105 protein-coding genes (2 of these 105 running past the window's edge) are annotated in these 110,890 nt (G+C 68.7%); 42 read left to right on the top strand and 63 right to left on the bottom strand.

Annotated features, from left to right (window positions below):
• On the top strand, positions 1-746 hold the end of the coding sequence (locus TSB10GB4_RS17510; RefSeq protein WP_186396786.1) for a UxaA family hydrolase. The gene continues 817 nt to the left of window position 1, outside the view; 746 of the gene's 1,563 nt are visible here — the last part of the coding sequence; the start codon falls outside the window, past its left edge; its stop codon occupies positions 744-746.
• Positions 747-937: 191 nt separating this feature from the next.
• Here TSB10GB4_RS17510 and TSB10GB4_RS17505 read toward each other — a convergent pair whose 3' ends face one another.
• The 7 genes from TSB10GB4_RS17505 to TSB10GB4_RS17475 form a co-directional block, all read right to left on the bottom strand.
• Complete coding sequence (locus TSB10GB4_RS17505; RefSeq protein WP_186388103.1) at positions 938-1,147, bottom strand: cold-shock protein; 210 nt, start codon at positions 1,145-1,147, stop codon at positions 938-940.
• Between the two features lie 304 nt (positions 1,148-1,451).
• On the bottom strand, positions 1,452-3,365 hold the full coding sequence (locus TSB10GB4_RS17500) for an SH3 domain-containing protein (RefSeq protein ID WP_186396785.1): 1,914 nt from the start codon (positions 3,363-3,365) through the stop codon (positions 1,452-1,454).
• Positions 3,366-3,604: 239 nt separating this feature from the next.
• Positions 3,605-4,492, bottom strand: a complete 888-nt coding sequence (locus tag TSB10GB4_RS17495) for a LysR family transcriptional regulator (protein WP_186396784.1) — start codon at positions 4,490-4,492, stop codon at positions 3,605-3,607.
• 167 nt (positions 4,493-4,659) lie between these two features.
• A complete protein-coding gene (gene arsH / locus TSB10GB4_RS17490; RefSeq protein WP_186396846.1) occupies positions 4,660-5,385 on the bottom strand; it encodes an arsenical resistance protein ArsH in 726 nt (241 codons plus the stop codon).
• Positions 5,386-5,390: 5 nt separating this feature from the next.
• Positions 5,391-5,834: an arsenate reductase (glutaredoxin) gene (arsC, locus tag TSB10GB4_RS17485; RefSeq protein WP_186396783.1), complete on the bottom strand. Its 444-nt coding sequence runs from the start codon at positions 5,832-5,834 to the stop codon at positions 5,391-5,393.
• A gap of 8 nt (positions 5,835-5,842) precedes the next feature.
• Positions 5,843-6,196, bottom strand: a complete 354-nt coding sequence (locus tag TSB10GB4_RS17480) for a helix-turn-helix transcriptional regulator (RefSeq protein ID WP_186396782.1) — start codon at positions 6,194-6,196, stop codon at positions 5,843-5,845.
• Positions 6,197-6,339: 143 nt separating this feature from the next.
• Complete coding sequence (locus TSB10GB4_RS17475; RefSeq protein ID WP_186396781.1) at positions 6,340-8,055, bottom strand: Na/Pi cotransporter family protein; 1,716 nt, start codon at positions 8,053-8,055, stop codon at positions 6,340-6,342.
• Between the two features lie 290 nt (positions 8,056-8,345).
• On the opposite strand from TSB10GB4_RS17475, the gene TSB10GB4_RS17470 reads away from it, so the two are divergent.
• The 7 genes from TSB10GB4_RS17470 to TSB10GB4_RS17440 all read left to right on the top strand — a co-directional run bounded on the left by TSB10GB4_RS17470 (position 8,346) and on the right by TSB10GB4_RS17440 (position 17,104).
• Positions 8,346-9,188, top strand: coding sequence for an inositol monophosphatase family protein (locus tag TSB10GB4_RS17470; RefSeq protein WP_186396780.1), 843 nt, complete (start codon positions 8,346-8,348; stop codon positions 9,186-9,188).
• Positions 9,189-9,264: 76 nt separating this feature from the next.
• Positions 9,265-10,323 carry an ABC transporter substrate-binding protein gene (locus TSB10GB4_RS17465; RefSeq protein WP_186396779.1) on the top strand — a complete coding sequence of 353 codons (1,059 nt, stop codon included), beginning with the start codon at positions 9,265-9,267 and terminating at the stop codon, positions 10,321-10,323.
• A complete protein-coding gene (locus tag TSB10GB4_RS17460; RefSeq protein ID WP_208984853.1) occupies positions 10,307-12,478 on the top strand; it encodes an iron ABC transporter permease in 2,172 nt (723 codons plus the stop codon). Before TSB10GB4_RS17465 ends, TSB10GB4_RS17460 begins: the two co-directional genes overlap by 17 nt.
• A complete protein-coding gene (locus TSB10GB4_RS17455; protein WP_186396778.1) occupies positions 12,478-13,539 on the top strand; it encodes an ABC transporter ATP-binding protein in 1,062 nt (353 codons plus the stop codon). Before TSB10GB4_RS17460 ends, TSB10GB4_RS17455 begins: the two co-directional genes overlap by 1 nt.
• Before the next feature lie 246 nt (positions 13,540-13,785).
• The gene (locus tag TSB10GB4_RS17450; RefSeq protein ID WP_186396777.1) at positions 13,786-14,967 is read left to right on the top strand and encodes an acyl-CoA dehydrogenase family protein; all 1,182 of its coding nucleotides are present in this window, start codon (positions 13,786-13,788) and stop codon (positions 14,965-14,967) included.
• The gene (locus TSB10GB4_RS17445) at positions 14,964-16,283 is read left to right on the top strand and encodes an MmgE/PrpD family protein (RefSeq protein ID WP_186396776.1); all 1,320 of its coding nucleotides are present in this window, start codon (positions 14,964-14,966) and stop codon (positions 16,281-16,283) included. The genes TSB10GB4_RS17450 and TSB10GB4_RS17445 overlap by 4 nt, the downstream gene beginning before the upstream one ends.
• Complete coding sequence (locus TSB10GB4_RS17440; RefSeq protein WP_186396775.1) at positions 16,280-17,104, top strand: MaoC family dehydratase N-terminal domain-containing protein; 825 nt, start codon at positions 16,280-16,282, stop codon at positions 17,102-17,104. Before TSB10GB4_RS17445 ends, TSB10GB4_RS17440 begins: the two co-directional genes overlap by 4 nt.
• 53 nt (positions 17,105-17,157) lie before the next feature.
• Here the strand turns inward: TSB10GB4_RS17440 and TSB10GB4_RS17435 are convergent, their stop codons facing one another.
• Positions 17,158-18,096 carry a LysR family transcriptional regulator gene (locus TSB10GB4_RS17435; RefSeq protein ID WP_186396774.1) on the bottom strand — a complete coding sequence of 313 codons (939 nt, stop codon included), beginning with the start codon at positions 18,094-18,096 and terminating at the stop codon, positions 17,158-17,160.
• Positions 18,097-18,117: 21 nt separating this feature from the next.
• Positions 18,118-19,242 (bottom strand): zinc-binding dehydrogenase, encoded by a 1,125-nt coding sequence (locus TSB10GB4_RS17430; RefSeq protein WP_186396844.1) that lies wholly within the window; start codon positions 19,240-19,242, stop codon positions 18,118-18,120.
• 414 nt (positions 19,243-19,656) lie between these two features.
• Between TSB10GB4_RS17430 and TSB10GB4_RS17425 the strand changes: the two genes are divergently transcribed.
• The 7 genes from TSB10GB4_RS17425 to TSB10GB4_RS17395 all read left to right on the top strand — a co-directional run bounded on the left by TSB10GB4_RS17425 (position 19,657) and on the right by TSB10GB4_RS17395 (position 26,625).
• On the top strand, positions 19,657-20,943 hold the full coding sequence (locus TSB10GB4_RS17425; RefSeq protein ID WP_186396773.1) for an ABC transporter substrate-binding protein: 1,287 nt from the start codon (positions 19,657-19,659) through the stop codon (positions 20,941-20,943).
• 172 nt (positions 20,944-21,115) lie between these two features.
• On the top strand, positions 21,116-22,021 hold the full coding sequence (locus TSB10GB4_RS17420; RefSeq protein ID WP_186388117.1) for a branched-chain amino acid ABC transporter permease: 906 nt from the start codon (positions 21,116-21,118) through the stop codon (positions 22,019-22,021).
• Between the two features lie 10 nt (positions 22,022-22,031).
• A complete protein-coding gene (locus tag TSB10GB4_RS17415) occupies positions 22,032-22,985 on the top strand; it encodes a branched-chain amino acid ABC transporter permease (protein WP_208984852.1) in 954 nt (317 codons plus the stop codon).
• Positions 22,982-23,731 carry an ABC transporter ATP-binding protein gene (locus tag TSB10GB4_RS17410; RefSeq protein ID WP_186396772.1) on the top strand — a complete coding sequence of 250 codons (750 nt, stop codon included), beginning with the start codon at positions 22,982-22,984 and terminating at the stop codon, positions 23,729-23,731. The genes TSB10GB4_RS17415 and TSB10GB4_RS17410 overlap by 4 nt, the downstream gene beginning before the upstream one ends.
• Positions 23,731-24,408, top strand: coding sequence for an ABC transporter ATP-binding protein (locus TSB10GB4_RS17405; RefSeq protein WP_186396771.1), 678 nt, complete (start codon positions 23,731-23,733; stop codon positions 24,406-24,408). The genes TSB10GB4_RS17410 and TSB10GB4_RS17405 overlap by 1 nt, the downstream gene beginning before the upstream one ends.
• Entirely contained in the window at positions 24,408-25,862 is a 1,455-nt protein-coding gene (locus tag TSB10GB4_RS17400; protein WP_186396770.1) for an aldehyde dehydrogenase family protein, read from the top strand. Before TSB10GB4_RS17405 ends, TSB10GB4_RS17400 begins: the two co-directional genes overlap by 1 nt.
• A gap of 13 nt (positions 25,863-25,875) precedes the next feature.
• Positions 25,876-26,625, top strand: a complete 750-nt coding sequence (locus tag TSB10GB4_RS17395; RefSeq protein WP_186396769.1) for an SDR family oxidoreductase — start codon at positions 25,876-25,878, stop codon at positions 26,623-26,625.
• 102 nt (positions 26,626-26,727) lie between these two features.
• On the opposite strand, the gene TSB10GB4_RS17390 is transcribed toward TSB10GB4_RS17395, so the two are convergent.
• Complete coding sequence (locus TSB10GB4_RS17390; protein ID WP_186396768.1) at positions 26,728-27,567, bottom strand: CoA ester lyase; 840 nt, start codon at positions 27,565-27,567, stop codon at positions 26,728-26,730.
• A 234-nt stretch (positions 27,568-27,801) separates the two neighbouring features.
• Here TSB10GB4_RS17390 and TSB10GB4_RS17385 point away from each other — a divergent pair, with 234 nt between their 5' ends.
• Together TSB10GB4_RS17385 and TSB10GB4_RS17380 are read left to right on the top strand one after the other, a co-directional pair.
• Positions 27,802-28,935 (top strand): CaiB/BaiF CoA-transferase family protein, encoded by a 1,134-nt coding sequence (locus tag TSB10GB4_RS17385; protein ID WP_186396767.1) that lies wholly within the window; start codon positions 27,802-27,804, stop codon positions 28,933-28,935.
• The gene (locus TSB10GB4_RS17380) at positions 28,922-29,635 is read left to right on the top strand and encodes a class I SAM-dependent methyltransferase (RefSeq protein ID WP_186396766.1); all 714 of its coding nucleotides are present in this window, start codon (positions 28,922-28,924) and stop codon (positions 29,633-29,635) included. The genes TSB10GB4_RS17385 and TSB10GB4_RS17380 overlap by 14 nt, the downstream gene beginning before the upstream one ends.
• A gap of 26 nt (positions 29,636-29,661) precedes the next feature.
• Here TSB10GB4_RS17380 and TSB10GB4_RS17375 read toward each other — a convergent pair whose 3' ends face one another.
• From TSB10GB4_RS17375 to TSB10GB4_RS17360, 4 genes are all read right to left on the bottom strand, one after another.
• Positions 29,662-31,188, bottom strand: a complete 1,527-nt coding sequence (locus TSB10GB4_RS17375; RefSeq protein WP_186396765.1) for a tripartite tricarboxylate transporter permease — start codon at positions 31,186-31,188, stop codon at positions 29,662-29,664.
• A 1-nt stretch (position 31,189) separates the two neighbouring features.
• Positions 31,190-31,672 carry a tripartite tricarboxylate transporter TctB family protein gene (locus TSB10GB4_RS17370; protein ID WP_186396764.1) on the bottom strand — a complete coding sequence of 161 codons (483 nt, stop codon included), beginning with the start codon at positions 31,670-31,672 and terminating at the stop codon, positions 31,190-31,192.
• 106 nt (positions 31,673-31,778) lie between these two features.
• On the bottom strand, positions 31,779-32,771 hold the full coding sequence (locus TSB10GB4_RS17365) for a tripartite tricarboxylate transporter substrate binding protein (RefSeq protein ID WP_186396763.1): 993 nt from the start codon (positions 32,769-32,771) through the stop codon (positions 31,779-31,781).
• A gap of 180 nt (positions 32,772-32,951) precedes the next feature.
• Positions 32,952-33,731, bottom strand: coding sequence for an amidohydrolase (locus tag TSB10GB4_RS17360; protein ID WP_186396762.1), 780 nt, complete (start codon positions 33,729-33,731; stop codon positions 32,952-32,954).
• A gap of 85 nt (positions 33,732-33,816) precedes the next feature.
• Between TSB10GB4_RS17360 and TSB10GB4_RS17355 the strand changes: the two genes are divergently transcribed.
• From TSB10GB4_RS17355 to TSB10GB4_RS17340, 4 genes are read left to right on the top strand one after another with little or no spacing between them, the layout of a single operon-like run.
• Positions 33,817-34,548 (top strand): GntR family transcriptional regulator, encoded by a 732-nt coding sequence (locus TSB10GB4_RS17355; protein WP_186396761.1) that lies wholly within the window; start codon positions 33,817-33,819, stop codon positions 34,546-34,548.
• Between the two features lie 29 nt (positions 34,549-34,577).
• Positions 34,578-35,534: a tripartite tricarboxylate transporter substrate binding protein gene (locus tag TSB10GB4_RS17350; RefSeq protein WP_186396760.1), complete on the top strand. Its 957-nt coding sequence runs from the start codon at positions 34,578-34,580 to the stop codon at positions 35,532-35,534.
• A 1-nt stretch (position 35,535) separates the two neighbouring features.
• Positions 35,536-35,982 carry a tripartite tricarboxylate transporter TctB family protein gene (locus TSB10GB4_RS17345; RefSeq protein ID WP_186396759.1) on the top strand — a complete coding sequence of 149 codons (447 nt, stop codon included), beginning with the start codon at positions 35,536-35,538 and terminating at the stop codon, positions 35,980-35,982.
• 1 nt (position 35,983) lies between these two features.
• Positions 35,984-37,492: a tripartite tricarboxylate transporter permease gene (locus TSB10GB4_RS17340; protein ID WP_186396758.1), complete on the top strand. Its 1,509-nt coding sequence runs from the start codon at positions 35,984-35,986 to the stop codon at positions 37,490-37,492.
• A gap of 285 nt (positions 37,493-37,777) precedes the next feature.
• On the opposite strand, the gene TSB10GB4_RS17335 is transcribed toward TSB10GB4_RS17340, so the two are convergent.
• The 7 genes from TSB10GB4_RS17335 to TSB10GB4_RS17305 form a co-directional block, all read right to left on the bottom strand.
• Positions 37,778-39,193, bottom strand: coding sequence for a M20 family metallopeptidase (locus tag TSB10GB4_RS17335; RefSeq protein WP_186396757.1), 1,416 nt, complete (start codon positions 39,191-39,193; stop codon positions 37,778-37,780).
• A gap of 1 nt (position 39,194) precedes the next feature.
• Entirely contained in the window at positions 39,195-40,778 is a 1,584-nt protein-coding gene (locus TSB10GB4_RS17330) for a gamma-glutamyltransferase (RefSeq protein ID WP_186396756.1), read from the bottom strand.
• A 47-nt stretch (positions 40,779-40,825) separates the two neighbouring features.
• Positions 40,826-41,731 (bottom strand): ABC transporter ATP-binding protein, encoded by a 906-nt coding sequence (locus TSB10GB4_RS17325; protein WP_371328915.1) that lies wholly within the window; start codon positions 41,729-41,731, stop codon positions 40,826-40,828.
• A gap of 113 nt (positions 41,732-41,844) precedes the next feature.
• Positions 41,845-42,831, bottom strand: coding sequence for an ABC transporter ATP-binding protein (locus tag TSB10GB4_RS17320; protein ID WP_186396754.1), 987 nt, complete (start codon positions 42,829-42,831; stop codon positions 41,845-41,847).
• Between the two features lie 8 nt (positions 42,832-42,839).
• Complete coding sequence (locus TSB10GB4_RS17315; RefSeq protein WP_186396753.1) at positions 42,840-43,739, bottom strand: ABC transporter permease; 900 nt, start codon at positions 43,737-43,739, stop codon at positions 42,840-42,842.
• Positions 43,740-43,745: 6 nt separating this feature from the next.
• Entirely contained in the window at positions 43,746-44,663 is a 918-nt protein-coding gene (locus tag TSB10GB4_RS17310) for an ABC transporter permease (RefSeq protein WP_186396752.1), read from the bottom strand.
• Between the two features lie 182 nt (positions 44,664-44,845).
• Complete coding sequence (locus tag TSB10GB4_RS17305) at positions 44,846-46,360, bottom strand: ABC transporter substrate-binding protein (RefSeq protein WP_186396751.1); 1,515 nt, start codon at positions 46,358-46,360, stop codon at positions 44,846-44,848.
• 169 nt (positions 46,361-46,529) lie between these two features.
• On the opposite strand from TSB10GB4_RS17305, the gene TSB10GB4_RS17300 reads away from it, so the two are divergent.
• Positions 46,530-47,306, top strand: coding sequence for an IclR family transcriptional regulator (locus TSB10GB4_RS17300; protein WP_186396750.1), 777 nt, complete (start codon positions 46,530-46,532; stop codon positions 47,304-47,306).
• Between the two features lie 12 nt (positions 47,307-47,318).
• On the opposite strand, the gene TSB10GB4_RS17295 is transcribed toward TSB10GB4_RS17300, so the two are convergent.
• The 6 genes from TSB10GB4_RS17295 to TSB10GB4_RS17270 are packed head-to-tail and all read right to left on the bottom strand — an operon-like array spanning position 47,319 to position 53,318.
• A complete protein-coding gene (locus TSB10GB4_RS17295; RefSeq protein WP_186396749.1) occupies positions 47,319-48,590 on the bottom strand; it encodes a four-carbon acid sugar kinase family protein in 1,272 nt (423 codons plus the stop codon).
• Positions 48,587-49,882: a ribulose-bisphosphate carboxylase large subunit family protein gene (locus TSB10GB4_RS17290; RefSeq protein ID WP_186396748.1), complete on the bottom strand. Its 1,296-nt coding sequence runs from the start codon at positions 49,880-49,882 to the stop codon at positions 48,587-48,589. Before TSB10GB4_RS17290 ends, TSB10GB4_RS17295 begins: the two co-directional genes overlap by 4 nt.
• A gap of 8 nt (positions 49,883-49,890) precedes the next feature.
• Positions 49,891-50,430, bottom strand: coding sequence for a VOC family protein (locus TSB10GB4_RS17285; RefSeq protein WP_186396747.1), 540 nt, complete (start codon positions 50,428-50,430; stop codon positions 49,891-49,893).
• Positions 50,431-50,438: 8 nt separating this feature from the next.
• On the bottom strand, positions 50,439-51,716 hold the full coding sequence (locus TSB10GB4_RS17280) for a TRAP transporter large permease (protein ID WP_186396746.1): 1,278 nt from the start codon (positions 51,714-51,716) through the stop codon (positions 50,439-50,441).
• The gene (locus tag TSB10GB4_RS17275; protein ID WP_186396745.1) at positions 51,713-52,267 is read right to left on the bottom strand and encodes a TRAP transporter small permease; all 555 of its coding nucleotides are present in this window, start codon (positions 52,265-52,267) and stop codon (positions 51,713-51,715) included. The genes TSB10GB4_RS17280 and TSB10GB4_RS17275 overlap by 4 nt, the downstream gene beginning before the upstream one ends.
• Positions 52,268-52,298: 31 nt before the next feature.
• Positions 52,299-53,318, bottom strand: a complete 1,020-nt coding sequence (locus tag TSB10GB4_RS17270; RefSeq protein WP_186396744.1) for a TRAP transporter substrate-binding protein — start codon at positions 53,316-53,318, stop codon at positions 52,299-52,301.
• Positions 53,319-53,520: 202 nt separating this feature from the next.
• Here TSB10GB4_RS17270 and TSB10GB4_RS17265 point away from each other — a divergent pair, with 202 nt between their 5' ends.
• The 5 genes from TSB10GB4_RS17265 to TSB10GB4_RS17245 all read left to right on the top strand — a co-directional run bounded on the left by TSB10GB4_RS17265 (position 53,521) and on the right by TSB10GB4_RS17245 (position 57,409).
• Entirely contained in the window at positions 53,521-54,534 is a 1,014-nt protein-coding gene (locus TSB10GB4_RS17265; protein ID WP_186396743.1) for a LacI family DNA-binding transcriptional regulator, read from the top strand.
• 137 nt (positions 54,535-54,671) lie between these two features.
• Positions 54,672-54,863: a PLDc N-terminal domain-containing protein gene (locus TSB10GB4_RS17260; RefSeq protein WP_186388149.1), complete on the top strand. Its 192-nt coding sequence runs from the start codon at positions 54,672-54,674 to the stop codon at positions 54,861-54,863.
• Positions 54,864-54,979: 116 nt separating this feature from the next.
• Positions 54,980-55,180: a NepR family anti-sigma factor gene (locus TSB10GB4_RS17255; RefSeq protein WP_186396742.1), complete on the top strand. Its 201-nt coding sequence runs from the start codon at positions 54,980-54,982 to the stop codon at positions 55,178-55,180.
• Positions 55,177-55,755, top strand: coding sequence for a sigma-70 family RNA polymerase sigma factor (locus tag TSB10GB4_RS17250; RefSeq protein ID WP_186396741.1), 579 nt, complete (start codon positions 55,177-55,179; stop codon positions 55,753-55,755). The genes TSB10GB4_RS17255 and TSB10GB4_RS17250 overlap by 4 nt, the downstream gene beginning before the upstream one ends.
• The gene (locus tag TSB10GB4_RS17245) at positions 55,742-57,409 is read left to right on the top strand and encodes a sensor histidine kinase (protein ID WP_186396740.1); all 1,668 of its coding nucleotides are present in this window, start codon (positions 55,742-55,744) and stop codon (positions 57,407-57,409) included. Before TSB10GB4_RS17250 ends, TSB10GB4_RS17245 begins: the two co-directional genes overlap by 14 nt.
• 241 nt (positions 57,410-57,650) lie before the next feature.
• Here the strand turns inward: TSB10GB4_RS17245 and TSB10GB4_RS17240 are convergent, their stop codons facing one another.
• Positions 57,651-57,830 carry a DUF1328 domain-containing protein gene (locus TSB10GB4_RS17240; protein ID WP_186388153.1) on the bottom strand — a complete coding sequence of 60 codons (180 nt, stop codon included), beginning with the start codon at positions 57,828-57,830 and terminating at the stop codon, positions 57,651-57,653.
• 535 nt (positions 57,831-58,365) lie between these two features.
• Here TSB10GB4_RS17240 and TSB10GB4_RS17235 point away from each other — a divergent pair.
• The 3 genes from TSB10GB4_RS17235 to TSB10GB4_RS17225 all read left to right on the top strand — a co-directional run bounded on the left by TSB10GB4_RS17235 (position 58,366) and on the right by TSB10GB4_RS17225 (position 59,853).
• Entirely contained in the window at positions 58,366-58,890 is a 525-nt protein-coding gene (locus TSB10GB4_RS17235) for a PRC-barrel domain-containing protein (protein WP_186396739.1), read from the top strand.
• Positions 58,891-59,056: 166 nt separating this feature from the next.
• A complete protein-coding gene (locus tag TSB10GB4_RS17230) occupies positions 59,057-59,416 on the top strand; it encodes a YqjD family protein (protein WP_186396738.1) in 360 nt (119 codons plus the stop codon).
• Positions 59,417-59,421: 5 nt separating this feature from the next.
• Positions 59,422-59,853 carry a hypothetical protein gene (locus TSB10GB4_RS17225; protein WP_186396737.1) on the top strand — a complete coding sequence of 144 codons (432 nt, stop codon included), beginning with the start codon at positions 59,422-59,424 and terminating at the stop codon, positions 59,851-59,853.
• Positions 59,854-59,888: 35 nt separating this feature from the next.
• Here TSB10GB4_RS17225 and TSB10GB4_RS17220 read toward each other — a convergent pair whose 3' ends face one another.
• Both TSB10GB4_RS17220 and TSB10GB4_RS17215 read right to left on the bottom strand, forming a co-directional pair.
• Positions 59,889-60,479, bottom strand: a complete 591-nt coding sequence (locus tag TSB10GB4_RS17220) for a sigma-70 family RNA polymerase sigma factor (protein ID WP_186396736.1) — start codon at positions 60,477-60,479, stop codon at positions 59,889-59,891.
• A complete protein-coding gene (locus tag TSB10GB4_RS17215; RefSeq protein WP_186396735.1) occupies positions 60,476-60,679 on the bottom strand; it encodes a NepR family anti-sigma factor in 204 nt (67 codons plus the stop codon). The genes TSB10GB4_RS17220 and TSB10GB4_RS17215 overlap by 4 nt, the downstream gene beginning before the upstream one ends.
• A 141-nt stretch (positions 60,680-60,820) precedes the next feature.
• Between TSB10GB4_RS17215 and TSB10GB4_RS17210 the strand changes: the two genes are divergently transcribed.
• A complete protein-coding gene (locus TSB10GB4_RS17210) occupies positions 60,821-61,615 on the top strand; it encodes a response regulator (RefSeq protein WP_186388158.1) in 795 nt (264 codons plus the stop codon).
• A 119-nt stretch (positions 61,616-61,734) separates the two neighbouring features.
• On the opposite strand, the gene TSB10GB4_RS17205 is transcribed toward TSB10GB4_RS17210, so the two are convergent.
• A complete protein-coding gene (locus TSB10GB4_RS17205; protein WP_186396734.1) occupies positions 61,735-61,932 on the bottom strand; it encodes a CsbD family protein in 198 nt (65 codons plus the stop codon).
• Positions 61,933-62,159: 227 nt separating this feature from the next.
• Here TSB10GB4_RS17205 and TSB10GB4_RS17200 point away from each other — a divergent pair, with 227 nt between their 5' ends.
• The gene (locus TSB10GB4_RS17200; protein WP_208984851.1) at positions 62,160-63,233 is read left to right on the top strand and encodes an AI-2E family transporter; all 1,074 of its coding nucleotides are present in this window, start codon (positions 62,160-62,162) and stop codon (positions 63,231-63,233) included.
• 10 nt (positions 63,234-63,243) lie between these two features.
• Here the strand turns inward: TSB10GB4_RS17200 and TSB10GB4_RS17195 are convergent, their stop codons facing one another.
• The 7 genes from TSB10GB4_RS17195 to TSB10GB4_RS17165 all read right to left on the bottom strand — a co-directional run bounded on the left by TSB10GB4_RS17195 (position 63,244) and on the right by TSB10GB4_RS17165 (position 72,002).
• Positions 63,244-64,548, bottom strand: coding sequence for an FAD-binding oxidoreductase (locus TSB10GB4_RS17195; RefSeq protein ID WP_186396733.1), 1,305 nt, complete (start codon positions 64,546-64,548; stop codon positions 63,244-63,246).
• Complete coding sequence (locus TSB10GB4_RS17190; RefSeq protein ID WP_186396732.1) at positions 64,545-66,173, bottom strand: GMC family oxidoreductase; 1,629 nt, start codon at positions 66,171-66,173, stop codon at positions 64,545-64,547. Before TSB10GB4_RS17190 ends, TSB10GB4_RS17195 begins: the two co-directional genes overlap by 4 nt.
• A 17-nt stretch (positions 66,174-66,190) precedes the next feature.
• Positions 66,191-67,051, bottom strand: a complete 861-nt coding sequence (locus TSB10GB4_RS17185; RefSeq protein ID WP_186396731.1) for an ABC transporter permease — start codon at positions 67,049-67,051, stop codon at positions 66,191-66,193.
• A 4-nt stretch (positions 67,052-67,055) separates the two neighbouring features.
• Positions 67,056-67,928 carry an ABC transporter permease gene (locus tag TSB10GB4_RS17180; RefSeq protein WP_186396730.1) on the bottom strand — a complete coding sequence of 291 codons (873 nt, stop codon included), beginning with the start codon at positions 67,926-67,928 and terminating at the stop codon, positions 67,056-67,058.
• Positions 67,925-69,103 carry an ABC transporter ATP-binding protein gene (locus TSB10GB4_RS17175; protein WP_186396729.1) on the bottom strand — a complete coding sequence of 393 codons (1,179 nt, stop codon included), beginning with the start codon at positions 69,101-69,103 and terminating at the stop codon, positions 67,925-67,927. The genes TSB10GB4_RS17180 and TSB10GB4_RS17175 overlap by 4 nt, the downstream gene beginning before the upstream one ends.
• 204 nt (positions 69,104-69,307) lie before the next feature.
• Positions 69,308-70,378, bottom strand: coding sequence for an extracellular solute-binding protein (locus tag TSB10GB4_RS17170; protein WP_186396728.1), 1,071 nt, complete (start codon positions 70,376-70,378; stop codon positions 69,308-69,310).
• 145 nt (positions 70,379-70,523) lie between these two features.
• Positions 70,524-72,002: a PLP-dependent aminotransferase family protein gene (locus TSB10GB4_RS17165; RefSeq protein WP_186396727.1), complete on the bottom strand. Its 1,479-nt coding sequence runs from the start codon at positions 72,000-72,002 to the stop codon at positions 70,524-70,526.
• Positions 72,003-72,156: 154 nt separating this feature from the next.
• On the opposite strand from TSB10GB4_RS17165, the gene TSB10GB4_RS17160 reads away from it, so the two are divergent.
• Together TSB10GB4_RS17160 and TSB10GB4_RS17155 are read left to right on the top strand one after the other, a co-directional pair.
• Positions 72,157-73,263: a mandelate racemase/muconate lactonizing enzyme family protein gene (locus TSB10GB4_RS17160; RefSeq protein ID WP_186396726.1), complete on the top strand. Its 1,107-nt coding sequence runs from the start codon at positions 72,157-72,159 to the stop codon at positions 73,261-73,263.
• 2 nt (positions 73,264-73,265) lie between these two features.
• Complete coding sequence (locus TSB10GB4_RS17155) at positions 73,266-74,753, top strand: aldehyde dehydrogenase family protein (RefSeq protein WP_186396725.1); 1,488 nt, start codon at positions 73,266-73,268, stop codon at positions 74,751-74,753.
• A gap of 2 nt (positions 74,754-74,755) precedes the next feature.
• Here the strand turns inward: TSB10GB4_RS17155 and TSB10GB4_RS17150 are convergent, their stop codons facing one another.
• The 12 genes from TSB10GB4_RS17150 to TSB10GB4_RS17095 form a co-directional block, all read right to left on the bottom strand.
• Positions 74,756-75,565 (bottom strand): phosphodiesterase, encoded by an 810-nt coding sequence (locus TSB10GB4_RS17150; protein ID WP_186396724.1) that lies wholly within the window; start codon positions 75,563-75,565, stop codon positions 74,756-74,758.
• 27 nt (positions 75,566-75,592) lie between these two features.
• Entirely contained in the window at positions 75,593-76,621 is a 1,029-nt protein-coding gene (locus tag TSB10GB4_RS17145) for an ABC transporter ATP-binding protein (RefSeq protein ID WP_186396723.1), read from the bottom strand.
• On the bottom strand, positions 76,618-77,409 hold the full coding sequence (locus TSB10GB4_RS17140) for an ABC transporter permease (protein ID WP_186396722.1): 792 nt from the start codon (positions 77,407-77,409) through the stop codon (positions 76,618-76,620). The genes TSB10GB4_RS17145 and TSB10GB4_RS17140 overlap by 4 nt, the downstream gene beginning before the upstream one ends.
• Before the next feature lie 4 nt (positions 77,410-77,413).
• A complete protein-coding gene (locus TSB10GB4_RS17135; protein WP_186396721.1) occupies positions 77,414-78,217 on the bottom strand; it encodes an ABC transporter permease in 804 nt (267 codons plus the stop codon).
• Positions 78,218-78,321: 104 nt separating this feature from the next.
• On the bottom strand, positions 78,322-79,308 hold the full coding sequence (locus tag TSB10GB4_RS17130) for an ABC transporter substrate-binding protein (protein WP_208984860.1): 987 nt from the start codon (positions 79,306-79,308) through the stop codon (positions 78,322-78,324).
• Positions 79,309-79,348: 40 nt separating this feature from the next.
• Positions 79,349-80,413 (bottom strand): LacI family DNA-binding transcriptional regulator, encoded by a 1,065-nt coding sequence (locus TSB10GB4_RS17125; RefSeq protein ID WP_186396720.1) that lies wholly within the window; start codon positions 80,411-80,413, stop codon positions 79,349-79,351.
• A 327-nt stretch (positions 80,414-80,740) separates the two neighbouring features.
• Complete coding sequence (locus TSB10GB4_RS17120; RefSeq protein WP_186396719.1) at positions 80,741-81,838, bottom strand: ABC transporter ATP-binding protein; 1,098 nt, start codon at positions 81,836-81,838, stop codon at positions 80,741-80,743.
• Positions 81,839-81,854: 16 nt separating this feature from the next.
• Positions 81,855-83,585, bottom strand: a complete 1,731-nt coding sequence (locus tag TSB10GB4_RS17115; protein ID WP_186396718.1) for an iron ABC transporter permease — start codon at positions 83,583-83,585, stop codon at positions 81,855-81,857.
• A gap of 94 nt (positions 83,586-83,679) precedes the next feature.
• On the bottom strand, positions 83,680-85,023 hold the full coding sequence (locus TSB10GB4_RS17110) for an ABC transporter substrate-binding protein (RefSeq protein ID WP_186396717.1): 1,344 nt from the start codon (positions 85,021-85,023) through the stop codon (positions 83,680-83,682).
• A gap of 200 nt (positions 85,024-85,223) precedes the next feature.
• A complete protein-coding gene (locus TSB10GB4_RS17105) occupies positions 85,224-86,603 on the bottom strand; it encodes a sigma-54 dependent transcriptional regulator (RefSeq protein ID WP_186396716.1) in 1,380 nt (459 codons plus the stop codon).
• Positions 86,590-88,713 (bottom strand): ATP-binding protein, encoded by a 2,124-nt coding sequence (locus tag TSB10GB4_RS17100; protein WP_186396715.1) that lies wholly within the window; start codon positions 88,711-88,713, stop codon positions 86,590-86,592. The genes TSB10GB4_RS17105 and TSB10GB4_RS17100 overlap by 14 nt, the downstream gene beginning before the upstream one ends.
• Before the next feature lie 8 nt (positions 88,714-88,721).
• Positions 88,722-90,107, bottom strand: a complete 1,386-nt coding sequence (locus TSB10GB4_RS17095; RefSeq protein ID WP_186396714.1) for an ABC transporter substrate-binding protein — start codon at positions 90,105-90,107, stop codon at positions 88,722-88,724.
• Between the two features lie 388 nt (positions 90,108-90,495).
• On the opposite strand from TSB10GB4_RS17095, the gene TSB10GB4_RS17090 reads away from it, so the two are divergent.
• The 5 genes from TSB10GB4_RS17090 to TSB10GB4_RS17070 all read left to right on the top strand — a co-directional run bounded on the left by TSB10GB4_RS17090 (position 90,496) and on the right by TSB10GB4_RS17070 (position 95,778).
• Complete coding sequence (locus tag TSB10GB4_RS17090; protein ID WP_186396713.1) at positions 90,496-91,269, top strand: DeoR/GlpR family DNA-binding transcription regulator; 774 nt, start codon at positions 90,496-90,498, stop codon at positions 91,267-91,269.
• A gap of 136 nt (positions 91,270-91,405) precedes the next feature.
• On the top strand, positions 91,406-92,413 hold the full coding sequence (locus TSB10GB4_RS17085) for an ABC transporter substrate-binding protein (protein WP_186388181.1): 1,008 nt from the start codon (positions 91,406-91,408) through the stop codon (positions 92,411-92,413).
• 183 nt (positions 92,414-92,596) lie between these two features.
• The gene (locus TSB10GB4_RS17080; RefSeq protein ID WP_186396712.1) at positions 92,597-93,649 is read left to right on the top strand and encodes a putative 2-aminoethylphosphonate ABC transporter ATP-binding protein; all 1,053 of its coding nucleotides are present in this window, start codon (positions 92,597-92,599) and stop codon (positions 93,647-93,649) included.
• A complete protein-coding gene (locus TSB10GB4_RS17075; RefSeq protein WP_186388183.1) occupies positions 93,646-95,334 on the top strand; it encodes an ABC transporter permease subunit in 1,689 nt (562 codons plus the stop codon). Before TSB10GB4_RS17080 ends, TSB10GB4_RS17075 begins: the two co-directional genes overlap by 4 nt.
• Positions 95,335-95,565: 231 nt before the next feature.
• Positions 95,566-95,778 (top strand): hypothetical protein, encoded by a 213-nt coding sequence (locus TSB10GB4_RS17070; RefSeq protein WP_244570941.1) that lies wholly within the window; start codon positions 95,566-95,568, stop codon positions 95,776-95,778.
• A gap of 50 nt (positions 95,779-95,828) precedes the next feature.
• Here TSB10GB4_RS17070 and TSB10GB4_RS17065 read toward each other — a convergent pair whose 3' ends face one another.
• Positions 95,829-97,472 (bottom strand): sensor histidine kinase, encoded by a 1,644-nt coding sequence (locus tag TSB10GB4_RS17065; protein ID WP_186396711.1) that lies wholly within the window; start codon positions 97,470-97,472, stop codon positions 95,829-95,831.
• 298 nt (positions 97,473-97,770) lie between these two features.
• Between TSB10GB4_RS17065 and TSB10GB4_RS17060 the strand changes: the two genes are divergently transcribed.
• On the top strand, positions 97,771-98,736 hold the full coding sequence (locus TSB10GB4_RS17060) for an SDR family oxidoreductase (protein WP_186396710.1): 966 nt from the start codon (positions 97,771-97,773) through the stop codon (positions 98,734-98,736).
• Between the two features lie 123 nt (positions 98,737-98,859).
• Here TSB10GB4_RS17060 and TSB10GB4_RS17055 read toward each other — a convergent pair whose 3' ends face one another.
• Positions 98,860-99,294, bottom strand: coding sequence for a CBS domain-containing protein (locus TSB10GB4_RS17055; protein WP_186388187.1), 435 nt, complete (start codon positions 99,292-99,294; stop codon positions 98,860-98,862).
• Positions 99,295-99,581: 287 nt separating this feature from the next.
• On the opposite strand from TSB10GB4_RS17055, the gene TSB10GB4_RS17050 reads away from it, so the two are divergent.
• On the top strand, positions 99,582-100,271 hold the full coding sequence (locus TSB10GB4_RS17050; RefSeq protein ID WP_244301405.1) for a BON domain-containing protein: 690 nt from the start codon (positions 99,582-99,584) through the stop codon (positions 100,269-100,271).
• Between the two features lie 65 nt (positions 100,272-100,336).
• Here TSB10GB4_RS17050 and TSB10GB4_RS17045 read toward each other — a convergent pair whose 3' ends face one another.
• From TSB10GB4_RS17045 to TSB10GB4_RS17025, 5 genes are all read right to left on the bottom strand, one after another.
• On the bottom strand, positions 100,337-101,098 hold the full coding sequence (locus TSB10GB4_RS17045; protein WP_186396709.1) for an endonuclease/exonuclease/phosphatase family protein: 762 nt from the start codon (positions 101,096-101,098) through the stop codon (positions 100,337-100,339).
• Between the two features lie 5 nt (positions 101,099-101,103).
• Positions 101,104-102,645 (bottom strand): phospholipase D-like domain-containing protein, encoded by a 1,542-nt coding sequence (locus TSB10GB4_RS17040; protein WP_186396708.1) that lies wholly within the window; start codon positions 102,643-102,645, stop codon positions 101,104-101,106.
• Complete coding sequence (locus TSB10GB4_RS17035) at positions 102,642-102,863, bottom strand: hypothetical protein (RefSeq protein WP_186396707.1); 222 nt, start codon at positions 102,861-102,863, stop codon at positions 102,642-102,644. The genes TSB10GB4_RS17040 and TSB10GB4_RS17035 overlap by 4 nt, the downstream gene beginning before the upstream one ends.
• 173 nt (positions 102,864-103,036) lie before the next feature.
• Complete coding sequence (locus TSB10GB4_RS17030) at positions 103,037-103,615, bottom strand: sigma-70 family RNA polymerase sigma factor (protein WP_244301404.1); 579 nt, start codon at positions 103,613-103,615, stop codon at positions 103,037-103,039.
• Positions 103,616-104,024: 409 nt separating this feature from the next.
• Entirely contained in the window at positions 104,025-104,546 is a 522-nt protein-coding gene (locus tag TSB10GB4_RS17025) for a superoxide dismutase family protein (RefSeq protein WP_186396706.1), read from the bottom strand.
• 150 nt (positions 104,547-104,696) lie between these two features.
• On the opposite strand from TSB10GB4_RS17025, the gene TSB10GB4_RS17020 reads away from it, so the two are divergent.
• Positions 104,697-105,044 carry a hypothetical protein gene (locus TSB10GB4_RS17020; protein WP_186396705.1) on the top strand — a complete coding sequence of 116 codons (348 nt, stop codon included), beginning with the start codon at positions 104,697-104,699 and terminating at the stop codon, positions 105,042-105,044.
• A gap of 30 nt (positions 105,045-105,074) precedes the next feature.
• Here the strand turns inward: TSB10GB4_RS17020 and TSB10GB4_RS17015 are convergent, their stop codons facing one another.
• The 6 genes in view from TSB10GB4_RS17015 to ctaD are tightly spaced (at most 52 nt apart) and all read right to left on the bottom strand, a layout consistent with a single transcriptional unit that may run on beyond the window.
• Positions 105,075-105,803, bottom strand: a complete 729-nt coding sequence (locus tag TSB10GB4_RS17015) for a S9 family peptidase (protein WP_186396704.1) — start codon at positions 105,801-105,803, stop codon at positions 105,075-105,077.
• Entirely contained in the window at positions 105,800-106,921 is a 1,122-nt protein-coding gene (locus TSB10GB4_RS17010) for a DUF3182 family protein (protein WP_186396703.1), read from the bottom strand. Before TSB10GB4_RS17010 ends, TSB10GB4_RS17015 begins: the two co-directional genes overlap by 4 nt.
• A gap of 52 nt (positions 106,922-106,973) precedes the next feature.
• Positions 106,974-107,399 carry a hypothetical protein gene (locus tag TSB10GB4_RS17005; RefSeq protein ID WP_186396702.1) on the bottom strand — a complete coding sequence of 142 codons (426 nt, stop codon included), beginning with the start codon at positions 107,397-107,399 and terminating at the stop codon, positions 106,974-106,976.
• Positions 107,400-107,446: 47 nt separating this feature from the next.
• Entirely contained in the window at positions 107,447-108,814 is a 1,368-nt protein-coding gene (locus TSB10GB4_RS17000; RefSeq protein ID WP_186396701.1) for an NAD(P)/FAD-dependent oxidoreductase, read from the bottom strand.
• Positions 108,815-108,832: 18 nt separating this feature from the next.
• Entirely contained in the window at positions 108,833-109,162 is a 330-nt protein-coding gene (locus tag TSB10GB4_RS16995; RefSeq protein ID WP_186396700.1) for a hypothetical protein, read from the bottom strand.
• Positions 109,159-110,890, bottom strand: partial view of a cytochrome c oxidase subunit I gene (ctaD, locus tag TSB10GB4_RS16990; RefSeq protein WP_186396699.1) — the 3' portion only. It continues 791 nt past the right edge of the window; the window shows 1,732 of its 2,523 coding nt (coding positions 792-2,523); the start codon falls outside the window, past its right edge; it ends in the stop codon at positions 109,159-109,161. Before ctaD ends, TSB10GB4_RS16995 begins: the two co-directional genes overlap by 4 nt.

Below are 110,890 nucleotides of genomic sequence, written 5' to 3'. Positions count from 1 at the left end.
CAGTGCCGGTCGCGGCGCTGAAGCTCGGCCTGCAATGCGGCGGCTCCGACGGCTGGTCGGGGATAACCGCCAACCCGGCGCTCGGCATCGCCTGCGACCTCTTGGTGGCGCAGGGCGCGACCGTCGTCCTGTCGGAAACCCCGGAAATCTTTGGCGCCGAACAGCTTTTGCTGTCGCGCGCGGCCTCGCAGGAGGTCGCCGACCGCCTGATCGAACGCATCCGCTGGTGGGAGGACTACGCGGCGCAGAACGGCGCCTCGCTCGACCAGAACCCCAGCCCCGGCAACAAGGCCGGCGGCCTCACCACCATCCTGGAAAAGTCGCTCGGCGCCGTCGCCAAGGCCGGCGCCACGCCGCTGAACGAGGTCGTCGGCTACGCCGAACAGGTGACGGGTCCCGGCCTCGTCTTCATGGACACACCGGGCTACGACCCGGTCTCGGCGACCGGCCAGATCGCCGGCGGCTGCCAGCTCGTCGCCTTCACCACCGGGCGCGGCTCGGCCTTCGGCTCCAAGCCCGCCCCGACCCTGAAGATCGCGACCAGCGACCGGCTCTACCGGGCGATGCGCGAGGACATGGACGTCAATGCCGGCGAGGTGCTGGAAACCGGCGTCTCATTGGCTGAAAAAGGCCGCGAGATCCATGCCCGGCTGATCGCCGCCGCCTCGGGCGAACGCACGAAATCCGAGGCTTTGGGCCTCGGCGACCACGAATTCGTGCCCTGGCAGATCGGCGCGGTGCTGTAGGGATCGGGATCGCCCCAAAACGCAAAAAGGCCGGGCGAACCCGGCCTTCCCTTTTGCCTCGATGAGTGCCGCCAGTACATCCGTGGTCAGCGCTCAGAAGCACGATTGCGTTCGTCGGGGCGTCGCCGTTGAGGGCGCCTGACAGGCGGGGATATGTCCGCCAAGCCTGTCAGTCCCGACGCTGCAGGTCCTTACGCGGCCTGCAGGTTGTCGGCGGCAGCCTTGCCGCTGCGGCGGTCGGTGACGATCTCGAAGCTGACCTTCTGGCCCTCGACGAGGCTGGTCATGCCAGCGCGCTCGACCGCGGAGATGTGAACGAAGACGTCGGGCTTGCCGCCGCCCTGCTCGATGAAACCGAAGCCCTTGGTGGTGTTGAAGAACTTCACGGTACCGGTGTTCATGGCGATTTCCTTTTCATATCGCGAACGGGTAGGTGCCTGCCCCGCAAAAGCAAACGGCAGACGGTTCAGATCGATTTTGAGAGAGGAAGATCGCCGTTCACGCGCCACGCGCGCTCAGGAACAAAGTTCGACAACCCAGATCGATATGCCCCTATATGGACGCCAACGGTGACCAAAACAAGGCCTCATATCGCGGGGACAAAATAAATCGCACGGCGACCCCGCCAGCTCCCTCTCGTTGCCGCAGGCCTCCCGCCCTGTCATCCGTCCCCCCGCCCGCTGGCCCAGCAATAGAACAGCCCGGTCAGCGGCAGATCCGCAGCAGGATGTCGTGGCCGCCGCCGCTGCGATGCGTCAGGTTGGTGGCCAGCGCCAGCGACCCGTCCGGCAGGACGGCGGCGGGCCCGGCCGAGGTCGCCCGCTCAAACCGTGCATCGTCCTGCGGCGGACGGTTGTCGCTGCGCGTCTCCGGCGACCAGGCGCCCGAGGCGCCGTCGAAGCGCAGCATCCGGTCAATCCCCCAGCCGCGCTGCACCAGCCAGAAGCCGCCGTCGCGCGTCGGCTCGATCTGCGGCTCGCCGGAAGCGCGCTTCATCTGCAACCCCTCGATGGGCTGCGGCACGCTCACCGCGCCATCGACGATGCGCACCCAGCTATTGCTACCTCTTTGATGTTCCAAGACAAACAGCGCCTCGCCCCAAGGCCCCGCACCGCCCGCCAGCAGCGTGTGTGCGCCGTCCGGCTCAAGCACCGGCCCGATAGCCGCCCCGTCAAGGCCGACCCGCGCCGCCCGCAGCGGCGCCCCCACATCCGACCACCAGAGCAGCAGTTCGCCGCCGAGACCGACCGCGCCGGTATAGCCGTTGGTCATCGCCACCCGGTCGCTGCCCGTCGCAGTGATCCGCGCGGGAGCGCCCCAACGGCCGGACGCCGCCTCGCGCGTCACCATATAGAGGTGCGGCCGGCTCATGCTTGCCCCGTCCGCGAAGGGCTCGCTCCAGATCGCCGTCAGGTCGCCATTGGGATGCGAGGCGCCAATGACATGGCCGATCCGGGCGCCAGAACCGCCGGATTGCACCTCTTCCACCTGCCAGCCTCCTGCCCGCCCGGCGCGCACAGCCACCAACGAGCGATCCGAAAAGCCTTTAAGCATCAATAGGATCAGACTACCATCGCCGTTGCGATGGGCATGCAGGGGGCCTGCCGCGGGCGACGGGGCGCGGGTCTCGATCTCGCCGCCCGACGGGCCGCCGGGATCGATCAGACCCAGTGCCTGATCGCGGTAACCGGAGGCGGAGCGGACGGTGCCGGTCCATACGCCGACGTGGCGGAGGGTCTGGTCGCGGAGCAGCACCGGGTCGCCGGACCCGACGTCGCCGCCGCCGGACGGCAGCGGCCCGGCCAGCGCCGGGCTGAGGCGCGCGAGCCGGACATCGGGCCGCAGCGCCGTCCACAGCACCTGCGGCGTGCCAGCGGCGTCGGCGAGGACAAAGTGGCCGAGGCCGCGCTCCGAGGGAACGAGCTGGCGGCTCTCGCAGACCGGCGGCGCCGAGACATCGACCGGGGCGGAGGCCACAGGTTGCGGCCGGGCAGCGGGCGCAAGCGGCGCCGGCGCGGCGGCCGCCGCCTGGCGCTGCCGCTCCTCTTCCTCCGCATCCTCGCGGGCATAGAGCGAGCCGCCCTCCAGCACCTCGCCATAGCCTTCCCGCACCAGCATCGCCTCATAGGCGGGCGTCGCCACATCGAGCACCCGCCGGCTCTGCGGGTGATCGGGATTGTTGAGATGCAGGTCGTGGTAAGGGTCCCAGGGACCGAGCGTGACGTCGCGGCCGCCGATCCGCGATCCGGCAAGGCCAGCGACCGCCGGATCGTGCAACACCTGGCACATGCCGGTCACGGTCAGCCGCGCCAGAACATAGCCGTCGAGCTCGAACCCGTGCACCTCGCCCTGCAGGTCGTCGAGCAGTTCCACCCGCAGCCAGGATCGCGGGTCGCGGGGATTGCCCGAGCGGACCCGGAGGCCGGTGCCGTTTTCCAGGGTCGCCAGAACCGGGTGCTGGGTGCCCGGCCCGGCGCGGACATTGAGCGTGTCGCCGCTCGCCGTGCAGCTCTCGATCAGCCAGCCGGCGCCGTCGTCGGAGGCAGACCCGGACGCGACCTCGGCAAGCATGACGACGGGGACAAGAAGCAGTGTCAGAAGGAAACCAATCGCCCGCATCCCGTCCCCTTTGCCGGTCTTTCGCAACAGCCGTGCCGTCATGCTGGGCGACAAACGGCCGGGGATCAACCCCTTGCGGCCACCTTTGCCGGCCGGATCGGTCTTGCGCGACCCAACTCGCGGAATCACAAGGAAGTTCTGTTTTTTCAAAGGCTTGAACGCAATTTCAGGTTGCGACGATTTTTGCGAAATTCGCTCTCAAAATGCCCGAAAATTAAGACTCGCGTCGCAATCGCCGCTCAGACGGCAAGTTGCCGGGCGACCTCCGACAGGGTCGCCAGCAGCGGCGTCAGCGGCTCGCGCTGGACCATGACGAGGCCGATCGGCTCTCCCGCATCCGCGCTGTCGCCGACGATCGGCACGGCGGCGATGGCGCCGGCGGAGACGAACATGCCGGCGAGCTTTTCCGGCACCACGGAGGCCCATTTGCCGGTGATAACATGGGCGACGAGGGCGATGATCGAGTTGGATTCGACCTGGGCCTTCGGCGTCACCCCGGCGGCCGCAAGATGCCGGTCGACAATAGCGCGGTTCTGCATGTCGGGGGTCAGCAGGCAGAGCTGCTCGCCGCCGAGCTCGTGCCAGCCGATCCGGTCGCGCGCTGCCAGCGGATCGGACACGGAGACAAGCAGACGATAGCGCTCGCGGTAGAGCGGCAGCACGGTGCGGCGGCGCCGGGCGTCGGCGTCGAGATAGGTGATGCCGGCATCGAGGTCGAGCCGGTCCATCTGCTCGAGGATCTCGGCCGAGGTGCGCGACAGGATCTGGAAGCGCACGCGCGGGTGGCGCAGCGCATAGGGAGAGACGAGATCGGCGACCATCGGCAGCGCCGTCGGGACGACGCCGATGCGCAAGGTGCCCTCCAGATCGGAGCGGACGGCGCGCATCTCCTCGCGCAGGGCACGCATGTCGCCGACGATCCGCAGGGCCAGCGCATGCACCCGCTCGCCCTCCGGCGTCAGCCCCTGGAAACGCGAGCCGCGATGGACGAGCTGGACGTTGAGCTGGTCCTCGAGCTGGCGGATCGCCGAGGACAGCGTCGGCTGGGTGACGCCGATGCTCTCCGCCGCGCGGCCGAAATGGCGCTCGCGCACCAGCGCAATGAACATTTCCAGCTTGTCGATCATACCCGCCGTACCCGTTTCCGCCCTTTATCGACGATCCGCCTTGCAGCAGTCGTCGCGATTGCGCCGGACGATAGCACGGGCGCGACCGCGCCAGACAGAGCATGGGCGCGACCGCGGCAGGCAGAGCACCCGCGCGGCAGCGGCAGGCAAGGACAGTGGAAACCGCGTCAGATCGAGCGCTGGTTGACGCGCGCGGAGACCTCGGCCGCCGTCTCCACCCGCTCCGAATAGCGGTCGACCAGCGCAGCCGAGCGCCCGCGCACCATCAGCGTGAACTTCACCAGTTCCTCGGTGACGTCGACGATCCGGTTGTAATAGGAGGACGGCTTCATCCGGTCGTCCTCGCCGAATTCGGCGAAGGCGCGGGCGACGGAGGGCTGGTTGGGGATGGTGACCATCCGCATCCAGCGGCCGAGAATGCGCATCTGGTTGACCGCGTTGAAGCTCTGCGAGCCGCCGCAGACCTGCATCACCGCCAGCGTCTTGCCCTGGGTCGGGCGGAGGCCGCCGAGCGACAGCGGCAGCCAGTCGATCTGCGTCTTCATCAGGCCGGTCATCGCCCCGTGCCGCTCCGGCGAGACCCAGACCATGCCCTCCGACCACATGGCGAGGTCGCGCAGTTCGCGCACCTTGGGGTGCTCCGGATCGGCCCCGTCGACGAGCGGCAAGTCGCGCGGGTCGAACATCCGCGTCTCGCAGCCGTGCCAGTCGAGCAGGCGGCGGGCTTCTTCCGCAACGAGGCGCGAGAAGGAGCGCGGACGCAGCGAGCCGTAGAGCAGCAGGATGCGCGGGGGATGGAAGGCCTCGCCCGGCAGGGCGTAGTCGGCCGGGTCGATCCGGCGCATCTGCGAAAAATCGATGTTCGGCAGGTCGGCGGCGGCAAGATCGGTCACGGACCTCACGAGGCGGCCTCCCCCGCCCCGGAAGCGGTACCGGAAGCGGAGCCGGCGACGATCTCGCCGTCCTCCTTGCGGAACGTGCCGATCGCCGCATTGGGCAGGATCTCCAGCACGGCTTCCGAGGGGCGGCACAGGCGGATGCCCTTTTGCGTGACGACGATCGGCCGGTTGACCAGAATGGGATGCTCCAGCATGGCGGCAAGGATCGTCTCGTCGTCGACGGAGGGATCGGTGAGGCCAAGTTCCTCGGCCGGCGACTTCGACACGCGCAGGGCGGTGCGCGGGGTCAGCCCGGCGCCGGCGAACAGGGCCAGAAGCTGCGGCCGGGTCCAGCCGGTCTTGAGATAGTCGATGACCACGGGCTCCTCGCCGGAGGCGCGGATCATCTCCAGCACGTTGCGCGAGGTGCCGCAGTCGGGATTGTGGTGAATGACGATGGTCATGAGGGTCCTTAACGTATCACGGGGTCCGGCGCGCAGCAGGCCGGTAGCGACGCCAGCAGCGGACGGCAGACATCGGGCGCGCCGCCGCAGCAGTCTTCCATCAGGAAGGCAAGCAGCGCCGTCAGGCCGCCCATGTCGGCGACATAGCGGATCGTCCGCCCCTGCCGGTGGCTGCGCAGCAGGCCGGCACGGGTGAGGATCGCCAGATTGGTCGACAGCGTGTTCTGCCGCACGCCGAGGGCGGCGGCGATGTCGCCGGCCGCCATCCCCGCGCCCCCCGCCCGGATCAGCAGGCGCAACACGTCGAGACGGGTCTCCTGCGACAGGGCGGCGAAAGCCGAAAGAGCGTCTGTCTTTTCCATATTTCGAGAATATTCGATATATTAGGCCCGTCAAGCCCCATCAAACCCCCGGCGAAACCCCATCAAGCCCCCGCGAAACGAAGACGGGCCGCACGATCCCGTGCGGCCCGTCCAATCATCGGCCCGCCGGGCGGGCGGCACGGTCAGGCCGGCTGTTCGCCGCCGGTGCTGCGATAGGCTGCGTCCTCGCGGCGCGCGCCGCCGGCCGGCGCGGCGACCAGCCGCGTGTCGGCAAGCTCGCCGCAGGCCTCGAGAATCGGCTGGGCGACGACGACGAAATGACCGTGGATGCGCTTCAGGTCGCGCAGCACGTCCATGTGGATCGAGGTCGTCTCCATCGACAGCTTCACCCCCTCGCGTAGCCGCGCAAAGTGGCGCTCGGCATAGTGCCGCTCCAGATCGCGGATCGCCGTCTTTTCGGCGAACAGCCGGCGCGCCAGGTCGACATCGCCGCTGGCGAAGACATTGAGCGCGGTGGCGAAGTTGGATGCGACGCGGGCGTGGAACGCCTTGAGGTCGGCAAGCCCTTCGGAGGAGAAGGCAAGGTTGCCGCGCCCCTTCTTTTCCGCCAGTTCCAGGAGCTGCTTGTCGATGACGTCGCCGATATGCTCCAGATTGGTGGTGAAGGAGAGGATCTCCATGAAGCGGCGGGAATCCTCCTCCGACATGCCCTTGCGCGACATGCGCACCAGATGCAGCTTGATCGCCTCGTTGACCGCGTCGACCGCATCGTCGCTGGCGCGGATGTCGCGGATCAGCTTCGGATCGCCGGTCTCCAGCGCCTCCATCGAGCGGATCAGCATCGCCTCGACCCGGTCGCCGAGCGCCAGCGCCTCGCGATGGGCGGCGGCCAGCGCCTCCGACGACATGTCGGTGGCGGCGCTGCCGAGATAGCGGGGCCGCTTCGGGTCCGCCGGCTGCGCCGCCGCCGGCACGAGCCGCTCCAGAAGCCGCGACACCGGCCCGACCAGCGGAATGAAGATCAGCGCGACGAGAATGTTGTAGGCCAGATGCACATCGACGGTCAGCCGCGCGCCGACCAGGCCGTGGCTGGTGGCGAGAGTGGCCAGCGCGCCGGAAAACGGCACCAGCACCGCCGCGACCGCGCCCCGCATCAGCATGTTGCCGAGCGGCACCCGCTTGGTCTCCGGCGGCCCGCCCCAGTTGGCCGAAAGCGGGGCGGCGGCGGCGCCGACATTGGCGCCGAGCACGGCGGCAATGGCCAGCGTCGGAGTTACCGCCCCCGTCAGCGCCAGGGTGGCGATGACGAGGACCACGGCGAGCGAGGAATGCGCCGCCCAGGTGATGCCGGCGGCAAGGATGGCGGCGAGGATCGGCTCGCTGCCGAGCGCGGCGAGCACCAGGGCGAAGGTCTCGGACTCCGCCAGCGGCACCACGGTCGCCCGCAGCGCCTGCAGCGACAGGGTCAGCAGGCCGAGGCCGATCAGCGCCCGGCCGATGCACTGCGCCCGGTCGGCCTCCATCGACAGGAAGGTGACGACGCCGGCGGTGACGAAGACCGGCCACAGATAGGAGACGTCGAGCGACAGGATCTGCGCGGCGATGGCCGAGCCGACATCGGCGCCGAGCACCACCGCCAGCGCCATGGCGAGCGGCACCAGCCCGCGCCGCGAGAACGAGGTGAGCAACATCGCCGTCGCCGTGGCGCTCTGCATCAACACGGTGACCCCGGCGCCGGCCAGCGCCGCCGTCGTCCGGTTGCGCGTCGCCGAGGCGAGCACCGCCCTGAGCGAGGAGCCGAACGCCCGCACCACGCCGGTGCGCACCATCCGCACCGCCCAGATCAGCAGCGCCACGCCGCCGATAAGCTGCACGAAGACCGCACTCGCACTCATCATCTCTTCGTCGTCCTCTTGCCCGTCATGTCGGTGCCTGTCGTCTTTTGCCGGCAGCCTCGCGGCCCCTCTCCGGGCCGCCGACGGACGCCGCCAAACACCAAACCGTCGTCAAACCGTAATGTTCATCCGCCATTGCTGCGCGTGCCCGGGCCGGGAGCCGCCCGGCACGGAGCGTTCTGAAGTCTCGCCGTCAATCATGGCGGCAGGATGCCGACAAACCGCTTTTCCATCGGCCGAATACGTGGAAAAACAAAGATGGCAGATATTTGTCGGCTAAGTAAGAGGAAAGCATGAGCGCACCCCTGAATCCGGACGTGACGTTGCGGTTTCTTGCCCTTCAAGGACTTGCGGCCGAAGCCGCGGCCCTTGCCATGCGGTATTTCGACAATCGCGACGCCATGGCCGTCTCGCTGAAAGGCGCCCAGGACTGGCTCACCGAGGCCGACGGGGCGGTGGAAGCCCTGATTCGCGCCCGCATCGCCGAAGTGTTCCCCCAGGACAGCGTGCTGGGCGAGGAGGGCGGCGGCGAGGTGAGCGAGCGGGTGTGGATCGTCGATCCGATCGACGGCACCTCCAATTTCGCCCATGGCGACCGCACCTGGTGCATTTCCATCGGCTTCCTCCTCAACGGCACCCCGGAACTCGGCTGCATCGCCGCCCCGGCGCTCGGCGAGACCTATCTGGCCCGGCGCGGCCATGGCGCGACGCTGAACGGCAAGCCGATCAAGGCGGCCGCCACCGACACGATCACCCGTGCCACCCTGGAGCATGGCTGGTCGCCGCGCCTGCCGGTCGGCCGCTTCATCGACACGGTCCGCGCCCTGTTCGAGGCCGGCGCCAATGTCAAGCGCTCCGCCTCCGGCGCGATGGGCCTTGCCTCCGTCGCCTGCGGCCGCAGCGACGGCTATCTGGAAGGCCATATCAACTCCTGGGACGTCGCCGCCGGGATCGTCATCGCCAGCGAGGCGGGCGCCCGCGTCAGCGACTTCTTCAGCGGCGACTGGACGAACGGAAATCCGATCCTCGTCGCAGCCCCCGCTGTCGCCGAGGAGACCGCGCGCGTCGCCGGTCTGTCGCTCTCCTCCTCTGCCTCAGCCCTGGCACTTTCCCCAGGGTCGAAGGCGGGAGATTGACGACCGGCCTCGCGCAATTCAAGTTGAACGCACGAATGCACAGGTTTGCAAGCCTGTTTCGTAAAGGGAGGAAATCATGAAGACGACTGCCAGCAAGTTCACCGTCGGCCTGCGGACGCTCGCCTCGGGCGCCGCCTTCGGCCTCGCCGGACTGGTGTGGGCCGTGCCCGCCTCGGCTTCGGGCGAACTCACCCTCTACTGCTCGGTCCAGGAAGAATGGTGCCGGCCGATGGCGCTGGCCTTCGAGCGCGAGACCGGCATCAAGGTCAACATGACCCGCAAGTCTTCTGGCGAGACGCTGGCCCAGATCAAGGCGGAAGCCGCCAATCCGCGCGGCGACGTGTGGTGGGGCGGCACCGGCGACCCGCACCTGCAGGCGGCCGAGGAGGACCTCACGGCCGAATACCAGTCGCCGATGCTCGATCAGCTCCAGCCCTGGGCCGTGTCCCAGGCCGAGCAGTCCGGCTACAAGACCGTCGGCATCTATGCCGGCGCGCTCGGTTACTCGTTCAACACCGAGATGCTCGCCTCCACCGGCGAGCCGGAGCCGTCCTGCTGGATGGATCTGCTCAGCGAGGCGTTCCGCGACGAGATTCAGGTCGCCAACCCGAACTCGTCGGGCACCTCCTACACGATGGTCGCAACGCTGGTGCAGTTGATGGGCGAGGACAAGGCGTTCGACTACATGAAGGCCCTGCACAAGAACATCAACCAGTACACCAAGTCGGGCGCGGCCCCGGCGCGTGCCGCCGCCACCGGCGAATCGCTGATCGGCATCACCTTCCAGCATGACGGCGTCACCCAGGTCGTCCAGGGCGCGCCGATCAAGGTGGTCTCCCCCTGCGAGGGCACCGGCTACGAGATCGGCTCCATGTCGATCGTCAAGGGCGGCCCGAACCCGGACAACGCCAAGAAGTGGTACGACTGGGCGCTGACCCCGGCGGCGCAGGAAATCGGCGCGGCGGCGAACTCGTTCCAGGTGCCGTCCAACAAGGCGGCCAAGGCCCCCGAGGAGGCGCCGGACCTGTCGTCGGTCAAGCTGATCGACTACGACTTCGCCAAATACGGCTCGTCGGCCGAGCGCACCCGTCTGCTGTCGAAGTGGGATGCGGAGGTCGGTGCCGCGCCGAAGTGAGGCGCGCCACCGTCCCTCGACCGACAACATCGCGATGATCGACCGTTTTCCGGTGATCCTGGCCGCCGCCGGGCTGATTGGCCCGGCGGTGCTGGCCTACCATGCCGACGACGGCACCCGCCTCGGCGGCGTGCTCGCCGCCGGCCATCTGGCACCGGCACTCGGGTGCCTCGCGCTCGCCCTGTCGGGCGCCGCAAGCCTTGCCGGCGCCCAGCGCGCCGGCGCCCTTTTCGGGTCGATCGGCGGCGCGCTGGCGCTCGCCGCGCTCGTCGTCGCCGGTTTCTTCCCCGTCCTCGCGCTCTCTCTCGGCTTTGCCGCGAGCGAGGTCGCCCGGCCGCTCGGCCCCGGCGCCGGCATTCTCGCCCTAGCGCTGATTGCCCTTGCCGCCGGCGCCATCGCCCGCTTCGGCGCCTTCCGCAACGACCGCTTCGTCTCGGTCAGCGTCGTCACCATCGGCGCGCTGGTGGTGCTGTTCGTGTTCTGGCCGGTGCTGCGCATGCTCTCGGAAGCCTTCCAGGGCGAGCGGCAGGCCGACGCCGGCGTGTTCCTCGACCGGCTGCTGCAGGCCGACATCTGGGCGCTCGACTGCCTGTGGTCGAACGCGCGCTGCGGCGTTGCCCCCAACACCGTCATTCTCGGCATTCTCGCCGCCTTCTTCTCCACGACGCTGGCGCTCGGCCTTGCCCTGATCGCGGTGCGCACCAAGGTGCGCTTCCCGCGCGCCTTCGACGCGCTCGCCATCCTGCCGATCATCACCCCGCCCTTCGTCATCGGCCTGGCGCTGATCGTGCTGTTCGGTCGCACCGGCATCATCACCACATTCCTGTGGGAGTGGTTCGGCATTCCGCGCACCCGCTGGCTCTACGGCATGCCCGGCGTGCTGCTGGCGCAGGTGCTGTCGCAGGTGCCGCTGTCCTTCCTGATCCTGGTCGGCGCGCTGAAGGCGCTGTCGCCGACGCTGGAGGAGGCGGCGCAGACCCTGCGCGCCAACCGCACCCGCATCCTGTTGACCGTGACGCTGCCGCTGCTGCTGCCGGCCATCGCCAACACCTATCTGCTGGCCTTCGTCGAGAGCCTTGCCGATTTCGGCAACCCGCTCGTGCTCGGCGGCAATTTCGAGGTCCTGTCGACCAAGATCTTCTTCGCCATCGTCGGCGCCCAGCACGAGCCCGGCCGCGCCGCGGTGCTCGCCATGGTGCTGCTCGCCTTCACGCTCGCCGCCTTCCTGGTGCAGATGCGCCTGCTCGCCAACACCTCCTTCGTCACCGTGTCCGGCAAGGGCGACAGCGGCGTGCCCGCCGCCCTGCCGAAGGGCCTGCCGGCCGGCCTGTGGGGCGTCATCGTGCCGTGGATCGGGCTGACCGTCGCCGTCTACACGATCGTGCTGATCGGCGGCTTCGTGAAGGACATCGGCCGTCTCGACATGACGCCGACGCTCGACCATCTGCGCACCGGCTTCCTGGTGGAATGGTCCGGCGGCGGCCTGTTATGGGCCGGCTCGGCCTGGAACTCATTCTGGACCACGGTGATGGTCTCGGCGGCGGCAGCGCCCCTGACCACGATCATCGGCCTGCTGACCGCCTATGTGCTGGCGCGCCAGCGCTTCCGCGGCCGCAGGACGCTGGAGTTCCTGACCATGCTGTCCTTCGCCATTCCCGGCACGGTGATCGGCGTTGCCTATATCCTCGCCTTCAACGTGCCGCCGGTGGAGATCACCGGCACCGGCTTCATCCTCATCGCCTGCTTCGTCTTCCGCAACATGCCGGTCGGCGTGCGCGCCGGCATCGCCGCCCTGTCGCAGATCGACACCTCGCTGGACGAGGCCTCGGCGACCTTGCGGGCGCGCACGGGCCGCACGCTGGTCGCGGTCGTGCTGCCCCTGATGAAGCCGGCCATCGTCGCCACCCTCGTCTTCTCCTTCGTCCAGGCGATGACGGCGGTCTCGGCGATCATCTTCCTCGTCACGGCGCGCTACAACATGGCGACCGCCTATATCGTCGGCCGGGTGGAGGCGGGCGAATACTCGCTCGCCATCGCCTATTGCGCCTTCATGATCGTCTTCATGATCGCCGCCATCGCCACCATCCGCTTCCTCGTCGGCGAGGCGAGGCTGGGCCGGCGCGGCAGCGACTCCATCGTCGCAGGGGGACACTGATGGGACCGGCAAGCCTCGACTTCATCGGCGTCACCAAACGCTACGGCACGGTGACCGCCGTCGACAACGTCGCCTTCCGCTGCGAGGCCGGAACGCTGACGACGCTGCTCGGTCCCTCCGGCTGCGGCAAGACCACCACCTTGCGCATGATCGCCGGGCTGGAACTCGCCAGCGAAGGCAAGATCCTGATCGACGGCAAGGACGTGACGCATCTGTCGGCGGCCGAGCGCGACGTCACCATGGTGTTCCAGTCCTATGCGCTGTTCCCGCATATGAGCGTGCTGGAAAACGTCATGTACGGCCCGCGCTCCTCCGGCATCGGCAAGGCGCAGGCCGCCGAGATGGCGCGCGAAAAGCTCGCCCTGCTCGGCCTTGCCGGCTACGACGCGCGGCTGCCCTCGGAACTCTCCGGCGGCCAGCAGCAGCGCGTCGCCGTCGCCCGCGCCCTGGTGCTCGAGCCCTCGATCCTGCTGTTCGACGAGCCGCTGTCCAACCTCGACGCCCGCCTGCGCCGCAAGGTGCGCGAGGACATCCGCGCGCTGCAGAAGGATCTCGGCCTGACGGTGGTCTATGTCACCCACGACCAGGAGGAGGCGCTGGCCGTCTCCGACGAGGTCATCGTCATGTCGAACGCCCGCATCGCCCAGATAGCAAACCCGCGCGATCTGTGGAACGCCCCGGCGAACCTCTTCGTCGCCGATTTCATCGGCGATGCCAACGTGGTCGACGGCACGATCACGACGGTCACCGGCGAGACCGCGACGCTCGACCTTGGCGGCGCCAGCGTCGAGGCGCCGGCGCGCGGCCTCGACCCCGGCCCGGTCAAGGTCGCCGTGCGGCCCGACGCGCTGCGCCTCGAACCGCTCGGCGAGGGCGATGCCGGCGGGCTGACCGGCACGGTCCGAACCGCGAGCTATCTCGGCAAATACATGGAATACGAGATCGAGACGCCGCTCGGCGAACTCTTCGTCACCGCCCCCGCCCATGGCGGCGAGGTCGGCGCCGGAGCCAGGGTGCGGCTGCTGCCCAAGGGGCACGGCATCGCCGTCATTCCGCAATAGCCGGCACGCGCGCCGCCCACGACACGGCGGGGCGGAAAACCCCGCCGCATCCGCGACATGGACGAGGACCGCGCCCGCGTGGGCGCGCGTCCCGGCCGCGACAGAGCGGCGCAGGCCATAGGGCTGCGCAATAGCTCCGTGCATGCAAAGATATTTCCGGCAAGGCCCCGGACCTGCGATTTTGCGCCCAGCCAATTTCCGGGCCGGGCTAAACGCCGTGGCCTGCCGGACGTCTCGGGAAACACCATGAACGCCTTCGATCCGACAGCCGAATACAGTGCCATCCGCGACGGTGTCGCCAAGGTCTGCGCCGGGTTCCCCGGCGAGTACTGGCGCGACCTCGACGCCCGCCGCGCCTATCCCAAGGACTTCGTCGACGCGCTGATCCGCGAGGGCTATCTGGCCGCGATGATCCCGGAGGAATATGGCGGCTCGGGCCTCAACCTGTCGGCCTCCGCCGTGATCCTGGAGGAGATCCACCGCAACGGCTGCAATGCCGCCGCCTGCCACGCGCAGATGTACACGATGGGCACGGTGCTGCGGCACGGCAGCGACGCCCAGAAGCGGCAATACCTGCCCGGCATCGCCGACGGCACGCTGCGGCTGCAGGCCTTCGGCGTCACCGAGCCGACCAGCGGCACCGACACGCTGGCGCTGAAGACGACGGCGAAGCGCGACGGCGACGACTATATCGTCAACGGCCAGAAGATCTGGATCTCCCGCGCCGAGCATTCCGACCTGATGCTGCTGCTGGCCCGCACGACGCCGCGCGACCAGGCGAAATCCAAGACCGACGGCCTGTCGGTGTTCCTGATCGACCTACGCGAATTGAAGGGCAACGGCGTCGAGATCCGCCCGATCCGCACAATGATCAACCACGCGACGACGGAGATCTTCTTCGACAATGCGCGCATCCCCGCCTCCAGCCTGATCGGCGAGGAGGGCAAGGGCTTCCGCTACATCCTCTCGGGCATGAATTCCGAGCGCATCCTGATCGCCGCCGAGTGCATCGGCGATGCCAAATGGTTCATCGAGAAGGGCTCCAACTACGCCAAGGAGCGGGTGATCTTCGGCGCGCCGATCGGCCGGAACCAGGGCGTGCAGTTCCCGCTCGCCCGCGCCTATGCCCATATGATGGCGGCCGAGGCGATCGTCTACCGCGCCGCCGCCATGTATGATGCCGGCCACAATCCGGGGGTGGAGGCCAACAGCGCCAAGATGCTGGCCGCCGATGCGAGCTGGGAGGCGGCCGAGGCCTGCCTGCAGACCCATGGCGGCTTCGGCTTCGCCGAGGAATACGACGTGGAGCGCAAGTTCCGCGAGGCGCGGCTCTACCAGGTGGCGCCGATCTCCACCAACCTGATCCTGTGCTTCATTGCCGAGCAGGTGCTCGGCCTGCCGAAATCCTACGGGGCCCCGAAGGCATGACGCTGATCGACCGCATCCTCGACCTTGCCCTGCTGCCGGCAGGTGAGCTGCCGACCCCGGCTCTCGCCATGGCCCGCTTCTCGCTGTTCGACTGGCTGGTCTGCGGGCGGGCCGGCATCACCGAGCCGCTGGCCGGCAAGCTGCGCCAGCTTGCGGAGGAAGAAGGCGGCCGCGGCACCGCCTCGGTGTTCGGCGGCGCGCCCGCCCCGGCGCGCATGGCGGCGCTGGTCAACGGCGCGACCAGCCACGCGCTCGACTATGACGACACCCATTTCGGCCATATCGGCCACACCTCCGTTGGCATCTATCCGGCGGCCCTTGCCGCCGGCGAGACGGTGGGCGCCAGCGCCCAAGCCGTTGTCGAAGCCTTCCTCGTCGGCGCGGAAGGCTCCATCCGCATCGGCATGGCACTGGGGTCCGTCCACTACAATCGCGGCTTCCACCAGACGGCGACGGCCGGCGCCTTCGGCGCGGCGATTGCCGCCGGACGGCTCTTCGGCCTGACCCGCGAGCAGATACGCGTCGCCATCGGGCTCTGCGCCACCCGTGCCTCCGGCCTCAAGTCGCAATTCGGCACCATGGGCAAGCCGTACAATGCCGGCATCGCCGCCGCCAATGGCGTCGAATGCGCAAGGCTCGCGGCGCTCGGCTTCACCTCCGCCGACGACGGGTTGATGAACGCGCAAGGCTTCATCCCCACCCATTCCGACGCACCCGATCCGGAGGCCGGATGGGAGGCGCCGCCGCCGCAGACGTTCCTGTTCCAGGACATCAAGTACAAGTTGCATGCCTGCTGCCACGGCACCCATGCGATGATCGAGGCGCTGCGCACGGTGCGTGGCGACGAGAACGTCGGCATCGGCGATATCGCCGCGATGGTGCTGCGCACCAATCCGCGCTGGCTGTCGGTCTGCGACATCAAGGCGCCGCGCACCGGGCTGGAGGTCAAGTTCAGCTACAATTGGCTGGCCGGCATGGTGCTGGCCGGGCGCGACACGGCGCGCGACGACACCTATACCGACGCGCTCGCCGCCGACCCGCAGCTTGCCGTCTTCGCCGACCGCATTACCGTGGAGGGCGATCCGGCCTTGACCGACATGCAGGCCGAGGGCCTGTTGCAGCTCACCGACGGCCGCAGCCTCGCCTTCTCGCACGATCTCGCTCGCCGGCTGGGCGAAGAGGAACTTGCCGCCGGCCTTGCCGCCAAGGCGGCGGCGCTGCTGGGCGAGGAGGGCGACCGGCTGCGGCAGGCGGTCGAAACGCTGGACCGGCTCACGGCCGCCGATCTCGGCGCCCTGGTGGGGGCACCGGCATGAGCGACTATGGGGAGTGGATCGGCAGGCAGCGGCGGGTGAGCGAGGCGCTCGACCGCGAGCTGCTGCAGCGCTATCGCGCGACCCTGTCCGGCATGCTGTGGCAGACCGAGGTGCCGGCCGGCGTGCACTGGTGCCTGGCGCCCGACGTGGTCGAGCCCGGCGATCTCGGCCGCGACGGCCATCCGCGCACCGGCATCTTCCTGCCGGCGCTGCCCCTGCCCCGGCGCATGTGGGCGGGCGGCCATCTGGAATACCGCAAGGCCTTTTCGCCCGGCGACGAGGTGACCCGCGTCACCACCATCCGCGACGTGACCTTCAAGCAGGGCCGCAGCGGGCCGCTCGGCTTCGTCACGCTGGACCATGTCTATGAAGTCGCCGGCGAGGCGCATGTCGTCGAGCGCCACGACATCGTCTATCGCGAGGATCCGAAGCCCGGCGCCGCCACCGCACCGCAGCCCGGCGAGGACTGGCAGGCGCTGGCGCGCTGGCAGGTTGAGCCGACGCCGACGCTTCTCTTCCGCTATTCGGCGCTCACCTTCAACGGCCACCGCATCCACTACGACCAGCCCTACGCCACCGGCGTCGAAGGCTATGACGGGCTGGTGGTGCACGGGCCGCTGCAATCGATCTGGATGCAGAACCTTGCCGCCGCCCTGCTCGGCAAGCTGCCCGGCGACTTCAGCTATCGCGGGATGTCGCCGCTGACCTGTGCCCGGCCGGTCACCGTCGAAGCGCGCGAGGCCGAGGACGGCGCCCTTGAGCTGCGCGTGCGGCGCGACGAGGATGGGGTTGTCACCATGCAGGCAACTGCGAAAGCCTGAGCAACTCACCTCCGGCGGCCGTCTAGCGCGAGTTGCAGAAGCATGACCGGAGGCTAGCTCTCGATCAGGTTGCCCTCCCAGATGCCGCGCCGCACCAGATCGCGGGCGACCTCCAGCGTGATCTGCTCGACCGCGCGGCAGGCGCGGCTGGTCGAGCGGGAGGGCTTGCTGACCAGATAGACCGGGCGCGAGATCGTCGGCTCGACGATCGGCGCCTTGAGCAATTCGCCGCGGGCGACGAAATCGTGAACGGCGGCGGGCGCGAAGATCGTGTGGCCGGAGCCGCGCGCCACCAGTTCCTTGATCTGGGTCATCGCATCCATCTCGATGACGACGTTGAGATTGACATCGCAGGCCGCCGCGTGCCGCTCGATGGTCTTGCGCAGCCCGTGCGAGACGCCGGGCAGGATCATCTCCAGCTTTTCCAGCGCCTGCATCGGCACCGGCGCGCCGGGCGGCGTGTCGAGCGGCCAGGTGTCGGGCGCGGAGAAGAAGAAGAGCTGCTCGTCCAGCACATGGATGATGCGGAAATGCTCGACCTTCTCCAGGTCGTAGATGAAGCCGATATCGACCGTCTCGTCCTCGATCCAGTTCTTGATATAGCCGCTCATCGCCTCGATGGCGCGCAGCCGCACGTCCGGCAGCTCGACACGGACGGTCTCGGCCAGCGGCACCGACATCACCATGGAGACCGACGGCGGCATGCCGAAGCCGACCTTGCCCCGGATCGCCCCGCCGAGGTCGCGCATTTCCGAGATGCAATGCTCCATGCTGGCGCAGATCTCGCGGGCATGGCGCACCAGGAGGTGCCCCTCCTCGGTCAGCACCGTGCCGCGCGGCGAGCGCGCGACGAGCTGCACGCCGAGCTCCTGCTCCATCCGCTGGACATATTGCGACAGCGACGGCTGGGCGACGCCGAGCACCTGCGCCGCCGCGGACAGCGACGGCGCCTCGGAAATGGCGATGAAATAGCGAAGGTGGCGAATGTCCATGGAGGGCAGATTAGCGGTTTGTCAGCCGAACTCCACCACCTGGCGGATCGCCGAACCGTCTTCCAGCCGGTCCATCGCCAGGTTGATGTCGGCAAGCGGCAGGCGGTGGCTCAGCATCTTCTCCACCGGCAGCAGGCCGCGGCGATGCAGCGCGAACATGCGCGGCAGGTCGCGCTGCGGCACGCAGGAGCCGATATAGCTGCCCTTCAGCGAGCGCTCCTCGGCGACCAGCTTCAAGGCGTTGAGCGCCATGCGCGCCTCCGGATGCGGCAGGCCGGCGGTGACAGTGGTGCCGCCGCGCCGGGTGATGTCATAGGCGGTCTCCAGCGCCCGCACCGAGCCGGCAAGCTCGAACGCATAGTCGACGCCGCCGCCGGTGAGGTCCCGCACCGCCTCGACGGTCGCCTCGTCCGCCTTGACCGCGTCGGTCGCGCCCATCTGCCGGGCGACGGCGAGCTTGTTCTCGAACGGGTCGATGGCGACGATCTGCCCGGCCCCGGCCGCCGCCGCGCCGAGGATCGCGGCCATGCCGACGCCGCCGATGCCGACCACCGCGACCTTGGCGCCCGGCTTGATATGGGCGGTGTTGAACACCGCACCCGCCCCCGTCAGCATGGCGCAGGAAAACAGCGTCGAGATATGCGGGGCGATGTCCTGGTCGGCCTTGACCAGCGAGGGACGCGCGACCACCGCATGGCTGGCGAAGGCGGAGATGCCGACGTGATGGTGGACGGGCCGCCCGTCCATCGACAGCCGGCGATGGCCGGTCATCAGCTCGCCGACGCCGTGATGCTTGGCCGCCTTTTCGCACAAGGCCGGCCGGCCTTCCGCACACGGGGTGCAGCGGCCGCAGCCGGGGGCGAAGATGCACACGACATGATCGCCGGGCGCAAGGTCGTCGACGCCGGCGCCGACCTCCTCGACATAGCCGGAGGCCTCATGGCCGAGCACCATCGGCAGCGGCCGCGGCCGCGTGCCGTTGATCACCGACAGGTCCGAGTGGCACACGCCCGCGGCCGCGATGCGGATCAAGACCTCGCCGGGACCGGGCGGCGCCAGCTCGACCTCGCGCACGGTCAGCGGCTTTTCCGCCGCGTAGTTGCCCTTGACCTCGCCCCGCTCCAGCACCGCCGCCGTGATCTTCATGTCTCCACCCTTCATTGTCTTCTTCGCCCGGGCGCCCGCGATGCGGCCCCATTGTTCGGGGGATGCTAGCGGCAAACGCCCCCGAGGACAGACCCTAAATGGCGTTTCGTCCTGGGTCATAGGTTTTTGCAATAGCCGAGCACCAAGCAAATTATTGGTGCACCCTGTCGGCAATACCTAGGCTCGCTCGTCTCACATGCTCTGGGAGGGAAGCGATGAGAGCCGACTGCCGACCCGCGCAAGCCATGCGCCGCCGACAGCCCCGCGCAAGCCGTGGCACACGCCCCGCGCCAGCGGTCCCAGGCCGAGTTCACCAGACGAGACCCCTCGCAGCCTCCGCCAGCAACTGACGGAGCGAACCGACACGCGGGCGGCACGCAATCGCCCGCGGCAACCTTGAAAGGGAGTGAAACCATGCGGAAATTCCTGCTTACCACGGCGGCGATCCTCGCGGCCCCGTTTGCCGCCCTGGCGGCGGAAAAGCCGGCCGAACTGAGGGTCGGCATCACCACCTTCCTGACCGGCCCGGCCTCGGTCTTCGGCGTGCCGGCGCGCGACGCGGCCGAGATCATCGTCGAGAAGCTCAATGCCGAAGGTGGCATCGGCGGCGTGCCGGTGCGCCTGTCCTTCATCGACGAGGGCGCCGGCGCCGAGGCGCTGACCACCGAGTTCCGCCGCCAGGTCGAGGGCGGCGCCCATGCGATGATGGGCGCGATCTCCTCCGGCAACTGCCAGACGCTGGCCCCGCTCGCCGAGGACCTCAAGGTACTCAACCTGATGTGGGACTGCGGCACCCAGCAGATCTTCGAGCAGAACGACTACAAATACGTCTTCCGCACCCAGGCCAACGCCACGCCGGAAATGCTCGCCACCGTGCTCTACCTGCTGAAGGTCAAGCCGGACTTCAAGACCATCGCCGTCGTCAACCAGGACTATGCCTGGGGCCGCGATAGCTGGCAGATCTTCTCCGCCGCGCTGAAGGCCTTGAAGCCGGACGTTGAGGTGGTCGGCGAGTTCTTCCCCAAGTTCGGCGCCGCCGACTTCTCCACCGAGATCTCCCGCCTGCAGGCGATGCAGCCGGACGTCATCCTGTCGACCTCCTGGGGCGGCGACCTCGACACGTTCATCCAGCAGGCGGCCCAGCGCGGCCTGATGAACTCCTCGACCTTCGTCATCCCGCTCGCCGAAAGCTCGCTGGAACGGCTCGGCTCGACCCTGCCGGCCGGCCATATCATCGGCGCGCGCGGCGACCACTACTTCCTGCATCCCGAGCGCCGGGACGATGCCGACTTCCAGGCGTTCATGACCGCCTTCCGCGAGAAGACCGGCGCCCATGCGATCTATCCCGTCTTCCACATGTCGCAGGCGCTCGCCGCGCTGAAGGCGGCCTATGACAAGGCGATCGCGGCCAAGGGCGGCGAATGGCCGGAGAAGGACGACGTCGTCGCCGCCTTCGAGGGCCTGACCTTCCAGGGTCTCGGCCGCGAGGTGACGATCCGCGAGGACAACCAGGGCATCGAGGCGCAGCTCCTCGGCATGAGCGTCCAGACCGGCGACTATCCCTTCGCCACGCTGGAGAACATCATGATCTTCGACGGCGCCGCGCTGACCACCCCGGTCGGCCAGGAGTCGGTCGCCTGGGTCAGCCAGCTCACCCCGGAATATGTCGAGAGCGTCAAGATCGACGCTTACGACAAGTAAGCCGGCGACACGTAAGCCGGCGAACCATGAGCGGGCGGGGCCGGCGCGCCCCGCCCTCCTCCCGAACCGCCCCGGACGGCCTCCCGCCCGGGGCGGTTTCGAAACAGCCGCCGCGCCCCGCCTCGCGCGCCGTGCCGCCCCCTGATCCGCCCATTGACCTGAATGGACGACCATGAACCTCACCATCTTCCTTCTGGCCCTGTTCGACGGCATCGCCTATGCGGCCCTCGTCTTCAGTGTCGCCGTGGGGCTCACGCTGATCTTCGGCGTGATGCGCATCCTCAATGTCGCGCACGGCTCGCTCTATGCGGTCGGGGCGTATCTGACGGCCACGCTCACCGGCTATGCGCTGGCGCTCGGCTTCGCGCCGCTGCTCGCCTTCCCGCTGATGATCGCCTCGGCGGTGCTGGTCGGCGTGCTGGTCGGCGGCCCGATCGAATGGCTGCTGCTGCGCCGGATCTACAACAAGCCGGAAGTGCTGCAACTGCTGGTGACCTTCGCCGTGTTCATGATCCTGGAGGACGTGCAGCGGCTGGTCTGGGGCACCCAGCCCTATTTCCAGGCCGCGGCGCTGCAGGCGCTCGGCATGGTGCGGGTGTTCGGCGTCAACTACACGGTCTATCAGTTGATCCTGCTGCCGCTGCTGGCCCTGACGCTGCTGGTGGGCCTGCGCTTCTTCCTGCGCCACACCATCCTCGGCAAGCTGATCCTGGCGACCACCGAGGACCGCGAGGCGGCGCAGTCGATCGGCATCAACGCCGACAAAGTGTTCCTGGTGACCTTCATCGTCGGCGCCGCCCTTGCCGGGCTCGGCGGCGCGCTGGCCTCGCCGACCACCTCGATCCTGCCGGGCATGGGCGCGGACATGATCGTGCTGTCCTTCGCCGTGGTGGCGACCGCCGGCCTCGGCCAGATCGAGGGCGCGGCCTTCACCGCGCTGCTGATCGGCCTCGGCCGCTCCTTCGCCGTCTATGTCTGGCCGGAGACGGCGGTGCTCGTCCCCTATCTCATCATGCTGATCGTCCTGCTGGTGCGCCCGGAAGGGCTGTTCGGCAGCCCGACCGCCCGCAAGATCTGAGGAGGAGCGGATGACCCTTCGTCTGGCCATTCCGGCCCTTCTCATGCTCGCCGTCGCCGCGATCCCCTTCGCCGCGCCGCAGCTCCAGCTCCTGATGAACCTGGCGCTCGCCAAGGGCATCGCCGTCGTCGGCGTGACGGTGCTGCTGCGCGCCGGCCAGGTCTCCTTCGGCCACGCGCTCTATTTCGCCATCGCCGCCTATGCCGCCGCCTTCCTGTCGGCCTCCATGCCCGGCGCCGACCTTGCCCTGGTGCTCCTCGTCGCGATTTCCGGCGCGGTGCTGTCCGGCATCCTTGTCGGCCTGTTCGTGGTGCGCTATCGCGGCATCTTCTTCGGCATGCTGAACCTTGCCTTCTCGATGATCTTCTGGTCGATCCTGGAGAAGTTCTACCACTACACCGGCGGCGCCGACGGCATCCGCCTGCCGCGCCCGACCGTGTTCGGCATGGCGCTGGAGCGCGGGCCGTTCGAGCTGATCATGTTCTACCTGTCGGTGGCGCTGGTGCTGGTGCTCGGCTGGTTCACCATCCGCTGGTTCGCCTCGCCGACCGGGCAGATCTTCCAGACCATCAAGACCAACGAGACCCGGCTGCAATATCTCGGCGTCTCGCCGCAGCGCGCGCTGCTGTCCGGCTACATCCTGTCGGCGGCCCTGTGCGGCACCGGCGGCGTCATCATGGGCATCGTCCAGGGCGTCGTGACGCCGGAATTCGCCTGGTGGATCCGCTCCGGCGAGATGGTCTTCATCGCCGTGCTGGGCGGGGCCGGCTCCGTCGCCGGCGCCTTTGTCGGCGCGGTCATCTACGAGGCCGTGCGCGTCTATGCCTCCGCCTTTGCCGGCGACATCTGGCAGTTGGTGCTCGGCGGCTTCCTGCTGGTCATCATCCTGTTCGCCCCCAAGGGCGTGATCGGCATCTACGACGCGGCGCTGGCCCGCCTGACCGGCAAAGGGAGGTCGGAATGAGCGAGATCCTTCTCGAAGCCCGCAACCTGCAGATCAGCTTCGGCGGCGTCGTCGCCGCCGACGACGTGTCGCTCGCCATCGAGCGGGGCAAGAACCTCGCCATCATCGGCCCGAACGGCGCCGGCAAGACGACGTTCCTCAACATCTGCACCGGCTGGATCAAGCCGACCAGGGGCAGGGTCTACTTCGAGGGCCAGGACGTGACGCCGCTGCCGCCGCGCCGCATCGTGCGGCTCGGCGTTGCCCGCGCCTTCCAGATCCCGCAGCTCTTCACCGAGCACACGGCGCTGGAAAACCTCTTGATCTCCGCCGCCGCCCGCGAACAGCTCCGCAATCCCTTGCAGAACCTGCACCGGATCCGCGAGCGGGCCGAGATGCTGCACCTGCTCGACATGGTCGGCTGCGCCGATGTCGCCGACCGGCTGGTGGTGGAACTCTCCGAAGGCCAGCGCAAGCTGGTCGACATCGCCGTGGCGCTGGCCCTGCGGCCGAAGCTGCTGCTGATGGACGAGCCGACCTCGGGCGTCGCCTCCTCGGAGAAGTTCAAGGTCATGGAAATCCTGGTCAAGGCGCTGACCGAGGCGAAGGTGACGAGCGTCTTCGTCGAACACGACATGGGCATCGTCTCGCGCTACGCCGACGAGGTGGCCGTGTGGGCCGCCGGCCGGCTGCAGATGCAGGGATCGCCGGAGGAAATCCTGCGCCATCCCGACGTGATCCGCGACGTCATCGGGGAGGCCGTGTGATGCTGGAACTGAGCAATGTCGGCGCCTCGATCGGCATCATCCCGATCCTGCGCAATCTCGACGTTTCCATAGCAGCCGCCGAGACGGTCGCCCTGATCGGCCGCAACGGCGCCGGCAAGACCACCTTGCTGCGCTCGATCATGGGGTTCACCACGGTCACCGGTTCGATCCGCTTCGCTGGTGAGGACATCACCGGCCTGATACCGGCGAAGCGTCCGGGCCTTGGCATCGGCTACGCGCCGGAGGACCGGAGGCTGTTCTCCGCCTTCACCGTGGAGGAGAACATCCTGCTGCCGGCGCAGGTCGCCAAGCTGGACGCGGCCGAGACCAGGCGCCGGCTCGACCGGGTCTACACGATCCTGCCCGAGCTGCGGGAAATGGCCGGCCGCCCGGCCGGCAATGTCTCCGGCGGCCAGGGCAAGATGGTGGCGCTCGGCCGCGCCCTGATGCTCGGCACCCGCCTGATCATGCTCGACGAGCCGTTCCAGGGCCTCGCCCCGGCTCTGGCCCAGCGTTATGCCGAGGCGCTGAAGGCGCTGCGCGACGCCGACCGCACCGTCACCCTGATCATCACCGAATCCAACCCCGCACTGCTGCGCGGCTTTGCCAGCCGCACGCTGCTGATCGAGCGCGGAGAGATCTCCGAAAGCTCGCTCGAGCACGAAAGGACCCACTGATGAAAGCCACCAACGTCCCTCTGCCCCGCGCCCTCAACCTGATCGACGGGAGATGGGTGCCGGCGGCCTCCGGCAAGGAGATGGACGTGCGCTCGCCGATCGACGGCGAGGTGTTCACGAGGATCGCCGACAGCGGCCCGGAGGATGTCGATGCGGCGGTCGCCGCCGCCCGCGCCGCCTTCGACGGCGGGCCCTGGTCGAAGCTGACGGCGGCCGAGCGCGGCCGGCTGATGATGGCCCTCGGCGCCCGCATCCTGGAGGAGACCGAGGCGCTGGCCCGGCTCGAGACCCTGGACAACGGCAAGCCGATCAAGCAGTCGCGCGCCGACATGATCGCCACCGCCCGCTATTTCGAATATTACGGCGGCGCCGCCGACAAGGTGCATGGCGAGGTCATTCCCTTCCTCAATGGCTACAATGTGCAGGTGCTGCGCGAGCCGCACGGCGTCACCGGCCATATCATCCCGTGGAACTACCCGGCGCAGATGTTCGGCCGCTCGATCGCCCCGGCGCTGGCGATGGGCAACGCCACCGTGCTGAAGCCGGCCGAGGACGCCTGCCTGACCGCGCTGCGCCTCGGCGAGCTGGCGATGGAGGTCGGCTTCCCGGCCGGCGCCATCAACATCGTCACCGGCCGCGGCGAGGTCGCCGGCAAGGCCCTGTCGGAGCATCGCAAGGTCGACTTCCTGTCCTTCACCGGCTCGCCGGAAGTCGGCGTGCTGATCCAGACGGCGGCGGCGCGCAACTTCATCGGCTGCACGCTGGAGCTCGGCGGCAAGTCGCCGCAGATCATCTTCGACGATGCCGATCTCGACGCGGTCTATCCGGTGCTGGTCAACGCCATCATCCAGAACGGCGGCCAGACCTGCTCGGCCGGCTCGCGCGTGCTGCTGCAGCGCGGCATCTACGACAAGGTGATGGCCGAGCTGAAGACCCGCTTTGCGGCGGTTGCGGCCTCCGATTCCGGCGAGGATGCCGTGCTCGGGCCGCTGATCTCGGCCCGCCAGAAGAAGCGGGTGGAGACCTATATCGCCGAGGCCGACGCGCCGCTGGTCGCCCGCGGAACCATCGCCGAGGGCTCGCCGGAGGGCGGCTACTATGTCGCCGCCGCCCTGTTCGGCCCCTGCGACCCGAACTCGAAAATCGCCCAGGAGGAAGTGTTCGGACCCGTGCTGTGCGCCATCCCCTTCGAGGACGAGGCGGAGGCGATCCGCATCGCCAACGGCACCGACTACGGCCTCGTCGCCGGCATCTGGACCCGCGACGGCGGCCGCCAGCAGCGCGTCGCCAAGGCGATGCATTGCGGCCAGGTCTTCATCAACGGCTACGGCGCGGGCGGCGGCATCGAGCTGCCCTTCGGCGGCATCCGCAAATCCGGCCACGGCCGCGAGAAGGGCTTCGCGGCGCTGCACGAATTCTCCCACATCAAGACCGTCGTCCACAATCACGGCTGAGGACAGCAAGGACATGCGACTTCAAGGAAAGACCACTCTCGTCACCGGCGCCGCCTCCGGCTTCGGCAAGGGCATCGCCGAGACCTATGTGCGCGAAGGCGCCAAGGTGGCGATCGTCGACCTGAACGAGGACGGCGCCAGGGCCGTTGCCGCCGAGCTCGGCGATGCGGCCATCGCCATCAAGTGCGACGTCTCCAGGGCCGAGGACGTGGCGGCGGCCGTTGCGAAGACCTGCGAGGCCTTCGGCTCGCTCGACATCGTGGTCAACAATGCCGGCTGGACCAACCCGAACCGTCCGCTGATGGAGACGGACGAGGCGACCTTCCGCAAGATCTATGAGATCAACGTGCTGTCGATCTTCCACATGACCAAGACCTGCGTGCCGGTGTGGCGCGAGCAGGGCGCCGGCGTGATGATCAATATCGGCTCGACCGCCGGCATCCGGCCGCGTCCGGGCCTGACCTGGTACAACTCGTCGAAGGGCGCGGTGAACCTGATGACCCGCAGCCTTGCCGTGGAGCTTGCCCCCGACAGGATCCGCGTCAACGGCATCGCCCCGGTGATGGGCGTCACCGGCCTGCTGGAGCAGTTCATGGGCATGCCGGACACGCCGGAGAACCGCGAGAAGTTCCTCGCCACCATCCCGCTCGGCCGCCTGTCGCAGCCGCGCGACATCGCCAATGCGGCGCTTTACCTTGCCTCGGACGAAGCCGACTTCATCACCGGCGTCATCCTGGAGGTCGATGGCGGGCGCACCATCTGAGCAGCCAGACCGAGCAGCCATACTGAGCAGCCTGGGGTCCCCTGCCCCGCGACTGACGCCCGTGCCGATGGCGCGGGCGTCTTTTTTGCGAAGAGGGACCTGTCAGCCGGCGGCGGAGCCGGCGCGGGTCAGGATCTGCCGGGCCCTGGCGATCACCGGCGCATCGACCATCGCCCCGTCGACGGCAACCGCCGCCGCGCCCCCCTCCACCGCCGCCAGCACCCGCTGTGCCCATTCGCACTCGGCCTCAGACGGCGCAAAGCCACGGCGGGCCGGCGCGATCTGCGCCGGATGGATGATCAGCTTGCCGGCAAAGCCCATGTCCACCGCATGGCGGCAGTCGCCGATGATCGCCTCCTCGTCCTTCAGCGCCGTCGTCACCCCGTCGATGGGGCCAGCCTGGCCGGCAAGGCGCGCGGCCATCGCCAGCGCGAACCGCGCCGGGCGCAGCACCTCCCGCTCATGCGCCATGCCGAGATCGGCGGCGAAATCGATGGAGCCGAAGGCGAGCCGGGCGCTGGCACCGGCCACCTCGCCGGCATTGGCAAGGCCGCGGGCGCTCTCGATGAGCGCGATCACCGGCAGGCCGGTGGCATCCGTAACGCGCGCGCAATCACCCGCTGTCTCCGCCTTGGGCAGGACGATGCCGGCAAGGCCGGCAATGCCGGCGCAGGCGGCAAGATCCGTCGCGTGCCAGGGCGTGCCGCCGGCATTGACGCGCACAAGCATGCTCGTCGGCCTCAGAAGCGGCGCCAGCGCCTCGGCAAGCCCCGCACGCGCGGCCTCCTTGGCGACGGGGGCGACCGCGTCCTCCAGATCGACGATGACCGCGTCGGCGCCGGCGGCGACCGCCTTGGCGAAGCGCTCCGGCCGGTCGCCGGGCACGAACAGCGGCAGGGTGATGCGGCCGATTCCGGCGGCCGTCTCGTTCGGGTGCGTCATGATGTCATCCGCCAGGTGCGTTGTTCAGGAGAAGTCCGAGGCGCAGAAGATCCCGGCGGCGGCGGCCGCGCCAATAGCGATTTCGGCCCGCTCTCATTGATCGCGGCTATGACCGGCGGCCCGACAACGCCCATCAGGCATAGATTGTGGCAATAGCTGCGGGCACTCCCCTCTATTACTCCGGGCAGTGCGCTTCGGGCATACTGGGGCCAACAATAGGGAGAAGCGTTGAAAATGCAGGGTGATCTGTCCGGTCTCTTCGTGGTGTCCGTCGAGCAGGCGGTGGCCGCGCCCTATCTGTCCGGGCGGCTGGCGGAAGCCGGCGCGCGGGTCGTCAAGGTGGAGCGGCCGGAGGGCGATTTCGCCCGCGCCTACGATCACCTGGTGCATGGCGAGAGCGCCTATTTCGTCTGGCTCAACCGCGGCAAGGAGTCCGTCTGCCTCGATCTGCGCAGTGAAGCCGACCGCGACCTGCTGGCGGCGATGATCGCCAGGGCCGACGTCTTCATCCAGAACCTTGCGCCCGGCGCCATCGACCGGCTGGGCTTCGCCCCCGAGCGGCTGCGGCAGGAGAACCCGCGGCTGATCACCGTGTCGATCTCCGGCTATGGCGACGAGGGCCCGTTCCGCGACCTGAAGGCCTATGACCTCCTGGTGCAGGCGGAAAGCGGGCTGTCGGCGATCACCGGCAATGCGCAAGGACCGGCGCGCGTCGGCGTCTCGGTCTGCGACATCGCCGCCGGCATGACCGCGCATCAGGCGGTGCTGCAGGCGCTCTTCGCCCGCGAGCGCAGCGGCGAGGGCCGCCACATCGCCGTGTCGCTGTTCCACGCGCTCGCCGACTGGATGAACGTGCCTTACCTGCAATTTGCCTATGGCGGCAAGGAGCCGGAGCGCAACGGCCTCAACCACCCGACCATCGCGCCTTACGGCGCCTATTCGGGAAGCGACGGCAAGGACGTGCTGTTCTCGATCCAGAACGAGCGCGAATGGGTCAATTTCTGCCGCGACGTGCTGGAGCGGCCTGAAGTGGCGACCGACACCCGCTTCACCAGCAATTCGCGCCGCGTCGCCCACCGCGCCGAGCTCGACGCCATCATCAACGAGGTGTTCTCGGCCCATACCCGCGACGCGCTGGCCGACCGGCTGCGCGAGGCCCGCATCGCCTTCGGCCGGGTGAGCACCATGGACGACCTGGTCCGCCACCCGCAGAACCGCCATGTCGAGGCGGACACGCCGACCGGCCCGGTGCGCCTGCTCGCCCCCGGCGCGCTGGTCGACGGCAAGTCGCCGGACTTCGGCCCGGTGCCGGCGCTCGGCGCCGACACCGACAGGGTCCGCGCGGAGTTCTCCCATGTCGACGCCTGAGGCTCCGATTTCCCATGAGGTCCCGCAGACCGGCGAGCGGCTGCTGGCGATCCTCAACGACCGCAAGGCACGCAAGGTGCTGGATATCGGCTGCGGCCATGGCGCGCTGTCGCGCTCGCTCGCCGCCAAGGGGTTCGAGACGACCGGCATCGACCCGGACGCGGCGGCCGTCGCAGCCACCCGCAAGGCGGTACGGCACGCCCGCTTCGAGCGGGCGACCGCCGAGGCGCTGCCCTTTGCGGACGGCAGTTTCGACGCGGCGATCTTCCTCAACGCCCTGCACCATGTGCCTGAAGCGGTGATGCGCCAGGCGCTGGCCGAGGCGCGGCGGGTGATCCGGCCCGCCGGCGCGCTGATCGTTGTCGAACCGCTCGCCCGCGGCAGCTTCTTCGAGGTGATGCGCCCGGTCGAGGACGAGACGGAGATCCGCGCCGCCGCCTTGCGCGCGCTCGAGGCCGACATCGCCGGTGGACACTGGCACGTCGCCCGGCACGACACCTATGACCGGCTGTCGGACTTCGCCGCGCTGGACGAGTTCATCGCCTATCTCGTCGCCGTCGACCCGGCGCGCAAGGCGGTGGCGGAGGCCCACCGCGACGAGCTGGACGCCCTGTTCAAGGCCAATGCGACAGCGAGCGAAAAGGGCTACCGGCTGATCCAGCCGCTCACCCTCTACGAGCTGCACCCGGCCGCCGGCTGACGGCGCGTCACCGCCCGCGAACGGGCTCAGCCCGCCTCGCGATCCGGCGGCCGGCGGCGGCGCAGCGCCGCGCGCGCGAGCCGGGGCAGCGGCGTCTGCGAGATCAGCAGCGCCAGGAAGGCGATGAGCAGCACGCAGGAAATCGGGTGCGACAGGAAATCCCAGAGGAAGGTCGCCGGATCGTTGCGCGCCCCGATCATCGCTCGCCGGTAGTTGGCATCCATCATCGGACCCAGGATGACGCCGAGGATCACCGGCCCGACCTGGAAGCCGTAGACTTTCAGGAAATAGCCGAACACGCCGAACAGCAGCATCCAATAGATGTCGATCGGGTTGTTCTGGATGGCGTAGGAGCCGACCGCCGACAGGATGACGATCAGCGGGATCAGCACCGCCTTCGGGCACTCGACGATCTTGGTGAAGATGCGAATGCCGGTCAGGCCGAAGATCAGCAGGAAGACATTGGCGAGCGCCAGATTGCCGACGGTGAACCAGAACAGGTGCGGGGTCTCGACCAGGAGCAGGGGTCCCGGCTTCAGCCCGTGGATGAACAGCGCGCCGATGATCACGGCGGTCACCGCATCGCCCGGAATGCCGAGCGTCAGCATCGGCACGAAGGCGCCGCCGACCGCCGCGTTGTTGGCCGCCTCCGGCGCCACCAGCCCCTCGCGGGCGCCCTCGCCGAACGGCACCTGCGGGTTTTTCGTCGCCCGCTTGGCATCGTCATAGGCGAGCAGCGCGGCGATGTCGCCGCCGGTGCCCGGCAGCGCGCCGATCACCGTGCCGATGCCCGAGGCGCGCAGGGCGACGCGGAAATAGCGGCGCAGATCGGCAAGGCGCGGGATCACCCGGTCGATCTTCTGCTTCACCGCCGGCAGGTCGAGCCGGTGCAACTGCACGAAGGCCTCGGCGACGCCGAAGAAGCCGATCATCGCGACCACGTAAGGGATGCCGCCCATTAGCGTGATCGTGTCGAAGGTGAAGCGCCCCTCCGCCGTCATCGGATCGAGGCCGACCATGCCGATCAGCACGCCGAGCGCGCCGGCGAAGACGCCCTTGGCGAAGCTCTCGCCCGACAGGGTGCCGACCAGAAGGATGCCGATCAGCGCCAGCAGCAGATAGTCGCGCGAGGTGAACATCAGCGCGAAATCGGCAAGCAGCGGGGCGAACAGGGCGAGCGCGGCAATGCCGACGAAGCCGCCGAACACCGACATCACCGTGGTCAGGCCGACCGCCTCGCCGGCCTCGCCGCGCTTGGCCATCGGGTAGCCGTCGAGGGCGGTGGCGATGGCACTCGGCGCGCCGGGAATGTTGAGCAGGATGGCGGTGCGCGAGCCGCCATAGACGCCGCCGACGAAGACCCCGGCGATCAGCGCCAGCGCGTCGTTGACGCTCCACTTGAAGGTGAAGGAGATCAGGATCGACACGGCCATCGTCACCGACAGGCCGGGGATCGCGCCGACATAGATGCCGGCGAGCGTGCCGGCCGCCGTCAGCATCAACAGCCAGGGGTCGAGCCAGGAAAGGGTGAGATAGCCGAGCGTTTCGAGCATCTCAGATGAGACCCCGCAGCAGGGTTCCCTTCGGCAGCACCACCTGGAAGACGAGCGTGAACACCACATGGATCGCCGCGAGCCCGGCCAGGCTGACCAAGGCCGTCAGCACCACGTTGCGCCGCCACAGGAACTGGATCGACACGAACAGGAAGAGGCCGGAGGCGGCAAGGAAGCCGAGGTGAGGCATCGCCGCGATATAGGCAAAGACCAGCGCCACCATCACGGTCTGGCGCAGCGGCGTGATGTCGGCGAGGAAGCGGCGCAGGCCCCCGCCGGCCGGGCCCATCGCCAGCACCTTCACCAGGATCGCCAGCGACGAGGCGGCCATCAGGCCGCTCGCCAGCATCGGGAAGACGCCGGGCGTCGACAGGCCGGAAAAGCCGGAAATCTTGTAGGCTTCGCTGAACAGCCACAGGCTGAACGCGAGCAAGGCGACGGCGAAGGCAAGCTCGCCCGGTCGCCGCTGGGCGCGCGGAGACATGATGACCCTCCAGGCGGAGCGCGGGACCGCGGCCGGCCGCGAGGAGCCGGCCGCGGCGCGGCGTTACGGGTGCAACGTTACGGGTGCAGCGTTACGGGCCGCAGCATTACGGGCGCGGGATGCCGAGGCTCTCCGGGCTGACCTTGGCGCCGCCCGTGTCCTGCAGCGCCCAGGCGGTGACCTGCTGCCACTTGACGAGGAAGGCCTCGGCCTCCTCGCCGGAGATGTTCATCAAGACGTTGCCGCGATTGGCCATCAGCGTCTTGAACTCGTCGCTTGCGGCGGCGCTCGCGAAGGCCTCGACCAGCTTGGCGGTGACGTCGTCCGGCGTGTCCTTGCGCACGAAGACGCCGTAGAACGGCCCCCACGGCAGATAGGCGGACATGCCCGGAAGCGTGTCGGTCACCGCCGGAACGCCCGGCAGCGTGTCGACCGGCTCGTTGTTGACGACGGCGAGCGCGCGCATCGTGCCGGCCTTGATCTGCTCGGCCGCCGCCGACAGGCCGGACGGCATGAAGTCGACCTCGCCGCCCAGCATCGCGGTCAGGCCGGGTCCTTCGCCGTCGAAGGGAATGGCGGTGACGTCGAAGGGCGCGGAGTTGGAGAGCAGCGCGCTGACCGTCGAAGGCAGGCCGCCGGGACCGGTGGAGCCCATCTTGACCTTGCCCGGATGGGCCTTGATGTCGTCCAGCAGCTCGGCCAGCGTCTGATACTTGGAGGCCTGCGGCACGACGATCACGGCAACGCCGCGGCCGAGAATGTTGACCGGAGAGAAGTTGGAATAGTCGAGCTTGCTGACGCCCATGATCGGGTGAAGCTGCGGGTTCTCGGCGCCATAGAGGAAGGTGTAGCCGTCGGCGGGTGCGGCGTTGACATAGGCGGTGGAAATGGCGCCGGCGCCGCCCGCCTTGTTGAGCACGACGATGGGCTTGCCGAGGGCGGCTTCCGCGGCCGGGTTGACCGCACGGGCGACCACGTCGGTGGCGCCGCCCGCACCCCACATCACCACGCCGAGGAGCTCGCGCTCGGGGAAGTCGGCGCTGGCAACACCGGCGGACAGGGCAAGAGCAGCAACTGCTCCGGCAAGACTGCGGATCATCGTTTCCTCCCAGGGATCGTTGTGGCGGTCCGCCGGGCCCTCCCAGGCCCGCAAGATGGCGGCCGCTTTTGCCTGTCAAAACTTGCATGACAGAAAACGCAAGGCAAATGCCAATAAGGGCGAAATCAACAAGCTGGCTTCCTGTCGCCCGCCGCCCCGCAGATCCGGGGCCGCGCCGCCTCAGGCCGGCGACAGGCCGTAAAGCGCCTGCACCGCCGCAGTGTCATCGCCGATGCCGAAGGTCTCGCGGGCGGACGCCGCCCGGTCGTAATCGGCGATCGCCTCGTGCTGGGTGTGCGGCCAGTCCGTGCCCCAGACCACATGGCCGGGCGGCAGCAGCTCCAGCAGCGCGCGCGCATGCGGGGCGACATCGACCGGCGAGCGGTAGGGGGCGGAGAATTTCACGAAAAGCCGCGACAGGTCGGCCCCGCGCGACAACGACGCCAGCCAGGGCTCGCGGGCGGGATCGGCCACCTCCGGCAGGCCGAAATGATCGACCACCACGGTGACGCCGCGCGACAGCAGCGGCCCGACAAGGGCGGCCAAGCGCGGCCCCTCGAGCTGGATCTCCAGATGCAGGCCGCGCTCGCAAAGGCGCTGAAGCAGCCCGGCGATAGCCGGGCTTTCGAGGTCGGGCAGCGGCGCGCCGCGCACCAGGTTCCAGCGGATGCCGCGAATGCCGCCGGCAACCAGCGCATCGAGGCCGGCCGCGTCGATCTCTTCCGGCACCACGGCGACGCCGGCAAAGCGCTGCGGGTCGAGCTGCGACAGGGCGCCGAGCAACTGGGAATTGTCGACGCCGAGAAAGCTGACCTGGACGATGACGCCGCCGGCAAGCCCATGCCGCGCCAGTCCGGCCTGCCAGTGCCCCAGCGGCGCCGGGCCCGCCGGCACGTAGCGCGCCCCGCGCGTCGCGCTCACTTCCTCATAGACATGAACGTGGCAATCGAACCGGATCATCCGCACCCTCCGACAGAAGTCATATATATGACTAGTTGACTGAATGGGTCAACATCCGCTAAAACTGCCGCGAGGAGGAAACGGAATGACCCACAGGATCCCCAGCGCGGACGAGCGGCTGCCGGCCTATGCGAAGCTGCGCGACGCGCTGGCCGCCCGCATCGCCAGCGGCGAGTGGGGTCCGAACCATCCGATTCCGTCCGAGGCGCGGCTGGCGCGCGACTACGGCATCTCCATCGGCACGGTCCGCAAGGCGGTCGACGGGCTGGTGGCGGAGGGCCTTTTGGAGCGGCGCCAGGGCTCGGGCACCTATCTGCGCCGCCCGTCCTTCGACGCGACGCTGTTCCGTTTCTTCCAGGTGCGCGGGCCGGACGGCGCCCCCTCCTCGATCCCGACCAGCGAGCTGATCCTGCGCGCCCGCACCACGGCGCCGAAGGAGGCGGCGGCGGCGCTCGGCACGACCGACGTGATCGGCATCATCCGGCTGCGCTCGCTGTCTGACGAGCCGGTGCTGTTCGAGGAGCTCTACATTCGCGCCGATCGCTTTGCCGGCTTCGAAAGCCTGCCCGACAGCGCCTTCGGGCCGCTGCTCTATCCGCTCTACTTCGAGCGCTTCGGCGTGCTGGTGAAACGGGCGACCGACGATCTGTCGTTCGGCCATGCCGACGCGCAGGTCGCCGCCCGGCTGAAGCTCAAAGCCGGCGATCCGCTGGCGATCATCAAGCGCACCGCCTTCGACATCGACGGCACGCCGGTCGAATGGCGCATCGCCCGCGGCAGTGCCGCGCAGTTCCACTACCGCAGCGAAATCGGCTAACAAAAGCCGCCTTACGGGAGAGAAACAACATGAAAATCAATAAGATCATTGTCGCCGCAGCCCTGCTTGGCTGCACCTCCATGCCCGCACTCGCCGACTATCCCGAGCGCCCCATCGAACTCACCATCCCGGCCGGGGCCGGCGGCGGCACCGACACCAGCGCCCGCAAGCTGGCCCTGCTGCTGGAAGAAAAGCTCGGCACCTCGATCGCCGTGCTCAATGTCGGCGGCGGCGGCGGCTCGGTCGGCGCCTCGCAGTTCATGCAAGCGAGGCCCGACGGCTACGCGCTCTTCGCCACCTGGAACAGCCCGCTGACCACCGTGCCGCAGGTCCAGAACGTCGCCTACACGCTCGACAGCTTCACGCCGATCGCGTCGACCTCCGAGACGGCCTACACGCTCTGCGTCCATCCGGAGTTTCCGGCCGAGACCGGCGAAGAGTTTCTGGCCGAGCTTGCCGCCAACCCGGACAAGTACACCTATGGCAATGACGGCATCGGCGGCACGATGCAACTGGCGGCGGAACGCATCTTCCAGGCCCGCGGCATCAAGGCGGTCGCCATCCCGTTCGGCGGCGCCGGCGAGACCTTGCAGAACTTCCTCGGCAAGCATGTCGACATCTATGGCGGCTCGATCTCGCCGGTCCTGCCTTACGTGGGCTCCAAGGAGGCCAAGTGCCTGGTCGTGACCTCGGCCGCCGACGTGCCGGCGCTGCCGCAGGCGGCCGGCCTTGAGAGCCTCGGCCTCGGCGACAAGGAGACCCTGCTGTGGCGGGCGATCCTGGGCCCGAAGGGCCTCGACCAGGCGATCGTCGACACCCTCGCGAGCGCCATCGACGAGGCGGTCAACGATCCCTCCTATGTCGAGTTCCTGGCCGCCAACGGCGAGATCCCGAACGTCGTCAAGGGCGAGGCGCTCGCCGAGCGGCTGAAGAGCGAGTTCGACGCGCTCGCCGCCGTCTCCAAGGCCCTGGGCCTGGCGAAGTAACATGGAACGCAGCCAGGACCTCGCCCTTGGCCTGCTCGTCGCGGGCCTGGGCCTGGCGGCGGCATGGCAGGGCGGCTCCTACCAGGGAGCCGGCGGCACCTACCCGATGGTGCTGGGCCTGGTCCTGGCGCTGTGCGGCGGTCTCGTCATGCTGCGCGCCGCCCGCGCGAAAACCGATGCGCCGCGACGGCTCGTCGACGTGCCGGCCAACCTCGTCAAGGCGCTGGCCGCCGGCGTGATCTACGTGGCGCTGATCCTGCCGCTCGGCTTCTACACCGCCTCGGCGCTCTTGATGCTGGCGCTGCCGCCAGTGCTGGGCTTCCGCCGGCCGCTCTACACGGCGGTCGTCGCGGCGAGCTTCGTCGCGCTGGTCTGGGCGGTCTTCTCGCTGGTGCTCAACAAGCCGCTGCCGGCCGAGCTTTGGGCCGCCTCGCGCCTGGGAGGCTGAGATGGACTTCTTCCTGAACGCCGCCTCGGCCGTGCTGACGACCGGGCCGCTCGCCGCCATGCTGGGGGCGACGCTGCTCGGCGTGCTGATCGGCGCCCTGCCCGGCCTCAACCCGGTGATGGCCATCGCCCTCTTGCTGCCGCTGACCTACTCGATGGACCCGCTGGTGGCGCTGGCGATGGTCGCCGGCATCTATAACGGCTCGATGTATGGCGGCGCGATTCCGGCGATTCTCCTGCGGATTCCGGGCACTCCGGCCTCCATCGCCACCACTTTCGACGGCTTCCCGATGGCCGAGAAGGGCGAAGCGGCCAAGGCGCTGAAGATCGCCTGCTGGTCGTCGGCGATCGGCGGCATCGCCAGCGCGCTGGCCTTGATGAGCGTCGGGCCGCTGCTGGCCCGGGCGACGCTGCAGTTCGGGCCGGCCGAATATTTCTGGATCGCCATGTTCGGCATGGCCTCGGTCGGCGTCATGGTCGGCAGCGACCCGGTCAAGGGCATCCTGGCGGCGGTGCTCGGCCTGCTGGTCGGGACGGTCGGCATCGACTCCCTGTCGGGCCAGGCGCGCTTCACCTTCGGCCAGCCCTGGCTGCTCGGCGGGCTCGACCTGGTGGTGGTGCTGGTCGGCCTCTACGCCTTGCCGCCGGTGCTGCAACTGGCCGAAAAGTGCGATCTTAGAGGCCTTTCGGCCGCCCAGTTGCGGCTCGCCAGCGTGCCGTTCCGCAAGGGCGAGGTGCGAAGCCTGCTGCCGACCTGGGGCCGCTCGTCGCTGATCGGCATCTTCGTCGGCGTGCTGCCGGGGGCGGGCGGCAACATCGCCGCGTTCCTGAGCTACAACGCCGCCAGGAGCGCCAGTTCCGAGCCGGAAAGCTTCGGCAAGGGCAACCCGCAAGGCGTCGCGGCGGCCGAATGCGGCAACAATGCCGACAATGCCGCCTCGATGATTCCGGCGCTGACCCTTGGCATTCCTGGCAATGTGGTGGCGGCGCTGGTGCTGAGCGCGCTGATGATCCACGGGCTGCAGCCGGGGCCGCAACTGTTCCACCAGAACCCGGTGCTGGTCGGCGGCTTCATGATCGAGATGCTGCTGACCTCGGTGCTGATCCTGCTCGTCGGCGGGGCTGCCGCAACACGAATTTTCGCGCAGATTCAAAGGCTTCCGGGCGTTCTGCTGGTGCCCTCGATCCTGGTGCTGATGTGCGTCGGCGTCTATGTGATCAACGGCCGGCCGGTCGACCTGTGGGTGATGCTGGCGGCGGGCGCGGCCGGCTACCTGCTGGAAAAGCTGAACGTGCCGCTGGCGCCGATCATCCTGGGCATGATCCTGGGGCCGATGGCCGAGCAGAGCGTGCGCCGCGCGCTCTTGATCAGCCGGGGCGATCCGACAGAGCTGCTGACCCGGCCGATCTCGGCGGTGCTGGCGGCGGCGACGCTCGCCATGATCCTGTGGCCCGTGATGAAGGCGTTTCAGCGCCGCCGCGCCAAAAAGGTGAGCGAAAACAACAGCTAATAGAATTTCGAGAATTTTCGAGACGGATTTTGCAAAATTTCGAGAAATTTTGACGCGCACGCTCTCAATCGTCTCAAAAATCGACGCCCGGACGGGACCCCGTCCGGGCGTTGGCGTTTGGGGGATAAGCGGGATCTATCCCCGAGAGGCTGGCGGGCGCCGGCAGGGCGCTTGTCCCCGCCCCCTCTCCAAGTAATCCCCGCCGGTCCGACCTGTGGCATGATGGCGACGGATCGGACAGGCGGGTTTGCCGATTGAGGCGATCGCGGTTCAGGCAGTCGCGGTTCAGGCGGTGGCTTCGGCGACCTTTCCGGCGCGGGCGGCGTTCGCCTCGCCGATGTCCCAGAACAGGCCGGCCATCATCGCCAGCGCCTCGCGGGTCGTGGAATGGAGCGCGTGCTCGTTCGGCGCGTGCTGGGAGCAGCCGGGATAGGAATGCGGCACCCAGACGGTCGGCAGGCCGAGAATGTCGGCGAAGGTCTCGTTCGGCAGCGAGCCGGCGAGGTTGGGCAGGATCGCCAGATTCTTGCCCGTGGTCGCCTCGATGGAGGTCCTGACGCGCGTCACCCAGGGATGGCCGGGGTCGAGACGCGTTGCATGGAAGAAGCCGCGGTCCGCCGGGACGATCTCGACCATCTCGAAGCCGTTGGCATCGAGATGGCGACGCAGCGCCGGCAGGATGTCGTCGGGATCGGTGCCGACCACATAGCGGAGCTGGCAATGGGCATGGGCACGGCCCGAGATGGCATTGACCGGGGCGGAAGGAACGCCGCTGGTCTGGGCGAGCACGGCGAAGCTGTTCCAGCCGAAGGCGCGCTCGGACGGGGTGAGGCTCTCCTCGCCCCAGTCGGTGTCGACGGTCGGGCCGTCGAAACCGCCGACCGGGCAGTCCTTCAGCGCCTCGCGCACCGCCGGGGTCAGACTGGTCGGGCGCCATTCCGGCACCTTGATCTGGCCGCGGCGGTCGGTGATGGAGGCGAGCGCATGGGCGAGGACGATGGCCGGGTCGCGCAGCAGCCCGCCCCAGTTGCCCGAATGGTGGGCGCCCTCGCGCAGATCGACGCGCAGGTCGAAATTCACCGCCCCGCGCGAGCCCATGAACAGGGTCGGCCGGTCGGGATGCAGGCGCGGGCCGTCGGAGGCGATCAGCACGTCGGCGGCGAAGGTCTCGCGGTTCTGCGAAAACAGCTCGGCAAGGCCGGGCGAGCCGCATTCCTCGCCCATCTCGATGATGATCTTGCAGTTGAAGCCGAGCGCGCCGCGCTCCTCGAGAATGGTCCGCAGCGCCGCGATGTTGATGCAGTGCTGGCCCTTGTTGTCGGCGGTGCCGCGCCCGTAGAGCTTGTCGCCCTCGCGCACCAGGCGGAAGGGATGCAGCCCCTCGCGCCACTGGTCGGTCTGGGCGCGGATGACGTCGCCATGGCCATAGGTGAGGACGGTCTCGAAGGCCGGATCCTCGATGCGCTCGGCGAAGAGGAAGGGCACGGACGGGTCGACCGGATTGGTCATGATGCGGCAGGAGAAGCCGAGCCCGGTGAGCTTGGGCTCCATCTCCTCGACCAGGTAGCGCATCAGCTCCGCCCGGCGGGACGGGTCCTGGCTCTCGGTCTCGAAGGCGAGCATGCGGGCCAGCTCGCTCTCGTAGCCGCCGCTCGAAAGGTAATTGTCGATGCGCGCGATGGCGCTCTCACGGTTCGCCATGTCAGGCTCCCTCGGTTTCGGGCACGGCGTCGCCCCATGGCGACATGATCTCCGTGCAGCCCATGTTCATGCCGTCCTGCCGCAAGACGCCGGCCGGGCAGGCGAAGGCGTAGGGGAAGACGGTGCGGCGGGTCGCCGTCACCGGATGGACGGCGGCAAGCGCGGCAAGGACCGGCTGCGGCAGCGTCTCGTCGGCGAGGATCGCCGCGCCGCCGCTGTTGTCGATGCGCGGCTGGTGGAACGCCGCCTCCAGCGACATGTCGAAGTCCAGCAGGAAGGAGGTGAGATTGAGCACGGCGGGAAGGATCTTGCGGCCCCCCGAGGCGCCGATGGCGAAGCGCCGGCCGTCCTTGCTGCCGACCGCCGGGCAGACATTCATCAAGCAGGCCTTGTTCGGCGCCAGCGAGTTCGGCTTGCCGGGCTCGGGGTCGAACCACATGATGCCGTTGTTCATGAGCAGGCCCGTCGAGGGCGAGACGACGCGCGAGCCGAACACCGACAGCAGCGTCTGGGTGACGGCGCACATGTTGCCGTGCCGGTCGACGACGCTGAAATGGGTGGTGCAGGACGGCGTGCCGGAGGCCTCCGCCTCGCCGGTGTCGCCCATTTCGCGCAGGCGCCGCGCGTAAGCGACCGACAGGGCGCGGGCCATCTCGGCATAGCTGGTGCCGTCCGGCGCGGAGGCCGGCAGGAAGGCCGCCTCCATCATCGCCAGACACTCGACCAGATTGGCGCCGGCCGTCAGCCCGCGCGCGGTGTGGACGGTGCCGCCGCGATAGGAGGTCTTGAGCGCGGGAGCGAGCACCGGCCGGTAGGCGTCAAGGTCGGCCTGCGACAGCGAGCCGCCCTTGGCCTGGACATCGGCGGCCATCGCCGCGGCGATGTCGCCCTCGTAGAAATCGCGCGCGCCGCCTTCCGCGATGCGGCGCAGCGTGTCGGCCAGCCGGGTCTGGTCGAGGCGGATGTCGGAAATCGCCGTCCAGCCGGCGGATTTCGGCCAGACCCCGTCGTCGAGGAACATCGCCGCCGCGTCCACATCCCTGGCAAGGTCGCGGGCGACCGAGGCGATGATCAGCGACGCATACCAGTCGACCAGCATGCCCTTTGCGGCAAGTTCGGCCGCCGGCAGGACGAGGTCCTTCCACCCCATCCGGCCCCAGGTGGCATGCGCCAGTTCCATGCCGGCGACGGTGCCGGGGACCGCGATCGCCGTGGCGCCCTGGACGTTGCGATCCCCCTCGACCGCCGGCCAGGGGAACAGGTCGCCGGCCTTGCCGTCGCTGGACAGCGGATAGTCGGCCGGATCGAGGCCGGCGGGCGAGCGCATGCCGAAATTGACGCTGTGCGCCTGCTGCTCGCCCTCGCGCCAGACCACCATGGCGCCGCCCCCGGCCGGGCCGCTCATCCACGGCTCGACGACGCCGACGGCGAAGGAGACGGCGACCGCCGCGTCCACCGCATCGCCGCCGGCGGCAAGGACGGCGGCGCCGATCTCGGCGGCCACCCGGTGCTGCGAGGCGACGACGCCGCCTCTTGTCTCGAGGACATGCTTTCGCACGGACTGGGTGCGCGACAGGTTGCTCATGGGCGGGTCTTCACCGGGCGGGAGGGGAACGGGACGTCAGCAGGGCATCAATGGGCGGGAACGGCGTGCAGGTGGCAGTCGACATGGCCCTGCGCGCTCCTGACATGGGGCGGCGGGGTGGTCTTGCAGATCTCCAGCGCGCTGGCGCAGCGCGGATGGAAATGGCAGCCGGAGGGCGGGTCGATCGGGTTGGGATAGGTCGCGCCGAGATGGGTGTCGGGCACGGAGAGGTTCGGGTCCGGCGTCAGCACCGAGTCCAGCAGCGCCTGCGTGTAGGGATGGCGCGGGCCGGCGAAGAGGTCGGCCGCCGGCGCCTCCTCGACGATCTTGCCGAGATACATGACGGCAACGCGGGTCGCCAGATGCTCGACCACCGCCAGATTGTGGCTGATGAACAGATAGGTGAGGCCGAGTTCCTCGCGCAGGTCGCCGAGCAGGTTGAGGATCTGCGACTGCACCGACACGTCGAGCGCCGAGGTCGGCTCGTCGCAGATGACGATCTCCGGGTTCATCACCAGGGCGCGGGCGATGGCGACGCGCTGGCGCTGGCCGCCGGAGAGCTGGTTGGGATAGCCGCGCAGCACCCGCTGCGGCAGGCCGACGAGATCGAGCATGCGGGCGACGGACTTCGCCCGCGAGGCGCTGTCGCCGATCTTGTGGACCACCAGCGGCAGGGCGATGATGTCCTCGATGCTCTTGCGCGGATTGAGCGAGGAATAGGGGTCCTGGAAGATCGGCTGGATGCGGCGGGCGAGCACGGTGCGCTCGCGCGCCGTGACCTCGCGCCCGTCGATCAGCACCTGGCCCGAGGTCGGCGCCTCCAGGCCGAGCAGGATCTTGGCGAGCGTGGACTTGCCGCAGCCGCTCTCGCCGACAAGGCCGAGCACGTCCTTGCGATAGATCCGGAGGCTGACGCCGCCGAGCGCATGCAGGGGCTTGGCGGCGGAGAACATGCCCTGCTTGACCCGGTAGGTCTTGGTGACGGCGGCAAGCTCGAGAACGGGAGTGGCGCCGGCTTCGGGCGCGACGGCCTGGGCCGCGGCAGCTTGGGTCGTCGTGGTGGTGCTCATGACGGGGCTCCTGGCTGGACCTCGTGGATGCAGCGATACATGTGATCCTCGCCGGTGCGGCGGACCGGCACGTCCGAGGCACAAGCGACTTCCGCCACGTCGCAGCGCGAGCGGAAGGCGCAGCCGTCCATATGGCCGATCAGCGAGGGCACGATGCCGGGGATCGAGCCGAGATGCTCGCCGGGCCTGGTCTTGCCCGGAACCGGGATGCAGCGCAGCAGGCCGCGCGTATAGGGGTGGCGCGGGGTCTCGAAGATCTCGCGGGCGCTGCCCTTTTCCACCACCTCGCCGGCATACATCACCACCACCTTGTCGGCGATGCGGGCGACGACGCCGAGATCGTGGGTGACCAGGATCATCGCCATGTTCATCTCGCGCTGCAGATCGGCGAGCAGGCGCAGGATCTGCGCCTGGATGGTGACGTCGAGCGCGGTGGTCGGCTCGTCGGCGATGATCAGCTCCGGCTCGCACATCAAGGCCATGGCGATCATCACCCGCTGGCGCAACCCGCCCGAGAGCTGGTGCGGATATTGCGAGAGCCGGCTTTCCGCCGCGGTGATGCCGACCTTGCCGAGCAGCTCGATGGCGCGGGCCCGCGCCTCGGCCCGGCCGACCGGCCGGTGAAGCTGCAGCGCCTCCATCAACTGGTCGCCGATGGTATAGGCCGGGTTCAGCGAGGTCATCGGCTCCTGGAAGATCATCGCCATGCGGTCGCCGCGCAGCGCCCGCATGGCGCGGGGCGACTGCTGGCGCAGGTCGATGCCGGAAAAGTCGAGCCTCGCCGCATTGCAGCGCATCTTCTTCGACAAGAGGCCCATGATGGCGAGCGAGGTCAGCGACTTGCCGCTGCCGCTCTCGCCGACGATACACAGCGTCTCGCCGCGCTTCAGCTCGAAGTCGATGCCGCGCACCGCATGCAGCGTGCCCTGGGCCATCGGGATGTCGATGGTGAGGTTTTCTACCCTGAGGACGGGTTCGCTCATGATCGCTCTCAGCCCCTGTTTTCCGGCGCGGTGACGTCGCGCAGCCCGTCGCCGAGCAGGTTGATGGCCAGCACCAGGACGAACAGCGCGACGCCCGGGATGGCGATCAGCCAGGGCTCGAACAGCATCATCTGCTTGCCTTCGGAGATCATCAGGCCCCAGGACGGGGTCGGCGGCTGCACGCCGAGGCCGAGGAACGACAGCGCCGCCTCCAGCAGGATGGCATGGGCCATTTCCAGCGTCGCCACGACGATCAGGTTGTTGACCACGTTCGGCATGATCTCGCGCAGGATGATGCGCCGGGTCGAGCAGCCGATGGCCCTGGCGGCATTGACATATTCAAGGTCGCGCACCTGCAGCACCGAGGAGCGCATGACCACCGCGAACCGGTCCCACAAGAGCAGGCCGAGGACGCAGACCACCACCTGCAGCGAGCCGCCGAGAATGGCGACGACGGCGAGCGCCACCAGCACCACCGGCATGGCGAGGCGCACGTTGATCAGGAAGGTGACGACGAGATCGACCCGGCCGCCGAAATAGCCGGCGGCAACGCCCATCGCCGTGCCGATGAGGCCGGAGATCAGCGCCGCGAACAGGCCGATGGCAAGCGAGATGCGCGCCCCGTACAGCAGCCGGGCGAGATAGTCGCGCCCGAGATAGTCGGTGCCGAGCAGGTGGTCGGGGTCGGCCCCGGCCATCCAGAACGGCGGCTTCATCCGCCCCATCAGGTCCTGGGCGTAGGGGTCGTGCGGCGTCAAGAGCGGCGCGAACACCGCCAGCGCCACGACGATGGCGAGGGCGCAAAGGCCGAAGACCAGCCCGTAATGGCCGAAGACGCGCTTGCGCAATTGGGCGGCCGGGCTCGGGATGCGGAGCTCTTCCGCGACGGTTTCGATGGTGCGTGCCATGTCGGATCAGCCCACCCGGATGCGCGGATCGAGCCAGGCATTGACCAGATCCGACAGGAACGTGAAGACGATATAGAAGCAGGAGAAGATCAGGATCAGCGCCTGCACGGTCGGCAGGTCGTTGCGGCCGATCGATTCCCAGGCGAGATAGCCGGCGCCATGCAGGGCGAAGATCGACTCCACGACGATGGAGCCGCCGAGCATGAAGCCCATCTGCACCGCGGCGAGGCTGACCACCGGCACCACCGCGTTGCGCAGCGCATGCTTGAACATCACCCGCGTCTCGCTGGCGCCCTTGGCCCGCGCGGTGCGGATATAGTCGGCGTTGAGCACCTCCAGCATGCCGGCGCGCGTCAGGCGCATGATCGCCGGCATGGCGTAATAGCCGAGCACGATGGTCGGCATGATGAAGTGCCGCCAGGTCGAGGAGCCGGACGGCGGCAGCCAGCCGAGCTGGATCGAGAAGACGACGATCAGCACCAGGCCGAACCAGAAGCTCGGCATCGCCTGGCCCATCACCGACAGGAACAGCGCGGTGCGGTCGATCAGCGAATTGGGCCGCATCGCCGCCGCGACGCCGAGCGGAATGGCGGTGAGCAGGGCGAAGGAAATGCCGCAGACGCCGAGCAGCATCGTCGTCGACAGCCGTTCGGCGATCAGCACCGAGACCGGCATCTTGAAATAGTAGCTCTGGCCGAAATCGCCGGACAGGGCGCCGAACAGCCAGTCGGCATATTGCACCAGGAAGGGCCGGTCGAACCCGTAGAGCGCGCGGATCGCTTCGATGTCGGTGGCGGTGGCGTTCTCGCCGGCGATCGCCGAGGCCGGATCGCCGGCCATGAACAGCAGGCTGAAGCTCAGCAGCGACACGGTGAAGGTCACCAGGATGGCGAGCCCCAGCCGTTTCAGGGTGAACATAAGCATCTCGGGTTCCGATCGTCAGGCGCCGCAACAAGCGGGGGGCGGAGCGAAACGCGCCGGCCAATGCCCGCTCCCGCCGCGCTCCGAAACGGGAGGCGGAGGGTCGCCCAGGCATGGCGAGGCTGCGAAGGACGCGGGGTCCGCACCCGGCGAAAGCAAAGCCGGGTGCGGGCCGCAGTCTGACGTTAGTTCCAGCGAACGTGGAAGAAACGCACGACCTCGTCCGGGGTCGGGGTGAAGTCCGCTTCCTTCGTGAACACGTAGTTCGCGTTGTAGGAGAACAGCGGCACCCAATACGCCTCGTCGGCGATCTTCTTGATTGCCTTGGAGTAGTACTCCTTGCGCACCTCGGGGTCGACCGAGGTGTCGGCGACGTCGAGCCAGGCCAGCACCTCGTCGTCGCGGGCGAAGTCCTCCGCCCCGTGCTTGAAGAACTGGCTGGTGATCGCCGAGGCGTCGTTGATCGAGTAGGAGCCCCAGGTCTGGAAGCTCATGCTGGTCTCGCCCTTGTGACGCAGATCGCGCAGGGCCGAGTACTGCAGGTACTTCAGGTTGGCCTGGATGCCGACATTGGCGAGATAGGACAGCATCGCCTCCGCATAGGAGCGGTCGCGATAGGCGTAGAAGTCGACCGAGAAGCCGTTCGGATAGCCGGCCTCGGCAAGCAGCGCCTTGGCCTTCTCCGGATCGAACTCATAGGCGGTGACATCCAGCTCGCAGCCGAACTGGGTCGGGAAGCAGGCCGCGTCGACCACCTTCGAGGCGCCCTTGAGCAGGCTGTCGATGATGGTCTGGCGGTCGATCGCATGGTTGATCGCCTGACGCACCAGCTTGTTGGTCATCGGATTGTCGGCGCCGCTGCGGCCAGCCGCGTCCAGCTCCAGATAGCCGATGCGCATGGTGCTCTCGTTGACCACCGTCAGCCGGTCCATCAGCGCCAGCTTCTCGGCCTGGTCGGCCGGCACGCCCCAGATGAAGTCGAGGCCGCCGCTGAACAGTTCGGCGAGCTGGGTGTTGATGTCGGGAATGGTGCGGATGTCGACCGTGCCGATCGAGGCCATGCCCTTCGGGCCGCCGTGATAGCCCTCGTACTTCTTCAGCACGAAGCGCTTGCCCGGCTCGACGCTCTCGACCCGGTAGGGACCGGTGCCGACCGGCTTCAGCGCCATGCCGGCCGGGCCGGCCTCGGCGTAATACTCGTTCGGATAGATCGACACCGGGCCGGCGAGATATTCGAGCGCGGCCGGGAACGGACCATTGGTGAAGATGCGGACGGTGTACTTGTCGACCTTCTCCGCGCCCTTCATCCAGTTGACGTTGCGCTGGGTGACGACGCCGTTCTCCGGCTTGGAAACGAACTCGACCGTGTAGACCACGTCGTCGGCGTCGAACTCCTCGCCATTGTGGAAGGTGACGCCCTCGCGCAGCTTCAGCTCCAGCGTGGTGTCGTCGACCCAGGTCCAGGAGGTCGCAAGGTTGCCCTCGTACTCGCCGGTCTCCTGGTTGAGATAGAGCAGGCCGTCCCAGATCGAGCGCTGCAGGATGACGCCCTCGCGGGCCGAATTGAAATAGCTGTCGACCGATTCCAGTTCCTTGGTGAAGGCGGCGTTCAGCGTGTCGTTGGCCTTGTCGGCCAGGGCGCTGCCGGCAGTCATGACGACGGCCAAGGCAACGGAGCTCATCAGGAGGCGTGTCTTCATCTGCTCATTCAACCGGTGGTGAGCCGGTTCCTCTGGTTTCGATTATTATATACTAATACGATTGACCGTATTATGGTTCAGCGTATTGAGCAGTTTGGAATGTGTCAAGAATGCAGCAACGGGCCGGCGCAAGATCCTCGACGCACGGCTCCCAAAAAAGGAGAGGACGATGGCGAGGGAAAAGCAGGACACGTTGTTCGTGGGCTCGCTGGAGAAGGGCTTGCGGGTGCTGAGCCTGTTCGACGAGCATCACACGGTGCTCGGGCTGACCGAGATCGCCGACCTCACCGGGCTGGACAAGAGCGCCGCCCAACGCCTGACCAACACGCTGTACAAGACCGGCTTTCTCAACAAGGACCCGGAATCGCGGCGTTACAGCCCCTCGATCAAGTTCCTGGAACTGGGCAATGCCTATCTGTGGGCCGACCCGCTGGTGCAACTCGCCATGCCGAAGGCGATCGAGCTCGGCCGCTCGCTCGGCGAGCGCGTCAATGTGGCAAGGCTCGCCGGCCGGGAGATCGTCTATGTCATCCGCATCCCGACCCAACTCACCGCCTTCGGAGCGATGGTGGCCGGGCGGCGGCTGTCGGCGCTGACCACCTCCAGCGGGCGGGCGATGATCGCACGGCTGAGTGAGGCGGAACGCAAGGAAGCGGTCGAGACCTGGCCGATCAAGGTGCTGACGCCGAAAACCACCACCGACCGGAGCAAGATCGCCGAAGCCGTCGAGGAGGCGGCGGCCTGCGGCTACGGACTGACCCATAGCGAGAACATCATGAGCGAGATCGGCATCGCCGCGCCGATCATGTCCGGCGACGGCCGGCCCGTCGCCACCGTGCAATGCTCGGTGTCGAGCCTGAAATGGAGCGTGGAGCGGGTGCGCAGCGAGCTGGCGCCGCGCCTGATCGAGATCGCCAACTCGATCCACCTGCCGCGCGGCGCCTGAACGGCGGGCGCCTCAGGCGGCGAACCGGTCGAACAGATCGAGCGGGCCGACCTGCCCGCCCTTGAGCAGCAGCCGCAGGCCGTCGAGGGCCCTGCCCGGCGCATGGCCGCGGCAGACGGCGACGCCCGAGCCGGCGCGGCCCTCGAAGGAGAGGCTGTCGAAGCCGAGCCGGCGCACCACCGCCCCCGACGTGTCGCCGCCGGCCACCGCAAGACCGGCAAGGGGCTGCAGGGCGGCGATGCGCGCAGCAAGCTCCGCCAGCCGTTCCGACAGCGCGTCCGGGGCAATCCCGTAATCGGCGTCCGGCCGCAGATGGGCGAGCACATTCGCCCCCCGCGCCAGCATCCCTGCGCAGCGGGCGGCGCAGTCCTCGCGCCCCGTCCCCTCCAGATCGCCAGGGCCGAGCGGCAGGCAGGCATAGCGCGTGGCGGCGGCCACCTGGGCGGCTGTGGCCGCCGAGCGGCTGCCGGCCAGCGCCAGGCGCGGCCCGGCGCGGACAGCGGGAGCCGCGAGCGCCTCGCCCCCTGCCTCGCCCCCTGCACGTCCTGCCACCGCCTCGGCAACGCCGCTCGCTCCGACCAGCAGCAGCGGCCGGCCGTGGGTTTCCAGCAGCGACAGGGCAAGGCCCAGCATCTCGATATCCGTGTCGTCGACCGCATCGACCAGCACCCGGCGGCCCGTACCGTCCGCCATCGCGGCGAGATGGGCGGCCGCATCGGCAAGGTCGGGCCGCGCCAGCAGAGCGATGTCACTGAGCCCCTGGGCGGACAGATGCCGGCGCAGGTCCGCCTCGCCCATCGGCGTCACCGGATGCCGGCTCATCACCGGATGGCGGTCGATGCGATGCACCTCACCGTCCGGGCCGGCCGCGAACAGCGTGCCGAACAGGCAGAAGCGCCGCAGGCTTGGCTGGCCGCCGACGATGACGGTGAGCGCCGGCGACAGCTCCTCCTCCAGCACGGCGACGGCCGCGCCGATGCTGCCGACATGCGGCGCCGAATCGAAGGTGGAACAGATCTTGTAGTGCATGAAACGGGGGTGCCGCGCCCGCACCAAAGGCATCAGCGCCCGCAGGCGCGGCTCGACCTCGGAGGGCGCGCAGGCACGAAAGTCGGTGGCGATGCCGACGGCGGGAAATGCGCCCCGCCCGCGCGGCGTCTCCGGCAGGTGGGACAAGCCGCAACCTTCCAGGCACAGGCGCGCAGCGATGCCGGCCTCGGCGAGCGTCGCCAGCGTGTCGGACGCACCGGTGAAGTCGTCGCCGATGAAGACATAGCCGCTCATCCCCGCCCCCCGAAAAACGCCAGGGCGCCGGCAAGCTCCGGCCGCGAGCTTGCGGCCTGCTCCAGATCCTCGTTCGCCGCCACCGCCTCCCAGGCCTGGCGCAGGCTGGCGACGCCCGCCGCCGGGCCCAGAGGATGGGCGAGAATGCCGCCGCCGGCCATGAACAGGAAATCGCTGGACCCGGCCGCGCGCGCGGTGACCGGCAGGGTGCCGGCCCACTGACCGGAGGAAAAGGCCGGCATCACCGCGTCGGAGGCATCCGGCGCGTCAATGGCAAGCGGCTCAAGGCAGCGGCGCGCCGCTGCCTCGACCTCACCCGGAGCGTCGGAGAACTTGCCGCCGATGCCGTGCACATGCATGTGGTCGATACCGGCAAGGCGATAGAGCGCCTGATAGGCGTTAAAGCCGATGCCGAGCAGCGGATGGCGGGAGACGGCGCCGAAGCCGTTGCGATGGCCGTGCACGACAAGCGGCGTCGAGCGGCGCAGCGACTGCATCGCCGACAGGCCGCACCAGTTGAGGCTGGCCATGACGCAGGACCCGCCCTCGCGCTCCACCAGATCGGCATGGCGGCGCATGGCGTCGAGCTCGTCGGTGATGTTGAAGGCGACCATGACATCGCGGCCGGTGCGCTCGCGATAGGCCCGCACCTGCGCCATCACCGCGCGGACGCGTGCCTCCAGCGGCGCATGCACCGGGTCGGCGCAGATCTCGTCGTCCTTGATGAAATCGACGCCGGCCTCGCACAGGTCCGCGACGAGGGCGGCGATCTCGTCGGCGCTGAGGCCGACATTCGGCTTGATGATCGTGCCGAACAGCGGCCGATCAGCGACGCCGAGCGCCGCGCGGGTGCCGGCAACGCCGTGCCGCGGCAGGTCGAAGCGGGCGCGATAGGCCTGCGGCAGGGCGACGTCGACGAGGCGCAGCCCCGTGACCTCGCCGAGATCGTAGAGATTGCCGGCAACCGTCGCGGCAAGGGTCGGCAGGTTGGCGCCGATATTGGCGAGCGGATAGGCGATGCGCACCCGCGCGCGCCGCCAGGGGCCGGGCGTGCCCTGCCGCTCCAGCCACGCGCTGGCAAGGCTCGGGGCGGTCGCCGGCGCCAGTTCTTCCACGGCGAGAACCTCGGCGCCGGCACGGGCCCGCAACTCGTCGCTCTCGCCGGCCACCCGCACGAAGGTGCCGCAGCTCTGCTCGCCGGCCATGATCGCCGCAATCCTTTGCGGATCGAGCGGCGTCTCGACCAGATAGGTCGCCTCGACGCTGCCGGGTTTGAGGGGGATCGCCCGCATGACGCGCCTCAGATCGACGAAAGGTCAGGGAAGGGGCGGACCGGATCGCTGCCGTCCCAGCCTTCGGAGGCCTTGCGGATCATGTCGAACATCCGGCCCTTCGGCCCCATCACCTCGGACAGTTCGATCACCGTGCCGGGATGGGCCTCGCGGTCGAAATAGGCAAAGCGCCCGTTCGCCCCGACCTTGCCGCTCATCTTGACGCGGAAGCCTTGCGCTTCCATGCGGGCGAGATCGGCATCGTAAGCTTGCGTCCAGTAGGCGACATGCTGCAGCCCGCGATGGCCGGCAAGGCGGAAGTCGCGATACATCGACGGGGCGTCGTTGCGGGTCTGGATCAGCTCGACCTGCACCTCGCCGCTGTTGGCGAGCGCCACGGAATTGTGGACCTCGAAGGACTGGCCGTCATAGCGGTAGTCCTCGATCGGCACCTTGGGATTGTAGAACCACGGGCCGACGCCCATGACCTTGTGCCAATGCTCCATCGCCGCCTCGATGTCGTCGACGACATAGCCGAGCTGGCGGATTGCGCCGAGAAACCTGCTCATGACAAATCCTATTGCGAGAGAAGACGGGGCAGCCAGGTCGACACCGCCGGCACGGCCGAGACGACCAGCAGCGACAGAACGAGCGGCAGGAAGAAGGGCAGCACGCCGCGGATGACCGAGTGCACCGGCATCTTCGAGACGATGGAGACCATGTAGAGGCTCATGCCGATGGGCGGCGTCAGCAGGCCGATCATCAGGTTGAGCACGAAGACGATGCCGAGCTGCAGCGGATCGACGCCGGCCTGATGCAGCGCCGGGGCAACGATCGGCGCGATGATCAGGATCGCCGCGATGGACTCCAGGAACATGCCGACGACGAGCAGCAGCACGTTGACCAGCAGCAGCAGCACCAGCGGATTGTCGGAGAGGCCGAGCAGCATTTGCCCGGCCATCGCCGGCACCTGGTCGAGGGTGAGCACCCAGGCGAAGACGGCGGCCGTCGAGACGATGAAGAGGATGCCGGCGGTCGCCTCCACCGTTTCGCGCAGGCTTTCCCACACGGACCTAAAGGTCAGCGTGCGATAGACCAGAAAGCCGATGGCGAGCGCATAGGCGACGGTGACGCCGGCGACCTCGGTCGGGCCGAAATAGCCGCTGAGCAGCCCGCCGATCAGGATCACCGGCGCGGCCAGCGCCGGCAGCGAGATCACCGCCTTGCGGGCGACGGCACGGAGCGACGGGCTGACCGTGTCGCGCGGCAGATTGTAGAGCCGCGCCATGACGGCGACCTGCAGCATCAGGAAGAGGGTGATCAGCAGCGCCGGGACGATGCCGGCGACCAGCAATTGCACCGCCGAGACATTGGTGACGCTGGCATAGATGATCAGCGGGATCGAGGGCGGGAAGATCGGGCCGATGGTCGCCGCCGCGATGGTGATGCCGGCGGCGAAATCGCGCCGGTAGCCCTGGCCCGACATCTGGTCGATCTGGATCTTGCCGAGCGCGCCGATATCGGCGAGCGCGGCGCCCGAGACGCCGGAAAAGATCAGGCTGACCAGGATCGACACCTGCGCGACCGCGCCGCGGATGCGCCCGACGACGAGCCGCACCAGGTCGAAGATATGGGTGGTGACGCCCATCGCGTTGAGCAGGCTCGCCGCCAGGATGAACAGCGGCACGGCGAGCAGCGGCGTCGAATCGAGCGCATTGATGCCGCGCTGCGCCAGCACATGCAGCGGCAGGTCGAAGCCGACGATGGCGACCGCCGAGGCAAGGCCGAGGGCGACGGCGATCGGCGCGCCGAGCAGCAGCGCGGCGGAAAAGACAAGGAGCAGCACGAGGCTCATGGCAGGGCCTGATCGGAACCGGGGGGCGTCTCGCCGCGAAGCAGCGCGACGAGGCGGGCAAGGGTGACCAGCGCCAGCAGTGCCATGGCGACCACGGCGGGCGCGTAGAACACCCAATTGGGGATGCCGAGGGTCGGGGTGGCGAATTTCCACGCCCGCCCGAGGAAGCGGTAGAGCCCGAAGAGGAAGAACAGCGCGAAGGCGAGGATGCAGAGCTCGACCACCAGGCCGGTCCAGCGCCGGGCCGGCGCCGGCAGCGCCATCGGCACCAGCTCCACCGCCACATGCCGGCCCTGAAGGGCGAGCAGCGGCACGCAGAGGAAGACCAGCGCGACGCCGCAGAAGCGGGCGAGCTCGTCCGCCCAGGGCATGCCGAGATCGAGCAGGTTGCGGCCGAGCACCTGGCCGACGACCAGCACGCTCATCGCCACCAGCAGCAGCACGGCAAGGGTGCGGCAGGCGCCCGCCGCACCCGCCAGCAGCCTGCCGCCCGGCGGTACCGGACCAGGGAGAACGGGATCAGGGAGGACGGGATCAGTCGCGCCGGTCATCGCCGCACCCTTTTCATCCGTGTCCGGGAGATCAGGAGATCGCCCGGATCTTCTCGTAGAGCGCACCGTATTTGGCGCCGAAGCGCTCGTCGACGAGCTTGCTGACCGAGGCGCGGAAGGCCTCGACATCGAGCCCGTCTTCGGGGCCGATCACCGTCATGCCGGCCTCGCGCAGCGCCTCGGTGTCCTTCTCCTCATTGTCCTCGATCGCCTTGGTGGCGCGCTCGCGGATCTCCAGCGCGGCGGCGGCGACCGCCTCCTTCTGCGCCGGCGACAGGGCCTGCCAGGCGTCCTCGTTCATGACGACGACCTCGGCATTCGACATGTGGCCGGTCAGCATCAGATGCGACTGCACGTCGAAGAGCTTGACGTTGAGGATGACGTTGACCGGGTTTTCCTGCCCCGCGACGATGCCGGTGGCAAGCGCCGTCGGCACCTCCGACCAGTCGACCGGAACGGGGGCCGCGCCCATGCCCTCGACGGCAGCCTGGTAGATCGGGAAAGGCACGGCGCGGATCTTCTCGCCGGCAAGGTCCTCCGGCCGGTACACCGCCTTGTTGGCGGTGAGATTGCGGCGGCCGAAATAATGGGCGTAAATCACCCGCACATTGGCCGCCTGGATCAGGCCTTCATTCAGCTCGCGCATCACCGGCGAATTGATGTCCATCACCTTCATCAGGTGATCGACATCGCGGTAGAGATAGGGCGTGTCGAGCGCGGCGAAGGGCTCATAGAGCGAACCGATGCCGCCGGCGGTGTTGTGCGAGAAGGCGATGGTGCCGAGCGAGACCGCCTCGGCCAGCTCCTGCAGCTTGCCGAGCTGCGAGGACGGATAGACCTGGACGGCGATGTCGCCGCCGGAATGCTTTCCGACGGCTTCCGCGAACCAGTCAGCCTGGGCGCCGGCGACACTGGCCGGCTCGTTGTTGTGGCCGTAGCGCAGGGTCAGCGACTGGGCGCGGGCAAAGCCGGGCGCCAGGGCGAAGGCGCCCGCGCCGAGGCCGAGCGCCAGCGCGCCGCGCCGGCTGACGGAAAACAACTGTCTGGTCATTGCATCCTCCCATGATGGATCGAGGCGGCCGTCTCCTTCGGCCTCCATGAGGTATTTTGACGGGCAAGGCAGGAAATCTTGCCGGAAACCCGTTCCTCTTGACAAAAGGCTACGAAGCCATGAGCATCACGTCAAACATCAATTATTGAGGTTTTTTGAGGTGCCCTCAGGAGAGATCCAGCTCCCCTCCCAGATCCCTTCCATGGCCGACCTGGCCGCAGCGGCCGGGGTGTCGCTGGCGACCGTCGACCGGGTGCTGAACCGGCGCAAGGGCGTCAAGGAGCGCACGGCCGACCGGGTGCTTTCGGCGGCGGTGGAGATCGGCTACATGAGCGCGGAGGAGCGCGAGAGGCTGGGCGGCCAGCGCCCGCCGAACGTCGCCTTCCTGCTGCCGATGGGCAGCAACCCCTATCTGCGCCTGCTCGGCGACAAGGTGCGCGGCGTCGCCGACACCCAGACGCGCGATGCCCCGCCGCTGCGTTGCTTCTTCATCGAGAGCTTCGATGCCGGCGCGCTGGCCGCGGCGCTCCGCCACCACGCCCGCTGGGCCGACGGCATCGCCTTCATGGCGATCGACCACCCCTTGGTGCGCGAGGCGGCGGAAGAGGTGAGCGCCGCCGGCACCCGGCTCGTCACCATCGTCTCCGACCTGCCGCACCCGGCGCGCGAGGCCTATGTCGGGCTCGACAACCAGTCGGCCGGCCGCACGGCGGCGCTGCTGCTCGGCCGCTTCTGCGGCGCCCGCGAGGGCAGCGTCGCGCTGGTCGCCGGCAGCCGCACCTACCGCGCCCATGCGGAGCGCGAAATGGGCTTTCTCGGCCTCTTGGAGGAAGCCTATCCGGGCCTTCGGATCATCGGCATGCGCGAGGGCCATGACGACCGCAACCAGAACTACCACCATGCCCGCTCCTTGATCGACCAGAACCCGGACCTCGTCGGCATCTACAATGTCGGCGGCGCCTCGGACGGCATCGGCCGGGCGCTGGCGGAAAAGGGCATGGGCGAGCGGGTCGTCTTCATCGGCCACGGCCTGACCGCCGACACCCGCCGCCTCCTGATCGAGGGCACGATGGACGCGGTGATCAACTCCGACCCGGACCAGGTGATCGGCGAGACGCTGGCCCGCTTCGCACAGCCAACCGCGGGCGCCGGCCTGCGCCCGCCGCTGAAGATGGAGTTGATCTTCCGCGAGAACATCCCGCCGCAATACCAATAGGCCGGCACGCTCCCCGCCCCATGCCGGAACCGAACGCCCGAGCCCGACGTTCCTCTCCTGTACGCCGCCAGTCCGGCCGAGGTGGATCCCCCACCCGGCCGGCGCGTCGCGGTTTTGGCGCGGAAAGGAGCCCGCAGATGGGTATCGAGGTGGGAGGCCTGCTCGGCCTCGTCATTCTGGTTCTGGATGTCTACGCGATCGTCAAGATCGTCGGTTCGGGCGCTTCGACGGGCGCCAAGGTGATCTGGGTCGTCCTCATCCTGCTGCTTCCGGTGCTCGGCTTCCTGCTGTGGCTGCTGGCGGGCCCCTCGCGGCCAAGGGCGGCGTGAGGCCTGCGTCCGGTTCCTGTCTGGATTCTACCCTTGCGGAATTTTCCGAGGGTGAATGGAACCAAGATCTCGCTCGTGCGTTTACCTGCCCGAAGCCGAAGAAGGAATATCCCCGCATGCTCAACTTCAGCGAGAAGGCCCTGCCAAAAGAGCCACCGCGCCCCAGCGATGGCGACGTGCACACGCGCATCACCAACCAGTTGCAGACCTATTACAACCAGATCCTCACCCAGCCCCTGCCCGACCGGTTCCAGGACCTGCTGCAGCGACTTGCGGACGAAGACCCGTCCGCGGCCGAAGGGGAGCGCGGGGAATGAGCGAGACGAAAGCCGAGCTTCGCGACGAGATGGTGGCCTGCATCCCCAGCCTGCGCGCCTTCGCGGCGTCGCTGGTGGGCATGGGCGACCGCGCCGACGATCTGGTCCAGGAAGCCCTGGTGAAGGCCTGGGCCAATCTCGGCCGCTTCGAGCCGGGCACCAACATGAAGGCCTGGCTGTTCACCATCCTGCGCAACACGCTCTATTCCACCCACCGCAAGCAGAAACGGGAGGTCCAGGACGTCGACGGCCGCTACTCCGCGATGCTGGCCTCCCAGCCGAACCAGACCGGCTATCTCGATCTGGACGACTTCTGCCGCGCCCTCGACCAACTGCCCGACGACCAGCGCGAAGCACTGATCCTGATCGGCGCCTCCGGCTTCTCCTACGAGGAGGCGGCGGAGATTTGCGGCTGCGCCATCGGCACGGTAAAAAGCCGGGTCAACCGGGCGAGAAGCCGGCTCGCCATCCTTCTGGGCGCGGACTCCGCCAGCGACTTCGGATCGGATCGCGTTGTCGAGGCTGTCCTTTCCATCTCTCCGGGTTCGGCGGTGAAGATCAGTGCCATGGAGTAAACTGCCCCCCAACAGCACCCGGCTCGACCGCCGCCTGTTCGCCCATATCGCGGCAGCCCTGATTCCGCTCGCCGCCCTCGCCTTCCTGTTGTCCTATTCCGACCTGCAACGACGCTCGGCCGAAGAGCACAGGCTTTTCCTCGACTATGCCCGCCTGATCGGCCAGTCCAGCGCCAAGGTCATAGCCCGCGCGGAAGGCTATGCCGGCGCGCTGACATCAATGGATCCGGCGATCCCGCGCGGCTGCCAACAGGTGTTCGCCGCCATGCGCGAGGATCTGATCGAGGCGACGGAACTCGCCATCTTCCGCGAGGGCGTGCCCGTATGCGTCGTCGGCCTCAGCGAAGACGGCAGGATCATCGACCGCCTCGCGGGTCCGGCCGCCGCCGAGCGGAACCCCGAGGCGAGGGTGATCACCATCTCGCGCAGGAACGAGGCGAGCCGCACCCGCATCGATATCGGCCTGCGGCCGCAGACCCTGCTCACGGCCCCGATCAGCGCCACGGACTCCACCAATATCGGTTTCGCCCTGATCGACGGCGCCGGCGCCGTGCTCGCCTCCCATACCTATCAGGAACAGGACGCGGCGGATTTCCTGCAGGCCGCCGGCGAGACGCCGGCAGGCGGCGAGACCTTCGTCGAAACCGATCGGGGCTGGTATATCGGCTCGACCCCCCTGCCCGGCACCACCTACCGCGTCGTCACCGCCAGCCGGTCGCCGGAGCAGCGGCTGGCGCTGTGGCTCACCGTGCTGCGCGCCCTGCTGCCGCCGCTGGTGCTGCTGGCGGTGGTCTTCATCGTGCTGCGCTACGGCATCCAGCGCTTCCTGCTGCGCTATCTCAGCCATATCTACGCGACGTTCCGCCGATACGGCACCGGCGACACCCATGCCCGCGTCGGCATGCTCTCCGCCGCGCCGCCGGAGATCGACCTTTTGGGCGTCACCTTCGACATGATGGCCGACCGGATCGACCGGCGCACCCACGACACCGAGGCGGCGCTGGCCGAACAGCGGCGGCTGAGCCTGGAACTGCACCACCGCATCAAGAACACCCTGCAGATGATCATCAGCCTGGTCAGCATGCAGCAGCGCGACGCCACCGGCCCGCGCGAGAAGGCGGCGCTGCGGGTGACGCTCGAGCGGATCCTCGCCATCTCCGCCGCCTACCGGGTCTCCTATGCCTCGAGCGAGGGAACCGACGTGGAAATGGAAGCCCTGGTCCGCGAGGTGGTGGAAGCGCTGCGAGGCCCGGCAATGCTGCCGCAGGGGCGGGTCCGCATCCGCGCCGGACCGGGCACGGACGGCGCGCTGATCGACCTCGACCGGGCGATTCCGCTGGCCTTCATCCTGGCCGAACTGCTGCCGCCCCGCTTCGATTCGCTGCTGCCCGGCGAAACGATCGCCGTCGAACTCAGCGCCCCCGACAGGATGGCCGTGACGATTTCCGGCGCCAGCCAGATCCACGACACGCTCGACGACAACGGCACCGGCTCGCCCCCCCCGCTGCGCGTGCGACTGGTCCGCGCCTATCTCCACCAGCTCGGCGCCACCTGCGAGATCGACGGCGCCACCGCCCGGCTGGAGATCCCGCTGCGCTCGGGAACGGGGGCGGCCGTCCTGCCGCCGGAGGCGGCCGCAGCCGCACCTCCCTGACAACAAGCCTCCTCCGAAAACTCGACGTCCTGAAAACTCGACGTCCTGAAGACGGGCCTGCCGGCGACGGGTTCGGCGCAGCGGGCTTGGCGCAGCGGGCTTGGCACCTGGCGCCAGAGGCAATCGACCCGAACAAAAAGGCGCCGCGGGGAACGTGCCCCGCGGCGCAGCAGGCGGTCAGGCGAGGGAGGAGAAGGCATGCCGCCCGCATGCAATCCGGTGCCGGCCGGACCGGTGCCGATCAGACCGGCGGCGGCCGGCGGCCGCTGATCAGGCCATAGACCAGAGAGATCACGAAGAGGATCAACGCGACCACGAAGATCAGTTGGGCGATGCCCATGGCTGTGCCGGCGATGCCGCCGAACCCGAACACCGCCGCGATCAACGCGACAACCAGAAAGGTCAGAGCCCATCCAAACATGTTTCATCTCCTTCAGTCACAGCCGGATCGGACGTCGAAAAGCGCCGGAAGCCGGGTAATCGTACCGCAGGCGATGGCAGGTCTTCGTCATTCACCGGGAACGACAAGGATGACCGCAGGCGATACATCGTTCAGTGTCGGGATACGAACGCACCAGCAGCATTTTTGTTCGGCCGCACCCGTGTTTTTTTAAGATCTGCCTTTTTTCAACGATCGCCCGCCCTCTCTCGTGCGCATGTTTCCTCCTTGCTCACCCACGCCTTGCGCGCGGCCTTAGCTTACGCGCGCCTTACGCGCGCGGCGCGCGCGTGCCGTCTCATGGGGCGGTTTCCTGGGTCGGTTTCATGGGGCCGGCGCATCGGGGCCGGATCGACTGGGCCGGATCGACTGGGCCGGATCGTTTTTCGGGAAAGGTCCGGAACCTTTTCCCCGCGCCGGGGTTGATCTGGCGTGACTGATCCGAACCCGCGGCCCTGATCGAAGCGGCAGGCGGGCGACGATCGCGGGACAATCCGAGCATCAGGAGATCAACGACATGATCCGCAAGCTTCTGACCACCACCGCCCTCGCCGCTGCCCTGGTTGCCGGCACCATGACCACCGGTGCCATGGCGCAGGACCAGCCGCTCAACGAGGACACCGGCATGACGCCGGCTCCGGCAAGCCCGGGCATGGACATGCCGGCGACCGGGTCTGACGCCACGGCCGCCCCCACCACCCCCATGGGCGACCGCAACATCCTGTCCGAGTTCGGCGCCACCAGCGCCGACGAGCTGATCGGCAGCACCGTCTACAGCAACCAGGACGAGGATCTCGGCAGCGTCTCCGACGTGGTGGTGTCCAGCACCGGTGAGGTCGACGCCATCGTGATCGATGTCGGCGGCTTCCTCGGCATCGGCGCCAAGCCGGTCGCCGTCGAGGTCTCCTCGGTCGACATCCGCCGGGACGAGAACGGTGATCCGCGCATCTACACCAACTACACCCAGGAGACCCTGGAGGCCCTGCCGGAGTATTCGGCGGACGCCACGGACGGTGTCCGCGACGTCGCCCCGGCCCAGTAAGGCGTCGGCCACGGTTCGACCGAGGACGAACCCAAAGGGAGGTGCCGGCGCCGCCGGCGCCTCCTTTCCTGTCGCAGCGCCCGCCGCCACCGGACGCTCCCCGAGGCCGGTTCCAGGCATCGGGTTTCAGGTTTCAGGTTTCAGGTTTCAGCAAAGGAGAGGCACGATGCCGACCACCGCCACCACCGAAAACGGCAACGCCGCCGCTGCCGCCGCCAGGGGCGCCCGGGCACAGGACGAGGCCGCCAACATCCAGGACAATATCGAGCGCCTGCGCGGCGACATTTCCGCCCTCGCCCAGTCGATCTCCCGCTACGGCTCCGAGAAGACCAGCGAATACAGCGAGCGCGCCAGCAAGGCCGGCAAGGATCTGGCCGATGCCTCGCAGCAGACGCTCGACAGCCTGACCGAGGAGTTGAACCGGCTGGAGCACTCGCTGGCCACGCATGTCCGCCGCAAGCCGCTGCAATCGCTGGGGATTGCCGCCGGCATCGGCTTTCTGGTCGCCCTGCTGTCGCGGCGCTGAGCGCAATGCTGCGCCTTGCCCCGCTCCTCGCCTCGCTGCTGACGCGCGACCTCGGTGCGGCCCTGCGCCGGCTTCGCCGCTCGGCACTGGTGTGGGCGCTGGCCGGCCTCTTCGCCCTTGCCGCCTATGCGGCGGGGCTGATCGCCGCCGGCCTGGCGCTTGCCACTGTGGTTGCTCCGGCGGCGGCGGCGCTTGCGGTCGGCCTGTCGCAACTGCTGCTGGCGGCGCTCGCGTTCGGCTGGCTCGCCCTCGTCAATGCGCGGGAGCGGCGGCGGCTGAGACAGGACGACAGCCATCGGACGCTGGCGACGACGGCGGCCCTCGCCGCCGCCCTGCCCATCCTCGGCTCCCGCAAGGGATTGGCGCTGGCGGCGCTCGGCGGTCTGGCGCTGCTGCTCGCCGCAAGGCGCGGGGGAACGGGGCCCGGCCGCGGCTGACGGGCGCCGACTGACGGCGGCCAAAGGGTGGGCGGCTAAAGGGCGGAGCCGAACGTCTCCGCTCCCTCGTCCTCGGTCAGTGCCATCACCTCGCGCAGCCGCGCCCTGGCGCGGTGGACGCGGCTCTTCAGCGTTCCGGTGGCGCAGCCGCAGATCTCCGCCGCCTCCTCGTAGGAGAAGCCGGAGGCGCCGACGAGAATGATCGCCTCGCGCTGGTCGCCCGGCAGCGCGTCGAGCGCGCGGCGCATCTCATGCATGGCGAGCGAGGCGTGCTGCGGCGGCGCCACCGCGAGCTGCGCGGCCAGCCGCTCGCCGCTGTCCGCGACCTCGCGCGAGGCCTTGCGCAGCCGGCTGTAGAAGCCGTTGCGCAGGATGCGGAACAGCCAGGCGCGCATGTTGGAGCCCGGCGCGAAGCCGTGCCGGCCGGCCCAGGCCCCCAGCACCGCGTCCTGGACGAGATCGTCGGCAACATCGCTCCGCCCGCACAGCGACACGGCGAAGGCGCGCAGGCCCGGCAGTTGCGCCAGCATCTCGCGCCGGAAGTCGGAACCGGAAGCGGCATCGGGCGCGGCAGGAGACGCCGGCGCCCCCGGCTTTGCTTCGGGCTTTGCGGCGCCGGGCTTCATCGCTCCGGGCTCTCCGAGGCCTTCCTCTCCGCCTCGTCGAGCCGGTCGAGCAGATCGAGAAAGCGGTCGGGCGTGCCCTCGTCCTGGACGGAATCGTAGAAGTCCCGTAGCCGCTGCATGATCGGGTCGTGGCTCGCCGCCGCCTGTCCCGGCATGCCCGCCGGGATGCGCCCCGCGCCCGTCTTCTTCGCTTCCGTCATCGCGCCCATCCGGTTCAAAGCCCCGTCGCCAGTATAGGCCAAGCGGCGACGGCAAAAAAAGGCACGCGGGAGGGAACTTTCTGCGGCCGATTGCGTTAGCCTTGCTGTTGAATGTCCGGACGGGCAGACAGGGAGTTCCACATGCCACTTTCCACCCGCATTGCGTCCCATCTCCCCTACTTGCGTCGATACGCAAGAGCGGTGACGGGATCGCAGCAATCGGGCGATGCCTATGTCGCCGCCACTCTGGAGACGCTGATCGCGGATGTCTCCTCCTTCCCGCAGACCAGCAGCGATCGCGTGTCCCTGTACAAGGTCTTCGCCGCGGTCTTCGGCTCCGTCCGGATGGACCTGCCGCCGAGCGACTCGCCCTTCGCCTGGGAACGGCGCGCCAGCGCCAACCTTGCCGCGCTCCCCTCGTCGGAGCGCCAGGCCTTCCTGCTCACCTCCGTCGAGGGCTTCACGCCCGAGGAGACGGCGCAGATCCTCGACGTCGCCGTCGAGGATGTCGACCTGCTGCTGGCGGAGGCGGCGCGCAACATCTCCCGCCAGATCGCCACCGACATCCTGATCATCGAGGACGAACCGCTGATCGCCATGGATATCGAGCATATCGTCACGGAACTCGGCCACCGGGTCAGCGGCGTCGCCCGCACCCACAAGGAGGCGGTCGAGCTGTTCGCGCGGACAAGGCCGCGGATGATCCTCGCCGATATCCAGCTCGCCGACGGCAGCTCCGGCATCGATGCGGTCAACGACATCCTCAAGAGCGAGCCGATGCCGGCGATCTTCATCACCGCCTTCCCCGAGCGGCTGCTGACCGGCGAGCGGCCCGAGCCGGCCTTCCTGATCACCAAGCCGTTCAACCCCGACATGGTCCGCGCCCTGATCAGCCAGGCGCTGTTCTTCGATCAGACGGTCGAGGCTGCCGCCTGACCGCTCCGGTCCCTTCTGTCCGGGCCTGTGGCCCTCCTCCCGCCCCCGCGCCGCCTGCCTGCGGCGCGGGGTTTTCCGTGTGGGCGCCTGGCCGCGAGGCCGGGGTCTTGCCGGGGGTGTTACGGCCGCTCCAGCCAATCGTCGACTTCGCGCCGGGCGTGTTCCTCGGCCACCCCGTAGCGCTCCTGGATCTTGCCGACGAGCTGCTTCTGGTTGCCGGCGATGACGTCGAGGTCGTCGCCGGTGAGGTGTCCCCAGCGCGCCTGCACCTTGCCCTTGAATTGCTCCCAGTTGCCTTCGATCTGGTTCCAGTTCATCAAACTCTCCTGTGCTTGATCGAGAATGCGAGGCGGCCTCGCTTCAGGTGAACCCGCGTTTCGGAAAAAGGTTCCGGGTGAAGGTCCGATCTGCCGCCCGCATCCCTCCCGTCTTCTCCCTCCCCTCGTCCCTGGAAGGGAACGTTTCGCGCGCCGCCGCGTTAACTGCCGAGCGGCCCGCCGCCGGCGAGCGAAACCTGACACCTGAGAGCGGGGATACGAGGGCTTTGTCGGCACCGGACCTGGAAACGCTGCTTGCCAACGCCGCGCGCCTGGCGCTGGTCGTGATCGGCCTGCTCGCCCTGATCGCCGCGCTGGAATATGCCCGGATGATCCTGGCGCCGGTCTTCCTCGCCGTGGTGATCGGGCTGATGTTCGGCCCGCTCTCCGACCGGATCGAGCGGTTCGGCATCCCCACCTGGATCTCGGCGCTCGGCGTCGTCGCCCTGTTCCTGTCGCTGATCGCCATGACTGCAACGGCCTTCGCCGTGCCGCTGTCCGACTGGATGGACAAGCTGCCCGACATCTGGGCCAGGCTGCAGTCGCAGCTCACCACCTGGAAGGGGCTGGTCGCCTCCTTCGGCGGCATGCAGGAAGAGCTGCGCTCGGCGCTCGGCCAGAGCACCGGCATGAAGGTCGACGTCGACAGCACCTCGCCGGTGGAGAGCGCCGTCTATTTCGCCCCCGCCTTCATGGCCCAGGTGATCCTGTTCCTCGCCAGCATGTATTTCTTCATCGCCACCCGGCAGCAGTTTCGCGAGACCGTGCTGTCGCTGTGCCCGACCGCCGCGCTGCGCCAGAGCGCCCGCCGCATCTTCAACGATGTCGAGGCGCGGGTGTCGCGCTACCTCTTGTCGATCACGGCGGTGAACATCGGCCTCGGCATCAGCGTCTCGCTCGCCCTGTGGGCGATCGGCGTGCCCTCGCCGATGCTGTGGGGCCTGCTGGCCGGGGCGCTCAACTATGTCATCTATATCGGCCCGGCGGTGATGGCGCTGCTGCTGACCGGCGTCGGCCTTGCCACCTCCGACACCACCGCCGGCATCCTCGCCCCGCCGCTGGTCTTCCTGACGCTCAACCTGATCGAGGCGCAATTCGCCACGCCCGCCGTGCTCGGCCGCACGATGACGCTGAACCCTTTCGTGGTGCTGCTCGCCATCGCCCTGTGGATCTGGCTGTGGGGGCCGGTCGGCGGCTTCATCGCCGTGCCCTCGCTGCTCATTGTCGAGACGGTGCTGATCAACATCCTGCCGCTGCGCGAGCTGGAGGAGATGCCGCCGGGGACCTCCGCGCCTGGCTAGGGTCAGGACCCTAGAGGCCCAGCCGGTCGCGGATCCGGTAGACCAGCACCGAGGGCGCCAGGAACCAGGGATCGCCGGAGTAGAGCGGCCGGGTCTGGAAGGCGAGCCCGTCGAAGGCCGTCGCGCCTTGTGCCAGTCCCGCCGCCTGCTGGCCGATGCGCATGCCGAGATAGCCGGCCATGCCGACGCCCGAGCCGCAATAGCCCATCGCGTAATGCAGCCCCCCGTCATTGCCCACATGCATCAGCTCGTCGAACGTATAGGCGACGAAGCCCATCCAGGAATGGGAGACGCGCACGGACGCCAGTTGCGGAAACAGGCGCACGAGCTCGGCATGCAGCTTCACCGCGCTGCGGCGCGGATCGGTCTCCGACAGCGACACCCGGCCGCCGAACAGGATGCGGCGGCGATCCGGCGAGGGGCGGTAGTAATAGACCAGCTTTCGGCTGTCGGAGAGGATGCGGTTCGTCGGCATCACCTCGTCGATCAGCCCGTCCGGCAGCTCTTCCGTCGCAATCACATAGGAGCCGATCGGAATGACCCGGCGCCGGTGCCAAGGGCTGAGCGGCCCGCTATAGCCGTTGGTCGCCAGCACCACGCGCTGCGCCCGCACCTCGCCGCGCGGCGTCATCAGGCGAAAGCCGCCGCTCGCCCGCTCCAGCCGCTCGACCGGACAGCGGGAGACGATGCGCGCGCCCGCCCGCCGGGCAACGCCGAGAAGCCCGGCGTGATAGCGGCCCGGATCGAGGCTGGCATGACGCGGCAGCACCATGCCGCCGTGATAGGCGCGGGTGCCGAGTTCGGCCGGCAGGTCTTCAGGCGAAACCGCATAGGCGCCGGTGTCGAGCACCGGATGCGGTGTCCGGCAGGCCTCCACCATCGCCGCGTAGCGCCGCCGGGTATGGGCGCCGTGAAACCGGCCGCAGACCGAAAAGGCGCAGTCGATGCCCTCCTGCGCGATGAAACCGGCGACATGGTCGAGCGAGGCCTGGCCCTCCCTGAGGATCGCGGCGGCCCGCTCGCGGCCATGGCGCCGGGTCAGGGTCGCGAAGTCCGGCTTCACCGAGGTCGAGATCTGCCCGCCATTGCGGGTGCTGCAGCCCCAGCCGGCGGCCTCGGCATCGAGCACCAGGGTCGAGGCGCCGGCGCGCGCGGTCGCAACCGCCGCATGCAGCCCGGTATAGCCGGCGCCGATCACCGCGACATCGACATTTGCCGGCAAAGATTCCGCCTCCGACGGATCGGGCGCCGGCAGCGGCGAGGCGTCCCACCAATAGGGCTGAGGGCGGAAGTCGGGCGTGAAGAGGCCGCTCATGCGCCGGCCGCCGCGTGATCCTGCAGGATCATGTCCGCTCCTTTTTCGCCGACCATGATCGCCGGCGCATTGGTGTTGCCGGAGGTGACCGTCGGGAAGATCGAGGCGTCCACCACCCGCAACCCGGCAAGGCCGTGGACGCGCAGGCGCGCGTCGACCACGTCGACCGACGGGTCCGGCCCCATGCGGCAGGTGCTCACCGGATGGAACACCGTGCCGGAGCGGGCGCGGATATCGGCGATGAGATCCTCCTCCGATTGCACCTGCGGACCGGGACGGATCTCCGCCTCGATCACCGAGGCGAAGGCGGGCGTTGCCGCCATTTCGCGCAGGAACCGCGCCCCCTCCAGCATTTCCTGCAAGTCGTGATTGGTCGAAAGATAGTTGGGGTGGATCGCCGGCGGCGCGAACGGATCGGCCGAGCGGAGTTCCAGATGGCCGCGGCTGGTCGGGCGCGTCGGCTGGATGCCGAGCAAAAAGCCGGGGAACGGGTCCGGGCTCATCAGCGGGCGCTTGCCGGGCGGCGCCTTGGTGTAGCTGACCGGCGAGAAGAAGAGCTGCATGTTCGGCCGGGCGAGCTCCGGCCGGGTGCGGAAGAAGCCGCCGCCCTGGTTGACGCCGAGCGACAGCGGCCCGCGCCGCGCCAGCACGTAGCGCAAGCCGTGCCACAGCTTGCCGTGAAGCGGGCCGAGCTGCTGGTTCAGCGTCGGCACCTTCGAGCGGTAAAGATAGTCGAGGCCGAGATGGTCCTGCAGGTGGCGGCCGACACCGGGAAGGTCGTGCAGCACGGCAACGCCCCGTTCCGCCAGCAGCGCGCCCGGCCCGACGCCGGAGAGCTGCAACAGATGCGGCGAGTTGACCGCCCCGGCGGCGAGGATCACCTCGCGCCCGGCCCGCGCCACATGCAGCCGGCCCTTGCGCCGATACTCGACGCCGACCGCCCGCCGCCCCTCGAACAGGATGCGCGTTGCATGGGCGCGGGTCTCGACGCGCAGGTTCGCCCGCCCCCGCGCCGGGTGCAGATAGGCGCGGGCCGCCGACATGCGAAAGCCGCCCTTCGCCGTGTTCTGGTAGAGCCCGACGCCCTCCTGGTCGGCGCCGTTGAAATCCGGATTGCGCGCAAGGCCCGCCTGCTCGCCGGCGGCGAGATAGGTCTGGCAGAGCGGATGCAGGTCACGCGCCATGGTCGCGACATGCAGCGGCCCCTCGCCGCCGCGCCAGTCGTCGGCGCCGGCATCGTTGGTCTCCGCCTTGCGGAAATAGGGCAGCACGTCGTCCCAGCCCCAGCCGGGATTGCCCATCGCCTTCCAGTCCTCGAAGTCCTGGTGCTGGCCGCGGATATAGACCATGGCGTTGATCGAGGAGGAGCCGCCGAGCACCTTGCCGCGCGGCCAGTAGGACGGCCGCCCGCCGAGGCCGGGGTCCGGCTCGGTCATGTACATCCAGTTGATGCGCCGGTCGTAGAAGGCCTTGCCGTAGCCGATCGGCACCCAGATCCAGAAGTTGAGGTCGCTGCCGCCGGCCTCCAGCAGCAGGACGCTGTGGCGCCCGCCGGCGCTCAGCCGGTCGGCCAGCACGCAGCCGGCCGAGCCGGCACCCACGATGATGAAATCGACGTCGGACATGACGGCAGGACCCGCCTTCAGGTGGTGGACTTGTCCCTTTGCACGGCGATGGAGACCAGCGCCAGCAGCCCGGACCCGAGCATCAGGACGAAGGAGACCGCGTTCAGCACCGGCGTCGAGCCGACCTTCACCATGCGGTCATACATGGTGACCGTCAGCGGCGCTTCGGAGCCGACGAGGAACAGGGTGGTGTTGAAATTCTCGAAGGAGACAAGGAAGGCGACGATGCCGGCGGCGATCATCGCCGGGCGCAGGAAGGGCAGCGTCACCGTGGCCAGCACCCGCGCCCGGCTGGCGCCGAGATTGAGCGCCGCCTCCTCCATGGCGATGTCGAACTTGCGCAGCCGCGCGATGATCACCAGCGAGGTGATCGTGGTGATGAAGGAGAACTGGCCGAGCACGACAAGGGCGATGCCCGGCCGCAGGATGGACAGTTCGATGCCGGTCGACCGCTCGATGGAATTTGCGACCGTACTCGCCAGAACCAGGATCGAGATGCCGAGGATGACGCCGGGAATGACCAGCGGCAGCACCATGACGATATAGAGCGCGTTCTTGCCCCGGAAGTTGCCGCGCACGAACAGGAAGGCGTTGCAGGTGCCGACGAAGACCGACAGCAGCGACACGAACGAGGCGATGACGAAGGAATAATACAGCCCGCGCAGCAGCCGGCGGTCGTGGAACATGCCGAGCTTCGGCTCGCTGTCGGAGAAGAACCAGTCCAGCGTGAAGCCCTGCCAGGGAAGCGCGGGAAACAGGGAATCGTTGAAGGCGAAGGTGCCGGCGGCGACCAGCGGCGCGGCGAGGAAGACGAAGAAGGCCGCAAGATACAGCCGGTAGCCGATCAGGAACAGGCCGGAGCGGGAGGTGTCGATCATCGTCTCAGCTCCGCGCCACGGTGCTGGCCAGGGTCTGGCCGGAGAGCTTCAACCCGATCCACACGACGAGCGAGGTGAAGGCGAGCAGCAGGAAGCCGAAGGCGGCGCCCGACTCCCAGTTGTAGCGGGTGATGAACTGGTCGTAGATCTGCTCGGTGAACCAGCTCGAATTCTTGCCGCCGAGCAGGATCGGCGTCAGGTAGCTGCCGGCCGTCAGCATGAAGGTGACGATGCAGCCCGAGACGATGCCCGGCATCGCGTAAGGGATGATGATCCGCCGCAGCACGGTGAAGCCGCTGCCGCCGAGATTGTAGCCGGCCTCGATCATCGCATTGTCCATGCCGTCGAGGGTGGAGACCAGCGGCACGATCATGAACAGGATCACCGTATAGACGAGGCCCATCACCACGGTGGCGTCGGTGTAGAGGAACTCCACCGGCCCGCCGGCGAGCCCGCTCCATTGCAGCAACGTCGAGACGACGCCGGTCTCGCGCAGCAGCAGGATCCAGCCGAAGGCGCGGATCAGGTCGCTGACCCACAGCGGAATGAGGATGATCAGGAACAGCGCGCCGCGGGTGCGGTGGCCGGCGATCTTGGCGATGTAATAGGCGACCGGAAAGCCGATCAGCAGCGCCAGCACGGTGACCAGCAGCGACATCGAGCCGGTGCGCATCAACGTGTTCCAGTAGATCGGCTCCTGGGCGAAGGCGATGTAGTTGCCAAGCCCGTATTCGTAGACGCGCGGCGCCACCTTCTCGCGCAGCGACATGACGATCATGCCCAGATGCGGCAGCGCGATCAGCAGCACGATCCACAGGGTGAAGGGCGCGAACAGCAGGATCAGCGACAGGCGCCGGATATCGCGGCCGCTGCTCATGCCGAGGCCCCGGCCGCGGCTTCCGCGGCAAAGCAGCGGGTCTGGGCGCGCGGCCAGGTCAGCCGCACCGCCTCGCCGGGGCGCAGGTCGCCGGCCCCGCCGGTCAAGGTCACGTCCGCCTCGATCAGGCAGTCCCGCGGCCCGCGCACCAGCACCCGGCTGTTGGCGCCGTTGAACAGCAGGCTGTCGACCGCGCCCTCAAGCACATTGTCGCCGTCCTCCGGCGCGGCCGATCCCGCCTGCGCCAGCCGCTCGGCATGGACGAATTCGGGCCGCACGAAGAGCTCCACCCGGCCATGGTCGGCGAGCGGCGCGCGGCCCGCCACCGTGCCGACCAGCACCAGCCCGTCGCCCGTCTCCACCTTGACCTCGTCGCCGGAGCGCGACAGCACGCGCGCGGACCAGCGGTTGCTGTCGCCGACGAAGCCGGCGACGAAGGCGGTGTCGGGCGCATGGTAGAGCGCCTGCGGGGTGCCGATCTGGTCGAAGCGGCCATTGTTCATGATCGCCACATAGTCCGACATCACCAGCGCCTCGGACTGGTCGTGGGTGATGTAGATGAAGGTGGTGTTGAACTGGTGCTGCAGCAGCTTCAGCTCGATCTTCATCGCCTCGCGCAGCTTCAGATCGAGCGCGCCGAGCGGCTCGTCGAGCAGCAGCACGTCCGGGTCGAGCACCATGCAGCGGGCGATGGCGATGCGCTGCTTCTGGCCGCCGGAAAGCTGGTGGATCTCGCGGTTCGCCACGTCCGGCAGGGCTATGCGCTGGAGCACGTCCTTGACCTTGCGGTCGATCTCCGCCTTGCCCACCCGCTGGCAGCGCAGGCCATAGGCGATGTTCTCGTAGACATTCATCATCGGGAACAGCGCCAGGTGCTGGAACACCATCTTGACGTTGCGCCGGTTCGGCGGCGTCTTCAGCACCGACTTGCCCTTGATGCGGATGTCACCGGAGGACGGTTCCTCGAAGCCGGCGATCATGCGCATCAACGTCGTCTTGCCGCAGCCCGACGGCCCGAGGATCGAGAAGAAGCAGCCCGAGGGGATCTCGAAGCTGACGTCGCGCACCGCGCGCACCGAGCCGTAGGACTTGGAGACGCCGAGACATTCCAGGTCATTGGTGGCCAGGTCGTTGGTGGCCAGGTCGTTGGTGGCGCGGTCGTGGATGGCTGTCATTGCGCGGGGCTCGCTCGCGGGAGTTCGGGCGGGCCACCCGCGAGGGGGCGGCACCACGGATCATCGGCAGGGTGGATCGGCGGGACCGGCCCGGCAAGGACGTTTCGGCGCGGCCCGGCAGGATCCGGCGCGGCGGGCGCGCCGGATCGCGGTCATCGGTCGGTTCCGTTCATCGGTCGGTTCCGCTCAGCCGGCAGGGGGCCGTCAGTTGGACGTCGCCGCCTGGATCTTCTCCAGGGTCTTGCCTTCCATGTCCTCAACGCCGGGAGGAATGTTGGCGAAGAACTTGAGGTTGTCGATGTCGGCCGGCGTGAACGCCGCCTTCACCGCCGCCTGCTTGTCCTCCGGCAGCAGTTCCTGCGCCCCCTTGATCGAGGCGAGCGCGCCGGTGCTGGCCGACATCAGCGTCACGATCTCCGGCTGCAGCACGAAGTTGATCCACTTGTAGGCGGCCTCGTCCGCCGCGCCCTTGCGCGGGATCGCGAACGTGTCGATCCAGGCGAGCGCGCCGGTCTCCGGCGGCACGAAGACGATGTTCTGGTTCTCGCCATAGAGCTTGAAGGCGGTCGAGTCCCAGGTCTCCGAGGCGACGATCTCGCCCGACAGCATCATCGCCGAGAGGTCGTCGCCGCCCTTCCAATAGGCCTTGATGTTGTCCTTGCAGGTGATCAGCTTGTCGGCGACCTTGTCGAGCAGTTCCTGGTACTTGCCGAGATCCGCATAGGCCGCGAACGGGTCCTCGCCCATGGCGAAGGCAGTGCCGAGCAGGATCGTGCGGCGCAACCGCATCGAGGTCCGGCCCTTGTATTGCGGGTCGCACAGGTCGGCCCAGCTCTTCAGGTCCGGCGCCTTGGTCTTGTCGACCATCAGGCCCGAAGTGCCCCACTGATGCGGCACCGCATAGACATTGCCGTCGATGGTGGTGTTGGCCTTGACGCCGTCGAGCAGCTTCGGCTCCATGTTCGACGTGTCGATCTTCGACAGATCAAGCGGCTTGTAGATGTCGTATTCCATCTGCACCGCATAGATGCGGTCATGGCTCGGCTGGGCGAGATCGAAGCCGGCGCCGCCCGTCGCCCGCAGCTTGGCGATCATTTCCTCGTTGTTGGAGAAGGTCACCTCGACCTTGATGTCCGGATACTTCTCCTCGAACAGCCGGATCACCTCTTCCGGCGCGTAGGACCCCCAGGTCAGCAGGCGCAGCGTCTCGGCGCTGGCCGCCCCCGAGACGAGGGTGGCGACCAGCGCCCCCGCCAGTGTTGCTTTCAAACGCATGTCCAGGACCTCCCGTTGAAACCGCGTGGTGCGGAGGCCGCCTCTGTTTTTCGGCCACCGGCAAAAAGCTTAGAGAGGTATTGGCCTGTGTCATATATCCATTATCGAGTTTTGGAGAGGTCCAATTTACCGCCCCGCCTCCGCCTCATCCGGCGCCCGGAAATCCCGACAGCGCCTCGGCGGCGCGGCGGATCTCCAGCGGCGTGGCGCTGCCGAAGCCGAGCACCACCCCGCGCGCGGCGATCGGCGTCAGGCAATAGCGGCTGATCGGCGCCATGACGACGCCGCGCGCGCCCGCGAAAGCCACCGCCCGCTCCTCGCTGGCGCCCGGCGGCAGCAGGCCGATGGTGTGGAAGCCGCCGGAGGTCGGCTGCACGTCGAGCCGGCCGGCAAACGGCGCGAAGGCTGTGACCAGCGCCGCGTGCCGCTCCTCATAGACCTGCCGCATCGCCCGGATATGCGTGGCGAACAGCCCCTCCTCCATGAAGTCGGCGATGATCGCCTGCGGCGCCGTCGGCACGCCGCTGAGCCAGGAGACGCTCATCTGCGAGAAGGTCTCGACCAGCCCCTTCGGCGACAGGATGAAGCCGACGCGCAGCGAGGGAAACAGCGACTTGGAGAAGGTGCCGACATAGATCACCCGCTCCTGGGTGTCGATGCTCTTGAGCGGCGGCTGCGGCGGATTGGAATAGGTGAACTCGCCGTCGTAATCGTCCTCGACGATCAGCGCGTCGCTGTCCTCCGCCGCCTGCAACAGCTCCAGCCGGCGGGCAAGGCTCATCACATGGCCGAGCGGCTGCTGGTGCGAGGGGGTTACGAAGGCAAGGCGGAAATGCGGGGCGCGGTCGAGCCCGTCGGCGACGACCAGACCCTGGTCGTCGATGGCAACCGGGACAAGGTCCGCGCCGTTGGCGACGAGGGCGTTGCGCGCGCCGATGGCGCCGGGATTCTCGAACCACACCCGGTCGCCCGGATTGAGCAGCAGGCTGCTGATCAGCGAGAAGGCCTGCTGCGCGCCGCCGACCACGAAGATCTGCTCCGGATCGCATTTGATGCCGCGCAGCGCGTTGAGATGGGTGGCGATCGCCGCGCGCAGCCGCGGCAGGCCGAACGGGTCGCCATAGCCCATCACCTCCTGCCGCTCGGCGCGCCAGTGGCGGGCCGACAGCCGCGCCCAATGCGCCATCGGGAAGGCGTCGAGCGCCGGCAGCGCCGTGACGAAGGGCAGCATGCGATGCGGCAGGCGGCCGCGCGGAGCGAAATGCCGGGTGGCATGGCGGCTGGCATGGGACAGGCGCGGCTGGGCGACGACGCCGCGCTCGTCGCTGCCCGCCGGCCGGGCGACGCGCTGGCCCTGCAGCGCGGTCGCCACATAGGTGCCCGCCCCGACCCGCGCCTCCAGCAGGCCCTCGGCGATCAGCCGGTCGATGGCATTGCCGACCGTCGTGCGCGACAGGTCGAGTTCGGCCGCGAGCGTGCGGCTTGCCGGCAGCCGCTCCCCCGCCTTGACCCCGCCGGTGAGGATGATGTCGCGCAGCGCCATGTAGAGCTGGACGCTGATCTTGCGTCCGGCCGAGCGGTCAATGCGGATCGAGGAGAGCAGCGCTCCCGCCTGTGTCTTCATGCCCGCGTCCTCTTCCGCGACCCGATCCGCGAGCGCGTGCTCGCAAAATTGGACCGGCCAAATCCTCAAAATGGACCTTATCTCCAAGCCAATCGACAATAAAGTGCGAGGCGCAACAGACCGCCTGCCGGCCGCCCGTTCCCCGAGGACTTCCATGAAGATTGCCAGGATCGAGAGTTTCACCGACCGTTTCGTCTGCTTCGTGCGGGTGACGACGGACAGCGGCGCCAGCGGCTGGGGCCAGGTCGCCCCCTACAATGCCGACATCACCGCGCAGGTGCTGCACCGGCAGGTCGCCCCGCATGCGCTGGGAGCGGATGCGCTCGACATTGCCGGCCTTGTCGACATCCTCCCCGAGCGCGAGCACAAGTTTCCCGGCTCCTATGTCTCGCGCGCCATCGGCGGTCTCGACACCGCGCTGTGGGACCTGCGCGGCAAGCTGGAGGGCAAGCCGGTCTGCGCGCTGATCGGCGGCACGCCGGGCCGCATCCGCACCTATGCCTCGTCGATGAAGCGCGACATCACCCCCGCCGACGAGGCTGAGCGGTTCCAGCGGCTGCGCGACCGTTTCGGCTTCGATGCCTTCAAGTTCCGCGTCGGCGCCGAGTGCGGGCGCGACATCGACGAATGGCCGGGCCGCACCGAGGAGATCGTGCCGACGATCCGCAAGGCGCTCGGCGACGGGGCGACGCTGCTGGTCGATGCCAATTCCGGCTTCTCGCCGGCGCGGGCCATCGAGGTCGGCCACATGCTTCAGGACAATGGCGTCGTCCATTACGAGGAGCCCTGCCCTTACTGGAACTACGAGCAGACCCGTCAGGTGCGCGAGGCGCTGGACCTCGACGTGACGGGCGGCGAACAGGACTGCTCGCTGGTCGACTGGCGGCGGATGATCGAGGGCCATGTGGTCGACGTCATCCAGCCGGACATCTGCTATCTCGGCGGGCTGCTGCGCACGCTGAAAGTGGCGGAGATCGCCGCCGTGAACGGCATCCCCTGCACGCCGCATGCGGCGAACCTTTCGCTCGTCACGCTGTTTACCATGCATATGCTGCGGGCGATCCCCAATGCCGGCCCCTATCTGGAATTCTCCATCGAGGGCGAGGACTATTATCCCTGGCAGGAGGGGCTGTTCGTCGCCTCGCCCTATACGATCACCGAGGGCCATGCGGAAGTGACCAACGCACCCGGCTGGGGCGCGGACATCTCTCCCGAATGGCTGGCAAAGAGCAGCTATCAGGAAAGCCGTCTGGAGACATGACGATGACCACGAGCGACCTTCTCGGCGAGGTGAAGCGCACCGGCACCCTGCCCGGCCTGCCGGACGAGCTCTATCTCGACGGCAGCTTTCAGGCCGCGCGCGCAGGCCGGCGGATGGAGAGCTTCGATCCGGGCACCGGCGAGGCCTTCGCCGCCTTCGCAAGGGGCGATGCGGCGGATGTCGAGGCGGCGGTGGCAAGCGCCGCCCATGCCTTCAAGAGCGTGTGGCGCGACACCGCCCCGGCCGCGCGCGGCCGCATCCTGTCGCGCGCCGCGCAGTTGATCCTGGCCGAGGGCGAAAGGCTCGCCCTCGCCGAATGCCTCGACAGCGGCAAGCGGCTCAGCGAGGCCGAGGGCGACGTGCGCGGGGCCGCGCGCGCCTTCGAATATTACGCCGGCGCCTGCGACAAGCTGGAGGGGCGTAGCTTCCCGCTCGGGCCTACCTATCTCGGCTATTCGCTGGTCGAGCCGGTCGGCGTCGCCGCTCATATCATCCCCTGGAACTATCCGCTGTCGACGGCCGCGCGCGGGCTCGCTCCCGCCCTTGCCGCCGGCTGCACGGTGGTCGCCAAGCCGGCGGAGCAGACGCCGTTCACCGCGCTGATGCTGGCCGAGATCCTGACCCACGCCGGCCTGCCCGCCGGCGTCTGCAACGTCGTCACCGGCACCGGTGCGGAGGCCGGCGCGCCGCTGGTCGCCCACAGCCTTGTCGATCACATCACCTTCACCGGCTCGGTCGCGACCGGAAAGAGCGTCATGAAATCAGCCGCCGATCACGTCACCCGGGTGGTGCTGGAGCTCGGCGGCAAGTCGCCGGTGATCGTGCTGGACGACTGCGACCGGGAGCAGGCGCTGGACGGGGTGATGGGCGCGATCTTCGAGAATGCCGGACAGATCTGCTCGGCCGGCTCGCGCCTCGTGATCCAGCGCGGCATCGCCGACGGCTTCCTGGAGGAGTTGGTGGCTCGGGCGCGGCGGCTGACGCTGGGCCACGGCTTGCGCAACCCGGACATGGGGCCGGTCAACTCGGCCGAGCACCTTGCCAAGATCGCCGGTTTCCTGGACCGGGCACGGGCGCGCGGAGCCGAGATCCTGACCGGCGGCAACACCGCCGTGGATCCGCAGTCCGGCAAGGGCTGGTTCTTCGAGCCGACCATCGTCGCAGGCCGCCCGGCCGCCGACGAACTGGTGCAGGAGGAGATCTTCGGCCCGGTGCTCACGGTTCAGCTTGCCGACGACGCCGACCACGCGCTGGAGCTCGCCAACGGCACGCCCTTCGGCCTCGTCGCCGGCATCTACACCCGCGACCACGGCACGGCGCATCGCCTGGCCCGCCGGCTCGACGCGGGCCAGGTCTATATCAACGAGTATTTCGCCGGCGGCATCGAGGTGCCGTTCGGCGGCACCAAGCTCTCCGGCTTCGGCCGCGAGAAGGGGCTGGAAGGCCTCCTCGGCTATTGCCGGACGAAGAGCGTCGCCGCGAAGCTCTGACGCTAGACGCCGAGGAACGGGTAGGGTCCGTCGAAACGGCCGACCGGGATCCAGTGGCTGAGCAGCACGCCGTCGCGCAGCTCGTGCAGCATCATCGCGCCCGGCTCCACCGTCAGGCTGTTGCCGGCATTGGCACGCTGGTCGAGCGTCACCGCATGCGAGGTGCCGGGGCAGACCTGGCACAGGCGCCCGTCGACAAGACCGGCGATGGCGCGGTGCAGGTGGCCGCAGACGATCCGCACCTCGCCGCGATAGCCGGCGATCGCGGCCCGCAGCGCGCTCGCATTGTGGAGATTGTTGGCGTCCATCGCGGCAATCCCCGAGGCGATCGGCGGATGGTGCAGGCCGAGCAGCACCGGCTTGTCGCCAAGGACGGCGAGACGCGCCGACAGGCGGGCGAGGCTTTCGGGCGCAAGCGCCCCGTGCGGCCGCCCCTCGACCAGCGTATCGAGGCAGATCACCGCGAGATCGTCGAACTCGGCCTCCCAGTCGATCGGCCCGCCCGCCGGCATCCAGCCGCTGGCGGCAAGGCTCTCGCGCATCGGCTCGCGGCGGTCGTGGTTGCCCGGCACCGCGCGCCAGGGCAGGTGCAGCGGCGCCATGATCTCCTGGAAGCGGCGGTATTCCTCGCTCGTGCCGTGCTCGGTCACGTCGCCGGTGACGATGACCATGTCGACCGGGCCGATGGCCGGCAGCCAGCGGTTGATGGTCGCGACCGTCTCTGCAAGCGCTGCGGCGGTATCGACCTTCTGATAGGCGAGCTCGCCCTCGGGAACGATATGGATGTCTGAAATCTGGATGATCTTGGTCATGCGGAAAACGAAGCCCTGAGCTGGGAGTTACGAGCGGTCCTGGGGCAGGACGAGAAGGTCGCCGGCATCGATGCGCAGGCGCACGCTGTCGCCCGGACGCGGCGCCTGCCGGCCCGGATGGGTGGCGAACAGCGTCTCGCCCGTGACGCCGGCAAGGCCGATGCGGTAATGGCCGCCGGAAAAGGCGACGGTCTCGACCGTGCCCGACAGTGGGCCCGCCTCGTCGAGATGCACGTCCTCGGCGCGCACGAAGACCTCGGCGTCGGAGGTGCTGGCCGCAAGCGGCAGGCGGCCGCCGGGCAGGATCAGGTGCCCGTCGGCGATGGTGCCGGGAAGCGGCATGGCACTGCCGATGAAGCGGGCGACGAAGGACGAGACCGGCTCGCGGTAGAGCTCCTCCGGCCGGCCGACCTGCTGCATCACCCCGTGCGACATGACGGCGATGCGGTCGGCAATCGCCAGCGCCTCGGCCTGGTCATGGGTGACGAAGACGGCGGTGATGCGGAACTGGCGCAGCATGGCGGCAAGCTCGTCACGCAGGCTGTCGCGCAGCGCCGCGTCCAGCGCCGACAGCGGCTCGTCGAGCAGCAGGATGCGCGGGCGCGGCGCCATGGCGCGGGCGAGCGCGACGCGCTGGCGCTGGCCGCCGGACAGCGCGGTGACCGCCCGCTCGGCATAGTCGCCGAGCCGGCACAGGGCCAGCACCTCGTCGACGCGCTGCTCGCGCTCGGCCCTCGGCACTTTCCGCACCTTGAGGCCGTAGCCGATATTGGCCCGGACCGACATGTTGGGGAACAGGGCGTAGGACTGGAACACCATGCCGACATTGCGGCGCTCGACGGCAAGACGGGTCACGTCCTCGTCGTCGAAGCGCACTTGCGTGCCGGCGTCCGGCGTCTCCAGCCCGGCGACGATGCGCAGCAGCGTGGTCTTGCCGCAGCCCGAGGGGCCGAGCAGCGACAGGATCTCGCCCTGCCCGACCGTCAGGTCGGTCGGCAGCAGGGCGCGGGTGCCGTCGGGATAGGTCTTGCTGGCGTTGCGGATGGTCAGCGTCATCGGGAAATCCTCTGTGCCCTGTCGGTGGCCCACTGCATCGCCATCAGCAGCGGCACGATCATCACGAAGAAGACCAGCGTGTAGGCCGAGGCGATCTCCAGGCGCATCGAGGCGTAGCTGTCGGCAAGGCCCACGGGCAGCGTCTTCAGATAGGGGGTGTGGAGCATCCAGGTCAGGTTGAACTCGCCGATCGACAGCGTGACCACGGTCAGCGCGCCGGCGAGAATGCCCGGCATGGCATTGGGCACGACGATGGTGCGAAAGCGCGTCACCGCCGAGGCGCCGAGCGTCGCCGCGCTTTCTTCGAGCGACTTCAGGTCCATCGCCATCAGCACGGCCAGCACCGAGCGCACCATGAAGGGCAGCGTGTAGAGCACATGGCCGACCAGGATGAAGGTCCAGGAGGTGCGAAAGCCGGTCATCGAGCCGTAGAGCTGCAAAAGCGCCAGCGCCAGGGCAAGGCCCGGCACCGCCAGCGGCAGCGAGATGAACTCCTCCAGCACGCGCGACAGGCGGCCGGGGTTCTTGGCCAGCGCATAGGCCGCCGGCACGCCGATCACCAGCGTCACGCCAAGGCAGGCGACGGCAAGGCCCATCGACAGCAGGATACTGTCGGCATAGAGCCGCCAGACCTCGCTGACCCAGCGCAGGGTGAAGCCCGAGGACAGGCCGCGGAAATAGTTGACAGTGAGACCGGCGAGGATCGACTGGATCGCCGGAACGATCAGAAAGGCTGCCGTCAGCAGCGTGACGGCAAGCTGCAGGAACCGGGGAAGGGTCAGGCGCATCGCATCAGCCCCCCGCCGCGACAGTGGCACCGGCGAAACTGCGCGCCAGCAGCAACAGCACCCAGGTGGCAAGGCCGAGCAGCACCGACAGGGCCGAGGCCATGGCGATGTTCGCCGACAGGGTGAACTCGGTGTAGATCACCATCGGCAGCACGTCGATATCGGTCGCCAGCGTGAAGGCCGTGCCGAAGGCGCCCATGGCGGTGGCGAAGGCGATCGCCCCGGCGGCGACCAGCGAGGGCGCAAGGCCCGGCAGGATCACATCGAAGACGACCCGGTAGGGCGAGGCGCCGAGCGTGCGCGCGGCTTCCTCCAGCGCCGGATCGAGCTTCTCCGTCGCCGCCATCACCGTCAGCAGCACGCGCGGGATCGAGAAGTAGAGATAGCCGAGAAAGAGGCCGAGCAGCGAATAGGCAAAGACCACATGGCCCGGCAGCAGCGTGTTGAACAGGCCCTGGCGGCCGCCCAGCAGGATGATCAGGAAACCGACCACCACGCCGGGAAAGGCGAGCGGCAGCGTCAGCACCGACAGCAGCGCGCCGCGGCCGGGGAAGCGGTTGCGGGCGAGGAACAGCCCCGCCGTCGTCGAGATGGCAAGCGCCACGACGCTCACCGCCAGCGAGACGAGCACCGTCTGCAGCAGGGTCTGGAGATAGCGCGGCGTCTGCAGGATCTGCAGATAGATGCCCCAGCCCTCGGTCCCCTCGCTCGAGGCCATCACCAGCCGCACCAGGGGCAGGGCGAGAAAGGCGAGCGAGAAGACGGCAAGCGGCAGCAGGCACAGGCCGATGAAGGTCCGGTTGGCCATGGCGATCCTTCGTCATGTTCGTCGGGGGTGGTCCCGCGGGGCGTGGGCATTGCGGCGAAGGCGGGCGCGCGGCGAGGCGCGCCCGCCCCCGGAGGACGGCGGCGTTACTTGACTTCGTTCAGGTAACGCTCGCCGAACGTGGCCTGCGCCTTTTCCATCTCGGCATAGTCGACCGCGACGGCCCGCTCGTAGTCGGAGGCGGGGAGGAACTTGGCGGCAACGTCGGCCGGCAGTTCGACCGGACGGGCCGGCTGCAGATAGGCGTTGGTCCAGATCGCCTGGCCTTCGTCGGAGAGGACGAAGTCGAGCACCTTCTTGCCCGTCTCCTCATGCGGCGCGCCGGCGACCAGGCCCATCACGTAAGGAACGCGGACCGAGCCCTCGCAGGGCAGGACGAACTCGAAATTGCCGTCCTCCTCGTATTTGCCGCGATAGGCGTTGAAGTCGTAGTCGAACAGGATCGGGATCTCGCCGGAGACGACGCGGGCGAAGGAGGTCTGCTTGGGGACCATCGGCGCGTTCTGCGCCAGCTCCTTGAAGAACTCGATCGCCGGATCGAAATTCGTCAGGTCGCCGCCGAAGGCAAGGTTCACGGCCACCGCGCCGGCATAGCCGACAAAGGCCGAGGACGGGTCGAGATAGCCGACCATGCCGCGATATTCCGGCTTCTTCAGGTCGGCGAAGCACTGCGGCACCGGCGCGCCGGCCAGCGCGTCGACATTGACGAAAAGGCCGAGCGTGCCGTAGTGGACGGCGAACCAGCGCCCTTCCGGATCCTTCAGCCCGTCGGGGATCTCGTCGAAGCCGGCCGGCTTGTACGGCGTGACGACGCCCTCGTTGCCGGCCTTGATGCCGGTGGTGACGCCGAAATAGGCGACGTCGGCGACCGGGCTTGCCCGCTCCGCCAGCAACTGGCTGAGGGCCTGGCCCGAGTTCTTGTTGTCATGCGGCATCTTGACGCCGAGCTTCTCGTCGATCGCCTTCAGCATCGACGCCCAGTCGGCCCATTGCGGCGGACAGTTGTAGCAGACGGCGTCCTCGGCCTTTGCCGGCAAAACGGCGGCCATTGTCATTGCGGTTGCAACAAGCATATGTTTCACGGTGGTGACTCCTGCGGTTACGTAGCTCGGGTTACTGTCTCGGCGGCGGAGAAGTTGCCGCTTCTCCGCCGTCCATGCTCTCCGGCGCCGGCGGCCCCAGACTGCCGCCCCGCCGGAAACTGAAAGTCCTGGCCGGATCCGGCCCCGCCGGCGGCGTCTCGCCGGCAAGCCGCGCCAGGACGGTTCGTGCCGCCCCCTCGCCCATCGCCCGCGGATCGGTCACCACGGTGGCAAGGTTCGGCTCCACCATCAGGCCGGTCGCGATGCCGTCGAAGCCGACGATCGACAGGTCCTGGGGAATGCGCCTGCCAAGGCCGCGGGCCGCCTGCATGGCCGCGAGCGCCAGATAGTCGTTCGAGGCGAAAATGCCGGTGATGTCGCGGTTGGCGGAAAGCAGCGCGCGCAGCAGCTCCAGGAGTTGGCCCTCCTGCTCGGCGATCTCCAAGAGCACCGGCTGCGCCATGCCGAGCGCCGCGCAGGCCTCGGCGAACCCCTCAAAGCGCTCGCGCGAGCGGTCCGAGCGGCCGAATTCCAGCGCCAGGAAACCGGTATGCCGGTGCCCGAGGGCGGCGAACTCGCCGGCGACCCTCGCCGCTGCCGCCCGGTTGTCGACCGACCAGGCGGGAAAGCCCCGGCAGGCCCGGTTGTAGACCAGCGCGCAGGGCACGCCCCGCGCCCGCGCCTGCTCCAGCCCCTCGCTATCCTCGACATTGCTGACCGTGACGATCAGCCCGTCGACCTGCTTGGCGAGCAGGGTGCGGATCGCCCGGCTCTCCAGCTCGGGATCATAGTCGGAACAGGCGAGGATGAGCTGATAACCGGCGCGGTTGGCCTCGGCCTGCGCCGCCTGCACCACATCGGCGAATACCGGATTGGCGAGCGAGGGCACGACACAGCCGAGGGTGCGGGTGGTGCTGCTCTGCAGCGAGCGCCCGAGATCGCTGAACTCGAAGCCGAGTTCGGCGGCGGCGGCAAGCACCTTGCGGCGTGTCTTTTCGCTGGCCGGCCCCCGACCATTGAGGACGCGGCTGGCCGTCGCGACGCCGCAAGCGGCGCGCTCTGCCACATCCTTGATCGTCGGTGGTCGAATTTTCACCAGTCCCTCCCAAGCCGGCTACAGACAGTAGAATACCGCCGAAATCCGAAAATGGAAACGTTTCCATTTCGAATTACACCGGGTCGATGTCAGTTTGATGAAGGCAGCCCGTGCCCAAGGGAGAGGCAGAGCGGCACGCGGCAAGCGCCCGCGCGGTGATGGCGCCTGCCCGATCAAGGCCTTGGCGGATTTCCGGAGGGCGGACGCCGAAGTCTGCCTAAGATCAGGACCCTGGCCTGCGGCGCCTTTAAAAAAAATGGCGCCGTCCGGGGACGGCGCCGTCATCCGGGTCTGTCGTCAGTGTCCTCTGGCGAAAGACACCGAGCCTCAGCGGGTCAGAACCACCCCCTGGCCCGGCACGACGCGCAAGGCAACCTCGGTGCCGGCAGCACGCCGATCGCCGCCGCGCCGGTGCACCTCGTCGACCAGCAGCGAGCGCCCGCCCACCTCGACGAAGTAGCGGATCGTGTCGCCGAGGAACTCGCTGCCCGCAATCGTGCCGGCGAGCTCGCCGCCGCCGTCATCGGCGAATTCCAGCCCGCGCGGCCGCAGCACGAAGCTCGCCTCGCCCTCGCCATGCGACCCCTGCAAGGGGATCGCGAATCGCTCGTCGAGGACGAAGCGGCAGGCGCCGTCCCGCACGATCACCCGGCCGTCGAGGATGTTGGCCGTGCCGAGGAATCGGGCGACGAAGCTGTTGGCCGGCTGGTCATAGACATGGTCCGGCTCGCCGACCTGCTGCACCACGCCGTCCGAAAGAACCGCGATCCGGTCGCAGATCGTGTTGGCTTCCTCCTGGTCGTGGGTCACGAAGATCGTGGTGATGCCGAGCCGCCGCTGCAGCGCCAGCAGATCCTGGCGCATCTGGACGCGCAGGTTGGCGTCGAGATTGGACAGCGGCTCGTCGAGCAGCAGCACCTTCGGCTCGATCACCACGGTGCGGGCCAGCGCCACGCGCTGCTGCTGGCCGCCCGACAGTTGCGAGGGATAGCGGTCGGCATAGGCGTCGAGCCCGACCAGTTCCAGCGCCTCGCGCACCCGGCGGCGGATCTCCTCCGGCGGGCGCCGCCGCTCCTCCAGCCCATAGGCAACGTTCTGGCGCACCGTCATATGCGGCCACAGCGCATAGCTCTGGAACACCATGCCGACATCGCGCTTCCACGGCTGCAAGCCGATGACGTTGCGCTCGCCGAGCAGGATCTCGCCGCTGGGCCGCGGCCCGAAGCCGGCGATCGCCCGCAGAAGCGTCGACTTGCCGGAGCCGGAGGGGCCGAGGAAGGCGAAAAACTCGCCGGCCCCGATGTCAAGGTCGATGCCCTTGAGCACCTTGGTGGTGCCGAAGGACAGGGTCAGGTTGCGGATGCGGATCGGCGTCGCGCTGCCCGTTGCAAGGGGCTGACCGCTGGTTTCAATCGCTTGAAGCATGGCTGTGCTCCCTTGATCAGTGCGAGCCGGCGGACGCGGATTGCTCCCGTCGCGCCTTCTCAACGAGGTGTTGGGCGAAGTAGGTGGCAAGGCCGACGATCACGACCGTGATCACGCCGAGGGCGGCACCGGGACCGCGTCCCGCCGCCGACTGCATGAACAGGTAGAGGCCGTAGGCGAGCGGCGCGTCGCTTTCCCGCGCCACCAGCATGATCGTTGCCGAAAGCTCGACGGCGGCGGTGGCGAAGCTGGTGACGAAGCCGGCGACGAGGCCGGCCGCCATCAGCGGCAGCACGATCCTGCGCACCGTGCGCACCTTCGGGGCGCCGAGATTTTCCGAGGCCTCCTCCAGCGACGGGCTCACCTGTTGCAGCGCCGCCGAACAGGAGCGCAGCGCGTAAGGCAGCCGCCGTGTCGCCAGCGCGATGACGATGATGCCCCACCAGGTGGCGAGCGGCGCGCCGGTGAACGGCATGTCGACGCTGTAGAACAGGCGCAGATAGCCGATGCCGAGCACGACGCCGGGAACCGCCAGCGCGGCCATGGCGATATAGTCCAGCCACTTGCGCCCGATCAGCGTCGTGCGCGCGGCGAGATAGGCAATGGCCGTGCCGAGCAGCACGTCGATCAGCGCGGCGATGCCGGCATAGATCAAGGTGTTCTTGATGAAGGGCCAGGCCTTGTTGACCGCCACCGCGTAATGCTCGGTGGTGAAGCCGTCCGGCAGCACCGAGAAGGACCACACCGTGCCGAGCGACAGCAGCAGCAGGCCGATATGCGGCGCCAGAACGATGGCCAGCAGCGCCAGCACCACCAGATAGCAGCCCGCCGTTTCCAGTGGCCCGAGGTCCCGCTTGGACAGGCCCCCGCCGCCCTTCTGCGTGGTGGAATAGTCCTTGCCGCGCATCGCGCTGATCGACACCCACATGGCGAAGATCGAACAGACGATGAGGATCACCGAGATCACATAGCCCATCGGATCGGAGATGCCGACCGAGGAGATGCGCAGGTAAGCCTGCGGCGCCAGCATGGTGTTGACGTTGAGCAGCAAGGGCGTGCCGAGATCGTCGAACACCTTGACGAAGACCAGCGAGGCGCCGGCGATATAGCCGGGCATGGCCAGCGGCAGGACGATGCGGCGGAACAGCCGCATGCCGTGCGAGCCGAGCATCTGCGCCGACTCTTCCATCGACCGGTCGATGTTGCGCAGGCTCGCCGACAGGTTGATCAGGATGAAGGGAAAATAGTGGATCGACTGGACCAGGATCACCCCGTTCAGCCCCTCCATGAAGGGAATGGTGATGCCGAACCAGTCGCGCAGCAGCAGGTTGACGCTGCCATTGGCGCCGAACAGCAACTGCATCGCCACCGCACCGATGAAGGGCGGCATGATCAGCGGCACGAAGCCGAGCGTCTGGATCAGCACCGCACCGCGGAAGTTGAAGCGCGAGGTGATATAGGCGAGCGGCAGCGCGAAGACGGTGGCGAGCACCACCGACATCGCCGCCACGTAGAAGGAATTGTAGAAGGCTTCCCGGAACAGGGCGCTGCGGAAGAAGTCCATGAAATTGGCGAGCGTCAACTCGCCGCTGCCCGGATCGGTGAAGGCGACATAGATCACCATCGCCACCGGCAGGATCAGGAAGGCGACAAGGAAGAGCAGGATACCGAGCGCCGCCGTCAGCGGCCCCCAGGATATGCGCTGCCCGAAACTTGCACGCGGAAGGGCGGTCGACAGCGCGGCCATGCGCGGTCCTCCTCATCAACGAGCGGATTTTGGGAACAAGTGACGTGAGGGCGGGCGCCCCGGAGCCGGGGCCGCCCGCCGACGCCGTCCGGCGTCACTTCATGGATTTCGCCTTGCCGGCAAGTTCCACCGCCTTCGTGTAGTTCGCCACGATGCGGGAGTCCCATTCCTGCTCGACCTCGGCCTGGCGGCCGGTCGCCTTGTCGTCGGCGGTCTGGCGCTTGGTGGTAAAGATCGCGGCGAAGGCCGAATCGTTCGCCGTCTCCAGGTCGACCGGGGTCCAGGCGACCAGGGCGCGGGCCTCTTTGATCAGGTCCTTCGCCTCCTGCGAGCCGCCCTCGCCAACGGCCGCCTCGGCCTCGTGGATGGCCTTCACCGCCGCCGTCAGTTCCTTGTGGCGATAGGTGATCATGCTATCGAACAGCGCGTTGACCGCGTTGTAATGCGCCTTCGAGGCTTCACTGTCGAAGCTGACGCTGGCCTTGATCGTGTCGCCGACGAACGGGTTCGGGAAGCCCTCGGGGGCGTTGGCATAGGCTTCCGGGTTGACCGGCAGACGCATGATCTTCGGGTCGAGCAGCAGTTCCTGGCCCTTGGTCGACAGCAGGAAGTCGACGAATTTCCTGGCGTTCTCCTCATTCGGCGCGTTGGTGACGATGCCGACATTGGCCGGCACCAAAGCGGTCACGTCCGGATAGACGAAGTCGACCGGAAAGCCCGAGGAGCGCGAGGAGAAGCCGAAGAAGTCGATGACGACGCCGAAGCCGAAGGAGCCGGTGTTGACGCCGTCCGGCACGCCGAACGAGCGCTCGGTGATGGTGTAGGAGTTGCCGCTGATCCACTTGATCTGCTCCCAGCCCTTCTCCCAGCCCTCGCCCTGCAGGATCGTCTCGATCGTCAGATGCGTGGTGCCGGAGCGCGAGGGCGAGGAAATGCCGACATGGCCGAAATACTCGGCCTTGGTCAGGTCCGACCACTGCCGGGCCGGCTCCAGGCCATAGGACTGGGCATAGCGGGTGTTCCACATGATGCCGTAGCCCGACAGCGCGAAGCCGGTGTAGAAGCCGTCCGGATCGTTGATCGGATAGGCGCCGATCTTCTCCGGCAGGCCCTCGACCGCCGGACTGTACTTCTCCAGCAGGCCGTCGGCCTTCAGCACCTCGAAGGCATCCGGCGCCGAGGCCCAGAAGATGTCGGACGAGTTGTTCGACGTGGTTTCCTTGAGGAACTTGACGCCCGCGCTGGTGGCCTTGTTGACGACCTCGACGGTGACGCCCGGATGGGCCTGCTCGAAGGCGGTCTTGTAGACGTCGGTGACATCGGCCGGATAGGACGTGACGATGGTCAGCTTGTCGCTGGCGACCGCGAGCGTGGTCAGGGACACGGACGCGAACAGAGCGGCCGCCCCCGCGGCAGCTTTCAGGGCAAAAGAGCTCACTTGTATTCCTCCCAATGGTTCCGGCCTTGGCGGCCGGTGCCCTGTCCCTTGTCAAATGCCGTGCCAGATCGGAAAATCCGGCCGAGAAAATCATTCAATGAGTGATTTCAAAGGAATGCGGGATCGCCGCGCGAATGGCGGCAGGCGTACTTGTGCCGGAACCGACTCACTTCGTTACCTGAGGCTGAGTCGAAATCGACTCACTCCGCGGCGCCGCGCTCGGGCAGTGCGATGCCGTGCCTCTCCATCCTGAGATAGAGCTTCTTGCGCGGAATGCCGAGCCGGCGCGCCGCCGCCGAGAGATTGCCGGACGCGGCCTCGATCGCCTCGCGGATCGCCGCTTCCTCGAACCTGTCGAGCCGCTCCGGCAGGCTCGCCCCCGCTCCCGCCTCTCCGTCCGCGCCCTCCTGCGCCCTCTCCTGCGCAGGCCGCGAGCCGAGGCCGAGCGCCAGCCGCTCCGCCCGGTTGCGCAGTTCGCGCACATTGCCGCGCCAGCGCTCGCCGATCAGTCCGGCCATCACCGCCGGTGGGATCGCCGGGCAGTCCCGCCGGCGCGCCGCAGCCGCCTCGCCGACGAAATGGCGGAACAGGATGGGGATGTCCTCCGCCCGCCGGCGCAGCGGCGGAATGCGGATCTCCGCCATGTTGAGCCGGTAGAACAGGTCCTCGCGGAAGCTGCCCGCATCCGCCGCCTCGCGCAGGTCGACCTTGGTCGCCGCCACCACCTTGACGTCGATCGGCACCGGCTCGTTGCTGCCGACCCGCTCGATCACGCGCTCCTGCAGCGCCCGCAGCAATTGCGTCTGCAGGTGCAGCGGCATGCTCTCGATCTCGTCGAGAAACAGGGTGCCGCCGGAGGCGTGCTCGAAGCGGCCGATGCGCCGCTTCAAGGCGCCGGTGAAGGCGCCAGCCTCGTGACCGAACAGTTCGCTGGCGATCAGGGTCTCGGGAAGCGCGCCGCAATTGATCGCGACGAAGGGGCCTTGCCCGCGCGGGCTGAAGCGGTGCAGGCAGCGCGCCACCAGCTCCTTGCCGGTGCCGGTCTCGCCATGGATCAGCGTGTCGACATCGGCCACCGCCACCGCCAGCACCTCGTCGCGCAGCAAGGCCATCGCCCGCGAAATGCCGATCAGGATGCCGGAAATCTCGTGGCCCGCCGCCCGCTCGCCGCGCAGGCGCCGGTTGTCCAGCTCCAGCGACCGCAGCCGCAGGGCGTTGGCGGTCAGCGCGATGAGGTAGTCGGGATCGGCCGGCTTTTCCAGGAAGTCGAAGGCGCCGGCGCGCATCGCCTCGACGGCGCGCGGCACGTCGCCATGGCCGGTCACCAGGATGACGGGGATCGCCGGGTCGATACCATGCACCCGCGCCATCAGCTCCAGCCCGTCCATCTCCGGCATCCGCAGATCGGAGATCACGACGCCGGCAAAGCGGGCGTCGAGGCCGCAGAGCGCCGCCAGCGGCTCGCCATGCGCGCGCACCTGGTGGCCTTCCAGCACCAGGGTCTCGCGCATCGCCTCCAGCACGGCCGGATCGTCGTCGACCAGAACGACCGTCCCGCCCTTCGTCCTATCCCCCGCCATAGCCCGCGCCCCGCACCTCCTGCCCCTCGTCCACCCGTCCTTCGCCCGCCCGCCCCTCGTCCACCCGACGCAACTCCAGGATGGCCCGCGTGCCGCCTCCCTCGGCCGGAGCAAAGCGCAGGCTGCCGTCGAAATCGCGGACGATGTTGTAGGAGATCGACAGGCCGAGACCAAGTCCCCGGCCCGGCTCCTTGGTGGTGAAGAACGGATCGAACACCTTGCCGAGCACATCGTCCGGAATGCCGCAGCCATTGTCGGCGACCTCGATCACCACCCTCTCTCCGGCCGCGCGCACGCTGACTGCGACGCGCGGCGCCTTGCGCTCCTCAACCGCATCGACGGCATTGCCGATCAGGTTGATCAGCACCTGTTCCAGCCGGTTGGCGTCGGCGCGCACGGGCGCCCCGTCGCCGTCCCGCGGCAGATCGAAAGCGATGCGCGCGGCCTGCGGCTGCACGCGGAACAGCTCCGCTGCCCTGAGGACGATCGGCACCGGATCGCAGCTTGCCGCCTCGCGGGTGTGGCGCCGGGCCAGCGTCTTGAGGTGGTTCGAGGTATCGGCCAGCCGCAGCACCAGGCCGGATACCTGCTCCAGCTTCTCGCGCACCTTGCCGGTGTTGGACTGGTCGAGATAGCGTCGGGCGTTGTGCAGATAGGAGCGCATCGCGGCGAGCGGCTGGTTGAACTCGTGGGCGATGCCCGCCGACAACTGGCCGAGCGCGGCCATCTTGCCCGCCTGCACCAGCTCTTCCTGGGCCTGCAGCAGCTTGCCCTCGACCTGCCGGCGCTCGTCGATTTCTCGGGTCAGCCGCTCGTTGATCTCCCCGAGCTCCAGCCGCCGCCGCCGGGCGAGCTGGCTGCGCCCCTGCAACGTGCGCAGCGCGTCGGCGAGCTGGCCCATCTCGTCCTGGCCGATGACCTTGACCGGCGCGTCGAGCTCTCCGTCGGCGATGGCGCGCATGGATTTCAGCAGGCTGGACAGGCGCGGGATGAACTGCCGGCCGACCGTCAGCCAGCCGACCACCAGCGCCACCACCGCCAGCAACCCGCCGAGGGCGAGCAGCAGCACCGTGCCGCGCCCCAGCGCCTCGCGCGCCGCCGCCGCCACTTCCACCGAGCGCCGCCCCGCCGAGGCGACCGCGCCGCTGACCAGCCGCGACAGCCGGTCGAGCTTGTCGCCGGCCTCCTCGACGATCACCGCGCTCTCTCCGGCCAGTGCCGTCTCGCTGAACTTCAGCTCGAACAAGGCGCCGCGCGGCGCGCCGAGCCGGGCGATGTCGGACAGCGCCTGGCGCAGGGTCACGGTGCTCGCCGCCTGCGCCAGCAGGCTGACCATGTCGCCGGTGCCGGCGACCGCCTCGCCGACATCCTGGCGCAGCAGCTCGATCACGTCGCGGTCCTGCGCCTGCGCGACGCGCAGCAGCTTGCCGATCAACAGGTTGACATGGGCATTGGCGCTCCACAGCGTCTCAGCGAACCGCAGCTCCCGCTGCAGCAGCCCGGTCTGCGGCGCCGCGCCGGCCATGGCCGGCCCCGCCGCCTCCAGCGCCTCCAGCGCCACGCGGATGTTGAAATCGGTGTCGACGATCAGCGGCTCGATCTCGCGCAAGGCCTCGTCATGCAGCCGGTTGAGCCGCACCACCAGCGCATCCACCTGCTGACGGATCGCAAGGTGGCGGGCGACATTGCCGTCGATGCGGGCGATGTCGGCGGCCAGCGCCTGCGGCAGGTCGGCACTGTCGCCGAAGCTCTCCGGCAGGTCGTCGCGCAGCGTCCGGCCGATGCGCTCCAGCAGTCCGGCGAGACTGCCGACCGCTCCCTCCAGCCGCTCCCGGCTGGCCTGCCGGGCCTCGTTGGAGCGGGCGAAGACGAGGCGCGGCATGTCGGCGCGAATGCCGGTCGCCACCTCGGTGAAGCGGGAAATGTCCGCCTGCCGCCCGGTCTCGATGGCGACGAGGTCGCTCACCGTCTCGCCATAGCTGGAAAACACATAGACCGACAGGCCCGCCGTGCCGAGGCCGACCATCGCGATGACCGCCAGCGCCGCGATCAGCCGGACGCCGATGAAGGAATGAAGCCGTTTCGACGCCCGGGGCGCATCGTCCTGCATGACCGCCCTCACCGTGCTTGCGGCGAGACTGCAGCGGCGAGGCGCCGCTGCGCCTGCTCGACCAACGCCCCGGCCTCAGCCAGCCGCTCGCGCGTCTCCCGGTGCCAGCTCTCCAGCAGCCGCTCGCGGAAGGCGCGGTTTTCCAGCCGCTCCGGCGCGGTCGGCGAGAACACCCGCACCAAGGCCGGATCATGCGCCATGAAGGCGCGCACCGGCACGCCGGTCGCCCGGCGATAGGCCTGATCGAGCAGTGCCCGCGCCTCGACCGTCGCCTCTCCCGCCGCCTCTCCGGCATCCGTCAGCCCCGCCTCGACCTCGCGCCAGCGCCGCCAGAAGCGCCGGTGCTCGTCGAGCTGATAGGTCACCAACTGGTCGAACAGCGCCACCACCACGTCGCGCCGGGTCGAGGCGAGCAGATAGTCGAACCGCTCCTCGAACGGCGCCGCCTCCCGCGCCTCGGCAAGCGGGATCCGCGCCACCTGCGGGTCGGCCAGCAGCGCCTGGCCCTCCTCTCCTTGCAGGAAGGCGACGAAGCGGCGCGCGCCCTGGCCGTTGCGCGCGCTGGTCAGCGCCGCAACCCCGGCCGGCAGCAGCACGTCGCCGGGTGCAGCGACAAAGGCGAGCGGCTCGCCATTGGTCGGCTGGGTGCGGGCAAGGAAGCCGACGCCGATGCCGACCGGGAAGCGGCCGTGGCCGAGCCCCTCCGGCACGCCGAAGGAGCGGGCCGTCACCGTGGCGAGATTGCCGGCAAGCTGCTGCAGATAGGCCCAGCCCTCGTCCCAACCGAGCGATTGCAGCACCAGTTCCACGAACAGCAGCGTGGTGCCCGAGCGCGCCGGCGCCGACATCGCGATCAGGCCGGCATAATCCGGCGCCAGCAGCGATCCGAGATCCACCGGCGGCGGCAGCCCCTTGGCGCGCATCAGGTCCGGCCGCCACATGATGCCGATCCGCGAATAGGCGAAGGCATGCAGGCGCGGCGGCGACGGCCGCACCCCGGCCGCCGCTTCCGGGCCGGCCCGCACCGGATGCTCCAGCAGCCCGGCATCGGCAAGCTCGGCGATGGCGATGGGCGAACTCGTCCACACCGCATCGGCCCGCGGCAGGCGCTCGCTCGTCACATGCTCGATCAGCGCATGGGTCGACTTATGCAGGAAGCGCAGGTCCTCGCCGGGCCGGGTCCGGAGATAGGCGGCCGCAACCGCCTGGGCGAAGGGTTCGGGATAGGAGGTCAGGACGACGATGGGCGGGGCGGGGAGCGTCGAGCCGGAGGACGGCGTGGTCTGCGGCGTGGCACCGGCAGGCTCCGCCTGCTGCGCGGCAAGCGGCCGCGGCACCAGCGCGAACGCTAGCACCGCCAGCACCGCCAGCGTGCCCCGCACGGGGACGCCCATCCACGGGCGGCCGCCCCCTCCTCCCGGGGCGGACCGGACTGCACGACGCAAGGGTGTCATTGTCCTTCCTGTGTCCGGACCCGACCTGGATGCTCCTCCACACCCATGGGATCCGGTCACGGCGATCACGATCGCGGCCATTTGGTCACAAGCCGGCTAAGTCTTCAAGGCGCGCCGGCGGCCGGGAGATGGACCGCTTTCGGCGCCATGCCATTGCCCGCAACCTGGGGATTTCTGCCCAGGCTTGCCTTGGCGGCCCGTCCATGGCCCTATTCGAAAGGAGAAATGTCGGTTTTCGAACAAAATGACGAGACCGGCCGAGATCGACAGGGGCACCGCCGCCGGACAAGGGCGGACGGTCGGCAGGCAGACAGGCGGGCGATCCCGGATGGACGAGACCACCAAGAAGAAGACCCTGCGCCAGCAGCAGCTCCTGAGCCTTCTGGAGAAATCCGGCTATGCCTCCGTCGAGGAGCTGACCGCCCGCTTCGCCGTGACCTCGCAGACGATCCGCCGCGACATCGGCGACCTGGCCGCCGGCGGCCGGGTGCGGCGCTATCACGGCGGCGTCGCGCTGGCGAGCCCGATCGACGCCCAGACCTACCGGCAGCGCCGGGTCGAGCAGGCCAGCGTCAAGCGCCGCATCGCCCGCCGCGTCGCCGAACTCGTGCCGGACGGCGCCTCGGTGTTCCTCGACGCCGGCTCGACCTGCGAGGCGGTGGCCGAGGCGCTGTGCGAGCGGCGCGGCCTCAAACTCGTCACCTACAGCCTGCGCGCCGCCGTCACCCTCACCGACCGCACCGACTTCACCATCGCCGTGCCCGGCGGCTTCGTGAAGAATGTCGCCGGCAGCGTCATGGCCGAGGACGTCGCCGACTTCATCCGCCGCTTCCGCTTCGACGTGGCGATCATCGCCGTCAGCGGCATCGACGAGGACGGCGGCATGGGCGACGACGACCAGACCGAAGTGTCGATCGTCCGCGCCGCCACCGGCCAGGCCCGCTCGACCCTGCTTGCCAGCGATTCCAGCAAGTTCTACCGCACCGCCCTGGTGCATCTCGGCTCCGTCACCGAGGTTTCCGACCTCGTCACCGACGCCGCTCCGCAAGGGGCGCTGCAGCAGATTCTCGCCGCCTCCCCGGTCAGGCTGCACATTGCCTGAGCCGGATTTGCCGGCCGGCCGGTTCGGCGGCTAAAAAAACCGGCGCGTTTCATTTACACTGTTGTGAAGCCGACCGGTTTGCGCATTAAATGTCGGAAAAAGAAAAATGTTGCCTTTCAAACAGAGGAGAACCGAGATGCACCTGACAAAGAGGTCCGCCCTGGCCGCGCTTGCCGCCGTGATGCTGTCCGGCACGGCGATGGCCAACACGATCACGGTCTATACGGCCTATGAGGAGGACGAGGCCGCGGCGTTCCTTGAGGCGGCCAAGACGTCCCTGCCCGACATCAACGTCAACCTGCTGCGCCTGTCGACCGGCGACCTCGCCGCGCGCATCATCGCCGAGAAGGCCAATCCGCAGCATGACGTGCTGTGGGGCTTCGCCGTGACCTCGATGGTCAATCCGGAGATCCTGGAGGGCCTGGAAGCCTATCAGCCGGTCGGGCTCGACCAGGTGCCCGAGCGCTTCCGCGATGCGGACGGCAAGTGGTTCGCGGTCACCGGCTACATGGCGGCGCTCTGCGTCAACAACGAGCGGCTGCAGGCCAGGGGCATGACCATGCCGACCTCCTGGGCCGACCTCACCGACCCGTCCTTCAAGGGCGAGGTGGTGATGCCGAACCCGGCCAGCTCCGGCACCGGCTATATCCAGATCAACTCGCTGCTGCAGATGATGGGCGAGGAGAAGGGCTGGGAGTTCCTCGACAAGCTCGACCAGAACGTCGCCCAGTACATCAAGTCCGGTTCGCGGCCCTGCAACGCCGCCTCGGCCGGCGAATACACGGTCGGGGCCTCCTTCGCCCTGCGCGCGGTCAAGAACATCGAGGAAGGCTACCCGATCACGCTGGTGGTTCCCTCCGAAGGCGCCGGCAACGAGCTGGAGGCCAATGCCCTGGTCGCCGCCTCGAAGAACAAGGACGCGGCCAAGCGCTTCCTCGACTGGACCTTGAGCGCGGAGGCCGCCAACGTCTATTACGACTGGAAGGCCATCGTCACCGTGCCGGGCGGCAAGATGCCCGAGCGCTTCACCTCCGCCGGCCTGCCGGACGACGTGTCGCAGGTGCTGTTCCCGGTCGACTTCAAGGCCGCGGCCGACGACCGCAGCCGGATCATCCAGAAGTGGCAGGAAAAATACGAGCGTTGAGAAGGGCTTGAGCCCAGTCTCGCGGACGTGCCGGCGCCCCCGTCGACGGGAGGGTGCCGGCGCTCCCCGGCCTCGTGACGCGGTAGGGCGGGCCGTGCCGGCGTGTGGCCCGCCCCATCGCCAGACTGCTCGCCAGTCTGCTCGCCACTCCTGTTGAAAAATCGCGCCCGCAGGGAAAGCCCCATGGACCTTTCGATCCACGATCTCGTCAAGCGCTTCGGCAAGCTCACCGCGCTCGACCATGTCTCGCTGGAGGTGGCCCAGGGCTCCTTCGTCTGCTTCCTCGGCCCCTCGGGCTGCGGCAAGACCACCTTGCTGCGCGTCATCGCCGGGCTCGAGGAGGCCGACGGCGGCAGCATCCGGCTCGGCGGCTCGGATCTCTCGGCGATCCCGGCGCGCAACCGCAATTTCGGCGTCGTGTTCCAGTCCTACTCGCTGTTTCCCAACATGACCGCGGCCCGCAATGTTGGCTACGGGCTCGAATGCCGGCGCTGGGACAAGGCGAGAATGCAGTCTCGAATCAAGGAGATGCTCGATCTGGTGCATCTCGCCGACCAAGCCGAGAAGCTGCCCTCGCAGATGTCCGGCGGCCAGCAGCAGCGCATCGCGCTGGCCCGCGCGCTGGCGCCCGACCCCTCCGCCCTGCTGCTCGACGAGCCGCTGTCGGCGCTCGACGCCAAGGTCCGCGAGGAGCTGCGCATCGAGATCCGCGCGGTGCAGAAGCGGCTCGGCATCACCACCATCATGGTCACCCACGACCAGGAGGAGGCCCTCGCCATGGCCGACCTGATCGTCGTCATGAGCAAGGGCCGGATCGAGCAGATCGGCACGCCGCAGCAGCTCTACCGCGAGCCGGCCACCGCCTTCGTCGCCGACTTCATCGGCCGGATGAACGTACTGCCCCTCGATCCGGGCCCGCAGGGCGGCTTCCGCTTCGCCGGCACGCAGCTCGAGGTGCGCACCGCCGCCGGCGGAGCGGGCAGATCCGTGGCGGCGCTCGGCATCCGCCCGGAAGCGATCACGCTGAAAGGGCTGGACGCAACCGGTCCGAACGTCCTGCCGGCAAGCGTGCGCACCGTCTCCTTCCTCGGCAACATCACCCGCATCGAGGTCGAGCCCGACGCCCGGCCCGGCACCGGCATCCTGGTCGAACTGCATGGAATGGCGAGGGTTCCCGAGCCTGGCGAGCGGCTTAATATCGACATTTCCGCCGAGGATCTGAGGGTTCTGTCATGAGCGTGACGACCGCGAGCGGATCGCGGCCGGCCGCACACCTGCCCGGCCGGGCCAGCGACCGATCGATCACCCTGGCCCTGTCGATCCTCGCCGCGATCCCGATCCTGCTGTTCCTGCTGCTGCCGCTGACCGGCATCCTGCTGCGCGGATTCCAGACGCCGGCCGGCTTCGGCCTCGGCAATTTCATCCAGACCTTCGGCGCCGACCGCTTCTGGCGACTGGTCGGCAACAGCATCTCGATGTCGCTGACGTCGACGCTGATCGCCGTCGGCCTTGCCTATTTCTACGCCTATGCCCTGCAGCGGGCGTCGATCCCGCTGAAACCCTTCCTGCGGATCGCGGTGCTGACGCCGCTGTTCGCCCCCTCGCTGGTACAGGCGCAGGGACTTATCCTCCTGCTCGGCCGCAACGGCGCGCTCAACCGCTTCCTCGGCTTCGACATTGATATCTATGGCTTCTGGGGCACGACCATCGCCAATGCGCTCTACGCCTTCCCTTACGCCTATCTGATCCTGTCCGCGGCGCTGGCGGTGGCCGATGCCCGCATCTACGAGAGCGCCGAGACGCTCGGCGCGGGGCCGGCGCGGATCTTCCGGGATGTGACGCTGCCGGCGACCCGCTTCGGCCTCGCCGCGGCGATCTTCGTGGTGTTCACCCTGGTGATGACCGACTTCGGCAACCCGATGGTGATCGGCGGGGATTTCAGCGTCCTTGCCACCGAGGTCTACAACCAGGTTATCGGCCAGGCGCAGTTCGGCCTCGGCGCGGTGATCGGCATCGTCCTGCTGGTGCCGGCGGTGCTCGCCAAGCTGATCGAGAAGCGGATTTCCGCCCGCCAGCACGCCCTTGTCACCGCCCAGTCGAAGCCGCTCGAGGTCAAGCCGTCGCGCGGCCGCGACATCGCCTTTTCCGTCTATGCCTATGTGATCGTTGCTCTCATCCTGAGCGTCCTGGCCATCGTCGTCCTCGCCAGCTTCGTCCGGCTGTGGCCCTACAACATGAGCTTTACCCTCAGGCACTACCAGTTCGACGTCCAGAACGGCACCGCGCCGCTGTGGAACAGCGTCGGCGTCTCGCTCGCCACCGCCATCCTCGGCGTGGCGATCACCGGCCTCACCGCCATCGTGGTGCATAAGTTCAGGAACCCGCTGACCGGACCGCTGTCGATGCTGGCGATTCTGCCCGCGGCGGTGCCCGGAATGGTGCTGGGATTGGGATATGTGCTGACCTTCAACGACCCGGCAAATCCGCTGAACATTCTCTATGGCAGCTTCGCGCTGATCGTCATTCTCAGCGTCTATTACAACCACGCCCATGCATTCCTGATCTCCTCGACCAGCCTGAAGCAGATCGGCCCGGTCTTCGACGAAGCCTCGACAACTCTCGGCGGAAGCACGCTGACAACCTTGCGCAAGGTGACGCTGCCACTTCTGTGGCCGACCTTGCTCGGCGTCGGCGTCTTCTATTTCATGCGGACAATGGTCTCTCTTTCGGCGGTGATCTTCCTGGTCACGCCGTCGACGCAACTTGCCGCCGTCTCGGTTCTGCAGCTCTCCGACCGCGGCGCGCTCAACCAGGCGGCGGCGTTTTCGGTCTGCATCATGGCGATCGTCGTCGCCTGCCTGTTGATCGTGCGCACCATCCTGTGGCTCGCCGGCGCCAAGAACGTGACGCTGATCCGCTAGGAAAAGATCAGCAAAAGCAAAAGGTTAGTTCGACTGCCCGGCGCCCTGGGAGGTACCCTTTCCGGCCTGCAGACAGCTCGCGGGCGGCTTTTGGGCGGCTTGCAAAAATTGAGAGGGATTTTGCAAAAACCCATCTCAATTTCCGCCGATTTTGCGACGGCTGCGCCAAACGCGCCGCGCCGCCCCCTCCCGGCACGCGGCAAGGGAACATTCCGGCCGGACTCCGGTTAGATGGGTTCCACCGCGGAGATCGATATGGCCGAATACCTCTGGCTTCTCGTGGTCCTGGGCGGACCCGTCATCATGGCAGCGCTTCTCATCTATGTCCTCCTTCGCCGGCGCAGACTGTCGCGGGGCGAACGCCGGGAGAGGGACCAGGCGACGCAGGAGCTCTATGAGAAGACGGCGACCGAGGGCGACCGGACCCGTCCGCCGGAGCATTAGGTCGGAGACGCTCGCCGGGAGGAGCGCGATGGCCGGTTCAGCCCCCGCCGCTACTCGGCCGCCTTGGAGGCAAGGTTCTCCGCCACCGCGTCGAGCGGATTGGTGGTCCCCTCCTTGCGCAGCGCCGACCAGGGCGCATGCAGCGCCCAGTAAAGGCCCTCCGGCCGGTATTCCAGCGTCACGCTGGCGGAGAAGGCAGCCGCCGCATGGCGCTCGATGATGATCGAGCCGAAGCCGCTCCGCTGCGGCGGCGCGACGGGCGGGCCGCCCTCCTCCCGCCATTCCAGCAGCACCGCCGGCTCATCCCGGCGGCTGCCGGCACAGGACCAGGAAATGTGGATGCACCCTTGCGGGCTCTGCAGCGCCCCGTATTTGATGGAATTGGTGGCAAGCTCGTGCAGCACCAGGCCGAGATTCTGAACCGCGCTGACGCCAAGGACGAAATCCTCGCCCGCGATCGCCCGTTGCTCAAGCGAGACGCCGACGGTCGACAGATGCTGGTCGATCAGTTCCCGCAGCGACACGCCGTACCAGTTTTCCTGGGCCAGCAGCTCGACCGACTGGGCGAGTCCCTGCAGCCGGCTGTCGGCCGCCTCCTGGAACTCTTCCTTGGTGGCGGACTGGCGCGCGATCTGCCGCAGGATCGCCTGAACCAGGGTCAGCACGTTCTTGGTGCGATGGACGAGTTCGCGCAGCAGCAGATGGACGCGGCTCTCGGCCTCGCTGCGGTCGAAGGAGGCGTTGCACAGGGCGATGGAGATCTGGTTGACCTCGATCACCCGGGTTTCCAGCGGCGCGACGACCTCGCCGCGCCCCATCCGCTCCGCCATCCGCGACAGGCCGGTGATCGACCGGCCGAGATGCCGGGCCACCAGATAGGCCATCAGCATGCTCAGCGCGATCAGGGCGATGCTGCCGAAGACCAGCAGCTTCCAGGTCACGACCGACGACTGCACGGCGGCAAGCGGCCCCGACAGGACGATCACCCAGGGAAAGGCGGTGAGCCGGGCATAGCCGCTCACCATCACCTCGCCGTCCTGCCGGAACTCGACCGCGTCGCTGAAGCGCCGGAAGCCGTCATGCGGATGGTGCGGGAAGGGCGTGGCGGAGGGCGGGCCATCCGTTCCGCTGGAGGCGATGACCAGTCCCTTCTGGTCGACCACGGTCACATTCCACCCGGCCGGGATCAGCTCCCGGGACAGCACGGCCTCAATCTGCTGCGTGCCCTGGGTCAGGATCAGGGCAGCGCCGACATGCCGCAACGTCTCGGGCAGCGGCAGGGTGACGTTGAACACCCATTCCTGGCCGGTCTGGCCGAAGAACATGTTGGAGACGGAGACCTGGCCGTTGGCGAGCGCTGCTTCCAGCGACAGCATGTCCGACATCGGGCCAAGCGGCGCGCCATAGGGCACCCGGGTGTTGAGGAGCTGCTGGCCGCTCTCGTCGACCAGCAGCAGATACAGGAAGTGCGAGGACAGAATGTGCTGGGTGCGGCTCTGGAAGCCCTCAAGGTCGCCCTGCTCGAGCTCGGGGAAGACGGCCAGCAGCCGCAGTGTCGAGGTCATGTCGTGCAGGTGGCGTTCGACGATGCGCCCGAGGGTGCGCGCGTCGGCCGCGGTCTTGGCGCGCAGCGCGTCGCGGTCGCTGGCCTCGATTTCGGTGAACAGGAACGCCGCGAATGCGATCAAGGGCATGGCGATCGCCGCCGCCAGAAACGTCAGATAGGACGTGATCGACGCCGTCGGAATTCGAAACGGCCATCCGGAAGACAGCTTGCGCAAACGATCCCAGTGCCTGCCGAGGCGCGCCTTGCAGCCCGCGCGATCGGCAGTCGGCACCCCTCTCTCTGGACGTTCACCCCCCAACCCCGCTGAAATGTACTACAGAATCCTCTTCTTTCCATAGGCTCGTTTTCCAGTCTGGCGAGCAAGGGAACATCGGCCCACACCCTGCGGTTCCAGGTCGTGAACACCCGACCCGCAGGAGCACGACATGGCGACACCGAACCGCAGGACCACCACCGAGGCAACCGCGCAGCGTCAGCGCGAAATCCAGGACGAGCCGGGCGGCACGACGCCTGAAGGGCGCGACGGGGCGATGCAGGCCGGCGCAAGGCGCTATCCCGAGCCGCCGCTGCCCGAACAGCACCAGCCCAAGCCCGGCGCCGAATGGGCGCTCGATCCGGTTCCCATGTGCGACGCCCCCTATTACGAAGGCTCGCGCAAGCTGCAGGACCGCGTGGCGATCATCACCGGCGGGGACTCCGGCATCGGCCGCTCCGTCGCCATTCTGTTCGCCCGCGAAGGCGCCGATGTGGTCATTTCGCATCTGAGGGAGGACAGGGACGCGAAGGACACCGCCGCGATGGTGGAGAAGGAAGGCCGCCGCTGCCTGATGAGCCGGGGCGACATCCGCGACCCCGATTATTGCGCGCAACTGGTCGCAAAGACCGTCGACACGTTCGGCCGTCTCGACATCCTCGTCAACAACGCGGCGTTCCAGGTCCATGCCGAGGCGATCGAGGACCTGTCGACCCGGCATTTCGACGAGACGATCCAGACCAACCTGCACGGCATGTTCCACATGTGCCGCGAGGCGGTGCCCCACATGAAGACCGGCGCGGCGATCATCAACACCGGCTCGGTGGTCGGGCTGGAAGGCAAGGCGCAACTGCTCGACTACGCCATCACCAAGGGCGGCATCCACGCCTTCACCAAGTCGCTGGCCGCCCAGCTCCTGCCGCGCGGCATCCGGGTGAACGCGGTCGCCCCCGGCCCGGTATGGACGCCGCTCAACCCGTCGGACCAGCCGGCGGACAGGATCGCCGAGTTCGGCGCCTCGGTGCCGATGAAGCGGCCGGCGCAGCCGGAGGAACTGGCCCCCGCCTATGTGTTCCTCGCCTCGCCGCACTGTTCCAGCTACATCACCGGGGAAGTGCTTCCGGTCGTCGGCGGCTGACGCAAGAGGGGGGGAGACCGGATATCGGGACTGGGGGGAGACTGGGGGGAGACCTGGGGGGAGCCGGCGCCGAAGACGGATCCGTTCCCGCCCGGTTCCCACCCCGCTTCAGGTTCAGGCCGGTCAGTTGGCCGCCTGGTTGTGCGAGCCGCCGGGGCGGACGACGCCGCTGAGACCGATGCCGGTGATCGCCTGATCCTGGCGCACCGCATCGGCGAGCGAGACCACGCCGGTCAGCCGCTTGTCGGCGTTCAGCACGACGAGGCGGCGGACCTGGATGTCGCCCATGTTCATGATGACGTCCTCGATCTCGTCGTCCTCGAAACAGTATTTCACGTCGCGGGACATGACGTCGCGCACGCGCCCGCCCCCGTCGAGACCGCGGGCGACGCCGCGCACGGCGATGTCGCGATCCGTCACCATGCCGACGAGTTGGTCGTTTTCGCCGACCGGCAGGAAGCCGATGTCCTGGCTCGCCATCCGCCGGGCAACCTGTTCCAGCGTGTCCTCCGGGCTGGCGATTTCCACGTCGCTGGTCATGATCTCTGAAATCTTCATCTCGTTCTCCGGGGTTGTCGGTCCGTGACAGGGAGGGCCGCAGCCAGGCGGAGCACGGCTGCGCCAACCCACGAACCGCCGGCGCGCGCCGATTGTTCCGCAAGGCCGCCCCGCGGCCGCCGCGCGGCCATCGGTCCCGGGAGGACGGGAGAGAGGGGGGCGAGCCGAGGGCACCCGGCGGCGCTGCCGAACGCCCTGTTCTGCGTGCGCCGCGCAGGAACAATCCGCCGCCCTGGCGGGTTTCTCCACTATCCGCGAACCAACGCGCAGCAACCAAGGAGGCAAGGATGCCGTATTATCCCAATGGCGACATGCGACGGGACGTCAGGTGGCGTGGCCCCTCCCGCCGCGACGACTGGGCCAGGGACAACTGGGCCAAGGACAACTGGGCAAGGGAAGTCTGGGGAACCGACGAGCGGGATGACCGGGTGCCGTATCCGAGCATCGGCGCGCTCTATGGCCCCTCGCCGCTGATCGGCGAGGCGCTCTATCCGCATCCGCGCTATCGCGACTATGACGCCCGCGACTATGACGACTACCGGCGCGACGATCCCTGGCGCGGCGGCGGATACCGATACGGGCGCGGCCGGGACGACGACGCGCGCGAGCGGGGCGACCGGCGCGCCTTCCTGGAGCGGGCGACCGACGAGGTCGCCTCGTGGTTCGGCGACGAGGACGCCGAGCGGCGGCGCGAGAGGGACAAGCATCGCGGCAAGGGCCCGCGCGGCTACAAGCGCTCGGATGCCCGGATCAGCGAGGACGTCCACGACCGGCTGAGCGATGATCCCTATCTCGACGCCACCAACATCGCCGTCGAGGTCAACGACCGCGAGGTGACGCTGAGCGGCCTCGTCGATCACCGCCACGACAAGCGCCGCGCCGAGGACTGCGCGGAATCGGTCTCCGGCGTGACCCATGTCCAGAACAACCTGCGCGTGCGCCCGCATCCGGTGCCGGCGCAGAGCGACGTGGCCTGACGGCAAATGGCCTGACGGCAAGCGCATCACGGAAACGGCTGGCGGTCTCAGGCCGCCGGCCGCTCTCAGACGTCTCCTCCCCCAGCCTCCCCCCCCGCCTCTCCGACACTCTCCAGCCTCGCCAGCAGCGGCAGGTGATCGGAGGCGATCCGCGCCAGCGGCGTGCGCAGCACCTCCACGTCGAGACAGCGCAGCCGCCCGGACAGGAAGATATGGTCGAGCCGCAGCAGCGGCAGACGGGCGGGAAAGGTCGGCCCCGCCAGGCGGCCGTCCGGCCGGCGCGCGAGGTCCAGGCGCGAGGCCAGCCGCGCGAAGGCCGGCGAGGATGGGATCGAATTGAAATCCCCCATCACGATGAGGTCCCGCCCGGCGCAGGCGGCATTGCCCAGCCAGTCTTCGCCGAGAAGGGTCGCCACCTGCTGCCGCCGCTGGCGGCGCAGGACCCCGAGATGAGTGTTGAAGACGAACAGCGGCCGCCCGCCGGCCTCGATCTCGCACCAGATCGCGCCGCGCGGCTCGCCGACCGACGGCAGCCCGCCGGTGCGGACGGTGCGCATCGGCAGCGCCGTCAGGATGGCGTCGCCGTATTTTTCCTCGGCGACATGCATCGCCGGATGGAACACCGAGGTCATCTCCAGCGCGGCGGCGATATGGTGGGCCTGATCGATGCCGCCGCTGCGGGAGCGGCCGACATCGAGCTCCTGCAGGGCGACGATGTCCGGGCGGGCCTCGGCGATCACCTCCGCCACCCGCCCCGGATCGAGACGGCGGTCGCCGCCGACGCAGCCATGCACATTGTAGGAGAGGACGCGCAAGGGACGGGTCATGCCGATCACGATATCCCGAACCAGGTCTTCAGCACCCCGGCGACCCGCAGGGCGGCCGAGCGCCCGACCTCGCCGACCCGCTGCAACGGCCAGTAGCGCCGCTTCGGATCGAGGATGCCCGATCCCAGATGCAGCAGGCCCGCCCGCTTGCGCGGATCGGCGAAATAGGGCCGCAGGCCGCGCGGCTTGACGTTGAGCTGGTCGATCACGGCAACGACCGACCCGCTTCGCGCAACGATGCCCTCGACCACGTCCGGATCGGCATCCAGATGCTCCGCCAGCAGAGAGTTGCGAAGCCTTGCGATAGCGCGCCGGGCCTCCTCACCGTGCGCCTCGACGCCCACGTCGCATTCGGTGTCGAACCCTCCCGACCGGTTGTTGAGATTGGACGAGCCCACCCGGGCGAAGCGATCGTCGACGATGATCAGCTTGGCGTGGATGAGGACTTCGCTATCCTTCCCCTCCCCGTCCGGCACCACGGCATAGCCGATGCGCAGCCGCTCGGTCCCGCCCGCCCTGAGCAACCGGCGGATCGCCAGAGTGCGCCCGTAGCCCATCGTCCATTGCTCGAGAATGCCGCGCGTGTCGCGCGTCACCAGAATGACCACTTCCGGACCATCGGGCTGGCGCAGGCGCGCGCACAGGTGACGGACGACGCGCGAGGAGGCGAGATATTGCGTCTCGATATAGATGCAGTCCCGCGCCGCATCGATGGCATCGCAGGTCAGTTGCACGGTGTCGGTCCGCCGCGCCCGCTCGCCGTCGCCGGGCTCCGCCAGGGCGATGCCGACCTCGCAGTCCAGCAGATCCGGATCAAGATCCGCCGGCCAGAGGGACGCGCCGGGCGTGCCGGGCGCAACCTCGGTGCCGGTGGCGGAGCGCCACCTGCGGCAGGCCACCTCCGCGACCAGCCGGGCCGCCTCCCCCGCGACCGCGACCTGCATGTCGTGCAGCGGCCCATACGGCGTGCCGTCGGGCCGGCGGCGGGACGGGTGGCTCGCCAGATGCGCGCGCGTGTCCCAGCGCCCTCCCGTCAGGTCGATGCCGCCAACGAAGGCGATCTCGTCGTCGATGACCACCAGCTTCTGGTGATGGGAGGCGCGAAGGGGATGGGAGAAGTCGTAGACGAGGCCGATGCGGGGATGCTCGTGCCAGTCGGTTTCCTGCAACAGCGGGATCCGGCCGCTCGAATAGACCGGCCCCTCGCCCCAGACCAGGATGCGGATCTCGATCCCGGTCTCGGCCAATGACCGCAGCCGGCTGCCGAGCGAGCCCGCCGCCTCGTCGCAGGGGCGCAGGCGGATCTCGGGATCGAAGTCCCAGCCGACGATCCAGATACAGCGACGAGCGGCCCGCAAGGCGGCGTCGAGCCGCCGGAAATAGGCCTCGCCATCGATCAGGAAGGCCAGCCGGCGCGCCTGCGCCCGGCGCCAGACGTTGCGCCCCTCGGCAAGGATCGGCGCCGGCCCAGCGCGAAAGGCTTCCGTCCGCGCCAGGGGCTCCGGTTCGTCGTGCCGGCGGCCGGGGCCGCCTCCTCCTGCTCTCAAGGCTCCCCGCCGATCCTGTTGGCCTTGTGGTCATGCCGCTGGTCGTTCTGCACCTGCTTGCTGTCCAGACCACGGGTCCTGGCGTGGCGCGACTTGTCGCGGTTCGACAGGACCATGTTGTCGCCGAGGCGATCCTTGTCGGTGAGTGTGCGGGCGCCGCTGCCGCTGCCTTTGCCCTGGGCACCGACGCCCATGTGCTTCCTGCTCGCGTTTGCCATCGGCCTCTCCCCTTCTCTCCTGCGAACCGGTCGCGGCCGGTTCGCGGCACGCCGCCGCCAGCCCTTGTGATCAACCATCGGGAGGAAAAATGGTTCCGGCGCAGCCTCAGCGGACCTGTGCCGCGGCGCCCATTGCCGGCTGTTGCCGCCGGAGGCTGTCCCCTTCCGCCGCCTCAGCCGTGGCGCGAGAGGCCGTCCAGCGAGGCGACCGGGTGGCTGGCGTCGTGTTCGAGCGAGGAATTGGGAGAGCGCTCGCCCAGCTCTTCCAGAAGCCGGTGGCGGGCGCGGTTGAGCCGGCTCTTGACCGTTCCCATGGCGCAGCCGCAGATCGCCGTCGCCTCTTCATAGGAGACGCCGCGCAGGCCGATGAGCACCAGCACCTGCCGCTGCTGCTCCGGCAGGCGCTCGATCGCCTGAGCGATCTCGCGCCCCCGGCAGGACCATTCCTGCGTCGGATCGGCGGCCGGACGCAGCGACACGCAGTCGGCCGCGCCCGGCGCCTCCCGCGTCTCGATCTTGATCTTGGTGTAGAACGTGTTCCGCATGATCGTGAAGAGCCACGACTTCATGCTCGTCCCTGGCCTGAACTGGTGAATGCTGGCAAGCGCCCGCGTCAGCGTCTCCTGGACGAGATCATCGGCGGGACTGGGTTCGCGGTAGAAGGTCCTGGCGAAGGCCCGCAAGGCGGGAATGAGGTGAACGATCTCGGTTTGCGGACCACTCAGGCCGGCACGCTTGGGCATCCCCGGCATCGGGTTCCCTCCTCGTCTGCACGAGGTCGCGAACTCATAATTCCGGCGAGAAACGGTCTGCGCGAACCTGTCTGGATACAAGCAGCAAGACCTCAGGAAACCATCAGATTTTCAAGGACTTCCGACGCCGTTGCCGGCGGGTTCGCACAGACCCGAAGGGCGCCTGCCCGGCTTTGATCTGCGGCGTCGGACCGCTCGGCCGGGGGACCTGCCCCGGCCATCGCGCTCCTCCTGGCATCTCCTTGCCGGGCCAGACGCCGTTTCCGGCACAATCATGAGTTCACGACCTAGCTGGCTGGCCCCCTTACGCCCTCCCCAACCCAACGTGGCACCGCGGTCATGGTTCCCCGCGCCCCCGAATTCCGTTCGGCCTCCGCACTCCCGACAGGCCCCGTCCCGCCCCGGCCGGCTAGTCGATGACGGCGCAGGCCTGACGGTCGCCGGCATCTCCGGTCGGCTGGCTGATATAGTCGTCCTCGCCGCCATGGATCATCAGCGCCCTGCCGCGGATGGCGTTGTCGCCGTCGAGGCTCACCATGGCGTTGAAGACCTGGGCGCGCAGCGTGCCGCCCGCATCCACCCACTGATTGGGCATGTCCCCGGCATGGGGTCCGCCTTCGGCGAGATAGCCGTGACTGGCGTCGGTGGGGTTGAAGTGGCCGCCGGCGGATTCGTGCCCGGTCTGCGCGTCGCAGGTGCCGGTCTCGTGCACATGGAACGCCACCCATTGCTCGGCCGGCAGGCCGGTGACCTCGAGTTCGATGAGCACCCCGCCGGGCGTTTCGGTCAGCGTCGCCTTGCCGTTTTCCTCGCCCGCCTGGTTGACGAAGGTCGCGCTCGCCTGCGCCCGGTTCTGGTTCTGGTTCTGATCCTGGGCGAAGGCCGGCAGCGCCGTCGCGGCAAGCAGGCTTGCTATCATGAGGGTCTTCATCGGGATCTCCTGCGGTGGTGGGATGCCGCCCAACCGCCGGCGGCCGGACTTGTTCCGGGCCGGCGGAACACCGCGCGGCGGCGGGACGTTGGGAGGGGGGGGCGTTGGGAGGATGGAAGGGCAAAAGCCGTGACACGAAGGAGACCGGCCATGACCTGCAGGACACCCGCGACAGCCCTCGGCCTGGCGCTGCTTCTGGCCTTCGCCATGCCGGCGAGCGGCCAGCCGAAACCGAAGCCGGAGACGCAGGCGCAGGCGCAGGCGCAGAACGACGAGCGCTGCCGGCTGGTGCCCGGCGAGGGCGAGGCCGCCCGCCTGCCCGGCGGACGGGTCGAGGGCGAGGACGAGAAGACCCTGTCGGACCGTCTCGGCGCCTGCGACGGCGTGCTCGAGCCGCCGCCCGCCGGCGATGCCGAGATCATCCAGCCGCCGCCCGACACCGGCGAGACGCCGGTGATCCCGCCCGAACGCCTGCCGGACCAGCCCGACGCCGACTGACGCGCCGCGGGGCGGCCTTGCCGAGGCCGGTCAGCGCGCGCTCAGCACCATCTCCCGGATCCAGCGGATCAGGAGTTCGTCATAGGAGCGCCGGCTTTCGGCGTCGGACAGGGCGTGGTCGGCCCCCTTGATGATCCGGTGGGTGATCGAGCAGGCATTGCCGAAGGCCGCCAGATAGCTGGCGATGGTCGGATGCGGCACCAGGTGATCGTTCTCCGATTCCACGATCAAGACGTCGCCGGCGAAGTCCTGGCAGTGGCGCAAGGCCCGGTTGGCGTGGCGCGGCACCTGCCGGCTGCGATAATCCTGCAAGTCGCGCCGGTCCAGCGACCGCTTGGGCGTGTCCCAGTCCTCGTCGCGATAGAGCGCGGGAACGCGCAGGGCCAGCCAGCGCACCGGGCGCGAGGAGATCAGGAACGTGCTGAGATAGGCACCGTAGCTGCTGGCGATGACGGCGATCGATGACGCATCGACGGAGGGATGCGCGGCGAGGACATCATAGGCGGCGCAGATATCGGCGAGATTGTCGGCGCGGCTGACCCGCGCCTGGTCGAGATCCGTTGCGCCATGGCCGCGCATGTCGAAGGTCAGGCAGATGCAGCCGAGCCGGGAGATCGCCCGCGAGCGTTTCTCATCGCGCGTCTGGCTGCCGGCCCAGCCGTGCACGAAGAGCACGCCCGGCCAGCCGGTGCGCGGTTCGAAGATGTGGCCGGCTAGCCGGACACCGGCCACCTCGATCTGGGTATCCGTCTTTCTCAACGCTCTTCGCCCTGCACCACGGCATATTTCAACATCGGCCCGACAGCGGCATCGGTGCCGTGGAAATAGAGTCTCGCCCCTTCCGGGGGAACCGCCGTCGCGCCGTATCGTTCCACCGAGGCGGCGACGGCATGCCGGCGGGCCGGATCCTTCGCGAAGGCCTCCAGCGCCACCAGTTCCGCCGGGCTGGCCCCGCCGACCCGCCAGGACTGTTCGAGCACGGCGCAGCGCCGCCGCCCGCCATGGTCCGTGCCGACGATCACGTCGTAGTTGCGCCGCGAGGCGACCAGCCCGAACTCGCGCTCGGCAAGCTGGTCGAACTTCAGCCCGGTCAGGCACAGGGTCGCCACCTCCGGCGAAACCAGTTTCAGCAATTGCGGAGACCTGCCCCTGACGAGAAACAGCCGCGAACCGCCATAGACCCGCTCGCCGTGGTTGTTGTCGGTCGTTTCCTGCAGGCCGACATAGGCGGCGCTGAGATCGCCGAGCACGATCTCGCCGACGCTGTAGGTCTTCGCGTCTTCCAGGTGCTCCTCCAGGACGAGACCGCCCGCGATGAGCCCGTCGTCCTGCGCCCGCGCCAGCACCTGGTCCAGCTCGCCGGCCGAGCGGGCGACGAACTGCCCGCTGCCGCCGCTCGCCCCGACCGCCTTGACCCGCACCGGCCCCTTGGCGAGCAGGCCCTCTCCCGCCCGGACCGCCCCCTCGGCCGTGAACGCGGTCGCCCCGTCGAGGACGATGTCGCGCACCGCCCCGGCAAAGCCCGTGGGCCAGCCGTCCGGCGGCTCTTCCCCCGGCGCCAGCGGATGGACGATGGCCTTGGTCGCGAGCAGGCGCGCGGGCACCCATCCGCCGAGGAACCGGCGCGGGTCGGGGCGCGCGCTTGCGAACACCTGACGGCACTCCGCGCCGCACAGGGTGCCGCGCGGAATGCAGTAGGGCAGCTCTTCGCCGCAAAAGTCCTCCAGCCGCCCGTCATAGCGGCACTGGAGCAGGTCGGCCGCATGCCGGGCAAGCGCCACATGGGTGTGCAGCGCATGGCCGGGCATGTCCTCGCAGCCCCAGGTGACCAGCGGGCCACGGCTCGAGGCGCCGTCAGCGTCGCAACCGGATCCCATGGACCATCACTCCCGGCGCCGGAGACAGGCCGACCGATCCGGCCGGCAGCGGTTACTGCTCGATCCAGCTACAGACCTGCTGGATCGACGCCGTGTAGTCGGCACCCGCGCCGGCGCCCGCACCCGGCAGGTCCATCCCGGCCGGCGGCTGGTCGCCGGTGGCGCCGGTCGACCCGGTCACGTCGCTGCCGGTGTCCGGCAGGGTGGTGGCGCCCGCCGTGTCGACGCTGACGCAATGGGAGCGGACCTGAGCCTGCTGCTCGCTGGACAGGGTATCCCAGTTGGCACGGGCCTCATCTTCCGAGCGCAGCGTGCCGGTCTGCGTGTCGCTGAAGAAGGCATCGCCGATGGCGCCATCCCAGCCCATCGGCAGATTGCCGGCGCCGCCGATGGCGGGATCGGTGCTGGTCTGGGCGACTGCCCCCGTGGCGAGGCCGAGGGACAGCGAGGCGGCGAGAAGCAATTTGTGGCAGGTCATGAACAGTCCTCCTGGTTTGTTGACGCCTGCCAACACCCGGGGGACGATTATGTTCCCTGCCGGCCGCGCTGCCGCGCAAACCCCCCGCCGCTCTCGTGCCGGTCTGTCTGGCGGCTCTTCGGATCGGCAGGCGGCGCAAGGTCCACCGGCTCGTCGATCAGCCGGGCGCTGCGCTTTCCGGTCATGTAGCGCCAGATCCATTGCAGCGAGACGAGCAGCCGCTTCTCGAAGCTGACCAGCAGCACCACATGGACGACCGCCCACAGGACCCAGGCGAACCGGCCTTTCAGGTGCCACCTGCCGAAGTCGAAGATCGCCGCGTTGCGGCCGATGACCGCCGTGTTGCCCCGGCTGCGGAAGCGGAACGGCGCGCCCCGCTCCCCCGTCTCTGCAAGACGCCTCAGCGCGCGGCCCAGCCAGCGGCCCTGCTGCTTGGCGACCTGGGCAAGGCCCGGAAGCACCTCACCGCTCGCCGGGTCTTGCAGATGGGCAAGGTCGCCCAGCACATAGACGCCCTGCCGTTCCGGCACCTCCAGATAGGGCGACACGGCGATCCGCCCGCCCTTTTCCGGCTCGATGCCGAGCCACTGCGCCGCGGGAGTGGCCTTGGTCCCCGCCGCCCAGACAATGGTGCCGGCCGGGATGGACCTGCCGCCGGCCACCACCACTTCGCCCTCGCTCATCGCCTCCACCGCGACACCCGTCATCACCTCGACGCCGAGCCGCCGCAGCCGTTGCTCGGCATAGGCGGCAAGATCCTCCGGAAAGGCCGGCAACAGGCGGGGGCCGGCCTCGACCAGCAGGACGCGGGTGTCGCGCGGGGAGATGTTGCGATGGTCATGCGCGGCCATGAACCGGCCGAGATCGACCATCGCGCCCGCCATTTCGACGCCCGTCGGCCCGCCGCCGATGATGACGCTGGTGAGCAGGCGCGCCTTGGCCTCGCTGTCGCGGGTCGCCTCGGCCTGCTCGAAGGCCATCAGCAGCCGCTGCCGGATCACCCGCGCCTCGCGGATGGTCTTCAGCCCCGGTGCCAGAGCGCGCCAGTGGTCCTTGCCGAAATAGCTGTAGTCGGAGCCGGAGGCCAGGACGAGCCGGTCGTAGGCGAGCGGCGGCAGCCGGTCGGTCAGGACGAAACGCCCCTCATGGTCGATCGCGATGACCTCGGCCAGCAGCACCGCGATATTGCGGTGGCGCCCCAGCGCGTCGCGGATCGGCTCGGCGATGTCGGCAGGCGACAGGGCGGCCGTCGCCACCTGGTAGAGCAGCGGCTGGAACAGGTTGTGATTGCGCCGGTCGATCACCGTCACGTCGATCTCCGCGCCGCCCAGGGCGCGGGCGCAGGCAAGGCCGGCGAAGCCGCCGCCGACGATGACGACATGCGGTCTGGCCGGGAGGGTGGGGGCCTTCGGCATCGTGTGTTACCTCTCGGTTCAGGCGCAGGTGGACAGGAAGAAGACGGCGCCGAAGGAAAAGACACTGGCACTGAGCGCCGCGATCGCCGCGACATAGGCGAGCGGGTAGAGGAAGCCCTGCCCCCGCCAGCGCCGCAGCAGCGCGACCAGCGCAGCTCCCGCCGCCAGATGCACCAGGAAGATCGCGACGAGCTGCAAGCGTTGCAGCGACAGGCCGCCGGCCCTCTCGAGCGCAACCTCGTGCCAGCCGAAGCGGCAGCCGACCGACAGCATGGCGTAGAGCGCGACAAAGGCCGAGGCCCAGATGGTGAAGCCGGCGCCGAGCAGGAGGAGCGAGCGCGGTCTCATGGCGCCGCCCCCCCGGAGGACGCCAGCCAGGCGAAGACGAAAGCGGCACCGATCCCGACGATCCCGGTGGCGGCGGCATAGTCGTGCCAGATCCGGCCGATGCGAAGGTCAAGGCTGCGGATCGGCGACAGGTATCCCGTCCGCCAGCGCCACAGCCCGTAACCGGCGAGCAGGGCGCCGAAACCGGCGCGCAGGCCGCACAGGGCAAAGAGCACAAGGGCTGTCGCATTGTGGGCATGGGTGGTCGGCACCGGCACGCTGGCGGCCATCAGCGCGAAGAGCAGCGCCGCCCCGCCATGGGCACCCGCGCAAAGGGCAAGACGCAGGGCGGGCGGGCCGCCGCGCGTCAGCGCCCGCACCGCATCCCGCCCAAGCAGTGCCGCCAGCAGCATGAGGACAAGACAGGTCGCGGCGAGCAGCCGATCGGGCATCGCCGGCTGCGGCGGCGGCCAGGCCGGCGCCACCAGCCACAGGAACAGTCCGCCGAACAGCAGCGAGGAGAACAGCGTCGCCTCGGCGGCGCAGGCAAGCACCATCGCCCACCAGGAGGGCGGGGTGGCTGTCTCCCAATGCGGACGGGCGGAGGCGGCGTTGCCGATCGGCAGCGCGCCGATGTCCCGCCGCGCGCCCATGCCGCCGGTCCAGGCCAGCAGCGAGACGACGGTGGCAGCGAAAGCGAAAAGCGACAGCCAGTAGAGCTTGGCGAGCAGGCACAGCACGAAGGCGGCGGTGAGGAGCCCGCTCCACAGCGGCAGGAAGGACTGGCGCGGCAGGACGATCAGCTGATCGACGCGGCCGCTGGTCATGTCGACGCCGAGCGTCTCCATCCAGCCGTTGCGGGTGAAGCCGAGATAGCCGCGCCCGCCGGCAAGCCGGGCGCCCTCCGCATCGGGCGCAAGCCGGTCGCCGCGCTCGGTGATATGCGGCAACGAGGCGAAGGCATAGGAGGTCGGCGGCGTCGGCATCGCCCATTCCAGCGTACGCGCGCCCCAAGGATTGCGCCGGAACCTTTGGCCAAAGCGCATCTGCACGACGAGGTCGATGACGAACAGCGCAAAGCCGATGATCATCACGAAGGAGCCGACGGAGGACAGGAGATTGAGCCAGTCGAGCCGCGCCTCGACCGGATAGGTGTCGACCCGGCGCGGCATGCCGCGCAGGCCCGTCAGATGCATGTGGAAGAAGGTGAGGTTGAAGCCGATGAAGATCGCCCAGAAGCCGGGCTTCGACAGCCGGTGCTCGGCACGGCGGCCGGTGAAATGCGGCAGCCAGTAATAGGCCGCCGCCATCATCGGGAAGACGAAGCCGCCGACCAGCACATAGTGCAGATGCGCGACGACGAAATGCGTGTCATGCGCCTGCCAGTTGAACGGCACCATCGCCAGCATGACGCCGGTCAGCCCGCCGATGACGAAAATGAAGAAGAAGCCGCCGAGATAGAGCATCGGCACGTCGAAGCGGGGCCGCCCGGCCGCCAGCGTCGCGATCCAGGCGAAGATCTGCACCGCCGTGGGGATCGCCACCAGCCCGCTGGCGGCGGAGAAGAACGCCAGCGCCAGATGCGGGATGCCGACGGTGAACATGTGGTGGACCCACAGGCCGAAGGACAGGAAGGCCATGGCGATCACCGCGACGATGATGGCGCGGTAGCCGATCAGCTCGTGCCGGGCGAAGGTCGGGATCATCATCGAGATCGCCCCGGCCGCCGGCAGGAAGATGATGTAGACC

Origin of the sequence: Stappia sp. TSB10GB4 (assembly GCF_900185745.1) — a bacterium.
Lineage (GTDB): Bacteria > Pseudomonadota > Alphaproteobacteria > Rhizobiales > Stappiaceae > Stappia.
This window is presented reverse-complemented; position numbering and strand designations above follow the sequence as displayed.

Excerpts from the sequence above, each read along its gene's own strand:
- TSB10GB4_RS17095 (WP_186396714.1), bottom strand. The coding sequence starts at position 90,107 with ATGGGCGTCCCCGTGCGGGGCACGCTGGCGGTGCTGGCGGTGCTAGCG.
- TSB10GB4_RS17265 (WP_186396743.1), top strand. The coding sequence starts at position 53,521 with ATGGCCGACCTGGCCGCAGCGGCCGGGGTGTCGCTGGCGACCGTCGAC.
- TSB10GB4_RS17215 (WP_186396735.1), bottom strand. The coding sequence starts at position 60,679 with ATGACGGAAGCGAAGAAGACGGGCGCGGGGCGCATCCCGGCGGGCATG.
- TSB10GB4_RS17085 (WP_186388181.1), top strand. The coding sequence starts at position 91,406 with ATGCACCTGACAAAGAGGTCCGCCCTGGCCGCGCTTGCCGCCGTGATG.
- TSB10GB4_RS17025 (WP_186396706.1), bottom strand. The coding sequence starts at position 104,546 with ATGAAGACCCTCATGATAGCAAGCCTGCTTGCCGCGACGGCGCTGCCG.
- TSB10GB4_RS17080 (WP_186396712.1), top strand. The coding sequence starts at position 92,597 with ATGGACCTTTCGATCCACGATCTCGTCAAGCGCTTCGGCAAGCTCACC.
- TSB10GB4_RS17435 (WP_186396774.1), bottom strand. The coding sequence starts at position 18,096 with ATGGACATTCGCCACCTTCGCTATTTCATCGCCATTTCCGAGGCGCCG.
- TSB10GB4_RS17320 (WP_186396754.1), bottom strand. The coding sequence starts at position 42,831 with ATGAGCGAACCCGTCCTCAGGGTAGAAAACCTCACCATCGACATCCCG.
- arsC (WP_186396783.1), bottom strand. The coding sequence starts at position 5,834 with ATGACCATCGTCATTCACCACAATCCCGACTGCGGCACCTCGCGCAAC.
- TSB10GB4_RS17260 (WP_186388149.1), top strand. The coding sequence starts at position 54,672 with ATGGGTATCGAGGTGGGAGGCCTGCTCGGCCTCGTCATTCTGGTTCTG.
- TSB10GB4_RS17055 (WP_186388187.1), bottom strand. The coding sequence starts at position 99,294 with ATGAAGATTTCAGAGATCATGACCAGCGACGTGGAAATCGCCAGCCCG.
- TSB10GB4_RS17205 (WP_186396734.1), bottom strand. The coding sequence starts at position 61,932 with ATGAACTGGAACCAGATCGAAGGCAACTGGGAGCAATTCAAGGGCAAG.
- TSB10GB4_RS17315 (WP_186396753.1), bottom strand. The coding sequence starts at position 43,739 with ATGGCACGCACCATCGAAACCGTCGCGGAAGAGCTCCGCATCCCGAGC.
- TSB10GB4_RS17145 (WP_186396723.1), bottom strand. The coding sequence starts at position 76,621 with ATGACGCTGACCATCCGCAACGCCAGCAAGACCTATCCCGACGGCACC.
- TSB10GB4_RS17000 (WP_186396701.1), bottom strand. The coding sequence starts at position 108,814 with ATGCCGAAGGCCCCCACCCTCCCGGCCAGACCGCATGTCGTCATCGTC.
- TSB10GB4_RS17275 (WP_186396745.1), bottom strand. The coding sequence starts at position 52,267 with ATGACCGGCGCGACTGATCCCGTCCTCCCTGATCCCGTTCTCCCTGGT.
- TSB10GB4_RS17180 (WP_186396730.1), bottom strand. The coding sequence starts at position 67,928 with ATGAGCAGCGGCCGCGATATCCGGCGCCTGTCGCTGATCCTGCTGTTC.
- TSB10GB4_RS17390 (WP_186396768.1), bottom strand. The coding sequence starts at position 27,567 with ATGACGCACCCGAACGAGACGGCCGCCGGAATCGGCCGCATCACCCTG.
- TSB10GB4_RS17345 (WP_186396759.1), top strand. The coding sequence starts at position 35,536 with ATGGAACGCAGCCAGGACCTCGCCCTTGGCCTGCTCGTCGCGGGCCTG.
- TSB10GB4_RS17340 (WP_186396758.1), top strand. The coding sequence starts at position 35,984 with ATGGACTTCTTCCTGAACGCCGCCTCGGCCGTGCTGACGACCGGGCCG.
- TSB10GB4_RS17470 (WP_186396780.1), top strand. The coding sequence starts at position 8,346 with ATGAGCGCACCCCTGAATCCGGACGTGACGTTGCGGTTTCTTGCCCTT.
- TSB10GB4_RS17465 (WP_186396779.1), top strand. The coding sequence starts at position 9,265 with ATGAAGACGACTGCCAGCAAGTTCACCGTCGGCCTGCGGACGCTCGCC.
- TSB10GB4_RS17035 (WP_186396707.1), bottom strand. The coding sequence starts at position 102,863 with ATGGCAAACGCGAGCAGGAAGCACATGGGCGTCGGTGCCCAGGGCAAA.
- TSB10GB4_RS17415 (WP_208984852.1), top strand. The coding sequence starts at position 22,032 with ATGACCCTTCGTCTGGCCATTCCGGCCCTTCTCATGCTCGCCGTCGCC.
- TSB10GB4_RS17330 (WP_186396756.1), bottom strand. The coding sequence starts at position 40,778 with ATGAGCAACCTGTCGCGCACCCAGTCCGTGCGAAAGCATGTCCTCGAG.
- TSB10GB4_RS17505 (WP_186388103.1), bottom strand. The coding sequence starts at position 1,147 with ATGAACACCGGTACCGTGAAGTTCTTCAACACCACCAAGGGCTTCGGT.
- TSB10GB4_RS17255 (WP_186396742.1), top strand. The coding sequence starts at position 54,980 with ATGCTCAACTTCAGCGAGAAGGCCCTGCCAAAAGAGCCACCGCGCCCC.
- TSB10GB4_RS17160 (WP_186396726.1), top strand. The coding sequence starts at position 72,157 with ATGAAGATTGCCAGGATCGAGAGTTTCACCGACCGTTTCGTCTGCTTC.
- TSB10GB4_RS17350 (WP_186396760.1), top strand. The coding sequence starts at position 34,578 with ATGAAAATCAATAAGATCATTGTCGCCGCAGCCCTGCTTGGCTGCACC.
- TSB10GB4_RS17090 (WP_186396713.1), top strand. The coding sequence starts at position 90,496 with ATGGACGAGACCACCAAGAAGAAGACCCTGCGCCAGCAGCAGCTCCTG.
- TSB10GB4_RS17385 (WP_186396767.1), top strand. The coding sequence starts at position 27,802 with ATGCAGGGTGATCTGTCCGGTCTCTTCGTGGTGTCCGTCGAGCAGGCG.
- TSB10GB4_RS17005 (WP_186396702.1), bottom strand. The coding sequence starts at position 107,399 with ATGACCTGCCACAAATTGCTTCTCGCCGCCTCGCTGTCCCTCGGCCTC.
- TSB10GB4_RS17380 (WP_186396766.1), top strand. The coding sequence starts at position 28,922 with ATGTCGACGCCTGAGGCTCCGATTTCCCATGAGGTCCCGCAGACCGGC.
- TSB10GB4_RS17475 (WP_186396781.1), bottom strand. The coding sequence starts at position 8,055 with ATGATGAGTGCGAGTGCGGTCTTCGTGCAGCTTATCGGCGGCGTGGCG.
- TSB10GB4_RS17495 (WP_186396784.1), bottom strand. The coding sequence starts at position 4,492 with ATGATCGACAAGCTGGAAATGTTCATTGCGCTGGTGCGCGAGCGCCAT.
- TSB10GB4_RS17250 (WP_186396741.1), top strand. The coding sequence starts at position 55,177 with ATGAGCGAGACGAAAGCCGAGCTTCGCGACGAGATGGTGGCCTGCATC.
- TSB10GB4_RS17355 (WP_186396761.1), top strand. The coding sequence starts at position 33,817 with ATGACCCACAGGATCCCCAGCGCGGACGAGCGGCTGCCGGCCTATGCG.
- TSB10GB4_RS17140 (WP_186396722.1), bottom strand. The coding sequence starts at position 77,409 with ATGCGCCTGACCCTTCCCCGGTTCCTGCAGCTTGCCGTCACGCTGCTG.
- TSB10GB4_RS17130 (WP_208984860.1), bottom strand. The coding sequence starts at position 79,308 with ATGCTTGTTGCAACCGCAATGACAATGGCCGCCGTTTTGCCGGCAAAG.
- TSB10GB4_RS17225 (WP_186396737.1), top strand. The coding sequence starts at position 59,422 with ATGCTGCGCCTTGCCCCGCTCCTCGCCTCGCTGCTGACGCGCGACCTC.
- TSB10GB4_RS17375 (WP_186396765.1), bottom strand. The coding sequence starts at position 31,188 with ATGCTCGAAACGCTCGGCTATCTCACCCTTTCCTGGCTCGACCCCTGG.
- TSB10GB4_RS17305 (WP_186396751.1), bottom strand. The coding sequence starts at position 46,360 with ATGAAGACACGCCTCCTGATGAGCTCCGTTGCCTTGGCCGTCGTCATG.
- TSB10GB4_RS16995 (WP_186396700.1), bottom strand. The coding sequence starts at position 109,162 with ATGAGACCGCGCTCGCTCCTCCTGCTCGGCGCCGGCTTCACCATCTGG.
- TSB10GB4_RS17480 (WP_186396782.1), bottom strand. The coding sequence starts at position 6,196 with ATGGAAAAGACAGACGCTCTTTCGGCTTTCGCCGCCCTGTCGCAGGAG.
- TSB10GB4_RS17075 (WP_186388183.1), top strand. The coding sequence starts at position 93,646 with ATGAGCGTGACGACCGCGAGCGGATCGCGGCCGGCCGCACACCTGCCC.
- TSB10GB4_RS17455 (WP_186396778.1), top strand. The coding sequence starts at position 12,478 with ATGGGACCGGCAAGCCTCGACTTCATCGGCGTCACCAAACGCTACGGC.
- TSB10GB4_RS17450 (WP_186396777.1), top strand. The coding sequence starts at position 13,786 with ATGAACGCCTTCGATCCGACAGCCGAATACAGTGCCATCCGCGACGGT.
- TSB10GB4_RS17105 (WP_186396716.1), bottom strand. The coding sequence starts at position 86,603 with ATGGCGGGGGATAGGACGAAGGGCGGGACGGTCGTTCTGGTCGACGAC.
- TSB10GB4_RS17030 (WP_244301404.1), bottom strand. The coding sequence starts at position 103,615 with ATGCCGGGGATGCCCAAGCGTGCCGGCCTGAGTGGTCCGCAAACCGAG.
- TSB10GB4_RS17425 (WP_186396773.1), top strand. The coding sequence starts at position 19,657 with ATGCGGAAATTCCTGCTTACCACGGCGGCGATCCTCGCGGCCCCGTTT.
- TSB10GB4_RS17445 (WP_186396776.1), top strand. The coding sequence starts at position 14,964 with ATGACGCTGATCGACCGCATCCTCGACCTTGCCCTGCTGCCGGCAGGT.
- TSB10GB4_RS17050 (WP_244301405.1), top strand. The coding sequence starts at position 99,582 with ATGCCGTATTATCCCAATGGCGACATGCGACGGGACGTCAGGTGGCGT.
- TSB10GB4_RS17295 (WP_186396749.1), bottom strand. The coding sequence starts at position 48,590 with ATGAGCGGCTATGTCTTCATCGGCGACGACTTCACCGGTGCGTCCGAC.
- TSB10GB4_RS17360 (WP_186396762.1), bottom strand. The coding sequence starts at position 33,731 with ATGATCCGGTTCGATTGCCACGTTCATGTCTATGAGGAAGTGAGCGCG.
- TSB10GB4_RS17070 (WP_244570941.1), top strand. The coding sequence starts at position 95,566 with ATGGGTTCCACCGCGGAGATCGATATGGCCGAATACCTCTGGCTTCTC.
- TSB10GB4_RS17065 (WP_186396711.1), bottom strand. The coding sequence starts at position 97,472 with ATGCCCTTGATCGCATTCGCGGCGTTCCTGTTCACCGAAATCGAGGCC.
- TSB10GB4_RS17500 (WP_186396785.1), bottom strand. The coding sequence starts at position 3,365 with ATGCGGGCGATTGGTTTCCTTCTGACACTGCTTCTTGTCCCCGTCGTC.
- TSB10GB4_RS17115 (WP_186396718.1), bottom strand. The coding sequence starts at position 83,585 with ATGGCCGCGCTGTCGACCGCCCTTCCGCGTGCAAGTTTCGGGCAGCGC.
- TSB10GB4_RS17135 (WP_186396721.1), bottom strand. The coding sequence starts at position 78,217 with ATGGCCAACCGGACCTTCATCGGCCTGTGCCTGCTGCCGCTTGCCGTC.
- TSB10GB4_RS17410 (WP_186396772.1), top strand. The coding sequence starts at position 22,982 with ATGAGCGAGATCCTTCTCGAAGCCCGCAACCTGCAGATCAGCTTCGGC.
- TSB10GB4_RS17440 (WP_186396775.1), top strand. The coding sequence starts at position 16,280 with ATGAGCGACTATGGGGAGTGGATCGGCAGGCAGCGGCGGGTGAGCGAG.
- TSB10GB4_RS17235 (WP_186396739.1), top strand. The coding sequence starts at position 58,366 with ATGATCCGCAAGCTTCTGACCACCACCGCCCTCGCCGCTGCCCTGGTT.
- TSB10GB4_RS17220 (WP_186396736.1), bottom strand. The coding sequence starts at position 60,479 with ATGAAGCCCGGCGCCGCAAAGCCCGAAGCAAAGCCGGGGGCGCCGGCG.
- TSB10GB4_RS17010 (WP_186396703.1), bottom strand. The coding sequence starts at position 106,921 with ATGGGATCCGGTTGCGACGCTGACGGCGCCTCGAGCCGTGGCCCGCTG.
- TSB10GB4_RS17230 (WP_186396738.1), top strand. The coding sequence starts at position 59,057 with ATGCCGACCACCGCCACCACCGAAAACGGCAACGCCGCCGCTGCCGCC.
- TSB10GB4_RS17430 (WP_186396844.1), bottom strand. The coding sequence starts at position 19,242 with ATGAAGATCACGGCGGCGGTGCTGGAGCGGGGCGAGGTCAAGGGCAAC.
- TSB10GB4_RS17240 (WP_186388153.1), bottom strand. The coding sequence starts at position 57,830 with ATGTTTGGATGGGCTCTGACCTTTCTGGTTGTCGCGTTGATCGCGGCG.
- TSB10GB4_RS17190 (WP_186396732.1), bottom strand. The coding sequence starts at position 66,173 with ATGTCCGACGTCGATTTCATCATCGTGGGTGCCGGCTCGGCCGGCTGC.
- TSB10GB4_RS17060 (WP_186396710.1), top strand. The coding sequence starts at position 97,771 with ATGGCGACACCGAACCGCAGGACCACCACCGAGGCAACCGCGCAGCGT.
- TSB10GB4_RS17270 (WP_186396744.1), bottom strand. The coding sequence starts at position 53,318 with ATGACCAGACAGTTGTTTTCCGTCAGCCGGCGCGGCGCGCTGGCGCTC.
- TSB10GB4_RS17020 (WP_186396705.1), top strand. The coding sequence starts at position 104,697 with ATGACCTGCAGGACACCCGCGACAGCCCTCGGCCTGGCGCTGCTTCTG.
- TSB10GB4_RS17170 (WP_186396728.1), bottom strand. The coding sequence starts at position 70,378 with ATGCGTTTGAAAGCAACACTGGCGGGGGCGCTGGTCGCCACCCTCGTC.
- TSB10GB4_RS17370 (WP_186396764.1), bottom strand. The coding sequence starts at position 31,672 with ATGTCTCCGCGCGCCCAGCGGCGACCGGGCGAGCTTGCCTTCGCCGTC.
- TSB10GB4_RS17195 (WP_186396733.1), bottom strand. The coding sequence starts at position 64,548 with ATGAGCGGCCTCTTCACGCCCGACTTCCGCCCTCAGCCCTATTGGTGG.
- TSB10GB4_RS17325 (WP_371328915.1), bottom strand. The coding sequence starts at position 41,731 with ATGTTCTCCGCCGCCAAGCCCCTGCATGCGCTCGGCGGCGTCAGCCTC.
- TSB10GB4_RS17300 (WP_186396750.1), top strand. The coding sequence starts at position 46,530 with ATGGCGAGGGAAAAGCAGGACACGTTGTTCGTGGGCTCGCTGGAGAAG.
- TSB10GB4_RS17365 (WP_186396763.1), bottom strand. The coding sequence starts at position 32,771 with ATGATCCGCAGTCTTGCCGGAGCAGTTGCTGCTCTTGCCCTGTCCGCC.
- TSB10GB4_RS17150 (WP_186396724.1), bottom strand. The coding sequence starts at position 75,565 with ATGACCAAGATCATCCAGATTTCAGACATCCATATCGTTCCCGAGGGC.
- TSB10GB4_RS17100 (WP_186396715.1), bottom strand. The coding sequence starts at position 88,713 with ATGCAGGACGATGCGCCCCGGGCGTCGAAACGGCTTCATTCCTTCATC.
- TSB10GB4_RS17185 (WP_186396731.1), bottom strand. The coding sequence starts at position 67,051 with ATGATCGACACCTCCCGCTCCGGCCTGTTCCTGATCGGCTACCGGCTG.
- TSB10GB4_RS17045 (WP_186396709.1), bottom strand. The coding sequence starts at position 101,098 with ATGACCCGTCCCTTGCGCGTCCTCTCCTACAATGTGCATGGCTGCGTC.
- TSB10GB4_RS17165 (WP_186396727.1), bottom strand. The coding sequence starts at position 72,002 with ATGAAGACACAGGCGGGAGCGCTGCTCTCCTCGATCCGCATTGACCGC.
- TSB10GB4_RS17155 (WP_186396725.1), top strand. The coding sequence starts at position 73,266 with ATGACCACGAGCGACCTTCTCGGCGAGGTGAAGCGCACCGGCACCCTG.
- TSB10GB4_RS17400 (WP_186396770.1), top strand. The coding sequence starts at position 24,408 with ATGAAAGCCACCAACGTCCCTCTGCCCCGCGCCCTCAACCTGATCGAC.
- TSB10GB4_RS17310 (WP_186396752.1), bottom strand. The coding sequence starts at position 44,663 with ATGCTTATGTTCACCCTGAAACGGCTGGGGCTCGCCATCCTGGTGACC.
- TSB10GB4_RS17285 (WP_186396747.1), bottom strand. The coding sequence starts at position 50,430 with ATGAGCAGGTTTCTCGGCGCAATCCGCCAGCTCGGCTATGTCGTCGAC.
- TSB10GB4_RS17210 (WP_186388158.1), top strand. The coding sequence starts at position 60,821 with ATGCCACTTTCCACCCGCATTGCGTCCCATCTCCCCTACTTGCGTCGA.
- TSB10GB4_RS17405 (WP_186396771.1), top strand. The coding sequence starts at position 23,731 with ATGCTGGAACTGAGCAATGTCGGCGCCTCGATCGGCATCATCCCGATC.
- TSB10GB4_RS17280 (WP_186396746.1), bottom strand. The coding sequence starts at position 51,716 with ATGAGCCTCGTGCTGCTCCTTGTCTTTTCCGCCGCGCTGCTGCTCGGC.
- TSB10GB4_RS17335 (WP_186396757.1), bottom strand. The coding sequence starts at position 39,193 with ATGGCGAACCGTGAGAGCGCCATCGCGCGCATCGACAATTACCTTTCG.
- TSB10GB4_RS17395 (WP_186396769.1), top strand. The coding sequence starts at position 25,876 with ATGCGACTTCAAGGAAAGACCACTCTCGTCACCGGCGCCGCCTCCGGC.
- TSB10GB4_RS17290 (WP_186396748.1), bottom strand. The coding sequence starts at position 49,882 with ATGCGGGCGATCCCCCTCAAACCCGGCAGCGTCGAGGCGACCTATCTG.
- TSB10GB4_RS17120 (WP_186396719.1), bottom strand. The coding sequence starts at position 81,838 with ATGCTTCAAGCGATTGAAACCAGCGGTCAGCCCCTTGCAACGGGCAGC.
- TSB10GB4_RS17420 (WP_186388117.1), top strand. The coding sequence starts at position 21,116 with ATGAACCTCACCATCTTCCTTCTGGCCCTGTTCGACGGCATCGCCTAT.
- TSB10GB4_RS17175 (WP_186396729.1), bottom strand. The coding sequence starts at position 69,103 with ATGACAGCCATCCACGACCGCGCCACCAACGACCTGGCCACCAACGAC.